The organism is Verrucomicrobiota bacterium (assembly GCA_019247695.1).
Classification (GTDB): Bacteria; Verrucomicrobiota; Verrucomicrobiia; order Chthoniobacterales; family JAFAMB01; genus JAFBAP01.
On the sequence record JAFBAP010000084.1, the window covers coordinates 57,672 to 145,094 of the forward strand.

Genomic DNA, 87,423 nt, shown 5'->3' on the forward strand with positions numbered 1-87,423 from the left:
TGTCAGACGCGAACCTCGTCGCAAAACACCTGGGAACAGAGCATCATGAGCTGCACGCCGAGCATTTCGACCTTCTGCAGACGTGGCGAACGCTCGTTTACTCATACGATGAGCCGTTCGCCGACCCTGCGGCTTTTCCGCTTTATCTGCTTAGCCGGTTTGCCCGCGAACACGTCAAGGTCGTCCTTTCCGGTGACGGCGGCGACGAATTGTTCGGCGGGTACCGGCGCTATGGGGTGGACCGTTTCGCCCCCTTCTATAATTGGCTTCCGGTCCCGCTGAAAGATGGCTTCATACCCGGACTGGCTGAAAAGCTACCGCGGCTGCGGCGTACCAAACGCGTTTTCCGGACATTGGGTCTCGTTGACCCGGCACGTCGCTACGCGTCGTGGCTCTCCGTGTTCACCCCGGAAATGCTGTCGGACCTGTTGGGAGCGGATCTCCGCACGACCATTGCCGGGCATGATCCTGCCAAACCTTACTGTAATTATTACCATGCCTTGAATGGCGGCACGGCGGCGGACCATCTCAACCGGCTGATGTATGTTGACCTTAAGACTTTGCTGGTGGACGGCTACCTCGAAAAGGTCGACAAAGCCACCATGGCCTGCGGTCTGGAGGCGCGGGTCCCGCTGCTTGATCATCGCCTCGTTGAGTTGGCCTTCCAGATCCCCGGCCGTTTCAAGATCAGCGGACGGTCGTTGAAACGAATTCTCAAGCGGGCCGTGAGTGACCTGCTGCCCGGCAGCGTCCTGCGCAAGCCCAAACATGGGTTTGCTGTTCCGCTCGACCCGTGGTTCCGCGGCGAATTAAAGGATTTTTCATTCGAGGTGCTCCTGGATGGCCGTACACGCCGGCGCGGATACTTCAACACCAAATTCATCGAATCCCTCTGGCGCGAACACGTCGGGGGACGGCACGTTTGGACCGACCATCTCTGGGTCCTGCTCAACTTCGAACTTTGGCACCGGCTCTATTTAGATCGTGAAGCCCTATGACCGGCACACTAAGAATCGCCCACATTACCACGGTTGACATTTCACTGCAGAACTTGCTGCGCAACCAACTGCTCAGCCTTACAGCGGACGGTTACGAGGTTACCGGCATCTCAGCGCCCGGCCCCTATGTGGCCGCGTTTGCAACGTGCGGCCTTCGACACATCTCGGTCCCGATGACGCGCAAGCTCACCCCTTGGGCCGATCTGGCTTCTTTGTGGCGTCTCTACCGGGTCATGCGCCGCGAGCAGTTCACGATCGTCCACACGCATACGCCGAAGGCAGGCCTGCTCGGGCAGCTCGCGGCGCGACTTGCGGGCGTGCCGATTATCGTCAACACGGTGCACGGATTTTACTTCCATGAGCACATGCACCCGAGCGTACGCCGGTTTTATATCACCCTGGAGAAGCTCGCCGCGTGCTGCTCCGATCTCATCCTCTCGCAAAATGCGGAAGACTGTGAAACTGCGTTGCGTGAAGCGATCTGCCGGAGAGAAAAAATAAAGCTCCTGGGAAACGGCATCGATCTAACGCAGTTCAATCCGGAGCGCATTTCGCCGAAAGACCAACTTGAATGCCGTCAGAAAATAGGAATCCCGGCCGGCGTGCCCGTGGTTGGATTTGTCGGACGGTTGGCGGCCCGAAGAAAAGGCTTTCTTGACTTCCTGGCTGCCGCCAAACAGATCGCCGGGCAGCGGCCGGAAGTGCGCTTTCTGATCGTCGGCGGTGCAGATCAAGGCAAAGCCGACGCCGTTGATCCTTCCATCGCGAGCGAGTTCGGAATTGCCGATCGGTGCCGGTTCTTAGGCTTTCGTCCCGGCGCAGAGTTGCCGGCCCTCTACAGAATAATGAGCGTGCTCGTCCTACCTTCGCTTTTCGAAGGCGTACCACGGGTAGTGATGGAGGCGTCGGCCATGGGCGTGCCCTGCATCGTCACCGATGTCAAAGGCAACCGCGAGGCGGTCGTGCACGAGCGTAACGGGTACTTGGTGCCGCTGGGAGACGCGCCCGCGCTGGCGACCAGCATCTTGCGCGTTTTGAGCGAGCCTGAAACGGCCGAACGCATGGGCCGGGAGGCTCGTCGGATGGCTACGGAGCGTTTCGACGAACGAACGGTGTTCGACAAGATCAAAACCGAATACACCCGCCTGCTGCGCGCAAAGGGTTGGTGGCTCCGCACGCCGCGCCCGGCTGAACAGCATCCGTTTGCGTTGCGCCTGCACGATGGCAGCCGGCCAAGGAGGCAGTCAACAGCGGATTCATCGAGCGCCGGTTTGTCCAACCTGAAAAAAGCTTTTGGTACCCTACTACTTAGCCGAAGGCCGCGTTTACAATTCGCGGCCACTCTGCGCAAACCCACGGTCGCAACTGATCCTGACGGCGACAGGGCGGATCACTTTAACAGGACGTAATCGCCGCTAAGGTCCGGGATCGACAAGGTTTTCACGCCGTTCCCATTCCGATCAACATACGTTCCGCCTTCCGGAAGGGTGATCGCCACCGTCTTGCCGGACCAGTTCAGGTACACGATGCCGTGCGTAGTCCGCCTCGAATAAAGCCGGTAGCCGGATCGACTGTCGCCGGCGACCAACTCGTCGGACGCCGCTCCGGCCGGCTCACCAAGGTCAACTTGCATCTGCTTGTACGCCGACACGGGAACACCGTTGGTTCTGGAGTCGTAACGCGGCCCGAAAAAGAAATTAGGCCCCCGGAAAATGAGATAGGCCGCGTAGGCGGTTCGCAACTTGTCCTGGAAGGTCGGGTCGTCAGGGATCAGGGCCCTCAAGAGCGCCACTTTCCCTGCGGGACCCTCCCATTGATAGCGCGTGTAAGCCAGGTATACCTCCCTCCGGGATTGAGCGTCCGGTTGAAAGCTCGCGGTGATGTCCTCTCTTATTGTACCATCAAAACCGGACCAGACCTGAGCAAACCGGGACTCGTCGCTCATGCTTCCCTCGTTCCCCATCAGATGGATGTCAGGCGCGATCTCCTTCAGCCGTTTTAAAAAGTAGATGATTGAATCAAGGAAGTCTTCGTCGTTCTGCGCGAAAGGCGGGTCGAACTGAGTGACCGGATGGTACACGTTCTGGTCGTCGAGCACCCCGTAACTGCCGATCCAGAACGAACAGTTGTCCGCCGCCAGCCAATAGTTTTGCAGGAGCGGTTGGAACATATGCTTCCGACAGTACGCATCTGCAAAAAGCCGAATGAACCCGTCATCACGCAGGTTTACCGCCCTGGACCAACACTTCGGGTCGGCCGTCGGGTGAGCGCTGGAATCGAGTTCCAAATGCCAACTGAAATAGACGGGACGACGCTTTCCTGCGTACGTGGCGGTCACAAAAATCGGGGGGCCGCCGCTGGCCATCTGCTGCGCTTCAAGGTTTTGGAGTTCCTCGTAAGGAAACTCGTCGTCCGGTCGTCCGGGCGCGAAATGCTGGAGATGACCGTGCACCGCTTTGATCGATTCTGCAGGCAGTTGCATGAAGTAGATGTGATGAGGATTCAGCACCAGCGCGCCCGTGTCGTTAAGGTCAGGTGGGAATCCGTAATACTGCCCATATTCGAGGGGAGTAACGGAACGCTGCGCAACTCCAAGCACGGCAGAAAAAAACAACAGCAAGGCGATTCTTAGGATTGACATGTAACCTCCAAAATAAAATAAGCTAGATAACCTAGCGAATTACTTCATGGTTAAGGGAGATGTCTACCTTTTTGTCAAGTTCATTTCCGAGCTGGTGTTGCTGCGACTTTTAACGCACGGATTTCCTCTGTCTAAGTGGGTCGCCAAAAGTTCGTGCGCATGCGGTCACGAAAAACCCGGTAAATATGCGGGTTCCAGCACAATTTATGCGAATGAATCTTTGTCTTCCTACTTAGACGGACGGCAGCCTTGGCGTCTGCATGGAGAGGCAACAGGCGAATGTCGATCATCCCCATCCATAGCGTAACAGTATTCTTATGAACGTATTGCTTACTTGTGCAGGGCGCCGCAGTTACTCCGTCGAGATCTTCAAACAGGCGGTGCGCCCGTTGGGTTACACGGTTGCGTGTGATTCGAGTGGGGAAGCTCCGGCGCTGCAGATCGCGGACCGGGCATTTACCGTTCCACCCGTTGATGACCCGACCTACATCGACGCACTTCTATCCATATGTGAGGCTCACGACATTGACCTGCTCGTGCCTGCGCTTGAACCGGAGCTCTTGCTGCTGGCGGCGGAGCGGGCGCGTTTTCTGGACGTTGGTACCATGCCGCTGGTCTCATCGCCTGAGGTCGTCACAACCTGTTACGACAAGCTCGCGACTGGGGAGTTTCTGGCGCCCTGCGGCGTAAGCGTGCCCCGTACGTTTGAGTCTCTGGAGGCCGCACGCGCTGCCCTGTCTGCGGACCCCGGCGGGCGGAGATTGGTCGTCAAGCCCCGCTGGGGCGTCAGCTCGATCGGACTTCACTTCGCCGAAGACGATGAGGAACTGGAACTCTCGTACCGGCTGGCCAGGAAGCAGGTCAGCCGAAGTTTGCTCGCGCAAATCAGCGCGACCGATGCGCAGCGCAGCATCCTGATCCAGGAGCGGTTGGTTGGGGACGAGTACGGGCTCGATGTAATTAACAACCTCAGTGGCACCTACGTCTGTACGCTGGTCAAACGCAAGCTGAGGATGCGCGCGGGTCAGACGGATCGGGCGGTGACGGTGAGGGACGAACGACTGGAGATGATCGGCCGAGTCATCGGCGAGAACCTCGGCCATGTCGGACCCTTGGACTGCGATGCTTTCGTCACGCCGCAGGGTTGCTACGTCATTGACATGAACCCTCGCATCGGCGGCGGGTATCCGTTCTCCCATGTAGCCGGCGCTAACCTGCCGGCGGCGTTGGTTGCATGGGCTGATGGCCGCCGGCCTGACCCGGCATGCTTTCAAATGGAGCCAAACGTGATGGCTTCCCGGGACGACACGCTGGTGGTGATCAACCAAAAGCAGATCGTCGTACCCTGCCGGAGTAATGGAAAAGTTCTTCAGGAAGTTTCTCAAGCAGCATGAAGATGACAAAATACAATAGTCTTACACACCAAGTGGTAATCGTCGGCGCCGGGCCCTATGGCCTGGCGGCAGCAGCCCATCTGCGTGCAGCACAGGTGGAAACGTGCGTTTTCGGTGAGCCGATGGAGTTTTGGGAAAGCCAGATGCCGGAAGGTATGCTGCTGCGATCATCCTGGGATGCTTCGCACATCGCGGATCCTCACCGGTCGGCAACCCTGGACGCTTATTCAGCGTCGCAACATTCCGCCGTGCCGAAGCCGGTGCCGCTCGACCGGTTCGTCGGCTATGGCCGGTGGTTTCAGAACAGGGTTGTGCCTGATCTGGACCGGCGTCGGGTGGGGGGAATTGAGGTAGCCGGCAAAGGTTTCCGCGTCGTGCTGCATGACGGGGACTCCGTGCAGGCGCAGCGGGTCGTCATCGCCGCCGGCATTGCCCCGTTCGCGCGGCGACCCCCGCAATTCACCGGAATTCCCGCGGCGTTGGCTTCTCACGCTTCCGAGCATCGCGAGATGAAACGGTTTGCCGGCCGGCGGGTGATTGTGGTGGGTAGCGGCCAGAGCGCGCTCGAATCGGCGGCATTGCTTCACGAACTCGGGGCAGAAGTGGAGGTCATCGCCCGCCAGCGTCAGGTCCACTGGCTCGACCAGAGGGCTCGATGGCTGAAGAGCAAACGTAACCCGATTCGTCCGCTCCTTTACCCAAGCACCGATGTCGGACCGCCCGGCCTGAACTGGATCGTGGCGACGCCCGATCTGTTTAGACGGTTGCCGCGCCCGTTGCAGGAGAAAATCGCATATCGCTCGATTCGACCTGCCGGCGCGGGCTGGCTCGTGCCGCGGGTCCGAGGTGTGCGCATCACGATAGGCGCCATGGTCAGTTCGGCCACCCGGGCCGGTGACTCCATCAGGCTTGCTCTCAGCGATGGGACCAGCCGTTGTGTGGACCATGTGATGCTGGCTACCGGTTATCAGGTCGACGTTTCACGTTACCCATTCCTCAAACCCGAGTTAGTCCGGGCGCTGCGTCTAAACGACGGCTACCCGGAGCTGAGAGAAGGCTTCGAGTCAACGGTGCCCGGATTGCACTTTCTCGGTGCGCCGGCCGCCCGGTCCTTCGGCCCGCTTTGTCGGTTCGTTGCAGGTACCCCTTTTGCCGCGCGCTCGCTCACGCGCCGGATTCTGGGGACGAACGGTTTTCATCAAAACGGGTTCTAAGATCCATGGCAAAAAGCGGGTGACCCTTATGCAACGACGGCCTCAACCTGGGAAGCGGCTCTTTGATGTTGCCCTGGCGCTGCCGGCCGCAGTGCTGCTCTCGCCGCTGATGGGGATCACGGCGGTGCTCGTCGCCACCGGCGTGGGATCGCCGATTTTCTTTCGCCAGCGGCGCCCGGGCCTGCTCGGGCAGCCGTTTACAATCCTCAAATTCCGCACCATGACCAACGCACGAGACGCCGACGGCAACCTCAAGCCCGACGCTGACCGAATGCCTCCGATCGGTCGCCTGGTGCGTGCGGCCAGCCTTGATGAGTTGCCCCAGTTGTGGAACGTGATCCGCGGCGAAATGTCGCTCGTCGGGCCGAGGCCGTTGCTGATGGAATACCTGCCTCACTATACCGCCGAGCAGAATCGCCGGCACAGCGTTCCGCCGGGGATCACCGGTTGGGCACAGGTTAACGGCAGAAACGTCACGGTCTTCAGCGCGCGCCTGAAGCTCGACCTCTGGTATGTCGATCATTGGACTCTGTGGCTCGATGTCAAAATACTGGCGAGCACCTTCGTCAAGGTGCTCCGCTCCAGCGGCTTCAAACTGGCGCAGCCCCTGGACGAAGTGGACGACATCGGGCTTCACCCGGACACGCGGAAAAAGGTGGGTGCAGCACCGGCAAACTCTCACCCTACATAGCCGCCGTCATCGAGGTAACCTGACACAAATAAATTCGGAATTGAAATGACTAAGACAACGACGGCTGAGGAACTCTACACAACGGGTACATATCTGGAGCAGAACCCGCTCTGGCATACCGAGGAATCACGGTGGAAGGCGGAACACATCATGCGGATGCTCGACCGTCAAAAAATCGTTCCCGACACGATCTGTGAAGTCGGTTGCGGGGCCGGTGAGGTGCTCAAGCAGCTTCAGCAAACGCTGGTCAACCGGTGTGACCTGCTGGGCTGCGACATCTCTCCGCAAGCCATTGCACTCTGTAAGGCGCGGGCAAATGAGAGGCTGCATTTTTTGCTGGGAGACATCACACAAATCCCGGATCAAAACTTTGACCTGATTCTGGTACTTGACGTGCTCGAACACATGGAAGATTACTTTTCCCTTCTGCGCAACCTCAAGGAGCGAGCCCGCTTTAAGATTTTCCAAATACCGCTCGACCTCTCGGTACAAACCGTCCTGCGCGCCACCCCCCTGATTAAAGATCGTCGACGGTACGGGCACATCCATTATTTCACTAAAGAGATCGCATTGCAGCTTCTGCAGGACCTCGGGTACCAAATTATCGACCATTTCTACACGGCCGTATCCCTTGATATTCCGTCACGCGAGCTGAAGAATCTCGTCATGAGGGTTCCCCGGCGCCTTCTTTATTCGATGAACAGGGATCTGGCCGTCCGCCTCCTTGGCGGCTATCGGATTATGATTCTGGCCAAATAGGCCTCTTGCTCGATAGGAGTAGCAACTTGCAACCGGCCCGCGTTCAGGCTTCGGATGCCGTTTCTGTTCTGTTCTGCTGTTTGTGAGCATCCGGCCTCACCATTCTAATTCCAAAGACGAGCGCTCCACGCTAATATGATAACCATGACTCAGTGTTGGGAAGGAATTGCCAATCTCGGCCTCCCTCAATTCCTGCACTTCGAACTGGAAGGCCTGCGGTCGCGCATTTCCCAGCGCCAACGGCCCATGCTCTACCGGACAAAATGCGCGAAGTACCCCCTGCGGGCGCGGCCGAAAACCAGTGATCGCTCGGTCTTTTGGCGGGTCTTCGCCTGTCGAGAGTACCTGCGCATGGGCGAACCCGCGGACCCGGGGCTCATCATCGACTGCGGCTCCAACGTCGGATACTCTTGCGCCTACTTTCTAACGCACTTTCCCAGTAGCTACGTAATCGCCGTCGAGCCAGACGCCGGGAATTTCGATCTGCTTAAAACCAACCTGGCGCCTTATGGTAATAGATGCCGGCTGGTGAATTCGGCCATCTGGTCAAAGCCTGCAGGACTCGTTTTTGAAGAATCGACGCTCAGCGAGAGCGAACAATGCAGACGAGTGCGCGAGGCCAGGCACGACGAGAAGCCGGCAATGATCGCCACAGACATCGGGCGGTTGTTGAAGGAATCCGGCTTTGATCGCATTTCTATACTGAAAATGGATATTGAAGGATCGGAGCTGGAGGTTTTCTCGTCCAACTACGTCGAATGGCTTGCCAGGGTGGATCACCTGCTCATCGAATTACATGGTGAGGAGTGCGCCGCCGCATTTGAAAAAGCGGTCGCATCGCAACCTTTCGTATTGTCCCAGCCCGACAAGAGCCGCTACGAGGAATTGGTTGTGTGCAGGCGGTTTTGCGCCTGCGCGGACCTGAGGACCGGCTAACGTGTGCTCTTGATCCCCGCGTTCGTCCGGCACTTGGGTTCGGATTTTACTCCATCTTGAGCAATCAGCCGCAGGGCGCCTGCCGTTTTGCCCATGAGAAGCTGCTACAGTTTTTAATGACCTTCCGACGCCAGACGCACTTTCTTCTAGGGATCATCCTGTTGTCAGGTGCCGGCCATAAAACCGGTCGGGCTCAAGCGTACAACCAGAGTTTTACGCCGGTTCAGATCGAAGGTATTCCTGGCCTGAGCTTGTCGCCGATGCGCCCGCTGCCGGGATTCCAGCCCGCCCTGGCTCCGACGGTCTCGGCTCCGTTCTCTCCAGCAATAACGACGCTTGCGCCTGCACCCGTTTTCGAGGAACCGCCTTCCGTGCTTGAGCCGGCTACCCCCGAATCAGGCGTGGTCAGCCTGGCCCCAGGGGTGGCCGAAGCGCCCGTGATCGCGCCCAATACACCTCGACCGGCGACTCAACTCCAGGTTCGCCTCGGCGGCGGCATCGAAGCAACGTACGACAGCAACATTTTTATCCAGCAGAACCACGCCAAATCGGACCTCTATTTTATCCTGGCACCGACGCTCGGCCTGGGCAGCGGGGATCTGGCCGAATCACTGGACCTGCAGCAGCAAGCGACCCTCGAGCCGCAAACTTTCGATAATGCCGACCTTATCCGCCTGCCGGCCCACCCGTTCTATTACCTGCTGTACACTCCCAGTTACACCGCGTTTGTCGACCACACCGATCTGAACAGCTTTGATAATGACGTTGCCGGCGGCGCGCAAATCACCTTGCGGCGGTTAACCCTGGGAGCTTTTGCGCGGTTTCAAACGTTCCGGGCACCGGACATCGAAGTTGGGACTCGAACGAGGGAACAGTGGACCAGCGCCCGGGCATACGCCCTGTACGCGTTGTCAGACAGAACTCAACTGAACGCCGACTTCTTCGTACAGAACCGAAACGTTCAAAATTTTATCAGTTCGCTGGAAGTTTGGAATGAAGACTGGATCGATTACAGGTACTCTACCAAAACCAGCGTCGGTGCGGGGATCGCCGCCGGCTTGGTGATTCCGAGTGCGGGACCGGATGAGTATTATGGACGCATTCAGGTCCGCACGACCTGGAACGCGACCGGGAGGATTTCCGTGGCGGCAAAGGCAGGCCTTGAACTCAGAGCAGCGAGCGGAGCGGGAGCGAAACTGCTTCCGGTCTTCGGGCTGGAAGGGCGTTACGCAATAACCAGTCGAACCTCCGCCGCCGTGTCCGTCTATCAACAGATACATGCGTCCGCGGGCGAGCAAGCGACTGTTTATGCGGGCCGGGGCTTCGACGTAAGTATCCAGGAGAAGGTCCTGGATCGATACCTGCTGGGAGCGGCGATTGGTTATACCAACATCGCTTACAATTCCTTCATGCAGGCTCCCGGCACTAGAGCGCGCAATGATAATTTCGTTTTTGTCAACGTGAGCGCCCAGACGCAATTCAACCGGTGGGTGAATGGTCAACTCGGCCTCGAGTTCCGAAAGAATCAGTCGAGCGCCACGGGATCTTCGTTCAACGAATTTCTTGGCACATGGGCGTTGCGCCTGAAATTCTAAGGCGGGGAGTGTATTGAGGCGATCTTATCGAACCAAGGATTCCCGAACCAAGCTGACCCTTTCCGAAATGAACAAAACGAATCGAGCCGTCCACATCCTTTGTTGCGTGCTATACGCAGTTTGCTTGTTACCCATCAGCCTTCGGGCGCAACAGAATACTCCTGCCGCACCGGCCCCTATATTGCCTGAGGCGCCGCCCCCAAGTGAGGTCCGGCCTCAGGCGTATCCGGTAACCCCCGCAGTCCGGTCGGCTCCCGGCAACTACCGGATCGAGCCGAACGACGTGCTCGACGTTCGGGTCTTCCGTGAACCGGATCTGACCACCACCGCGCGCGTGGCGAACGATGGGACCATCATGGTGCCATTGGCCGGCCAGGTACGGGTTGGCGGGATGTCCATAAGCCAGGCAGCCAGGGAAATTCAGGCCAGGCTGGCTGCCGGTTACCTTCCGAATCCGCAGGTCACGGTTAACATTACCCAATTCCACCATCGCCGGTTCACCATCCTGGGGCAGGTAAACCGAAGCGGCACCTACGAGTTCCCCGATGAGGGTTCCCTCGGTTTACTGCAGGCGATCGGATTGGCCGGCGGATACACCAGCATAGCCGATCCGTCGAAGGTCATCATCCGGCGTACCGTTCGCGGCAGGGCTACGTCCTTTCGCGTCAACGCTAAGAAGATTGCGGCCGGCAAGATAGATGAGGATGTCCAGGTTGTTCCTGGGGATGTTATCACCGTTTCTGAAGCCATCTTTTGATTGGCCGAGCACCCGTCATACCCTCGTCGTTTCGCTTCGGGCATCAGCAGGCGCCCCCACCAGTTATCCGCCGTGAATTTCATCACTTCCACGAGTCCAGGCGATCAACGTTCCCGGCCGGATAGGTCGCTTTCTTATTGACGCACTCCCAACTTTTCTCTTAAATGAAAAAGAGCCTAAAGGAAGGGCTGTCGGTGCCCGAAGAAATCGTTGTTAACGAAGTGACGATCGTGAACGGTCCGGAGCAGGGAGCGCTGGCGGGCAAGGTTGAAAATACGGCCTTATCTCCCGACGGTTTGGGGGTTGTGCGCATGCACGAGCGTTTGGATGCTCACTTCCGGCGGTGGTTAAACCGCGGCTGCAAGAACTCCGACCTGCTCCGGTCGGCGGCGACCCTGAGTGAAGCGGAAGCTTTACGCCGGAGTTCGTCGCAATCGCTCGATGGCGCGCTTGCCGACTACCTGGAAAAGAGCCTGCAGGCGCGAAACCGGCGCCGATGGGTTTGGCGATGTACTACCCTGGCGGCCGGCGCTGTGGCCGTAGCACTGCTGGCGACCTTTACTGGAAATGGAAGGTGGACGGCGGGCACGCAGCATCGGGGGGCGGCAGAGCTTGCCCTTGCCGGAACGCGGGGAATCGACACCGCGGCCGCCGAGCGTACCGCAGGTCAGAGCCATTCCGTCACGGGGGATGGCGCCGCTCAAGGGAGCGGAAAAGGAGCGGAGTCGCTCGCGAACGACCGCGATGTTTCCGGATTGCCGTCAGGGGCAACTACTCCGGCCAGGGTAAACGCAGCCGGGCAAAGTGCTGAACTGGCGGCCAGCCGTCGAGATGCCCTCCAAGCCAAGCTTAAAGAGGCAGAAGAGACCATGAAACGGACCGCTGAACTGGCGGCCCGGGAACGCGACGCATTCCGAACTCAGCTGCTAACTGCGGCAGCCAAGGCCCGACACGATGCCGAGGCCGCGGCTAACGAACAGAATGGTCTTCGAAGCCAGTTGAAGGAAGCCGAGATCCGGGCCCAGCGGGCTGAAAAGAGCGCCCAACTCGCGACGGAGCAGCGGGATGCGCTTCAAAGCCAGTTGCGGGAAGCGGAAAGCAGGGCGGATGCCGCCCGGAAACGCGCAGAGTTAGTCGCGAGCCAATCTGACGCCCTGCAAACCCGTTTGACGGACCTGGAAACGAAGGCGCATCTGGCCCAGGAAAACCTCGAGCGCGTAACCAGCCAGCGCGATTCCCTGCAGGCGCGGCTTGAGGAGGCACAGGCTGCGGCGGCCGTGCAGGAGAAGCCTAACGGCAGACCCCCATCACGCACCGCGCTCCTGCCTCAGAACGGCCTCTCGAATGGCTTGACGACGGTGCCGTCCGACCCCGAACGAATCCAACCGCCCAGTTCGGGCGTGATACCGTTTTCGGACCAAACTAACCCTGACACTCACCTTAAACGCCGCGAGTGACGGTTCTCAGGACCGGTCCGGTTGCAACTCTGCGCCGACTGGCTGGCATGCGGCTCCCGTTGCGGCGGCGCGCAAAGGCGCCGCCTATATCCCGGCGTCACTTAACTTCGGATGCACACGGCTGTTCCGAGCCAATGAAGCAAAAAGAACTGGGAAAGACGGGGATCCTGTTGCCCGAAATCGGACTGGGAACCTGGCAGTACCTTGGTGGTGTGAAGCCGATCAGGGAGGCGATCGCACGAGGCGCCTTTTTGATCGACACAGCCGAGTCTTACGGCTCCGAAGAGACCGTCGGTGAGGCAGTGAGGCACATCAGGGATAGCGTTTTCATTGCGACTAAAGTCTTGCCGAAACATTTCCGGTGCTCTGATCTGTTGAGAGCAGCGGATCAGAGTCTGAAGCGATTAAGGACCGACCATATTGATTTATACCAGCTCCACTGGCCGAATCGGGTCGTGCCCATCGAGGACACCATGGCAGCCATGCAGGGCTTGTTGGAGAAGGGCAAAGTCCGATTCATCGGCGTCAGCAATTTCGGCGTTGCTGAACTCCAAAAGGCGCAGGCGGCCCTGCCGAGGCATCGCATCGTCTCCAACCAGGTAACTTACAGCCTTGTGGAGAGGAGCGCGGAGGTGGACCTTTTGCCGTACTGCCGTGCGAATAATATCACCCTAATCGCCTACAGCCCCCTGGCCCGGGGTATAGACCAGATCAAGGCGAAAGATCCGCGCGGCATCCTGAGCAGGGTGGCGCTTCAGACGGGCAAAACGGAAGCCCAGGTAGCTTTGAACTGGTGCGTCTCCAGAGAGAACGTGATTGCTATACCCAAGGCATCATCGGTCGAGCACGTTATTCAGAACTGTGGCGCTTCAGGCTGGCGACTGTCGCTGGAGCAGAACAGACTTCTCGAAGACGGTATAAAATTTCGACGGCGCGGACGCGCCGAGGTCGCGTTGCGGCGTGTCGTGAGTGCTGTTCTGCAAAGGCTGGCTTACACTGCGTGACTGATGCTCAGTGGAGGAACCGCGGATCCGTAAGCTGCCGTGCGATTCGCCTCAACACTCGAGCCCTAAACCATTTCGACGGCGATGCAGGTAAATTTTTGTCTTCCTTCCCGGATACCGTGCGGGCGTTACACCTGGGAGACCGTATAAACGGTCTAGGCCCAACGCAACGGGGGACCTTAGCCCAGGGTTTCACCTCACTGCCATTTAGTTAAGGGCGAGGTGGGATGCCTTCGTCCCGCAGGGACGGCTGAGGTTAGGTAGGGACTTCAGTCCCTGTGCCTGGTGAAGGCGTCCCCAGGGGTTGCGTGCGTCCCATCGGGACGCCTGAAGGCGCGCCGGGCCACAGGCGGGCGTCAAAGGTGGGGCGCCGTTCGGGTTTTCGTCGCCGAGGGTCGCGCCGGGTTTGGCTGGCCGCTTGGGAGTCGGCACCCTGCGGGCCAGCGTTTCAGGCGTCCCTACAGGACGCGCTCCCTCTTAAATGCCCCGTCCAGGGACTGAAGTCCCTGGCTAACCTCAGCCGTCCCTCCGGGACGAAAGCGCCCCATCCGCCGGCCCTTAACTAGATGGCAGTGGGGTAAACCCTGGGCTAAGTTCCTTTGGCCCTTCAGGCCATCAAACCGTCTCCCGGCCCGTTGGGCCCGAGACTGTTTATACGGTTTAATCGGTGTAATTTCGGCAGGGCACCTTGGGGAGGAAGGCAATATTTTGCCTCGATGGTCATCGAAATGGTGTCATAGGCGAAATGCCGGCAACTTTGTGAAAATAACCGATCCCAAACATCGCGATTTTGGGTGTCGGCGCAGTGAAAAAGGGATGGTACTTGCTACATTTTCCGTGCAAACTGTCCATTTCTCAAGGGAGCACCGTTTTTTTGCCAGGAAGTCAGGTTGAAGTCAGGCTTGCTCATGAAGCGCCCTGATGCTGTCTCAGGAGGCTCTTCAGCTCAGAGAGGCCGTGGATGTAATGGGTCGCATTGTTGCCGGGGGGCACGCCCGGCCGTAAGACTTGCACCGTCCGGATTCCCAATCGATTGCCGGCCTCGATTTCCGAATGCGGGCTGTCCCCGACTACCAACGCCTCTTCAGGCCGGAGTTGGAAAGCACGCAAAATCTCCCCGAAAATTCCTCGTTTGCCTTTTCGATCGGCTTCGTCAATCGCATCGACGTAGATCGCCGTAAAGAGCCGCTCAAAGCCGAGCGCCTTAATCTTACTTTCCTGAAGCCGGCGAAAGCCCGTTGTCACCAGGAAGCGCAGCACGGGCAATTCTGCAAGCATGTGAAGGTCGCCGTAGCCATGCATCGGCACGTCCACTTCCAGGCGGGCGTAGACGGCCCAACCGGCGGCGAGCATTTCCCCTGTAAAGCCGTGCTTGTCAGCCACAACATCCAGCGGGTGGCGCCAGAAATCGTCAAAGGCCTTCGCCAACGCCTCGTCCGACAGCCGGCCCCGGTTCGCCCCCCGAATCGCGTCAAAGACAGGTTCCAAAATCCCTCTACCCGGCTCGTCGGCCGCGCTCAAACAATTATCAAGATCGAACATAATGGCCCGGATCATTTGATTAATTAAATGGCCGCCCCCGGCCTGATCACCGTGCGAATCGGCATAGGTTACGAGAGGTTGCGATCGAGGATGCGCTGGAGAAACTCACACGAGAACGCAACGTCTTCTTCCTCCAGCCCGTGCATGATCAGAGGACCGGTAAACTCAACCCGTTCCAGACCGCGAAGGTAATATTCGAAGTCAAGAGTGCCCTTGCCCGCAGCGCACGCCTGAAAGGCCTGGTCCCGATCTTTCGCGTGCGCAATGGCGATCACATCCCCTAACAAATTCAATGCCTCGTCCAGGACGTCCTGCTGACTGCGTTCGGGAACAACCAGGTTCGCGGGATCGATAACGATTCGTAAACGAGGGCTTTGCAGCTCGTCGAGCAGTTGCCGGGCGCGACAGGCCGAATTGACCACGTTCTCGCTTTCGGGCTCGAAGGCCAGGCACAGGTGATACTTCTCGGCCGCGCCAAGGGCGGATCCGATGGATTGAACCATATCCTCCCAAGCCGCTTTGGAGTCGTTCTCGGGGTGCCATTTCCACATGTTCACGGGGTCCCGCGTTCCCGTACAGAGGGTGACCACCGGGATGCAAAGCCGGGCGGCGGCCTCGCACAAGATTTCAAACTTCATTAACCCGTCGCGCCGGACGGCCGGATCCGGATGGGCCATGTTGAAGGTCCCGGAGATCGCCGCCAACTCGACCGCGGCGCGCTCTGCAGCGCCGGTGATTTGCTGAACCAGCTCGGGCGGCACGTCTGCGGGAAGCGGGTCGAGTCCGGCGCAGGACATGTTGAACTGCACCGAACGGATCCCGTGGCCGGCGATGGCCTGAAAAAGTTCCTCGATCGCCGGCCGGCGAAAAGTCTTGGCGAAGATCCCGATCCTCATCAAACGGCTCCCGCAGCTTCGGCTACCACGACCGGTTTGCCCCGCCGGGCGGATAGCTGGATGGCCCGCAGCGTTCGGATCACCGCGAGCCCGTCTTCAATCCCGGCTGCCGGGGGGAACGTCTCGTTGCCGCGAACGGCATCGGCGAAGGACTCAATCTGCAACCGGTAAAAATGGGCGTCTTCGCCGAGGACCCGCTTGAATTGACCGTCTCGAACGGAAAAACATTCCACCTCGGCAGAGCGCAGGTACCAGGGATTGAAGATTTTACCGATGACGCTGCCAAACTCGCCGTAGATCTGGAACCCTTCGTGCCATCCCATGCGCACGGCCAACGTCAGATCCAGGTGGCCAATGCTGCCGTCCGCAAAATCGGCCGTCACAAACCAGCAATACGCATCATACCTCCGCAAAAATCGCGCATCCACCCGGATGATCTCGCCGCCCAAAAATCGCGCCGTATCCACGAGGTGGCTGCCGTGACCCAGGAGGTAATAGGACTCGCGGTTGGCTTTGGGATCGCCCTCCGGCCGCTTCGACCGGGCGCTCCTCACGATCACCGGCTGTAAATTGCCGGTTTCGGTGTACCGGGAAGTCGAATCGCAATACCAGGCTTTGAGCGCCAGCCGGGTACCCATCTCCTCGTCGATGAAGCGGCGCGCGGCCGCCACCCCGGGATCGAACCGTTTCATCGAGCCCACCCGAAAGATCAAATCCGGAGCTGCCCTTTTGATCTCGAGGAGGCGGATGCATTCCTCAACGCTCACCCCGAGGGGTTTCTCGACCAGCACGTGCTTGCCGGCCTCGATCGCTTCCGCCGCAGCCGGGACATGGAACTGATCGGCGATTCCGATGATCACCGCTTCAACCTTCGGATCGGCCAGCATCGCTTTGAAATCGGCGTAGACGACCTCGGGTTCCCAGATCTGCGCCATCCGGTTGCGCAGATCGTCAGCGGCATCGCACAGGGCATACAGACGCGCGTTTCGGGCTTTCTGGCAGCTCTCGAAATGGGCGGCCTGGGCGATCATCCCGCAGCCAAGGACGCCGATTCGAACCGGGTCTGGGGTCTTGTTCATTGGCTTGCGATCCGGTCCTGCACGGGCGTAGATGCCGAATTGAAATAGGAGTGCGGCGGTGCCGGAGACAGCGTCGCCCCCGTTTTCATCCGGATCGCGCCGCTCCCCAATGCCGTGCAAGCTCGACCGCGCGTGCCCGCAGCAATTCCGAGGCACGCCGGATGGCCTCCTCAGTGGAAACCGTTCCGTCGGCGAGTGCCGTGATTTCATCGAAATGTGCGAGCAGTAGCGGTCGGGCGTCGGGCTCGACCCGCCCGGCAAACGCGATGCAAGGTTTACCGAAGCGCCGGGCGAGCCCGGCCACGCCCGCCGGCGCTTTGCCCTCGAGGGTCTGAGCGTCCAGGCTGCCTTCGCCGGTAATAATGAGATCGGATCCGGCGACCGCTTCCGCCAAACCGAGCAACTCGGCCACCTCGTCGAAGCCGCGGCGGACTTCAGCCCCGCAAAAGGCCATCAAGCCGAAGCCCAACCCCCCGGCCGCACCCGCGCCCGGACGATCCCGGAGGTCCTCCCGGCGCCAAGCGGCGACGGCGTCCGCCAAGCGGCCCAACCCCGCCTCAAGTGAGCGCAGCTCCGATTCGCCGGCCAGCCCCTTCTGGGGCCCGTACACCCGGGTGGCTCCGCGTTCGCCCAGAAGCGGGTTGAAGACGTCCACCGCCGCGACTACCCGGCCGGCTACCCAGGAAAGGTCCGGAGGCGGCGCGATCGTTTCAAGCCGAAGCAAATCGGCCGGGACCGGCTCCAGCTCAAGCCCGCTGCCGTCCAGGAAACGAAAACCGAGCGCGGCGGCGAGGCCCACCCCGCCGTCGTTGGTGGCGCTGCCGCCCAGGCCGATCACAGCCCTGTCAGCCCCGCTGGACCGGAGGGCGTGGGCCAGCATTTCACCGGTTCCATAGGTGGACTGGCGCTCGACGCGGCGTTCATCCGGCGCGACGCGCCAGAGCCCGCTGGCTTCGCTCATGTCGAGGACCGCGGTTGTGACGGCGCCTTGGCTGGTCAGAGCGTACTTCGCGGCGACCGGCCGGCCCAGGGGGTCACGAACCGTACATGACACCCATGTCCCCTCCAGTACCTCGCAAATGGCCTTCGCCGTTCCTTCGCCGCCGTCGGCCACCGGCCGGCAGGAGAATTCCAGGTCAAGGCTGGGCGGGGACCCGGCGCGCCAGCCTTCGGCAATCGCCGCGGCAACGTCGTGCGCGGAGAGCGACCCTTTGAATTTGTCCGGGGCGACGAGGACGCGCATACACCGTGACGTTACCGCCCGGGGTGATCTTGTCAGGTCAATTTCGTCCGGGAAGACGGCGCGGCCCGCGGCAGAGAACGGCTGCGCGGAACGGCGCCAGACCGGGCTTTGCCCGCAAATGACGCCGCGGAACCCAGTCCTCACCGGGCCAAAGCGTGCAGCCGGTGGTGCGCCGGACGAAGCTGCTCATAGAGCTCGCGGTAGACCTCCTCGTAGCGGGTCTGCAACCGCTTCGAGCGCTCGGCGTTCGGCGCCACGTCGATTTCTTCCCGGCGTGCCACCCGCAGGGCGGCGGTCGCATCGGCAAACAGGCCGCAGCCCATCCCGGCTAACAGCGCCGCCCCGAAACTGACCGTTTCGCGAACCGGGTTGATCTTTACCGGCAGGCCGTAAACGTCGGCTTTGATCTGGGTCAGGAGACGGTTTTCGAGCGAGCTTCCGATTGTGAGAACATCTTGGAAAGGGGGCAGGCCGGCGACGCTGACCATCGCATCGGCGATGGCCCTCGCCTCGAAGGCCAACCCTTCCAGCACCGCCCGGAACATGGCGGCTCGCGTCGTCGCCGCCTTGAGGCCGATAAATGCCCCGGCCGCCCGGGCATCCGAATGCGGCGTCACGCTGCGCACCAGGTGCGGCAAAAACACGGGGACCGCTTCGTCGGCCGAGGCTGCTTCCTCGACCAGTTCCGCCACACCCGCCTTACCTCCCAGTTCCCGCCGGAACCACTCCACGGCAGCGCCGGCGGTCTGAAGTCCACCCGTCAGGTAGCAGGTGGGCTCCTCGATCCAGATGGCGCCTTGGGCCAGCCCGTGTTCGGCGATGCGCGGGTCCGAAAGGGGGCCTTGGACTACCGAGATCAACGACTCGGACGTGCCGATGCTGTCAAAGAGCAGCCCGGGCCGGAGTCCACCCGCGGCAAACGCCCCGCTGACGTGGTCGTGGATGCCGACACTCACCACCGCGGTTTGCGGCAAGCCCGTCGCCGCGGCGCTGGCGGGCGTGAGGGCACCCAGGGGGGTGCCGCTCTTGCGAACCGGTGGAAACGTCGAGGGCGCAACGCCCGCACTCTCCAGGATCTTGGTCGCCCACGTTCCCCGGGTCACGTCGTAGGCGAGGGTGCGGCAGGCCATGCTGGGATCGGTGGCGGGGATGCCGCAAAGGCAATACGCCACGTAATCAGCGAACTGAAGCCAATGGCGCGCCTGTTCAAACGCGGCGGGCTGATGGTGCTTGACCCACAAAATCTTGCAAAGCCCGTACATCGGGTCCGGGTTGAGACCCGACACTTTGAACAAGGTTTCATAACCGACCCGGTCACGCAGCCATTCGTACTCGGGGATCGTCCTCAGGTCGAACCACGCGATCGCCGGCGCCAGCGCCCGGCCTTGCGCATCGATCGGTACGATGGACTCCCCAAGGCTGGAAACGGCGATGCCCTTGATGCCTTCGCGGTGCGCCACCTGAGCCGTCACGGCCCGGATAGCCCGGCAAGCCGCCTCCCAGACGCGCCCCGGTTCGAAATCCGTCCAGCCTGGCCGGGGGTGCGAGCGCGGAGTCGGCTCGGACCCATGGGCAACGATGGTTCCAGCCTCGTCGAGGGCGAGGCATTTCAGGTTAGTGGTCCCAACGTCCAGCCCGAGGACCAAGTCAGGGTGCGGCATCGGCGTTTGAACGGTCAAGTCGCGACGGACAAGACGAGTTTTCCCTCTGTGTTTCGGGTTTCCATCAGCGCATGAGCCTCAGCCGCTTCTGCCGGCGGCAGCACACGGCCGATGTTCAGTTTCAGCCGGCCCGCCGCAGCGTCCGCCAATTTCAGCACTTCCGGTCCGCCGTGGCTTTCGGCTCGAATGGCCTTCATTATATGTCTCTGCATGTCTCTATTCGCGGTCCGGCCGGGCATGATCAAGCTCAACGGCATTGCTGCCTTCCGATGTATGGTACAGCACGATTTGCGTTGTGATACACGATGCGAAACCCTAAGACGAGCTGCCAATCGTTGATGCAGACCATTTTCACCATCGCGCCGAGCAGGCGATTCGGCGACGATGGCAGGCCCGGTGTGGGCGGGTACCGTTCTAGGAATGGTTCCTCGCCGGGGTCGCGAGGGCTCCGAGGACCCTGACCAGCCGGCCTCGACTCACATGAGGGAACTCGAACATCTTCTTGGCCTGTTCATCGCGGCCGTTATCCTGGCGGCGGCAGCACGCCGCGCCGGAGCGCCTTACCCGGTGTTCCTGGCGTTGGGCGGGGCGCTGCTGGCGTTTCTGCCCGGCGCGTCCCCGTTCAGGGCTCCTCCCGAGCTTGTGCTGGCGCTCTTCGTGGCACCCGTGCTGCTCGACGCCGCTTACGATGCGTCGCTTCGAGATCTCAGGGACAATTGGGCGCCGGTCACCAGCCTGGTCGTGTTCGCCGTCGGCTGCACGACCGCGGCGGTCGCCCTCGTCACGCACGCACTGGTCCCTGCGATGCCCTGGGCGGCGGCGATTGCGCTCGGCGCGATCGTGGCTCCGCCCGACGCGGTGGCGGCCGGCGCCGTGCTGCGCCCGTTGCGACCGCCGCATCGCCTCCTGACCATCCTCGAAGGCGAAAGCCTGCTGAATGACGCCAGCGCGCTGCTGATCTACCGCCTCGCCGTCGGAGCCGTTGCCGCCGATGGCTTTTCCATGGCAGGCGTTGCACCCACCTTCTTGCTCGCCGTCGCCGGCAGCCTCGTTGCCGGTCCGATGCTCGGGTGGCTTGTCCCTCGGTTGATGGAACGCGTGCAGCACGTGCCGACCGCCATCATTCTGCAGTTCGTTAGCACGTTCGGCGTGTGGCTGATCGCCGAAGGCGTCGGCCTCTCCGGGGTATTGACGATGGTGTTCTACGCCATGACCGTGGCGCAGACGGCGCCGGAGCGAACGCCCGCACGGATCCGCATCCCGACCTATGCCGTCTGGGAAACCGCCGTGTTCGCGCTGAACATCCTGGCCTTCATCTTCATCGGCCTGCAGATCCGGCCCATTCTCGAGGGTTTGGCCGCCCCGGACCGGGGCCGATACCTCGCCGTCAGCGGCGTGGTCCTGCTCACGGTGATTGTCGTGCGTCTGGCTTGGCAACTGTCCTTTGATACCGTTGTCAGGTTGCGAAACCGCCGGTTCGGGTTCCATCCGCCCCGGCCGATGATGCTGGCGCCGACGACCGGGAGCAGCCTGGTCATCGCGTGGGCCGGCATGCGGGGCATCGTTTCGCTGGCTGCAGCCCTGGCGCTCCGCCCTACCTTTCCGTATCGCGACCTGATCGTGCTGACCGCGTTCGCGGTGGTCCTCGGCACGCTGGTAATCCAGGGACTGACGCTCAAGCCCCTCATGCGTGCGCTCGATTTGCGCGATGATGATCCGGTCGGCCGCGAGGTGAGGGCGGCCCGTGAACGCGCGTTACGCGCGGGCCTGACGAGCCTGGCGCATGACCGGTCTGCGATGGCGGAGGTTGTCCGGCAGGAGTTGACGGCACTCCTGGCCGGCGAACGAACGGCGGCGGACCCGGACGATGCCGCGCGCTCCGCTCACAACGAACGGCTTCGTTGCGCTCTCCGCGCAGCCCGGCAAGCCGTCCTCGCCATGCGCGCCCGCGACGAAATCGGCGATGACGCCTTTCACCGGATGGAAGAGGAGCTGGACTGGCTCGACATGGCAGGCAGTAGAAGTGGAGAGTGAGGCCGGGGCCTTGAGACCTTGGGCGGCATCGGTAAAGGATCCGGCTAAACCCGATGGTTTGGTTTCTCCGGGACCGGAGGAGGCGTTTGCGGGGACGCTACACCGGTTTTGAAGTTGGTTGGGCGGCTCGTTGCGCGAGTGAGACGGCCCGAGCGGGTGGCCGGTGGCTTTGCGTGCTCCGGCCGAGGGAGCCGGTTTTAGCCCCAAAGGGGCGCCAGAACCTAGCCCAGGGTTTTACCCTGGGAAACGGTTCTCTTGCTCGTCCGAGGCCTGAAGGGCCGGCAGAAGGTGTCGCTCGTCTTTTCTGCCGCCCCTTCAGCAAATCCAACCCGGCGGGGCGGGCGTTTGTTAGGGAGGGCGTACCGGCGTGACGCCTTAGGAGGGCTCAACGGTGAGGGGGGCGGCGTTCCCAGGGTAAAACCCTGGGCTAGGTTCTGCCGCCCCTTCGGGGCTAAAACCGGCTCAACCATCCTGCGAAGGGGTGTAACTCAATGGCCGTGCGGTTCACCCCAGGCTGACTACGATCTGGCATTCCTTCGGCGCTGCAGCGGTCCCGTCCCCGGCCGCCCACCCTATCAAGGGCTATCCTCCATCGCGCACACGCGCCTAACCTGAAAGTTCTATCTCCGGGCGCCTGGAATACGCAGATCTACGTATTCCGAACCCGCCCTCAATCATCTATGCTCCGTCCCGGCCTCAAAAACGGCCGCTGAATCTCGTGGGGTTCGGAATCGCCTGCAACAAACCGCTCAGGGGGGCGAATTGGAAGGAATTGCGCCAAGCAACCCTGCGCCCGTCCTATGCCTTCACGCTGGAACTAAATAACTAACTAACTCGCTAACTAACTAACCAGTTCTTCAGGTAAGGGCAGCGACCTTTTCTCTCCAGAGGGTTTGCCTTGCAGCGATTTGTAAAACCAGCCGCTCGATTCGACTCCGCTCCAACTGACACCTACTTATTATGCCAGTACCACACGCCCTCAGTCCTCTGCGTCCCGGCTACGTCCGTCTGGAAGGCAGCGAACGCCAACCCTCCGCGACCGCACAGTTGCTGGGACCATCTCCAGCCGAAGACGCCGTCCGGATCTCCGTCGTCGTCCGCCGTCGCCCGGACGGAATGCCGACGCCTGACTTCGATTACTTTCTGAAAACACCGCCCCGCCAGCGGCAGCGGCTGTCCGAAGGGGATTTTGCGGCCAGATACGGGGCCGCTCCGGACGATATTGCTCTCGTCGTCAAGTTCGCCCAGGAACATGGCTTGGCAGTTGAAGAAACCCACCTGGCGCGCCGCACCGTGACCATCTCCGGCACGGTCGCACAGATGAACAACGCATTCGCCGTCAACCTGGGCCGGTACGAACACGAAGTGCAGGACGGCTCCCGCGACCCAGTCCATACCGAAGTCTACCGGGGCCGGGAAGGCTTCGTTCACATCCCGGCGGAACTGCAAGACATCATCACCGGCGTCTTCGGCCTCGACAACCGCCGGGTCGTCAAACGCAACAAGGCCGATCCGACGAACACCAAACCGATCAGCGTTGACACGGCACGGCAGCTTTACCGGTTCCCGGGCAACTCCGCCGCCGGGCAAACGATCGCGATCCTTTCCGAGGACGGCTACAAATCCTCCGACATCAGCCAGTCTTTCGGCGGCCACCCGCCGGCCATCGTCGATATCAACGTCGACGCGAGCAACAGCGGCAACGCGGATCCGGAAACCACCCAGGATATCTTCATCGCAGGTTCAGCCGCGCCCGGCGCGAAGATCGCGGTGTACTTCACGAAATTCAGCCAGGCGGGCTGGATCGATCTATTACATCGCGTGGCGCATCCCAAACCGGGCGATCCGGTCTGTTCCGTCCTTTCCTCATCGTTTTACCTCTGCAATGGCGATGACTCGGCGACGTTGACCGCGGAAGGGTTGAGCCGGAGTTTCGTTAACGCCGTGAGCGCGGCGTTCCAGGATGCGGCGATTCAGGGGCTGACGGTCTGCATCGCCTCGGGCGACACGGGTACCGCCTCCAAGAGGACGGACGGTAAGGCGCACGTCCAATACCCCGCGAGCGACCCGTGGGTGTTGTCGGTCGGGGGCACGACCATCGGCAATGTCAACGGCTCCAGCTATGACGAATACGTCTGGAATGACACCTTCTTCGGCGGCGTCGAAGGTGCGACCGGGGGCGGGATCAGCGACTTCTTTGCGATGCCCAAGTACCAACTCGGTGCCGGGGTGCCCGTCTCGCTCAACGACCAGCACGTCGGGCGCGGCGTGCCGGATGTGGCTGCCAACGCCAGCCCGAACAGCGGTTATCCGTTGACGGTTGACGGGTCCTCAGGCATCGGTGACGGGACCAGCGCCTCCGCCCCACTGTGGGCAGGCTACATCGCCGTGCTCAACGCCGCCCTTGGTGTAAACGTTGGCTTTATCAACCCGGTGCTCTACAGGTTGGGTTCCTACGTGTTCCGCGACATCCTGGGCTCGCCCGGGCCGGCCAACAACGGGCTCGACGGCGTGTCCGGCTATCCCGCCACCCCGGGATGGGATGCATGCACCGGCTGGGGCAGCCCGAACGGTACCGCCCTGCTGGCCGCGTTGCAAAATCTTGACGCCATCGTCATCAGGCGATCAGGCGATTTCGACGGCGACGGCATCGCCGAGTTGCTGGTCACCAGCCCGTGGGGCCTCGGCATCCTGAAGGAGACGGGCGCTACGATGACGGCCATCATGATGGCGCCTAACGGCACCCGCTTCGGCGGCTGGCTGCTCAATACGGCGGACAACGTCTTCGGACCTATCGCCGACTACGACGGAGATGGCCGGGACGAAATCCTTGTCACCAGTCCCTGGGGCCTGGGCATCCTGAAGCTGTCGGGCAGCACGTTGACTGCGCCGATGATGCAGCCCAACGGCACCCGTTTCGGCGGCTGGCTGCTGGAGACGGCTGATAACGTCTTCAGCCTGGCGGCGGACTTCGACGGGGATCGCCGCGCCGAAGTGCTGGTGACGAGCCCCTGGGGCATCGGCATCCTGAAGCTCTCGGGCAGCACCATGGCCGCGCCGATGATGCAGCCTAACGGCACCCGCTTCGGCGGCTGGCTGCTTTCGACGAAGGATAATCGCTTCGGTCCGGCCGCGGATTTCGACGGCAGCGGTCACGCCGGGCTTTTCGTCACCAGCGCCTGGGGCGTGGGCATCCTGAAGCTCGCGGCAAACACCATGGCCGCACCGATGATGCAGCCCAACGGCACCCGTTTCGGCGGCTGGTTGCTCAATACCGGTGACAACCATTTCGGCCCTGCCGCCGCCGATTTTGACGGGGACGGCAAAAAGGAAATCCTGGTCACCAGCCCGTGGGGCCTGGGCATTCTGAAGCTGTCGGGCAGCACGATGTCCGCACCGATGATGCAGCCTAACGGCACCCGTTTCGGCGGCTGGCTGCTCGAAACCGCTGATAACAATTTCAGCTCACCCGCCGACTACGACGGCGATGGCCAGGATGAACTGCTGGTTACGAGCGCTTGGGGTATCGGTATTCTGAAGCTCTCGGGCAACACTATGTTCGCACCGATGATGCAGCCTAACGGCACGCGCTTCGGTGGCTGGCTCTTCGAGTCATCCCAGAACCGGTTGGGCAGTGCCGCCCGGTTCGCGGGTGGCAGGCAGGCGGAGATCTTCATCACCAGCGCCTGGGGTGTGGGCATCCTGAAACTCGCAGGCAGTACCATGGCGGCGCCGATGATGCAGCCTAACGGCACCCGCTTTGGCGGCTGGTTGCTCAACACCGCCGACAACGTGTTCTGAGGAAGGCAGGGGGCCGCGTCCCCATGCGGACAAAGCGGCAGAAAGCCAGCCAGACGCTTTCGCCCCGGCCCCCTTTTCCAACCAGGTTCATGCCATCATTCCAGCGGCAGCCCGTGCACGCCGAAGTTCAGCCCGTTTTCAGCGGCGCGAACGCAATGTTGGTAGAGCGTACCCGAGTCTTCGGAGCGATTCGGAAGGTCATAGTAGTACCATTTCGATAACCATCGAGGTAAAATCTTGTCTTCCCCCCCCAGGTGCCCTGCCGGAGTTACACCTGTTAAACCGTATAAACGGTCCGGGCCCAACGGGCCGGCAGAACATAGCCAAGGGTTTACCCCACGGCCATTTAGTTAAGGGCCGCTGGAGGGAGGCGCTTTGGTCCCGAAGGGACGCCTGAGGTTAGCCAGGGACTTCAGTCCCTGGACGGGGCATTTAAGAGCGATCGAGCCCTCCTAAGGCGTCACGCCTTAGGAGGGCTCGATCGTGTTTTACGGTTACCCAGGGTAAACCCTGGGCTAAGTTCTGCCGCCCCGTCGGGGCTTCGGGGCTGAAACCCGGTCGAACTTCCACCAAGGTAACTTTCTAAATTGGTGTAAGACCCATTCAACAAGCTGCGCAACATCCTCCGGCGCCCCCCCTGAGGCGATCTTCTATCGGAATAACGGCCTGAATGGTAGAAGAGGGATCGCGTCCCCTGTGAGGGACGCATTCCCCCTTAAATGCCCCGTCCAGGGACTGAAGTCCCTGGCTAACCTCAGCCGTCCCTGCGGGACCAAAGCGTCCCCATCCACCGGCCGTTAACTAAATGGCAGTGCCGCGTACCCCTCCGGCAGCAGCCGCAGCGGGACCGGTTCCGGCGGGAAACCCTCTTTCGAGCCAAATAGAAAGGCGCCCCGGCGGATTCAGACGATCAAGGGCACTTCCTTCGCCTTTTTGGGGGCGTAGAGGTCGAGCGTCTGCCTCCTGCGCCATGTCGGCCAGGGAACCCGAACGGGCCAACGAGTGGAACGGAGTTGACACCGTATGTCAAACGCGATGAGAATCCATGCGCGGCAGGCCCGGCGCGCATGAACCGGCGTACCAAGCCCTTTTCACGGAATCCCTGCCATGATCCCTTTATCACCGGCGCTCGCCGCACAGATCGATACGCTCGACCGGCTCGCTCAGACCCGCCACGACGCGTGGCAGGTGCCGCGGGCGGAGGGCGAACTTCTTGCCGCCCTGGCCATCGGACACCAGGCCAGGCTCGTCGTCGAGGTCGGCACGAGCTATGGTTTCAGCGGGCTGTGGTGGTCAGCCGCGTTGGCCCTAACCGGCGGCCACCTGCACACGGTTGACGCCAGCGAAAAGAAGTACACCGCCTCGAAGGCGGCGTTTGCCGCCGCCGGTGTGGCGAATCGAGTGACAAGTTACCTCGGCGACGCCCGCCAGGTCTTGACCGGCATGCCTGATGGGATCGACCTTGTCTTCATCGACGCCGACAAGCCGAGCACGGGGGTCTACTTCGACCTGCTCTGGCCAAAGGTCCGGGTCGGCGGCGGGGTTCTGACGGACAACGTTATCACGCACCCGAGTGAGTTGGCTGCATTTGTCGACACCGTCCGAGCGCGCGCCGACGCGCACAGCGTGCAACTGCCCGTCGGGGGCGGATTGGAGTGGACCCTTAAACTGCACTGAAACGGCCGGCCTCCGTTTCGATCACCCTTCGGGGCAAAGCCCGGCTCAACCGTCGTGGGAGATGGTAGGAATGGGGCTGCACCTATCGCTTTCTGCCTGCGGCCGAATCCAAACTATCCCGTTGACCCGGCACCGTATCCCGCCGTACCTCAAGGTCCATGAGCGCACAAGATGACCGAAGCATCGGGTTCATCGGGCTTGGCAACATGGGAAGCCCCATCGCCGCGAACCTGCTCAAGGCAGGCTACCGGCTACGTGTTTACAACCGGACCCGTGAAAAGGCCGATCCCCTGGTAGAGCAAGGGGCGATTCCGGTCAGCCGGTCTTGCGAGGCCGCCGCCGAAAACGGCATCGTCTTTACCATGGTCGCCGACGACGCCGGCCTTGAACAAATCGCGCTGGCCGACCCCGCGTTTACGGAACGCCTGAAGGGCGGCGTCCACGTGTCCCTGAGCACCATTTCGCCGGAAACCGCCCGCCGCCTGGACGAGCACCACCGGGAGCGCGGGGTCATCTACCTGAGTTCTCCCGTGATCGGCCGCCCCGACCGCGCAGCCGCTGCCGCCCTGTTTATCCTGCTGGCGGGCCCCAGCCCGGCCAAGACGACGGTTGAACCGCTGCTGCGTCGAATCGGCCAGCGCATCTTTGACCTCGGGGAGCAACCATGGTTGAGCAACGCCGCGAAGCTGGCCGTCAATTTCAACATCCTGGCCGCGGTTGAATGCATGGCCGAATCGTTTACGCTCGCGGAAAAACATGGCATCGCGCGCGAAAAGATGGCCGAATTGCTTTCCGAAACGTTGTTTGGCGGCGTGGTCTACAAGGGTTACGGGGAATACGTCGCCCGGCACCGTTACGAGCCCGCCGGCTTTCGCGTGAAGTTGGGGTGGAAGGACCTGCGGCTGGTGCTTGACCTTGCGGCGGAGGGCGAGGTGCCCATGCCGGTGGGTTCTCTGCTTCGGGATCGGCTCTTGGCCGCGCTGGCCAAGGGCCGGGCGGACATGGATTGGTCGGCCATCGCGTTAGGCTGTTCGGAAGATGCCGGTCTGGCGGGGTCCAGGACCTGATTTCGCCCGTGAGCCCGGGCCGGTGAGCGGGACCGCCTGCATCAAAACGAGCCGGATGCAAAATCCGGCTGCAAATGTGCTGCTGAACGAATTAACTGCAAACGAACCCCCCAGCTACGCCATTCCGGTTTTATGATCACGCTTATTAAACACGCCCTCTCAGCCGGTGCTGAGGGGGAAATCGAGGTTGCAGGTTGGATTCGATCCCGCCGGGATGCCAAAAACTTTTCATTCCTCGAGGTGAATGACGGGTCCTGCTTGCGCAATCTGCAGGTGATCGTGGATCACGAGGCGCCGGGTTATGATGAGGTGGTGCACGCCACGTCGGGCGCCTCGGTGCGCGTGCAGGGACGGCTCGTCGCCTCACCCGCGGCCGGTCAAAAATGGGAGATCCATGCCGCGCGTGTGCAAGTCATCGGACCAGCGGATGCGACGTACCCGCTGCAAAAAAAGGGGCATAGCGTTGAATTCCTCCGCACCATCGCGCATTTGCGCCCGAGATCGAACCTGTTCGGCGCGGTGTTCCGCCTTCGGAGCCGCCTGGCTTCTGCGGTGCACCAGTTCTTTCAGGAACGGGATTTTGTGTACGTCCAGACGCCGATCATTACCGCCAGCGACTGCGAAGGGGCCGGCGAATTGTTTCGCATCACCACGCTGCAAGACACCGGCGGTCAGGCCGGCGAACCCGACTTTTTCGGCAAGCCTGCCTACCTGACGGTCAGCGGCCAGCTCGAAGCCGAAACGTTCGCCTGCGCCCTGTCGAAGGTGTACACCTTCGGGCCTACCTTCCGCGCCGAGAACTCGAATACGTCCCGGCATGCCGCGGAGTTCTGGATGGTCGAACCGGAAATGGCCTTTTGCGACCTGCAGGGGGATATGGATCTCGCCGAGGAGTTCGTTAAGGCGATGGTTCGCTATACTTTGGACCATTGCGCGGAAGACCTGGGGCTCTTTTCCAGGTTTGTGGACAAAGGACTCCTCGAACGGCTCACTCTGGTCGCCGAGCGCTCGTTCCAGCGGCTTTCCTATACTGAGGCGATCGCCATCCTCAACGCCTCCGGACGCAAGTTTGAGTACCCTGTGGCCGAGGGCCTCGGCCTGCAGTCGGAACACGAAAGGTTCCTGGCCGAAGAGCATTTCCGGGCGCCGGTGATCATGTTTGATCATCCCCGCGAGGCTAAACCCTTCTACATGCGCGTGAACGATGACGGCCGCACCGTCGCTGCGATGGACGTGCTGGTGCCGGGCATCGGCGAGATCATCGGCGGTTCGCAGCGCGAGGAGCGCCTCGGCGTGCTGCAGGAGAACATGCGCGCGCATGGCTTGCGCGAGGAGGATTACTGGTGGTACCTGGATCTGCGCCGCTTCGGCACGGTCCCACATGCCGGTTTCGGCCTGGGCTTCGAACGCCTCCTGATGTTCTTAACGGGTGTATCCAACATTCGGGACGTGATTCCGTTTGCCCGCACGCCCGGGAATGCGGAATTCTGAAAAGCGGAATCACTTTGCCCGGTGGCTTCGGGCCGCTTGGTTCAACGCGTTGGTTAAGAAAATGTAACGTTGCCAGGCTTTTCTATATCGTTCGCCGTCGTACGGTGACCGGTGCGCACAAGGCACCGTGCCCAAGCGCCGGCTTATGGCTGAGAGTAACCGCAAACACCGTCTGCCGGGCTTTGATCAAGCCCTGGAAGCCTTGCGGGCCGACGCGCTGCTCATGGGCACCCTGGTCCGCCGGAGCTTTCACAACGCCAAGACCGGCTTCGAACAGCGCGACGACGAGGCGTGCACGGCCGCCATTGCCGACGATGAGGAAATCGACGTGCTCGAGAAACAGCTCGACAAAGCCGCCACCGAGTTCCTGTTGCGCTACGCGCCGGTAGCCTTCGACCTGCGGATCGTCCTGTCCACCATGAAGGCCGGCTCGATTTTCGAGCGGCTGGCCGATCTTGCCGTGACGATCGCGCGGCGGGCGCGTCAATTAAACCAGCAGGCGCCGTTGGAGGAAGCCTTAAAGGCCCACCCGGCCCTGGAGACCCTGGAACGCGCGCTGACGCTGGGATGGGCGGCCTGCTCCGAACTCGATGGCCAGAGCGCCGAACGGATTCGGGTGGAAATGGAGCCTTTGGCCCAGGCGGCGCGAGATCTGGAGGAGGGGTTCAGCACGTTGATCCCGGAACGGCCGCAGCACGCTCGAACGCTGGTTAACCTCATGGCTGTCGCTCAGAGTCTGGAGGCGAGCGCCTACTTGGTGGAAAACCTGGCCGAAGCGGTCATTTACGCCGCCGAAGCCAAGGATGTGCGGCATCCGCGCAACAAACTGGAGATGGTCTGACCCGCTTGGCCGTGTGAGGGCTCCGCAGGGGCCGCTGGACGAAGGGTGCGTGGCCCTGGCCCGCTCAGGCCGGTTGTTTGGAGGAATGCTTTTATGAACGAGACGCAAATCGCTCGACCCATCACGGTGGCGAGTAAAGCCGGTCCCGCGCCCGCCCCCGGCACAATCGCCACGCCTGCGGCGAACGTCGAGGAGATCGTCATCGAGATCGACCGGGTGGAGTTCCATTATGGGCCCTCAAAAGCGCTGGACGCCATCAGCCTCAACATCCCGAGGTGCCAGGTCACCGCATTTATCGGCCCGTCGGGCTGCGGCAAATCGACGTTGCTGCGCTGCCTGAACCGCATGAACGACCTCATCGAGCGCGCCTGGGTGAGCGCCGGCGCCATCCGGATGGGCGGCGTGGACATCAACGGGCCGGGGGTGGACGTCATCGAGCTGCGCAAACGGGTCGGCATGGTGTTTCAAAAGTCCAATCCCTTCCCGAAATCGATTTACGAAAACATCGCCTACGGCCTGCGGATTGGCGGTGTGCGCGACAAACGCCTCATTGACCAAACCGTCGAGGAAAGCCTGCGCGGCGCGGCGCTCTGGGACGAGGTGAAGGACCGGCTGCACGCGAACGCTTTGGGCCTATCGGGTGGCCAGCAGCAGCGGCTCTGCATCGCGCGCACGATCGCCGTGCGACCTGAGGTCATCCTCATGGATGAACCCTGCTCGGCGCTGGATCCGATCGCCACCGCGAAGGTCGAAGACCTCATCAGCCATTTGGCCGACCGGTTCACCATCGTCATCGTGACGCACAACATGCAGCAGGCGGCACGCTGTTCGGACCGGACCGCCTTCTTCTACCTCGGCCGATTGATCGAGTTCGATCGCACCGACAAACTGTTCAGCAACCCGTGCCAGAAGCAGACCGAAGACTACATTTCCGGCCGCTTCGGTTAAAGGGCCGGCTGGACTCCGTTGGCAGGTTCCCGGGGGGACGGCTTTACGGCCCGCGAGGGCCAAGGGAACATAGCCCACGGTTCACCCCAATGCCATTTAGTTAGAGGCGAGGGCGATGCTTTCGTCCCGGAGGGACGGCTGAACTTATGCTATTCAGGCAGCTATCTCGGTAGAATGCCGGCTGGAGGGGGATGTCGCCGCTGGATGATGCTCCGCACCTTGTTGAACTGGTCTTAGGCCCAGCGGGCCGGGAGAACTTAGTCCAGGGTGAATCCTTGAGCTTTACCCACATTTTTTGAGGGCAGCGCGGGGACAGCCGCGACCGTCTTACGGCCCGAAGGGCCAAGGGAACTTAGCCCAGGGCTTCACCCCCTGGGTAACCGTCAAATCACGATCGAGCCCTCCTAAGGCGTCACGCCTGTACACCCTCGCTAACAAACGCCCGCCCCGCCGGGTTGGATTTGCTGAAGGGGCGGCAGAAAGCGTTGCCGGCGGGTTCCGACTCGACAAACCAACGCCGCTGCCTCAGAACTAACTCTTCGAGCTAAGGTAGCTTGCCGTTTGAGCGGAGGAGTTCGTCGATTTCCCGGGCAGTCGCCAAATGCACGTCCTCGTCACCGGGAAGGTGAACCATAATGGCGATGCAGCGCGAGCCGGCCGTTGCAGGGCCATCGAACTCAAAGGCGATTCCTCGGCCGGTATCGTCATAGAGACTCTGGTCGCCGTTTCTGGGGCGTGCGCCCGGAAAATGACGCATCATTTGGTCGAACCGGCTACCGGTTGAGAGGCCATCCGGCGTACGGTACCGGGAAGAGGTGACTCGGATGAGCTTGATGCTCACGCCCCGGAGCGGTTGGATGTCCCTTGGTCCATTCGCAACCGAGTAGACGCAGAGCGTGTCGGTGCGGCCGCCCGGCTTTCCGGAGAGCCAAACCGATCGGTATCGGCCCATGCCTGAATCATCCGCATCCGGCCGGGGTAACCTGGCCAGGGAGGCTGCGCCGAACCTGCCGAGGCGGATTTGACCGATGCCCTCGCCAGCGATTATCCGGCCCGGTTCGGCCTGAGTTGATTGAGGCTCCCGGGCCGCCAGGCAGAAGAAGGCGGCTATGGTCAAACCAATCGATCTCCACTTGATGTAGTGTGAATCCATTTCCAGCCTTTACTGTCTCACACGAATGAGTATCGATGTAGGGATTTCAATGGCCATGCCCAAACCACGCCTCTTGCGGCGGCCGCCGGTCGTTTGCCGATGACCCATCCCCCCTTTAGCTCGACGAAAACATACACCCAACGAAATCTGCACACGAACAAGCATTGGGCATGGCGCCCGCCGGCGATCCTGCTGTTTTTATTCCTAAGCTGTTCCGCAGCTTTGGCCCAGAGCGCTTTTTACCACGCCCTGGCTGCCGAGCTTCCGGGACCGCCCGGAACCGTCATTCGGGCTGAGCCCAGGCCGGGCGCCCCGCTCCAGGCGGCGGCTTACCGGATCCTCTACCGATCAACGGGGCTTAAGGGCGAGCCGATCGCGGTCTCGGGCATCGTCATCATTCCCTACGGAGCCGTGCCCGGCAGGCCCATTGTCGCCTGGGCGCATCCGACCTCCGGCATCGTGCCGTACTGTGCGCCATCCCTCGCCCGGTTCTTCTTTCAGCAGGTCCAGGGTCTCCGAGAGATGCTCCGGCGCGGCTACATCGTCGTCGCGACCGATTACCCCGGGTTGGGGACGCCCGGCCCGCACCCGTTTCTGGTCGGGGTTAGCGAAGGCCGTGCCGTTCTGGATGCTCTGCGTGCGGCGCGCGTTCTGGCCGGCAACGGCGCTGGAGCCCGCGTGGCGCTCTGGGGGCATTCGCAAGGCGGGCAGGCCGTTCTTTACGCAGCGCGTCTCGCCCGGGATTATGCGCCGGAACTCGACGTGGCCGGCGTCGCGGCCGCGGCGCCCGCCTCGGAACTCGGCGTCCTGCTGCGCGATGACCTGACGAGTCCCGGCGGGAAAAACCTTCTTGCCATGACCTTATGGTCCTGGTCGCGCGTATTTGGAGTGCCGATCAACCAGGTCGTTGCGCCCGCCGCCATGCCCGCCGTGACCCGGCTCGCGCAGCTCTGCCTCGAATCGCCGATCGATATCCTGCCCCGACGAGCCGTGGGCCGGGCCCTGCAGCGGCACTTTCTGACGGTGGACCATCTTACCGACGTCGAACCATGGCGCTCGCTGCTCGCCGAGAACACCATCGGCACCCTCCCGCCGGCGATCCCCGTCTTTCTGGCCCAGGGAACCGCCGACGATACGATCCGGCCGCAGGTGACGCTCGACTATATGCGACGGCTGTGCGCGGCGGGCAGCAAGGTTCGTTTGCTGATGCTGCCGGGGGTAGGCCACGCGTGGATTGCCAGAGACGCCGCCGACCCCGTCATCGAATGGATTTCGCAACGATTCGCCCGGATAGCCCCTCCCAACGACTGTTCCCGGTAGCAAATCCGCCTTCAGGCGTGCAGGCAGACGCCGCAGGCGTTAGCTGCCTGGACCTTTAATCCTTCGGACGTTCCCTCCGCGACCCGCCGCGGAAGGAGCCGTCAAGGCGGCCCCCTCACGCGCTCCGCTGCCCGGGTGCGCTTCAGCCGTTTGTTTGCGTAGTTGTTTGCGCGTGCGTCACACCTCGCTCCAGATCGCTCAGAACGAGGTCCAGCGGAAGCTGAATGCTATGACGACAGAATACCGTTTCCGCCGTGGATAGACTGCCGTTTTCGTAATACTTGTTGGCCGGGCGCCGCCCCCGCAGTACCCATAGTATGCGCACGAATCCCGGCATTTACGGATCCCTGCCACGATGTCTTCGAACACCGCGCGGAACTTGCCCGACGTCACCACACTTACAAAATCATCTTCGAGAACGTTGCCGAAGGTGAACTGGCCATATTTCGGTAAGTGCATCCCGAGAAGTTCCGGTGAGTAGGTAGAAAAATTGCCTTCGCAATCGACATTCAGAATCCCAAAAGGCCGGACCTGTTCATTGAAGTACGGAAAGTCCAGATCGCGAAGGGACATCCCGCTCCGGAGCTTCTCGAGAGCTGCGTCGAATTCGCGCACGCGCATGCGCCCGCCGTCGGCCTTCTGCAGCTTGAAAATCGTCGCCATAAACGCGCGAACGCGTTGCGCCTCTGCGGACGAAACTCCTAGTGAGGAAACGGCGTTTTCTCCTTCGACTTCCTCGATGTTGAATCCTACCTGAGCAACGCCCAAATCTGCAAAGAACCGGTAGATTTCCTCGGCGTGCGGAAGCGAATCGCTCGTGATCACGCTGATCACGTGGAAAGGGATGTCGCGACTCTGCAGGAGCCTCAAGCCACGCAGGACAGCCTCATGCGTGCCCTTACCTTGGCGAGTCTTTCGGTGGGCATCATGGATGAAAGCCGGCCCGTCGATGCTGAGCCCGATCGAGATCCCCTCCGCCTTGATGAATTGACACCAACGTTCATTGAGCAGTATCCCGTTGGACTGCATACAATGCCGGACGGCGGCTCCGGCGGGTATGCGTCCGCGGACCACGGCAAAGGCCCGTTCATAGTAGGAAATCGGAACGGCTAACGGCTCTCCGGCATGCCAGACCAGCGTTAGAGGCCCGATCACGAGCTCAGCCACGTAAACCTTCTCGATCGTTTGGGCGATGACTTCCATCGTCATCCGCCTCGTCGACGTTCGATGCGGAAGGTAACAATAATCGCAATTGATGTTGCAGAACGGCGAAGGTTGCAGGACCAGAAGGCTTACCCAGGGTCTGGCCGGGTTTGTCAAAGACCCCGGTTGAGCGTGCGAGGGTAGAGCTTTCATGAGGTCGACCGAAAACTACCCGACGCGCTGATCCGGCAACTCACGGATTACGACCGCAACTGGACGACCCCGTCCTACCAATTTCCCCAGTTGTGCCAGTTGTGCCAATTATGCCAGTTGTGCCAGCCGCCATTTCCCCAACCCGGGCCCCAGTTGCCCCAGCCGGGATGCCAGTTGCCCCAACCCGGGTGCCAGTTATGCCAATTGCCCCACCACATCGTCTGGATCTGATCGGGGGCGTTGTCGTCCGGATTCAGCGTTGGTGGTGCTTGACCCTCGTTGAGCTGTTCTCGCACTTTCTGGACGCGAACTTCCAACGAGTTGGGAGAATCTTGCTTGCCGGGAACGGATTGGCCCTCGACCGCCTTTGCGTCCGTAGCCGGCGCCAGTAGCAGCCCGCTTCCGATTGCGAGAAGCGCGCTCAAGGCCTGGGCGAGGGAACGTTCCTGGGGATGCTCTTGATGGTTTGTACGGGGTTTCATCGTATCGGTCGCAAGCAATCTCCGCACGCGTCAGAGTTCGTCAGCTGCCTCGTGCACTGACTTGTCGAGCTGAGCCTCAACTTGATTGCCTAATTGGTTATCACGAATTAGCAAGCTGCCTTGTTCTGTTTTTGCATTTGCCGTGAAAATGGCCTCCGAGACTTTTCCCTGCCACGACTGGTCAAGTTGATCCTCGCCGCTTTCACCTTCCGTGCCCGGCCGCCGATCCGCCGGCCCGAAGGCGGTTTGTGCGATGCGCAACAAAAGCAACGTATTCTCCCGATCCGCCGTATGCAGCGAAACGGCGTAGAGTTTATCCTGGAAAAAGTAATAGACTATCGCCTCGAGTTTCGCCGGGCCAAGCGTCAGGTTATCGTCTTTGCGGGCGTAAAGCTTCACGTCCCCATGGTCTTCTTGGAGGGTGAGGCCTTGAAGGCCGGATTTTGGAACGCCGAACTGAAGCCCGCGAAATCCTTTTTCCGAATCAAGTTTGTTAGAAGGAGGCGCGGAGCTCGGCGGTTGATCATTTTCCGGGTCGGCGAGGCAAGGACCCATGCCTGCGAAGCAAAGGGCGATACCGCACCAGAGCGCGCGGATGTAGCTGAACGAGCGAAGATGCATAAGCGTTGGGGGGCTGCCTTCGACGCCTCGCAGTCTTCTCTCGACCGGAAGGTCAGTCAAGCAATATTTTGTGATGCAGCCGGCCTTCGGGGCCGTCTTCTGCCGACGGCCTCCGGCCCGTCCGGGGCTACCACGAAACCATATATTCGGACAGGCCTTTAAGGCGTAAATACCACCCGCACGCAGCCGTCCTGCTTATGTTTGAACATTTCGTAGCCGCGCGGCGCATCCTCGAGGGAGAGACGGTGAGTGACGAGGTAGGAAGGGTTGAGTTCCCCCTTGGACGCGTGCTCCAGGAGCCGCGGCACGTAGGCCTGCCCATGTTGTTGGGCCGTGCGCACCGTCAACCCTTTATTCATGATGATGCCGATCGGGAACTTATCTATCACACCATACACCCCGAGGATAGAGAGGGTGCCGCCTTTCCGGCAGGCCAGAATGGCCTGTCGCAGCGCCTCACCGCGATCCGTGTGCAGGCGCAGGACTTGTTTGGTCCGGTCGTAGGCATACTGAACCCCGGTGCCATGCGCCTCCATGCCTACCGCATCAATGCAGGAATCCGGGCCGCGGCCGCCCGTCATTTCCTTGAGCACCTCAAGCACGTTGTCAACCTGGGTGTAATCGATCGTTTCGGAACCGACGTGGTTACGCGCCATTTGCAGACGCTCCGGGAACCGGTCGATGCCGATCACCCGTGCGGCGCCAAGCAGAAAAGCGCTTTGCTGGGCCATGAGGCCGACGCCGCCGCACCCCCAGACCGCAACGGTGTCGCCCGGGTGAATGTTGCAGAAATCCGCACCCATGTAGCCGGTCGGGGCTGCATCGGACAGGAAGACCACCTGTTCGTCGGTTAACCCGTCGGGAATCCGGAAGCAGTCCACGTCGGCGTGCGGCACCCGCACGTACTGCGCGTGGGCGCCTGCATAGCCCCCAAACGCATGGGAGTAGCCGTAAATGCCTGCGGTAGGATACCCGAACAGGGGTTCCTGCAGCTCCGGTTTGGGGTGGGTGTTGTCGCACAGCGAGTACAGTTCGTGGCGGCAGTACCAGCAAACGCCGCAGCAGATGAACGACGGCACGACCACCCGGTCCCCTCGCTTCACCTTTTTCACTTCCAGGCCCACGTCGACGACCTCGCCGATGAATTCGTGGCCGATGACGTCCCCCGCCTTCATGGTCGGGATGTAGCCGTCTAGCAAGTGCAGGTCCGACCCGCAGGTCGTGGACATCGTAACCCGCAGGATAGCATCATGCGGGTTGACAAGTTCCGGATCCGATACGGTCTCGACCCGCAAATCGTTCACCCCGTTCCAACAGAGCGCTCTCATGATCTTGTTCCCTTGTTAATGCGTGTCGGCACGGCCGGCGGGCTGGCGTTCGGTGGTGGGGATCTCGCCGGTCTCGACCAGGTTTTTGAAGCGGCGCAGCGCCTTGCTCGCGATCAGGCGGGGCGCGCCGCCCAGTCCTTTGAGGGCGGTATCGCCGAGCACACCACCCGGCGGGTCAAATTGGAAACACAACGTGGCAACCGTGCCCCGGTCAGCGGCGGCAGGGCGGAAGCGTACCGAGCCTTCGACCGGAAGGTGGGAGCCGGGCAAAGCCTGCCAGCGGAGAACCTCGCCCGGGCGCTCCTCAACCGTGCGCATGTCCCACTCCAAAGCGCGACCAAACGGTCCGCGCACCTGCCAATGGGCGCGGCCATCGCCGGAGGCCTGAATCTCCGCGAAGTGGCCCATGACCTTCGAAAGGGTTTCCGGTTCGCTCCACCGCCGGTAAAGTTCCTCTGCCGGTTTCTCGATGGTCAGCGATGCCTCAATCCGGGTTGCCTCCGCGCCGCCTCCTCGCGGTCCAAGCGTGGTGCGCTGCGCCTGGCTGAGGCGCCGGCTGCAAATCACGTCCGCGGCCGTAGCACCGGTAAGTGCCGCCAGCGCCAGGAGCACGTTGTCTTTCTTCGGGTTATGGTCACCGAGGCCGGTCGCGACCGTGGCGATGTCCAGAGCGTCCCCGGCAATTCTAGCCCAAATCCAGGGCGTTGGGTCCTTCGCTGCAAGAATACCGGCTCCATTCACAATTTCACGGAGACCGTAGGTACGCAACAGGCCTGCACGGTCCTCCATCCCGAGGGCATCGGCCAGTACCTTGTTGGCAGCTACCTCGGTCAAACCTAACCCGATGCTGAACCACCCTAACGCACGCGCCAGTTTCTGTTCTTTCATTTGCCTTCCTTGGTGTTGCCATCCGCGTCGGTGCGGCCGGGGCCCGCACTGCTCCTCCTCTTTGCACTGTCCCACGGTTTCCCTTGCGGTTCGTCAGCCCGGAGCCGGCCTACTGCCCCGGCACAGTACTTTTTTGAACGCTGACGGGCTGTTTCGCTTTCTGTTGAAAAAGGGTTCGTCTCGCGCTCGTCGGGAGGTTCGCTCCGGAAGCTGCCACCCAGCCCCGAAAACGCCATTGGGCAAAACCCTGGTCCGTAACGCCATAGCGCCTGACCGTTCGCGCTCGTCTCGCCGCGGGACGCAGGCACCTTGGATGAAACCCGGCGCCGTACGTCCCCGGTCCGGGGCTGGTATCAACCTCTCTGCAGCGGTTCGGTGCCTTCGCTCAGAATTTTGAGGTACCCGTCGTGTTATTTTTGAAGCGTGCGGTCTGAACGCAGACAGCGCACCCGATAACCGGGTGCGCTGTCGTGATAACCCGCCCGTCTGGGCAAGCTATTTCTCGAACACCTTCTTAATGTCGCCGACTTTCTCCTGGACCTTGCCCTTGATCCTCTCGCCGGTGCCCTCCGCTTCCAGGTCCGGGTTATCCGTTGCTTGACCTAACTTCTCCTTCACTTTGCCGGAGGCTTGGTCAACGTTGCCTTTCACCTTGTCTTTGGTGCTGTCTTCCATAGGGATCAGTGGGGGTTGAGGTTTAGTTGTCTACGGATCGAACCCGGGCGCGTCAATGGTCGGGTGACGTGGCCCGCCGGCGTCGTGCCCATGCGGAATTCCGATACCTACTAGATTTTCAGTTATTTGCTATAATCCAGAGTAACCTTGAGTGCGGGCGTGTCTCTGAGGTCGAACTCTTGGGATCTCTCACCCCCAGGGTTGCAAACCCGCGGAAGGATTGTGACTCCAGGGAGGAGCGTCAGAGGACGGACATCATCCCGCCGTCAACGTACAGGATTTGACCGTTGATAAACGAGGAGGCTTCGCTGCAGAAGAAAACGGCCGCACCGGCCAGCTCAGCGGGATAACCCCACCGCCGTGACGGCGTTCGGTCCTTCACCCAGGCGTCGAACGCCGGGTGGTCGGCCAGCACCTGGGTCATTTCCGTGATGAAGTAGCCTGGGCCAACGGCGTTGATCTGGATGTTGAACTGCGCCCAGTCTGCACACATCGCCTTGGTCAACATTTTCAATCCTCCCTTGGCCGCAGTGTAAGGACCCGTCGTCGTCCGGCCGAAGTCGCTCATCAGTGAACAGACATTCACGATCTTGCCGGCGCGCCGGCTGATCATCCGTTTGGCCACTTCTCGCGACACGAGCATCGCGCTGGTAAGGTTCGTGTTGAGAACTTCCTGCCAAGTCGCAGCATCCACCTCGTCCAGTCGAACGCGACGCTGAATACCCGCGTTGTTCACCAGGCAATCGACGGGACCACTCGATTCCAATTCGGCCACGGCCGCGCGGACCCCGGATTCATCTGTTACGTCGAAAGCGGAGCCTCCTGCCGCCAGACCTTCGGAGCGCAGCTTGTCCACCGCCGTTTGCAGCTTGTCCGGATTGCGCCCGTTGAGGATGACCAAAGCACCGTGCCGGGCCAGACCACGGGCGAGTTCAAACCCCAGACCGCCGTTGGAACCCGTTATAAGGATGCGGCGCCCGGAAAGATCGAAAAGACCACCCACGGACAGAACAGAACATCCCCAGGGCGCGCCGACAACGTAGAAAAACGGAAACAGCCTGCCGGGTGCCGAGTCGAGTTCGGTCACACGGCGGGCACAGCAGGTTTGGCGGGCGCAACGCAAGAGTTCACACGGCGAACACGGCGGGCACAGCGGGGTGGGCGGGCACAACGTAAGAGTTCACACGGCGAACACGGCGAGCCACGGCGACCACGGCGCGAAGAGGAGGAAAGGGTTCGGAGTTCGGAGTTCGGAGCGGCAGCATGGGGGGTGGGTGCGAGTGTCGACGTTCGAGTTGCCGCCCGGTCCTCTTAATCTGCGTCAATCTGCGTAATCTGTGGATGTTTTCTCTTTTCTGCGTTCTCTGCGTGTTCTGCGGATGATTTAATCTTCTCGCCGTGATCGCCATGCCTCTCGCTGCGGCCGTGGACGTGTACGGTGACGGTAAGACAACGACCAACCCGGAAGAGGCTCGGGCACTTTCGGGACAACTCTACGGCAAACCGCTAATGGCGGAACGAGCGCAGCTCGGCCTCGATCAACTGCAGCAGTCCGGCCTGGCCGATGAATCCCGGCTCGCCGCGATCGGTTTCTGTTTTGGCGGCGCGGTCAGCCAGGCCCTGGTTTATACCGGTGCTCCCCTCAAAGCGATCGTTGCTTTCCACGCAGCGCTGATTCCGGCCCCGGCCGGTGCTGGCGAAAAGGTCCGAGCCCAATTTCTCGTGCTGCACGGCGGGGCTGATCCGATGGTCAAGAGTGATCAGGTGGATGCTTTCCTGAAATCTCTGAACCAGGAGAAACTGCAGTGCGAATTCATCATCTACTCGGGAGCCGTTCACGCCTTTACCAACCCTGATGCTGAAAAGGCTCGCGCCGCCGGCTTGCAAGGAGTCGGGTACAACGCGGAAGTGGCGCAACGAGCCTGGGATCGGATGCAAAGCTTCTTTCGGGATCTATTCAGCGGTTCAGAAAGCTGAGTTCCGCCTTCGCGTCGCCGCTGCGATGGGTTGGAGCTGTTGCAGGCTGCCCTGCCGTTCCTCCGGACCCATGCGTTCGGCCGAGCGGGCCGGAGATCGATTGTTGAGAGCGGGCCGGAAGGGAGTTGGCGCAGGCAATTCATCCGCTTGACTCAAGGCGTCCGGACCTGTACAACGCCGGGCGCCCTTGCATCCGTTCCTCGTTGCCAATCATGTTTTGCCGGATCCTGCCTCAGAAAAGGATTGCGCCTCCGCCCGCCCCGCGCCTTACCGGGGGACGCGGCTGGGAGGCTCAGGCGGGCGCGGTCCGGCGCGCACGAGCCCTGGTCCTTTAGTTCCATTTACCTCCGGGCCCATTCCGTTCACCCTACCTTATGGACACAGCCACCTACGCAGCCGTCGCGGTGCTCCCGCAAAACCTCCGGAACACTGCCCAACCCGTCATCCCCGAAACGGAGTTCGTTCCCCTGAGCTGGTCCTACATCAATGCGGCGTGGCTGTACCGGTTTGAGACGACGGGCTCCTGCAATGACGTCTAAGGCTCCGGCGGCACCGGCATCGTGCAGTCAGGCGCAAGCTGGCCGGCGACCGGCCGGGTGACGGGGAGAACGCTCCGGCCGTGACTGCAACGGATCCGGATTGAAATGAGCGGATCGGGCCCGGCAGCTTCCGCCGGCCCAGGTTAAGTCGTTGTCCTGCTTCAGCGGCACAGAAGCTGCTTTTTCTCTCGGCCTGCTTCCAAGCCTTTTTCTCGCGAAATTATGGACACCGTTAGCCAATCTCCCCGCTCCGCACGGACCGTTTGCCCGTACTGCGGGGTGGGTTGCGGCATGATCCTGCACGTCGAGGGCAACACGATCGTCAAGGTCGAGGGTGATAAGGATCACCCAGCCAATTACGGCAAGCTTTGCAGCAAAGGGGCAAATTGCGCTCCCAACGTACAAGCGGCGGACCGTCTGGCTTACGCCCACTTACGGCCCACGCGCCAGGCACCCCTGGCCAAGGTGCCTCTGGATGACGCCGTTCAGGAAACCGGCCGGCGTTTGCGCACGCTCGTGGAGACCCACGGCCCCGATTCCGTCGCGATTTATGCATCCGGACAACTGGCCACCGAAGCCCAGTACCTCGCCAATAAGCTGGCGAAAGGCTTTATCGGTACTAATAACATAGAGGCCAACTCGCGCTTGTGCATGGCAAGCGCCGCCAGCGGCTACAAGTTGTCCTTCGGCGCGGACGGCCCGCCCGGGTCCTACCAGGACTTTGAACAAACCGGGTGCTTCTTCGTCATCGGATCGAACATGGCCGAATGCCATCCGATCTTGTTCATTCGCCTGCTTGCCGCAAAAAAGAAAACCGGCGCGAAGCTCATCGTGGTCGACCCGCGCCGGACGCCGACGGCTGACCGGGCGGACCTTTACCTGCCGATTGAGCCCGGGACTGACCTGGCCTTCCTAAACGGTTTGCTCCACCTCATGGTCGAAAACGGCCACGTCGACCTGGATTTCATCGAGCGATACACCGAAGGCTGGGCAGGCATGCCCGAATTTCTTGAGTCGTACACGCCGGCCCGGGTTTCAGAGTTAACGGGCCTGCGGGAGGACGATATCCGCACCGCGGCGAGATGGATGGGGGAATCGAACGAGTTGGTCAGCCTATGGACCATGGGCCTTAACCAGAGCACGCAGGGCACATGGAGCAATAACGCCATTTGCAACCTGCACCTGGCGACGGGAAAAATCTGCCGCCCGGGCAGCGGTCCCTTCTCCCTTACCGGCCAGCCGAACGCCATGGGGGGGCGCGAGATGGGTTACCTGAACAATGGTTTACCCGGCCAGCGCTCGGTCCTGAGCCGGTCCGACCGGGCCTTCATGGAGACGTTCTGGGACCGGCCGGCCGGCTTCATCGGCCCTGAGCCCGGCCCGGACGCGGTCCAGATGTTCAAGCGGCTTAAGGAGGGCCGGATCAAAGCCGTTTGGATCATCTGCACGAATCCCGTGGCCTCCATGCCGCGCCGGGCAGGGGTGATCGAGGCGTTGCAAACGGCGGAACTCGTCATTGTTCAGGACGCTTATCATCCGACAGAGACGACCCCGTACGCCGATATCCTGTTGCCGGGCGCCCTCTGGGCGGAAGCTGAAGGCGTGATGATCAACTCCGAACGGAACGTTACCCTGATGGAGAAGGCCGTTAATCCACCGGGTGACGCGTGCGCTGACTGGGCCCTGATCGCCCGCGTGGCGCAGGCCATGGGTTACGGTCCTGCCTTCGATTTCGGCCGCGCCTCTGACGTGTTCGACGAGATGCGGCAACTGGATAACCCTCAGACCGGGTATGACCTGCGCGGAATGAGCTACGACCGGCTCCGGGACGACGGCTCGTTGCAGTGGCCGTGCGGTCCGGGCGGCAATAACCGAAACCCGATCCGCTATCTCGCGCCGGATACCGCCGGGACGGGAAGACCGGCCATCCGTTTTGGGACCGAGTCAGGCCGAGCCCGGTTTTTTGCGCGCCCGCACCTGGCGCCCGCTGAGCTGCCTGACGAGGAGTTTCCTTTGGTTCTGACGACCGGCCGTTGCCCCCACCAGTGGCACACCATGACAAAGACCGGCAAGGTGGCGGCGCTTAACCGGCTCAACCCGGGGCCTTTCCTCGAACTGCACCCCGAAGATGCTGCAGCGCTCGGGATCAAGGAGGGCGACGCCGTTGAGGTGCGGTCCCGGCGCGGCCGGGCCGTCTACCCGGCCCGGGTTACCGAGCGTATTCGCCCGGGCTGCTGCTTTGCGCCGTTTCATTGGAACGACTTGTTCGGTGACAACCTCGCCATCAACGAGGCCACCAACGAAGCGGTTGACCCGATCTCCAAACAACCCGAGTTCAAGTTCTGCGCCGTCAAAGTTGTAAAGGTCGCGGATGCACTGCGCCCTGAGTCCACGGAGAAGGTCGGGCCGGCGTTGGAGACGTTTGCGTTGGAAAATGCCTTGGCGGGGTTGCGGGAAGGTTGGCCGCTCGACCTCGAGCAGAAAGAGTACCTGCACGGGTTGGTGGCAGGCTTGGTCGCTTCAGGCCGCAGTTCGCCCGCGTTGGGCGCGGGTCTCCCGGCCGCGCCCGGATTCAACCCCTGCCAGCAGGCGTGGGTCAATGGCTTGCTCGCAGGCGCATTCTCACAAGCATCCGCCGAACACGCAGGTTGAGCAGGCCGCCGTCCGATTATAATCTGTGTCAATCTGTGTAATCTGTGGATGTTTTCTCTCTTTCTGCGTTCTTCTGCGTGTTCTGCGGATGATCCTGTCTTCCCGCAGTGTTCCGCCGAAAGATTGGATCCGGTTATAGGGCGTCTCCGAACTCCAAACTCCGAATGCCGAACCCCGAACTCTCTCCTCTACCCCACGCTCCAGCGCGCAATCGACGCCAACCCTTGTCCCTGGCTGAGATCGGGCCGGATCACCAGCTCCAGCGCACGCACTTCGTGCAAATCCACCCGGAAATCTTCAACCTCCGTGGTGGCATTATCCGGATTGAAGTTCCATTGCTGCCGCACGATCAGGTGATAAGGTCCGGCGCGATCCGGGGCCCAGCTTAAGGTGAACTCCTGGGCTCGCTGCAACCTCGGCTCGACGAATTCAAGATGGATGCGCCGGAGCGCGACCGGTTCATCGAAGTACAGCCTGATAGTTTGCTGTCCTTTGCTGGCCGCTCGCCATCCGGATTGCCCGCCGGGCCGGAACGCGAGTTCGATCGGATGGGCGGGATCTTCGGACGTCATTTCCACTTGAGCGATGGTTTCCAAGTCTAACCATCCTTCAGCAGCCTCCGGCGGATTGGGTCCGCCGCTCTCTCCTACAATCTTTCTCATAGATAATAAGAAAAGATGCGTTCCAAGCTTTGTTCCCTCAACCGGAAAGAAATGACGAAACCTCGGCCCGACTATGCCGGGCCGGAGCGGTTGCTCACCTGCAGCCCGCCGGACCGAGCGTCCTTAAATGGCAAGTGGTCGTTTTCGGTGTAGGTTCGGAGGCATGGAAGCCGCCACCTACACCCTCGAGGATGTGCGCCGGGATTTTTATGCCCTCAAGGCCGTCGTCGATCAGACCGATGTACGCCTGATTCCGGAAGCCATTTTGGCCAACGGGATTTGCCAGTCGCTGCACGCCGGGCTGGAAACCAAGGTGAGAACCCTTCCGGACGGCCAGGGAGAAGGCGCGTCGGATTGGCGGATGAGTTTTTTGCACGAAATGAACGCCTTCGTATCGGGTTACAGCACTGCGGTCCGCACCGGCACCCGTGGTGAATCGGCCAGCGCGCTCCTGAACAGCGCAAGGCATCACTTGGCCAGAGCAGGGCAGGTGCTACCCCCCAAGAGCGCGGGCACAGGTCGCTACCTGGGCGAGCCCGACTGAGCGGGCCACCCGCTACCGGGTTCGTGGCACTTGTAGGTCACCACCCCAGGACAAGGCTCCACGAGCCGGCGAACGGCGAAGCGTAACGCCTCGACTGTAAATGGCTTCGGTAACATCGCGCAACGCGGACCGAGTGGACTCGGCGGACGATGGGCCGTCACCAGGAGGACCGGGGTCTCCGGCGCGGTCACCCGTACACGCCGAGCCAACTCCAGACCGTCCCATCCGCCGGGCATCACCCCCTCAGTTATGACTGCTCGCACCCGGGGACCTTCGCGCAAAAAGAGTCCCCAGCCCTCTTCGGCGGTTGACGCCGTCAGAACGTCGTACCCTTCAGCGCGCAGCGCTGCCACGATGTACTCCGCCGTGAAAGATTCTGCCCCCACGACGAGCAGTGATCCTTTCCGATCCTCCATTGCGTTGGTGCCCGGCATTTTGCGGCTTATGATCGGCTGGCGGTCACCCGGGTTTAACCGGGAATAAAGGCTGTAGTCGCACCATCTCATAACGTAGGCCCGCGTCTGCGGCGCACAGTGTGCGGCACGTGGTGCCTACGCCTTGATTCCTGAATGAATCTACCTCCATCATGAGAAAACCTGTTTCCTCTTTCCGGACGTTGACGACCATGATCCTGGCCGTTATCTGCGGCTTCCTGTTCAACTCCCGGGCCCAAGAACCTGCCACGGCGGGAAAGAACGTCATCGTAAGGCTGATCGGGCCGGGGGGCGTACTTACCGGGCCCGTCGCCGTCCCGAAGGTCGAGAAGAGTGACGCCGAGTGGCGCAAGCAACTTACCCCGGAACAATACCAGATTGCACGCGGTTCGGGCACCGAACCGGCATTTTGCGGGACGCTGCTCGATAACCATCGTGACGGCATTTATCATTGCGTCTGCTGCGGACTCCCGCTGTTCGCTTCCGACGCGAAGTTCAATTCGGGGACCGGCTGGCCGAGTTTCTTCCGGCCGATTGCCAAGGAGAATATTGTCACCCACGAGGACGACAGTTACGGCATGCATCGCACGGAGATCCTTTGTGCGCGCTGCGGGGCCCACTTGGGCCATGTTTTTGATGACGGCCCCGAGCCCACCGGGTTGCGTTTCTGCCTCAACTCCGCCGTCCTGACCTTCGTGGACCAAGGAAGGGAAGTCGCGCAAGCGAGTAAGTGAGCGCGTTGTTTCCGTACCGTCCAACCACGGTGCGCCCCGACTCGCTGCAAACATTCGGAGGGGGTGTGGAGGGGTTCCTGTGGTGGTGCCGGACCTCCAAAATAGGCGGGTCCATTAAGATTTCCATACTTTCACGACCAACACGGATTTTGAGGACAGCCCGCGCCCATAACCCTTATTGCCCGCAGCATCGCTCTGACTTAAAGAACTAGCGGCGTGAAGTTGATCCGGAGTCGTATCTGCCTGTTCGTTGTGCCGAGCAGGCGGATCCCTGACTCTGCAGGGCACTTCGGCCGGGTAACTGAACACCCCGGTCAAACAATCGTGTGGTTAAAGTAGAAGTGGGGGTTAATAGGCTGGTGGAAGTAGAAGTTGGCGAGGAAACGAGGGGCGCGCTCAAGTGTCCCGACGCTACGGACGGAATTAAATCAGGGCACCCCGCCCAACTGCTGCACGCAGATCGACAACTGCCCGGGGTCGTGAACGGCGCCACTCGTGAGTTGGCGCTCACGGAGACGAAATTGCAGCATCTCGCCGTGTTATGCTCGTTGCGGGAGCGCAACCTCATCAGTGATCGGGCGTTCCTGATCCAAAGGCGGATGCTGTATCGGGCTTGCCTGCCGCCTGCACCCCTGCCACCGTCCTCCTTCGAGAAGTTGCCCTCGGTTGATCGGCGTTGGTGGTTGAAGTCCCTCGGTATCGTCTTGCTGCTCACGGCCGCCCTGGGAATTGTCAGATTCCGGACGTGGCAACCGGCGAATCACCGCGCCGCCCCAGCCAAGGCTCGTTCCGAACCCGCTGCGGCAATTGCTTCTCACCCGGAGGATAATTATACGCTCGGCACGGCATTTCGACTCGGGTTGTATACCTACACCGTTGCCGGGACCCAGACCGCGACCACCCTCGGGGGCCAGTTCAAACCGGTCAGCGCGGCCCCGGGTGCAGAGTTCCTCGTCGTGACCTTCACGGTCCGGAACGATTCGATCCGAGTCCGAGAACTGTCGACCGCAGATCTGAAAATCGAAGACGCGAACGGAGTATCCTACGGGCCGTCGCGGCCTGCCTCGGCGGTGCTGCGCCCTTCAACCGAAGGGAGCGATTCCTGGCTGACCGATATTGAGCCCGGCGTCACGAAAGTGATGGCCATCGCGTTCGAGGTCCCGGAGACTTCGCTTAAAACGCCGTTGAACCTGATCGTTCCGGAGCAAGGCCCGATCGCGAGCCGCGAAGCCTCGGTCACCTTGCAGCTTTGACTTCGGATTGCCCGCTGCCGGATGTGGAGTCGCCTTCAGCGTTTGGAACGCCGTCCGGCCATCGGGCCCTCGAGCACCGGGAACCCCGCCCCGGGGTGCTCAGGCCGCGGGCGCCCGCTTCCCGGCTGTCGCCTGGGGAAGTGACCTGAGGCGCCCATCAGTGAAGCCCGAGCCGAAGCTGTCCCGCTTTTTTTTGTTGGCCGTTTGCCTACGCCCGTGGAAAGGGTAAAAGGGATGCACAGTCACCGGATTTCATCGGGCGCCCTGAGTGAGAGTGACGTTGTCTCCGGTCGCGGTCGATCTCCACACCACCTCATGTTTCCACGCATCCCTTTTCACCGGGTTAATTGGCTCATCAGTTCGTTCCTGATCGGCACACTGCTGCTCTCGCTGACCGCTGTACCCGCCTATATCTGGCGGTTCGGCATCGACGGGTTCCAGATCGCACTTTTCTTCGCGATGTTCTTGGCGTGCGGCTTTTCCATCACGCTCGGATACCACCGGCTCTTTTCCCACCTGGCTTTCCAAGCCCACTGGGCCGTGCGGTTCTTCACCCTCATCTTTGGGGCAGCCGCCTTTGAGAACTCGGCGTTGCTGTGGGCCTGCGAGCACCGCAGCCACCACAAGCACGTCGATGACGACGAGCAGGACCCCTATTGCATTTCCAAAGGTCTTTTTCACGCCCACATCGGCTGGCTCCTGTTCAAGCTGGATCCACCCCCGCCATTCGACAATGTGGCTGATTTACAAAAGGATCCCCTGGTGCGCTGGCAGCATCGTCACATCCATTGGATCGCTGCGTCGGTCGGCTTCGTCTTCCCCGCCGTTCTTGGATTTGCATGGGGCGGCTGGGTTTCAGCGCTGGGCGGATTTCTGATCGGGGGCGTGGCGCGCGTGGTGGCGCTTCAGCACTGCACGTTCTGCATCAATTCGCTATGCCATTACCTCGGTACACGCCCATATTCCTCGCGCTGCAGCGCGCGTGACTCCTGGGTGATGGCCCTCGTAACGCTTGGCGAGGGCTACCACAACTACCACCACGAATTTCAACACGACTACCGCAACGGGGTGAAACCTTGGCAGTTTGATCCCACCAAATGGCTCATCTGGATGTTGTCGAGATTCGGATTGGCTCGCAAGTTGCGCCGGGTACCCGAGGAAAAGATCGCCTTGGCGGAGTTGGCTGAAGCTCAGAAGCGCCTCCAGGAACGACTCACCCATCCCGAGCTGAGTAAGGGTGCGGCCACGCAACTTTCCGGTGCTTACCACCGGCTCCAGGCTGCGGCTCAACGCTGGCGGGAGCAGTCCAAAGTTGAAGGGGCTGCCGCGGTTTCCTTGCGGATTGCAGACCTGCGGCGTGAGATCCGGATCGCGACGGCCGCTTTCCGGGGCACCTACTCCCGCGGGGGCGCCTGAAAAAGGCTGTTGAACTGCTCAGCCAGTTGGTTAAGAGCGGCAGGCCGGGATTGGCCTTTGTTCCGGAGGGACGGCTGATCGTAGGCAGGTAAAAGCTCGTGCCGGCGGTCCATTTGTCCCGCTGACAACGAAACGATTATCCGCCGCCCTGGTGCGGTAACTGCGATAACTTTGCGGCCATCCCAGGCAGGTTACGCCGCTCCTCCTGGGGCCGTTCGTCCATGCCCGTCACCTCTTGGTCAGCATCCGCAACGGACAGGGTGTCGATCAGGAAATTTTCGAATTGCTGGCGGTGCAAATCCGTCCACTCGCGGCGAGCCTCTTCCCAGGAGAGCTTGCGCCCTTTTTCTCCTTCGATCCATTTGTACTTCCGGATCTCCTCTTTGATCAGGTAGGTGATCCGGTAAAACGGATCGGAATACATCATCGGCGGAATTTGAACGTGTTCCTCAGTGTCTAAGATGTGGCGCATGGTAATTCGGTTGAACACGGGGGCGCGGCAACGAGCGAATTTTCCATTTTCGGCTCGAAAGTCCAGGCATTTCCAAACTTCCCCGGCGCCGGCGCACGTCAAAACGAACCCTTCAAGGCAAGCTCGATTTATCGAGGACCGGGCCCGTCCGCTCCTGGCCGGAACGCCGTGATCGACCTTTTTGGCGCCCGCGGCCTGCGGGGTATGTGCTGGTCCGCCTTGCCGCTGTCCCCGGAACTGGTTATCTTTGGTGTCTGCCGGTTTTCCTCCACCTCAACATTCCGACCCCCCGCCATGCGCAAAAAAATTCTCAGTGCACTCTTGGTGTTCTTGTCGGCGGTTCAGGCTTTTGCCTGGACCGACGGCGAATTGCTCGTCTGGATCAGCGATAACCGCGGGTATCACGCTTTAGGTGAGCTCGGTAAAAAGTTCGAAAACGACATCGGGGCCTCCGTCAAGGTGGAGACCCAGGAGGACATCACCAATAAGTTTCAGTCGGCTGCCCAGAGCGGTAAAGGTCCCGACATCTTTTTCTGGGCGCACGACCGGATCGGTGAATGGGCTGACGCGGGTCTGATCCGGCCTTTGGAGGTAAAGGACGATTTCAAGGCGAGCTTCGTCCCGATGTCCTGGGACGCGGTCACTCACAAAAGCCAAATCTGGGGTTACCCGGTTGCCCTTGAGGCAGTTTCCTTGATCTACAATAAAAAGTACGTCACGGGGAATCCGCCGGCCCAGCTCTCGGCGCTCGCCGATTTCAACAAAGAGCTTAAGGCCAAGTATCCGAAGGTGATCGCGATGATGTGGGACTACGATACCCCTTACTTCAGCTGGCCGTTCCTGGCCAGCGCCGGAGCTTATCCGTTCAAGAAAATTTCGGGCGGCTACGACGTCAAGGACACCGGGGTTGATACCCCTGCCGCTCTGCAAGGGCTGCAAGCCATCGTTGATCTGATCAAGGGCGGTATCATGCCGAAGGGATCGACGCAGTCCATCATGGAGCAGAAAATGGGAACCGGTGAGCTGGCCCTCATGATCAATGGGCCGTGGTGCTGGGCCGACCTCCGCAAGAGCGGCGTAGACTTCAACGTCGCGCCCGTGCCCGGGGTGGGCGGGAACCCGGGCCGGCCATTCGTCGGCGTTTTCTCGGCCATGGTCAACCGGTCGAGTCCGAACACTGACCTGGCGGTTCAGTTTCTGGAAAAATACGTCTGCACCGCGGAGGGCCTGAAAGCCATTGATGCCGACGCGCCGCTCGGGGTTCCGGCGGTGAAATCCCTGGCGGATGCCATGGCGGCCAAAGATCCTTTCATCAAGATCACGTACGAGAACTGCCAAAACGGCGTCGTGATGCCGAACATCCCGCAGATGGGTAAGTTCTGGAGTGCGATGCAGGCCGCCTTCGAGATCGCTACCAACGGCGGGGCCACTCCCGAGGTGGCGTTGAGGGACGCCAAGAAAAACCTGGCCGATTCTCTCGCCCGGTAGACCTTGAGCCAGCTGAGTCGATGAGCATCAGCCCAGGGCGCAGCCACTCCTTTATGAAGTCGCGAGCTTAAATGAAACCGATGGAAACGTTATCGTGAAGACGGGCTTGCCGATCCGCTACATCCTCACCGGGCTGCTGGCCCTGGCCGGGCTCTACCTGGCCTTCGTTCTCTACCGAACCGGGAACGTCCTGATTGCCGTCGTCGCGCTCGTGGTCGCCTGCCTGGGCGTATTCATTTACCTGAACCCCTCCGCTACCACGTTCAGGTACCTGTTCCCGGGCTTCATCGGCTTTGGCCTCTTCGTTCTTTTGCCCCTCGTTTACACGATTTACATCGGGTTTACCAAATACAGCTCGCAGAATCTGCTCCTTTTCGACCGCAGCGCTGCGTTGTTCCGCAACGAAACGTATACGCTGCCGAACGCCGTCTCGTACAAGTACCGTTTGTACACTCAGGACGACGGTACCTACGCGTTGTACCTGGAAGACGATAAAGATCCTGGACGCCGCTTTGCCTCGGAATCGTTCGACCTCGTGACCGGTCCCAAAGCCGAACCCGAGCCCGAACCTGTAAGGCTCAATCCTTTGCCGGCCGGCGCCCAGGCTCAGGGCAAACCGCTGACGATGGTGCAAATCAACCGTGCGAAGTTGCTGCCGCCCCTGCGAAAACGGACCTTTGTCCTGCCCGACGACACGCTCATCGGCATGGGCGGGCTGACCAATTTCACCGCGCGAGAACGGCTTTGGAAGCAAAACCCGGATAATTCGCTCACCAACCAAAAGGATGGAACCGTCATCCGCCCCGATTTCAAACAGGGTTTCTTCGTCAATGACAAGGGTGAAAGGGTCGGCGTCGGCTTCCGGACGTTCAGCGGGTTTGAAAATTACACCCGCATTTTCACCGATCCCCGAATCGCTGCCCCGTTTGTCAGGATCTTTCTTTGGACCCTGGCGTTTTCGGCGATGTCGGCCTTCCTGACGTTTGTCACCGGCATGCTGCTGGCGGTCATTCTCGAACAGAAAGACCTCCGGTTCCGGAAAGTTTACCGGACCCTTTTTATCCTGCCCTACGCGGTCCCGGGCGTTCTCTCGATCCTGATCCTGAAAGGGTTGTTCAACCAGGAATTTGGCGCGATCAATGAATTGCTCCGGGGAATTTTCGGCTTCGCACCGGCGTGGGAGACCAATCCATGGGGCGCCCGGGCTATGATTCTGCTGGTGAACCTTTGGCTCGGCTACCCGTACATGATGCTGATCTGCACCGGCATGCTGCAGTCCATCCCGTCAGGCATTTACGAAGCGAGCGCCATTGATGGTAGCAACCCGAGGATCGACTTTTTCAAGCTGACGCTGCCCCTGGTGTTGCCGCCGATGATCCCTATCCTGATCTCCACGTTCGCGTTCAATTTTAACAACTTCAACCTGATCTACCTGCTGACCGCCGGGGGGCCCCAAATGGTCGGCGGGTCGGCAGGAGAAACCGACCTGCTAGTAACTTACACCTACAATATTGCCTTCCGCGATTCCGGCACGAACTACGGCTTGGCCGCCGCAATCGCCACCCTCCTCTTCATCCTGGTCGGGGCTCTGGCCTGGGTGAACCTCAGGATGACCCGACGCCAGGTGAAAATATGAAAAGGATCACTCCCGAACCGCAAACGCCGGCTGCAAACCGGGAACCGGTTGCACCCCAACTGCAAGAACCGGCCGGAGCAGGGGAAGCATCAGCTGTTCCCGCACCAACCGCCGCGCGCGGAAAGCTCAAACCGGAACAGAAATCCATAATCCGGCACGTGGTTTCCCACGTGATCCTGATCAGCTTGCTGGTGCTGGTCCTCGTGCCCTACATCATGGTGGTTTCAGCTTCCTTCCGCCGCGGCAATTACGCCCCGAGCGGATTGTTCCCCGACAAGGTCAGCCTGGAACATTGGAAGTACGTCCTGGGCATCCCTTATCAGGAAATTGCCAATCCGGCTACCGGCGAAACCCACGTGGTCCAGGCCGAAACCCCGCCGCTACTCTGGTTCTGGAACTCCATCAAAGTGTCGTCGATCGCGTCTGCCGCCATCATTCTGCTGTCGGGAACGGCGGCTTACGCCTTCGCCCGGCTTAAATTCAAATTCAAGTCGGTCACCTTAAGTTCCTTGCTGATCCTGCAAATGTTTCCCATGGTGCTCGCGTTGGTCGCCATTTATTCCATCCTCGATTTCCTGGGTCAATACGTCCGGTGGCTGGGCCTCAACACCCAACCGGGTCTGATCCTGGTCTACCTCGGTGGCATTTCAGGTTATATCTGGATGATCAAAGGCTACTTCGAGACGATCCCGGAAAGCATGGAGGAATCGGCTCGTATCGATGGCGCCTCTCAGTTTCAGACGTTCATGCGGATCCTGCTGCCGATGAGTCTGCCCATTTTTGCGGTGGTCTTTATCCTGTCATTTATCGCGTTCATGTCGGAATACCCCGTGGCCTCGATCGTCCTGCAGGCGCGCAGTAACTGGACCTTGGCAGTCGGGGCCAATTCCTTCCTGGCGGAGCACGAAAAGCTCTGGGGCCGGTTTTCGGCTCTGGCTGTCCTGAGCGGCCTGCCTATCACCGTGATGTTCCTGCTGTGCCAGAAGTTTATCGTCGGCGGTTTAACGTCCGGCGGCGCCAAGGAATGAACGGGGCCTTTCCAAGCGGCATCAAGAAACATCCCGAAAGAACGCAACGTCTTCTACTACCATTTAGACCGTTGTCTTGGTCGAATTCCGGCGGGATTTCAGCCCCGAAAGGGCAGTTTCCTAGGGTAAACCCTGGGTTTCCGCTAAGTTCTCACGGCCCGTTGGGCCTGAAACCGTGGTAGGGGCGCGGAGCGTCCGGCAGCACCCCCTCCGCCGGAATTCCGCCCGAATAACCGTCTACATGGTATAGCTCCATTCCCCGGCCCGGGATCGCTTGGCATGATGATCATACAGGACCCCTTTCTCGCGGCCGGCTCGCAGGTTGGGCGCGATCATTCATCGTACGCGTTGAATTGCCGGCCTGCTCTCCGGTTGCACTCCTGGATCCATGGAGAAACGGCTACTAGGTAATTCCGGACTTGAAGTGCCGGTGGTCGGCATGGGTACCTGGCGAACCTTCAACGTGCGCGGCTCCGCACCGGAATCTAATGCCTGCGCGGTGGTCGACCACGCGTTGGCGGTCCGGGCAAACTTTTTTGATTCGTCTCCGATGTACGGGGAAGCGGAACGTGTGTTGGGGAGGGCACTTGAGGGGCGAAGAGACGCGGCCATCGTGGCCACAAAGGTCTGGGCGGGCTCACCCGCGGAAGGCCGCGCGCAGATCAAGCGGGCTATGCTGTTTTTTGGCGGACGCATCGATCTCTACCAAATCCATAATCTGGTGAGTTGGCGCGATCACCTGCCGGTCTTGGAAAAACTGAAAGAGTCAGGGCAAGTCGCTGCCATCGGGGCAACGCATTACAGCGCGGGCGCATTCGGTGACCTCGCCGGCGTGATGCGGACCGGGCGCATCACTGCCGTCCAGATTCCCTACAATCCGGTGCAGCGCGAGGTGGAGTCAACAATCCTCCCCTTGGCGGCCGAGCTCGGGCTGGGTGTGGTGGTCATGCGGCCCTTCGGTGAGGGTGCCCTGATGCGACGGGTTCCGCCCGAGACCGACCTCAAACCCTTAGCCGCTTTCGGCGTGAGGTCCTGGCCGCAGGCATTGCTCAAATGGATTCTGAGTGACCCCAGGTGTCACGTGGCGATCCCTGCAACCTTGAACCCCGGTCGCATGGACGAAAATGCAGGCGCGGGGAGCCCCCCCTGGTTCGGGCCGGATGAAAGGGCCTACGTTTCCCGACTGAGCGGACGGATCTGACGTGGAGCGCTCGCCGCAGCCGCCCAGGCCTGCTCGTCTGCCTTGAGGATGCTATATTGTCCCTATTCAGACCGGTTCGAGACTGGATTCTGGCGTGGGCATGACGATTCCGGGCCTCCGGTAGGTCAAGGGGATGCAGGAAGCGCAAAAGGTTGCTTAAGCGATTTTTCGACGTAATATGGTCGCTTGATGCCGCGCTCGAAGCACTCCTGGTAGTCGAGGGTGGCTCCCCCCAGGATTCCAAGTTGGCTTTCATGAGCAAGACCGGCAGCGTGGCGACTCCCGCCACGAGCGCCCCGGGGGGGGAGCCGGTGCCACGCGTCTGCTTCGACCGGTTACGTTACAAACAGTTAGCCAACCATCCACCCGGTGAGATTAGACATGATTAAGAAAAGTACCCGCGGCAAGGCGTTGCTGGCGGTTATGACGGGCATCGCCTTGATCGGTGCCGCGCACGCAGACACCAAGAAGATGCGCATCGCGTTCTCCAACAACTATGCCGGCAATTCCTGGCGGCAAGCCATGTTGAAGAGCTATGACATCGTGACCAAAAAAGCGGTTGCTGACGGGATCGTAGCCGCTGCCGACGTGTTTACTACGGCCGACAAGGAAGTGCCGACCCAGGCGGCGCAGATCCAGAACCTGATCCTTCAAGGCTATAACGCAATCGTTATTAACGCGTCCTCACCGGACGCCTTGAACGGCGCCATCAAGCAGGCGTGCGACGCCGGCATCGTGGTTGTCTCTTTCGATGGAATCGTCACCGAGCCGTGCGCCTGGCGCGTGGTCGTCGACTTCAAAGACTACGGCACCCAGGAAGTTGAACACCTTGCGAAATGGCTCCCGAAAGGCGGCAACCTCCTGGAGATACGTGGCCTTGCCGGCACGTCGATCGACGACGCGATCCACAGCGGGATCGCGGAAGGCGTCCGCAAGCACCCGGAATTCAAGATCGTCAGCAGCGTCGAGGGCGACTGGGACCAGACCACTGCGCAGAAGGCCGTAGCGACCGTCCTGCCCTCCCTCGCTGAAATCGTCGGCGTGGTCGACCAGGGCGGTGACGGGTACGGGGCCGCGCAGGCCTTCACCGCAGCCAAGCGCAGGCTGCCGATCATCATCATGGGCAATCGTCAGGATGAACTCGAATGGTGGAAGGATCAGAAGCAGAAGAACGGCTACACGACGTGGTCGGCCTCCATTGCACCCGGCGTCTCGACGCTCGCATTCTGGATCGCGCAGCAGATCCTTGACGGACGCAAGGACATTCCGCATGACCTGGTCGTGCCTTACCTCGCCTTTGATCAGGATAACTTCGAGGCCGCCCTGGCCAACATTCCGGCCGGGGGCGTTGCCAGCCACGAATACACAGTAGAGGAGGCCAAAAAGGCGATCGAATCCAACACGAACAAGACGGCCGACAAGACGGCGGACGCGAGCGCGAGTAAGTGACGGCGCCTGCCCCGTCGCCCAGCGGCGTCCTTGGAGCCCGGTTGAATTAGTTCCCGTGTCTCATGCCTCCGGTAACCACGAACATCGTCAGGTTGGACGGCGTCGAAAAGCACTTCGGCGCCGTGCGAGCGCTTGCGCAGGTTGATTTCTCCGTCGACAACGGCGAGTGCGTCGGGCTCGTGGGCCATAACGGGGCCGGCAAATCGACGCTCATGCACGTCCTGGCCGGTACGCTCACGCCCGACCGTGGGCAGATCATCGTCCGGGGTGAGGCGCGCCAAGGGTATACGGTGGTCATGGCGCAAAAGCTGGGTATCCGGTGCGTATTTCAGGAATTATCGCTTTGCCCCAACTTGAGCGTGGCTGAGAACGCGCGGGTCTTTCACCCCGGCATCACCGGTTGGGGCTGGCGCAGACGAGCCGGCAACCTCATTCGCGGCAAACTTGACGAGATGTTTCCAGGCCACGGCATCGCTCCCGATGCGCTCGTCGGCGAGATGCCGATCGGCAAACGCCAGATGGTCGAAGTGGCGCGCGCGTTCACGGTCACCAAGGCTCCGCTGCACCTCGTCATCCTGGACGAACCGACCTCGTCGCTCGACAGCCATACCGCCGGGCAACTGCTTGCCTACGTGCGGCGGGTGGTGGCGAGCGGCGTGAGCTGCATCCTGATCTCGCATCTCCTGCGCGAAATCCTCGATTATTCCGACCGGATCGTGGTGATGCGTGACGGCGCGGTCGTCACTTCCGGACGCGCATCCGGTTTCAACCGCGACAGTTTAGTGATCGCCATGGGCGGGGCTGCGGCCGGCCCGGCGCGGCCGGAGGAGGCCGCCGCCAGCCTGCGGCGCACGACCCCGGTGCGAGTCCGCGCACGGCCGGCGACCCAGCGCGACGGCAGGGAACTCGTCGCCCACGAGGGCGAGATTATCGGGCTCGCCGGTCTTGCCGGGCATGGCCAGACCGAGTTGTTGATACGCATATTCAGCGGCGCGTCTCGTCGTTTACCCGGCGCCGAGGTGACCGCGCCCGTGGCGCTCATCGCCGGTGACCGGCAGACCGACGGGGTCTTTCCGCTCTGGTCGATTGCTGAAAATATCGGCATTCGTTCGATCGCGGCGCTGCGCAAGGGCCTGCTGATCTCTTCCCGGCTTGAGGAAGGCTTTGCCGAGCGCTGGCAGAAGCGCATCAAAATTCGTACCCCCGACCTGCGTAACAACATCTTGTCGCTCTCCGGCGGGAACCAACAGAAGGCGTTGTTTGCCCGGGCGCTCGGTTCCGAAGCGAAGATCGTGCTCATGGACGACCCCATGCGCGGCGTCGATATCGGCACCAAGCTCGAGGTTTACGACCTTATCCGCGCCGAGGCGGAGGCCGGCCGCACATTCCTCTGGTACACCAGTGAAGCGGATGAACTGAAGAATTGTGACCACGTCTATGTGTTCCGCAGTGGCCGGATCATTGCGGACCTGCATCGTAACGAACTTAGCGAGGAGCGCGTCATCCAATCCTCCTTCCAGGAGGTCACCTGATCATGGCTTCCGTTGCCGCCCCACGTGCCCCACGGGTCACTTCCAGCCGTTTCCGGGTGCCGCGCCGGTTTCTGCGGGCGGCCCTGCCGGGCCTTTCACTCGCGCTCGTCATCCTCGCCATCGGCAAACTTAACCCGCGTGCAGTCAGCTATTTCGGGCTTAACCTGATGCTCAACCTGGGCATTCCGGTGGCGCTCGCCACCATCGCCCAGATGTTCGTCATCACCGTGAACGACCTTGATCTTTCGATCGGGACGTTCGTCAGCTTCGTGGGCTGCGTCACCGCGACGTGGCTCCGCGACGCGCCGCTCCTTGGCGTTGCCGTCCTTCTCGGGGGCGTCGCCGTGTATGCGTTCCTCGGCGCAGTGATCCACCTGCGAAACGTTCCGTCGATCGTGGTAACGCTCGGCATGTTTTTCGTCTGGCAAGGCCTGGCCATCCTGGTCCTGCCCAAGCCCGGCGGCAAGGCGCCCGTCTGGCTGCATGACTTGATGAATTTCCGTACCCCGTATGTGCCGTTTCCCATCGTGGCAGCCATCGTGATCGGGGTCGTTGTTCACGCCGGGCTGATGCGAGGTTCGTACGGGGCGATCCTGCGCGGCTCCGGCGGCAACCCGAACGCGATCGGCCGGGCCGGATGGTCGTTGCTGAAGATCAAGGTCATCATGTTCGCGCTGGCCGGCGTATTCGGGGTCCTCTCCGGACTGGCGTTGATCGGCCTGACCACGTCGGCCGACGCCAACATCGGCAAAGGTTACACCCTGCTTTCGATCGCGGGCGTTATCCTGGGCGGCGGCGAGTTCGTCGGCGGGCACACGTCGCCGATCGGTGCGGTCATCGGCGCCCTGACGCTGACGCTCGCCGGTTCACTCCTCAACTTCATGCGGATCTCGCCCGATTGGCAGGTCGGCGCACAGGGCGCGATCCTGATCATCGTCCTCGCCGCACGCGCCCTCATCAACCAGACCGGCGGGAGGGCGCCGTGAAGTTAAGGGGAAACGGCAACTTTCTGGCGCGGCCATGGATCTGGTCCTACCTGGGTGCCTTGCTGGTTTGGCTTGCGGCCATCGCCTTCACGCGCGGTTATGGGGCCGGCGGCATGATCACGGCAGCGCTCGCACTTGCCGTCTTCTGCGTAATCACCGGCGTCGCTCAAATGTTCGTCATCACCCTCGGACCGGGTAACGTCGATTTGTCGTTGCCGGCTAATATCGGGCTGGCGAGCGCGGTTGCCATGAAGGTGATGCATGGCTCCGATTCGATGATTGCCGCCGGTCTGCTCGCGGCGCTTGGCTCCGGCTTTAGCATCGGCATCGCCAACTACCTTCTGATCCGGCTGTTGCGAATCCCCCCCATCATCGCGACCCTTTCGGCGAGCTTTATCGTCCAGTCTGCCGGTATTGCGTACGGTCGCGGCTTGCAGATCAAGCCGCCACCCGGTTTTGCCGCGATTACTACTGCTCAACTCGCAGGAATGCCCTTGATGGCAATCGGCACGGTCATCTTCACCGTCGGGGCCGGAATCCTGTTGCACCGGACGATCTACGGCCGGTCGGTCCTCGCCATCGGGCAGAACCCGCGTGCCGCCTGGCTCGCCGGAATCGCGGTTGAACGGGTCCGGTGCGCAACTTATGTCCTGAGCGGAGCGCTCGGCGGGATCTGCGGAGCACTGCTGGCCGGCTATTTCAGGGGATCGTCGCTGGAGATCGGCGACGAATACCTGCTCGCCTCGATCGCGTGCGTCGTGATCGGCGGAACTTCGGTTAGCGGGGGCAAGGCCAATGTGCCCGGGTTATGGGGGGCGGCCCTCTTCCTGGTGCTCCTGCTCACCATGCTTAATACTTTCGGTGTAAGCGCCGGCATACGTCTGCTGGTCACCGGATTCGTCATCATCGCCGTGATCGTCATCGCCGGCGGCCAGAAGCCGCTGAGGTGAAAACTCAGTCCTCCGGAACGGCGCGACCCTTGCGAATCAACATGCCCATAAAGATCACCCACCTGACCGCCCACGACATTCGTTTTCCAACCTCGCGCACCCTCCAGGGATCTGACGCGATGAACCCTGCCCCCGATTATTCCGCAGCCTACGTCATCCTCTATACCGATGCGCCGCAGGGCTATTCCGGCCACGGATTGACCTTCACAATCGGCCGCGGAAACGAAATCTGCGTAGGGGCCGCGAGACTGCTCGCCCCCCTCGTTGTCGGCGCGACGCTGGAGGAGATCGTGGCTGATATGGGCGCGTTCTGGCGTCACCTCACCGCGGGCGACAGCCAACTGCGTTGGATCGGTCCGGAAAAGGGCGCCATTCACCTCGCAACTGCCGCCATCATCAATGGTTTATGGGATTTGTGGGCGAAGGCGGCGGGCAAACCGGTGTGGAAACTCTTGGTTGACCTGAGCCCGCAGGAATTGGTGCGCTGCCTGGATTTTACTTATGTCACCGATGCGCTGACGCCTGGTGAAGCCCTCGCGATGCTCGAGCGCAACGCGGCGGCCAAATCCGAACGCGAACGTGAAATGGAGACCCGGGGTTACCCTGCCTACACCACCGCCGCGGGCTGGCTTGGTTATTCTGACGACAAGATGCGCCACTTGGCGCGGGAAGGGGTGGCGGCGGGTTGGACGCATTTCAAACAGAAGGTCGGCGGTGACATCGAAGCCGATATCAGGCGCGCCCGCATCCTGCGTGAAGAGATCGGCTGGGAACGGAAGCTCATGATGGACGCCAACCAGGTCTGGAATATCGATCAAGCCGTCAGCAGCATGGGCCGGCTTGCGGAATTTAAACCGTGGTGGATCGAAGAGCCCACCAGCCCGGATGACATCCTGGGCCACGCCGCCATTCGTAAACAGATCGCGCCGATTGGTGTGGCGACCGGCGAGCAATGCCATAACCGGGTGATGTTCAAGCAACTGCTCCAGGCGGAAGCCATTGACTTTTGTCAGATCGACAATGCACGCCTCGGCGGCCTGAACGAGGTCATCGTCGTGTTGTTGATGGCGGCGAAGTTCGGCGTGCCGGTTTGCCCGCACGCCGGCGGCGTCGGCCTCTGCGAATACGCCCAGCACGTCTCCATCTTCGACTACATTTGCGTGTCGGCGTCGCTCCAGAATCGCGTGCTCGAATACGTCGATCACCTGCACGAGCATTTCTTTGATCCGGTCGTCATCAGCAAGGGGCGTTACATGCCACCACAGAACGCCGGCTACAGCGTCACCATGCGGCCCGAAACGCTTGAGCAATTCGAGTTTCCTGCCGGACCCGCCTGGAGGTAGTCGGCGCATTGGTACTCGGTTGTATTTTGCTCTGGAGATCGATCCCCGCTTTGTCGGCACCCGCGGGAATTTGTAGTCAATGGACCTAACTAACTCGCGCTGCAACTTCGCCTGGAGTCTCGGTGTGGATCAAACTGCTTTTCCCAACTCATGCGGAAAGAGGGAATGAATCTTTCAATTTCTGAGCGGTGGGTAGGTGAATGGTCAAAAGTTCGTGCGCATGCGATCGAGAACAACGTTCTGAATATGCGGGTCCCGGCACCAGTTATGCGAACGAATCTTCGCCCGGCTACTTACACCTGTTCTCAGGACGGTTGAGCTGTCGTTGCCCCGGAGGGATCGCCGGGACAAAAATAGCTCAACAAACTTGAAAACCGGTGTAGCAGGAATTTTGGGCAACAGGCTTCAGGCGCGCACAACAACGGGCGACAGAGAATGGACGCGTCATCTCTGAGAAACGATACTCACAAAGAAGAGCGGATGAAGACGCCGATTCCTACCGGCGCAATACAGGCTCCCTTCCGAGATTCAAACCGTACAACTACCTGGTTGGCAGTGGACTCTAGGAAGACGTTGTGCTAAGAAGATGGTGTGCGCTGATCTGCAGCGTCATTTAGACTGCCGGCACCAAACGTCGCCTCCGGACCAAAGGTTTCCGGGGCACTGGGAAGTTCTGGAGTCCAATGAATCAAAGAATCGATCGAAGCCGTAACTTCTTCACGGACCTCCTTCCGCACGCCATTGCACAGTGTCACAGCCGGTTCTGGTCTGGCTTAAGGGCTAAAGCCAGGTCGTTCCTTGGGTTAGTGGACCCATCCCCAGCAAACCAGGGTCGGCCGATGCGCATTTGCATGGTTACGTACTCCTACTACGAAAGCGACAACCGCGTGATTCGCTACGCAGAATCATTGGTGCAACGGGGGGATACGGTGGAGGTGCTTGCGCTGCGCCGCAGTCCGGAGACGGCGAAGGAAGAGGTCGTTTGCGGGGTCAAAGTGTTCAGGATCCAAGATCGGCTTGGGAAACGAGAGCAGTCGGGTTCATCGTTCCTGTGGCCGCTATTTCGCTTTTTGGCGGTATCTTCGTGGTGGGTCATGCGCCGCCACCAGCGCCAACGGTATGACTTGCTGCACTTGCACAACCTTCCCGACTTCATCGTCTTTGCAGGGTGGTATCCAAAGCTCACGGGCGCCAAACTCATTCTGGATATTCACGATATCGTGCCCGAGTTCTTTGCAAGCAAGTTCGCGTTGTCCAGCGATTCTACGCTGGTACAGTGGCTGAAACTGGTGGAAAAGGCTTCAGCGGCGTTTGCTGATTACGTCATTCTCTCCAATCATTTGTGGCTGGAGAAATTCATTGCGAGGTCCGCAGAAAAGGAAAAATGCTCGGTCGTTATCAATCACGTGGACGCTGCCATCTTCCGAACTCGACCAACCTACGGACGCGGTAACCTCAAGAATCCCGTGGTGTTGTTTCCCGGCGGCCTTCAGTGGCATCAGGGACTGGATATCGCCATTCGCGCATTTGCGAACTTTCGTTCGCGAATTCCAGAGGCGGAATTTCACATCTACGGAGACGGTATTATGAAGGCTCAACTCGTGGAGTTAGTAAACCGCCTCGATTTGCAAAACTCCGTTCGCTTTTTTGAGCCGGTGAGCCTCCGCGAGATCGCTGCGGTGATGGCCAAGGCCGACCTGGGTATTGTACCCAAGCGCGCGGATTCCTTCGGTAATGAAGCGTATAGCACGAAGATCATGGAATTCATGTCCGTAGGCGTGCCTTTGGTGGTGGCGGGCACAAAGGTTGACCGCTACTATTTCAATGACTCGGTCGTACGATTCTTTGAGCCAGGAAACGTCAACGCTTTGAGCGAAGCGATGTATGCCGTTTTGAGCGATTTCGATTCGCGGTGCGGAATGATCCACCGGGCATCCGAGTATGCGGTGCGCAATAGCTGGGCTAGCCGCAAGGCTGAATATCTTACGCTCGTCGATGCGCTTTGCGAACGCAACACCCTGCGCGATCGATTGGTCCTTCGATCCCCGGCCGGGGCGAGTCTAACCCCGCCTCGCGCAGTCGCAGCCGCGAGTTCCCGGCAAAGTTCAATTTCAACCGCGATGACTAACGAGAGATAGCGATACTCACAGCGCACATCTCCGACTACCCCGAGATCGTCGCCGTCGATGCATCCTTCTAACCATCTAAACTTGGGCAATGCGTACCGTGCGCCTTGATCGATGGCTGACGCTACGCTTGGCTCATCCCTTGCAGCGAGCGGATTTGGCGCGCACCATGGGCCGCCCTTTACCGATCTTGATGTATCACAGTATCTCCGATGATCTCGAGGACGGGATCCTTGCGTATTACCGCCTGGCGACCAGTCCGCGCTGCTTTGCGCAACAAATGGATTGGTTGGCTGAACTGGGGTACGTGGGCGTGGCGCTGGAAGGTTTGCTGGCACACCCACAGGAAAATACGCAGGGCAGGCGCCCCGTCGCGATAACGTTTGACGATGGGCTAAGCGACTTTTATACGACCGCCTGGCCTACGCTCCAGAAGCGGGGTTATGGTGCGACCATGTACCTGCCGACGGCATTTGTTAGCAGTCACAGAAAAAGATGGAGAGGCAAGGCATGCCTAACCTGGAATGAGGTGCGCGAAATGCGCGCGCACGGGATTCAGTTCGGATCGCATACCTTGACTCATCCGGTCCTTTATGGTTTGCCGTTGCGTGAGATCGGGCGCGAGTTGACCGCATCAAAACAATCCCTTGAGCAGGAACTGGGAGAGGAAATCACAAGCTTCGCGTACCCGTATGCCTTCCCGCAAGAAGACCGGCGTTTTGCCGCGGCGATCAGGGCTCTGTTGAGCGAACGGCGTTACCGAACTTGCGTCACTACGATGGTAGGTCGATCGAAGATAAATGATGATCTTTTTTCCCTAAGACGCCTGCCGATTAACTCGTGCGACGATAAACAGCTGTTGAGAGCGAAGTTGGAAGGCGCCTACGACTGGGTGGGTTCTGCGCAGCATGCCTTCCGGTGGCTCAAGGGGTGGATGAATCAGGGACGTCGCCGGCGAAACGTCGACTGGTAAATACCCAAAAACGGGGCGCTCCGCAGCCGATTCATAAATCAGACGGCTCCCGCCGTCGACGTGTGCGGCGATCGCTGTCGCGTTACGCAGCTTGCGCTTGTCTCGATGGGCGGGTGGGGAATTCCCCGTCGCCTATCGCAATCGGTCCCGCGTTCCTTCGTTGACGTTTTATCCGGAGATGGCCGACGGGTCGGTTAGCAAAATAACGCCCGCCGGGTCAACAGGATTTCTCAACTCTGAGAAGTTTAGAAGCCTCATAGTTTTCGGATTCTGCCGGACATTAGCATCAGCTGAACGGCAAACGACGGTTGCCGATCATCGAGCACTTCCGTAAAAGACCTATTACGGTAAGTTTAACCTGGGGCGGCCTCTCCGCCTGAGCGCGCTATAAGCATTGTAATGTTGTTCCCGATTTTTCCATCCCAGTGCACCGCCGGCCGAATCCGAGGGCCAGGAAGGTACGTCCAAGCACAGGCACGGTAAGAACGCCATGGAAGCTGGGGACGGCACAACGGGGCGATCGAAACGATTCATCCGGATTGGCGAGGTAAGCCGGTTCAGTGAACTGGTCAGTGCCGGCCAACCCCTGCCCGTCGATGCGAATGGGACCGGCGAGGACAAACTGTCCGCCAAACAGGATCCTAAAGAGAAGCGGTTGGCTCAGATAGGCGTGTTTCGGGAGCGTGGCATCATCAGTGAGGAGTCTTTCCGCGCTCAGCGGCGGATGCAAGGGGATGGTTCCAGCCCGTCGATTGAAGCTTCCAACCCAGCCCCGGTGGTCCCCGGTCGCAAGAACCGCTGGCGGCGGATCGCGCTGGGCGTCGTCCTGCTGAACATCGCCGGACTGGGAGTGGCCGGATTCGGCGTCTTACAAGCGTTTCACCGCGGTGACGGCGCAGCTGCCACCACGGTTGGCACGCCGGCCGCTATGAAGGTTACCCCACTTCAAGACCCTGTTTATGCGCTCGGCAAGGCCTTTCGCCTCGGGCCATACACTTACACCGTCACCGGTCACCAGACTACCGCGACGCTCGACGAGGGCCGGTTCAGTCCCGTGAGCGCCAACCCGGGCGATGAGTACTTCGTTGTAACCTTCTCGGTCCGCAACGACTCCGTCAAGCCCCGCGTCTTCTCGATCGATGGTTTCAAACTTCAAGACGCCAACGGCGCACTCTATGCAGCCTGCAGCCAAGGCGCCGCAGTCCCGCGGACGGAGCTCACCAAGGGCGACCTGCTGCTGACAGAAATTCAGCCGGCTGCCACGAAAATGTTGGCTGCTGCCTTCGAGGTCCCGGCTGCCTCCCTGGCGCCCCCGTTAAAGCTGCTCTTGTTCGAGCGGGACCTTTTGGGCACTCACGAAGCCACCGTCTACCTGCCCTAGGAGTTGCTCACTGCCGGGCCGAAGCCCGCCGCGGCCGAGCACATCGTCCAGCAAAACCGGCCCCCACGGCGGACGGCGCCTCGGGTGAATCCTCCCGTACCGATGGACCGCCGACCGGCCGGTCAGGGCGTTTCTCGGGTTGGCGGTGCGTTACGGCCGCGCTTGACAAGCGAACGTCGCGGTGCTCAATATAACCGGACGGTTAATTAACCATTTGGTTTAATACCCCATGCCCCACGATCGCCTCAGCCACACCTTCGCCGCCCTGGCCGATCCCACCCGGCGTGCCATCCTTGCGCGGCTCGCCGCAGGTAAAACCTCGGTAAAGGAACTCGCTGCCCCTTTCGAAATGAGTCTTCCGGCCATTTCCAAGCACCTCAAAGTGCTGGAGCGCAGCGGCCTCATCGCACGCGGACGAGAGGCCCAGTCGCGCCCCTGCCGGCTCGAGGCTGAACCGCTCAAGGAAGCCGTGGACTGGCTCGAACGTTACCGGCGCTTCTGGGAAGAGGGCCTCGACCGCCTGGATAACTACCTGCGGGAATTGCAAGCAAAGGAAAAAAGCTCACCACCAAAACCACCAGCACGCAAACCGACACACCAGTATGACCGCAAAGGAAGAAAATAACCCCACTCAGCAACGTGACGACCGGGTTCTCGTGCTCACGCGCGTCTTTGACGCGCCGCGAAGCCTCGTTTTTGAAGCATGGACGACCAAAGAACATCTTGATCAATGGTGCGCACCGCGCGGGTTCACCATCCCCTGGTCAGAGGGCGACTTGCGACCGGGCGGTCCCTGGCGATCCTGTCTGCGCGCCCCCGACGGAACCGAGTACCGCCTCCGCGGAACTTACCGGGAAATCGTCCGGGATGAACTGCTGGTCTTTACCCATGCCTGGGAAGAAGACGACGGTACGCTGAGCCCTGAGACCATCGTGACCGTGCGGTTCGCGGAAGAAAACGGAAAGACCCGGCTGACGTTCGAACAGGGACCATTCAGGTCGGTCGAAGCGCGCGATGGCCATCAGGGCGGCTGGACCGAATGCCTGGAACGCCTCGCGGAGCACGTCGCAAATCTCCAGACCAGGTCCGCATCCTAGCTGGAGGGAGCAAAGCGGCGGTTCTCGAAGACGGGAAAGCACCTGGCTTGTTTGGGTATGATGAACCTTGAACGGCTTGAACCCGGATGTCGGGCTATGCACCCTTCGATGGAAACCACTTCTTAACTGCGAGCGTCCGGTAATTGAAAATCTCATTGAGCTGCCTTCGGACCACCAGGGCGTGCGCGGGTTCGCTTAGCCGTCCGCAAGGCAGCTTGTACGTGACGCGGTCCTCCAGTTCGACGCTGCCGGGACCGGCGTCGCGGAACCAATGCTCGTGGTGCCAGAGCGCATACGGTCCGATCCGCTGCTCGTCCGAGAAGTAGTGGCCCTCAGTGACGTGCGTGATTTCCGTCAGCCAGACCATCGGAATGCCCAACAACGGGCGCACCCGGTATTGGATCATCAGCCCCGCGTAGATGCGCTCCGGCAAGTCCGGCGTCACGATTTGGAAACCGAGCTTCGGCGGCGTGATCCGGGCGAGGTTGCGCGGATCGGAGAAAAATTGCCATGCCTCGTCGCGGGTAATGGCGAGCGCCTGTTTACGGTGCAGCACGTGGATGGGCATATGCGAGGGTTACGGACGAGGGCGGGGGATTGGGCGCACGGGGCGCACCGGAACCACCTTGCGCCCGTCCCGCCACGGGAGTCGCCCCGTCGTTGCTTGTGGCGAGCGGTGGATCATTGTTGACTCCGCACAGATTTTGAGTGTCGTTTCTCCGAAACGGTTCATTTGTCCGGAGCAAGTACTTATGTTCGAACTTCCAATTGTCCTGATGACCGTGCTGGCCGTCTCCTGCATCACCGCATTCCTCGTCTGGGTCCTTTCACGATCGCAAAGGTGAAAGTTCCTCTTGGGCCAAACGGCGCCTTCAAGATGTCGATGTCGCACTCGCTCCGAGAGGTGCCAGTCCCTGCCTCACATGCCGTTTGAGACCGGGCAAGCGGTGCCGGAGGCCGGATCAGGTCTGGAAGGCACGCCGGCGCTCCCGGTCAATCGTAACCTGTAAAGGGCGCTTCTCGATGGGCTCCGGAACCAGGTCGACCGGAGCGCCGAGGAGTTCGCATAATTGCCGCTCAAGAGCGGCGACCCGGAAAAGGTCCATTCGGGCCGCCGGTTCGAACTCCGCTGCCAATCGATGTCACTGTGTTCCGGCACGACACCGCCCGGGAGTGCGCGGCGGATGATGGCCCCGTGTGACCGAACTCCGAACTCTTTTCCCATTTCCCCGCCGTGGCCGCTGTGGCTCGCCGTGTTCGCCGTGTGAACTCTTACGTTGTGCCCGCCACACCGGCTGCGGCCGCCGTGTGACCGTGTGAACTCTTCGGTCGCGATAGTGTTTAGAAGTGGAACCAGGGATTCTCGCGCATTGACTGAACGCACTCGGTGAATGGCTGCGGTCGCGGCTCGATGCAAATCCACTGGTCGTTATGCCGGCGTGCCCAGAGGCTCCAGCGGTCCTGGTCGAAATATCCGAGCCGGGCAAACGCGTGCTCGAAAAATGGCGAAAGGGCGTTCGGACCGGGGCAGGCGAACTTTGCGTAAAATCGCAGGTACGATCCGCTAAAGGCCGCTCGGAAATCGACAACGTAGTTGAACGGGTAACCCTTTGGCGGCGGTTGGACGAACGTAGGCCGGTAAAACTCGGCGATAAACTTCCCGGCTTCTGCTACCCACCGATCCTTCTGCCACTTCTGCAGTTTGCATTTCGGGGGAATGCCTGTGAATGTCCAAATGTACCTCGACGGCATGGAGTTTCTCCGCTGGTTACGCTTAGCTCATTGGCCTGCCGCTGCCATAACTCTTTGCACGTTGCAGCCCAATGCAGGCTGCATTCTGTTGGCGTCCGCTCACTCGCACAGGCACGTACTCTTAACATGGGACACATCTCGAAAAGCATCGAAGTCAATGCCCCGCTTCAAACCGTGTACAACCAATGGACGCAGTTTGAAGAGTTTCCCAAATTTATGGAAGGGGTGGAAGAAGTGCGCCAGATTACGGATAAAAAGCTGTTTTGGCGCGCCAAAATTGGTGGCCATGTAAAAGAATGGCAGGCTGACATCATCAGCCAGGAACCCGACCAGCGGATCTCATGGCGCAGCGTGGAAGGTACCGAGAATTCCGGGACGGTTTCCTTCGAGCGTGTGGACGCGAATAAAACGCGCGTCACTCTGGAGCTGAATTATGAGCCGGAGGGTGCCGTCGAAAAGGTCGGTGACGCTCTCGGGGCGGCAGGCCGTCGCGTGGAAGGCGACCTCAAACGCTTCAAAGAATTCATCGAGCAACGCGGACAGGAAACCGGTGCTTACCGGCGTACTATCTGAGCGTTTCCGGAGCAGCGCCTCCGCCGGCGGGCCGGCGTCCCACCCTTGCGTGGGCGCCGTAGCCGCCAGTCCGATTTTTATGGACGACGAGCGCTTGCAGGCACCCGGCGTTTGCTTCGGCGGCGAATCCTTTCAGGAATGGATTTCTCACCTTGCTTACGCATTTTGGCGTCCGGATGCCTATCTCTGCTGGGGATAAATGCATGCGACGCAATGCTTCTGCCGCGGGTCACCGCCACGGCCGGCAACCCTCATCACTTCCGTGCGAACCTTTTTGGCCTCCCGGGGGACCTCAAACAACGTCAGGCGGCATTTTTGCGGCGTCTGCGTGCGGCAGATCCGCAACACCAGACGATCGAGCGCGCGGTGTTCAACCAACAAAACGAGCTAGGGTTGATCCTCAATCGCAGCGTCGAACTGGATAAGATCCCGGCCCTGATGCGTTCCGTCCTTACCCAGATGGCGCGCGCCTTTCCCGGCCAGGATTTAACCGTGCTCGCCTATACCCCTTCCAACCCGCCGCGCACGATCGGCACCGCCCGACTTAATGCGCGTACCCGCGACATGACTTACACGCCCGCCCGTTAAACGCTAAACGGGCGGTTTCGGTTCAATTTTGATCGATAATCCCCCTCTTACCACTTCTTACCATTATGCCAGGAACTGTTGATGATTTCATGAGCCGCTTCGGCGGCGAAGGCACGATCGATGATCAGCAAGCGCAGCAATATCACGATCGATTTGTCTCTAACAATCCCGACGACCAATCTTTCGATAGCCAAACCTACCACCAGAGCGCGACGGAATACCTCGGCAAGTTGCCGGATGACCAGTTTCAGCAGGCCGCACAGAATGCGTATAACCAGGCTGCGCCGCAGCAACGCCAGGGATTGCTTGGAGGCCTGCTCGGCGCGCTGGGTGGCCGTCAAGGAAACGTCGCCAGCCAACTCGGTCTCGGCACAACCGATCCCAGCCAGATGAGCGCGCAGGACGCCGCGCGGCTGATGGACTATGTGCGCCGGGAGCACCCGGACGTCATGCGCCAGACGGTTCAGGATCAACCTTGGTTCCTGAAGGCCATGGGGCACCCGGTACTTATGGGTGTCCTGGCGATGGCCGCTTCGAAACTCTTCAGCGGCCGGCGAGGGTAAGCTGGAAACGCCGCGGGTAAGTCTGCGTTTTGGACCGGTATAGCGCCATCGCGCTGGCGATGGCCGTGTGTTGCCGTCAGGCGTCGTTTCCGCAGTGTCCGCTAATCGGGGGCGGACACTGCTCGCCCGCGGCACGCGCCACCGTCTCTATCCGGCCGCCTTCCAGTTGTAGCTCCGGTACTCGGCCCGCGCGGTCCCGTCCGGGTAGAGGTCGAGGACCGTAAAGCCTTCGGGACAACCGTTCTGGCTTCCTTTCCACCAGTTACCGCAAATGGCGCCGCCCGTCAGGTACCGGACGCCGTCAACTTGGATTTCCTCCAGGTGATGCAAGTGACCCGCCAGAACGAGCTTCACGTCCGCCTTTGTCTCGACCAGGACGCGGTGCAGCTCCCGGGCGTTGGCCAGAACCAGGGAGGCCGGTGTTTCTAACCGTGTACCCACCACCTCGACGGCGCCGGTGATGCTCAGGCTGGGTAGAACCGATACGGGAGGAATGTGGGTGCAGATAACCGTCGGCGCCTGCGGATGCGCCTCCAGTTCACTGCGCAGAAACGAGAGCTCCTGGGCTCCAAACGCACCTATGTAGGAACCATCCGGCTCAGGGGTGACGTCGTCCACGATGATGAATCGCCATCCTCCCTTTTCGAAGGCATAGGAGAGGCGTTCCAGGCCGAGGCGCGACCGAAACAGCCCTTTGCCGAACCTCGGATCCTCACGATCGAGGGCCCGGTTTTTCGTGCCCGCCAAGTCGTGGTTGCCGAAAGCGAAAAACGTCGGCAGATCGGTGTGCGCGCGCCAGAGCGTCAGAAAACGATCCAGCAGACGTTCCGCCGACGGAAAATCCAGTTCTGGGGTTTCGTGGGTGAGGTCCCCGCCGAAAAGGATAAAATCCGGTTCCGGCCTGAGTTCCCTGACCGCTTCAAGGCAGGCTGCCAACCCTTGCTCGGAGCGCAGGGCGTCGTCCACCATCAGGTGCGCATCGGTGGCGAACAGGACGCGCAGCGCCGGCGCGCCGCCTGGCGTCGCGGTTTGCGCACCCGAACCTCTGAGGCCGGATGCCATTCCGCCGGCGATCAGGGCCGTACGGACGAGAAAACCGCGACGTGAAACTCGAAAGATTTTAGTGGGACTGCTCATGGGTGTAGTATGACTTCGCGGGCGATAATCGGAACCGGCCGCTCAGGCGGGTACGTATCCTCTGGCCGCAATTAGCGCATCGCAAAGGGCGTGCACCTCGGCGTCGACCTGCCCCGGGTCCAGCACCGTCCGGGCTACCTCTTGGCGTACCAGTTGGCCGTGCCTTCGCCGCATCCGGTAAATCAATGTCTTTACCGCCGGGAGCCCGACTCCAACGGCCTGGGCAGCCGCCTCGTAGGTTATCCCCGTCCGCTGCCCTTCATCGCCCAGAAAGCCCTGTAAAACCACGAAGGTCTCGGCTTTGCCGGCGGCTTCATACTCGAATCGAAGCTGCCTCGTTGCCCGACCCAATAACAGCAGCGCCCACTGCGCGTCATAGATCGTTTCGGGCGTGAGCCGATCGGCAGGTTCGCAGATGATCCGCCCTTCAGCATCTGCCCAGTCCAGCCGAATCCGCTCCGCTTGGCCGCCCCGCTTTTCCCGGCGTGCCCGGCGGGCTTCGGCCGCCATGAAATTTTGGAAAGCCGCCAGCAAAAACGACCGAAACCGGCCCTTGGACGGGTCCACCGTGGTGAGGCCGCGGCGGCCGATCAGGTGCTCAAAAAAGCCTTGGACGAAGTCCTGGGCGTCCTCGGGCGGGTGACCCCGGCGGCGGGCAAAGGCGTAGAGCGGCCGCCAGTAATGCGTGCACAACTCAGCCAATGCTTGCGGGCCGCCGGGTGCCTGACTTTGGGCGGCTTGCAACACCACGCTCCATTGGGTGGGCTCAAAGCGCCCGGGCGCCGGCGTAGCCGAACTCTGGTCAGGGTGCATGGCTGTAAGGTGGGGACTCTACCCGGCTCCACTCTAAAACCGGCTGCCTCTTCAGGAAAGTTAAACCCGCTCTGCGCACCCCTGTAACTTTGTCTCCCTGAAACCTTTAATTAGAGGAAATGATCACCGCCGCAGCCGTCGTTCGTACCCCAACTCTGTTGTCTTGCGCCGCAGTGCCGGTGCGTTCACCGCGCACCTCAATGATCCTGGCTGAACTGGCCCGGCAACGCCGCTGCAAATGCAGGCAGCGGCGGCTCAATCGCCACCAGCGCCGTCGTGCCTGGGCACGGCTGCGCGCATTCCTTGCCGCCTTGGGACAGCAGCCATTCGAACCAGTCCATGCCGGCGCGCCACCGGCGCCGCGGCTGCTGTTCGCCGGAAACACCCCACTGGTCTATTCCATCCACCGGTCTTGGTAGCGGAGATGTATCCACCGTCCGTCCATCACCCGCACCACGACTCCGGCACTCGGCAGTCGGCACTCGGCAGCCCTCCTCCGTTGCATTTCCTCAGGCTTCAGGGGCTTAACGTCGGCGACCGCTCAACAGATAGAGAGCCGCCCGCAACTACAACAGCGGATCCTGCGAAGGTTCGATGCTGTCCACGCGCGGAATCGGGTCGAAAATGATCCTCTTTTGTGCACGGGCGCTCTCCGGCTCCACCGCGGTAAGCACGAACCTGCCGATCGGGACCCGGCGCCGGTCCTCCGGCCAGTGAACCGTGGCGCCATCCACTACGTCGCCATCGTTGGCCACTTGCACAGCGATTTGGAAGCTGACCGGGCCTGTCCCTGTAGCCGGGTCTGTCCCTGTGGCCGGGCCTGTCCCTGTGGCCGGGCCTGTTCCTGTAGCCGGGCCTGTCCCTGTGGCCGGGTCTGTCCCTGTGGCCGGGCCTGTCCCTGTAGCCGGGTCTGTCCCTGTAGCCGGGTCTGTCCCTGTGACCGGGCCTGTCCCTATGCGCCGGACCAGTTCGTCGAAGAGAAAATTTCCATCCTGGTTCTTGGGCGTGACGTTGTCCACATACTCGACACCCGCCTCCGGGATGATCCGGTATCGTCCATAACGGCTGGTACCATCCCCATTGACAAAACGGAAGGCCGTCACTGCGAAATAGGCTTCCTTGGCAAAACTGGCCGGCGTGGGTTTAGGCGTTCGCACAAAGGTAAGGGCAGCCGGGTGGGCGGCCAGAAACTTCTCCACGGGTGAGGGCGACGGTTGGGCCGGATCACTCGCGGCCACCGCCCGCAGGAATTCGAGAAACTCCTGCCCGTTTCTGGTTGGAAACCCGCCCGTCGAGTGGCTCACGATGTCGGTGTGAACGTGCTCGGCCAGGTTGAAATGGATGGCTAAGCCACGCGGATTGGCGCCCGAATCGTTATCGGGCAGCAGCGGCAACCCGGTGGAGTTGGAAAATCGCACGGTGACAGGAGGTGCGGCGCCCGGCTGAGGGAGGGGGCTTCCACCGATGGGGTAAATGTCCCTGTGAGCATGATCCCTTTCGCGTGGACAGGGCGAAAACCGGGGTGAAGCCCGAAAATGGCGTCGAAGTGCGCGAGTACGTCCTGGCTTAGCGCGATCAGTTTCTCGTCGGTGGGCAGTGGCATGGTCTATAGGGTTTGAACGAGCCGTTCAGGTTTCCCGGCGCACAGAACGCAATGGCCTGCGAGAAAGGCTCGGCCGCTTACCGTACGCTCTTTTCGCGGCAGATCGAACCCCTGCGGCAAGTATAGTGGGCAGCCACCGTCCGCTTCGCAGCGAACTGAGAAAGAAGGCAACGGCGGCACCATTTCGAGCCGTCCGGTACCGCAACTGCAAGCAACGTTGATCGCTCGATGGCGAAGATTGCCGGCCGGTGCCCTGATCCCAGGTTCCTATAATAAAGAAGTCAGGAATTGATGTATGGAGCAAAATGACCAGGAACAAAAAGGCGGCGCCATGCCGTCGCGTCGCCAGTTCGTTGGTGGGATGACCGCCGGCTTGATAGGGGCACTCACCGTTCCGGCCCGGGCGGCCCAGCACGACGCAGGCTCGCCGGCTGGCCCGGCGCCGGCGCCCGAACCGCCCGCCCTCCAAAACCCGGTAACCGAGTATCCGAAGCCACCCTTCCAGCAGCAGCACCAGGATCCGCCCGGCTTAGCCGGCAAGATGATCCCGCGCCCGGATCACGGGGAGGAGAGTTACAAGGGAGCCGGGCGTCTACTGGGGCGCAAAGCACTCGTTACCGGAGGCGATTCGGGCATCGGCCGCGCCGCGGCGATCGCCTACGCGCGTGAGGGTGCGGATGTGGCCATCAACTACCTGCCGGTCGAAGAGCCTGACGCGCGCGAGGTGATTGAGTTGATTCGTGCCGAAGGCCGCAAAGCTGCGGCGCTGCCGGGCGACATTCGGGAAGAAGCCTTTTGCCAGCAGTTGGTCGACGCCGCCGTCCGCGAGCTCGGTGGCCTTGATATTCTGGTCAACAATGCCGCCAAACAGCACGCCGTTGACTCAATCCTCGAGCTGACGACCGAGCAGCTCGACGCGACTTTCAAAACCAACCTCTACGCCATGTTTTGGATCACCAAGGCCGCCGTGCCGCACCTGCAGCCGGGGGCGACGATCATCAATACCGCCTCCGTCCAGGCCTATGATCCTTCGGCCAACCTGCTGGATTATGCGCAAACCAAGGCGGCGATCGTGGCTTTTACCAAGGCGCTTGCGAAACAGTTGGCCGACAAGGGCATCCGGGTCAACGCGGTTGCACCTGGCCCGGTTTGGACTCCACTTCAGGTCAGCGGCGGCCAGCCGCAGAATAAGCTCGAAACATTCGGCGGCCAGACGCCGATGCTTCGCCCCGGCCAGCCGGCCGAGCTCGGGCCCGTCTATGTATTTCTGGCCTCGGCGGCCGCGAGCTACGCCACCGGGCAAGTGTACGGCGCAGCGGGCGGCAGTGGAAACCCGTAAAACGCCCTGAAATCTCCCGCTCTTTGAGGCCGGCGTGAGGAAAAGCCGGCCTTCGTCCGGGCAGGACGGTTAAGTTTGGCCAGCAACTCCCGTGTTTGGGAGCGCATTCCCAACGGATTGCGTCCCATCGGTGCGCCTCAAACGCCTGCCCGCCGCGCCCCCGCACGAGCGCCCGGCGTGCGGGGCGCCCCGCAATCGATTGGCCATCTCGGACGACCCGCAACCTTTGCGGCCGCTCCGCTGAGCGCACCGCTTCGACCGTTCCTCCGGCCCGAAGCCGGGCTGCCCTTCTCAACACGCCGGTAAAGCGCGGCACGCAAATGCCCGCCTACTCTCCGGCTGCCCCTGCGGGGCAAGGGCGATGCTGATGGCCCGCGCGCAGGGCCGGATTCCAGGAAACCCTTAAGGCGACAATTCGAAAACCGATAAACCAGTATATTCCGTAATTTTGATATTCGAAGCATTAACTAGAATAGAAAAGGAATGCAAATCCCGACCTCGGCTGGTTTTCGTCTCAAGAAGGATACTCTGAAAGTTCTCACCGAGCACGTGAATCGGTACCTCCGGGCTCACGGCCTGGTGAAAGGGCGTGCACGCCTTGCGTTGTTTAGCCTCACGCTCGTGTTCGGTCATGCCGCCTACGCGCAGTCCGAGGGCGATCTTAACAGCGCACTCGGGAGTTCTGGCTCGAGCTGGCTGACGCTCAGCTCACCTTCACTCACGTTATCGTCGCCGCTTTCCGTTCAAAACGGCGGGAGCGTGACGGTAAGCGGAACCGCCAATCAGCCGACCCTAAACGGGAACGGCACGTCGGGCTTCTTCGTGCAAAGCGGCCAGCTCACGCTTAGCAACCTGACGTTAACCAACTTCAGTACCGTTGGCGGAACCGGCAGCGGCGGCGGCGCCGGTCTGGGTGGCGCCCTTTTTGTGAACACTGGCGCCAGCGCCACCCTTAACGGCGTGAACTTCTACGCCAACACGGTAACGGGCGGCACCGGCGGGGTCGGGACGAAGGGTGGAAGTTTGAACAACCTTTTCAACAACGGCCCGAATAACGGCAGCGACGGTGCCAATGGGGCCGATGCCCCCACGAATTCGTCTTACAGCAACGGCGGCAACGGTTCAAACGGATGGCCCGGTGCGTCTGGAGGCAACGGGAATCCCGGAACGGGAGGAAACGGGGGAAACGGCGGCAAGGGCAGCGTGGGCACCGTGGCCTCCGCTGATACGGTGTTCGCCGCGGCCGAGATCGCTTTCCACACCGCACAGGCTGCGGTCGCCGATGCACAGGCGGCAGCAGCGACCGCAGAGGCCGCGGCTTCCGCGGCGGAAGCGGCCGGCCACGCCGATGAGGCTGCCGCAGACACCCTCGAGGCAGCCGATGACACGGCGGAAGCTACCGGGCTCACCGCGGAAGCGGCTGGAGAAGTGGGTGCCGAAGCGGAATTCACCGACGCGGCTGCGGCAACCGCCGCAGCCGTCGGGTCGGCGGCCGGGGCGGTGGAAGAGGGATTGAAGGCTGGAGAAGACGGGGATAAAGCCGTCGCGGAAGGAACGGATGCAGCTGCGGATGGCACGGAAGCAACGGAAGAGTCTGCGCAAGCGGCTAAATTTTCGCAGCAGGCGGCCAAGGAGACGGCCGAAGCGGAGGCGGGTGCCGCCTACCTGCTCGCCCTCACAGAGACTTCGGAATACAACGGCACGTCGGGCATCGGCGGATTGGGTGGAGACGGTGGACAAGGCGGTAACGGCAGCTTCGGCAATGGTGGCGGTAGGGGTGGATCCGGCGGCGACGGCGGCAACGCCGGCTCCCAGGTGGGGACAACCTATGCCGTTGGCGGGAATGGCGGTAACGGCGCTAACGCCGGCGCTGGCGGGTTCGGGGCTGGCGGTGGCGCTGGTGGAAATGGCGGCAAGGGCGGCCAGAACCCCGATGATAACGGTGACCATGGATCTGAGAACGGCACGGATGGCGTCGGCGGCAACGGCGGCTCAGCCGGTTTCGGCGGCGGCCAGGGGATGACCGGCCAAGGGTATCAATTTGCGTCCGGAGGCGGCGATGGAGGGTCCGGCTACGGTGGCGCGATCTTTGTTGCCGCTAACGGCACGCTCACGATCACAGGCACGGCCACCTTCGATGGGAACAATGCAGTCGGGGGAATAAGCGACAATGGCCAGAACGGAGGGAACGCTGGTCAGGCAGCCGGCACAGACCTGTTCATGATGACCGGCGCAAACGTTACGCTGGCGCCTGGGGCCGGTAATACGATCACGTTCAACGGCACCATTGCTGATGACAGCGCAAGTTCGATCGGGGGCACCTCAATCCCGGTCGGTTCCGGCGCGGGCATCACGATCGCCGACGGGGGTACCGTCATTTTCAACGGGCAGGACACTTACAGCGGCCAAACTAAAATCGAGGGCGGTGCCTTGCAGGCTCAGGACGGCACCGGACTGCCGTCGAACAGCAATCTCAACTTGGCGGGAGGCGTCTTTCAGAGCAGCGGCACGTTCACCCGGTTTCTGGGCACGAACAGTAATCGTGTCCAGTGGACCAATTCAGGAGGCTTCGCCGCAGTCGACGGCGGTTTGACCGTGAGGCTGAACGCCGGTCAGACTCTTACGTGGGGAAGTGGGTCGTTCGTGCCGAAAGGCGACGCTCTGCTTTTCGGTTCGGAAAGCGCGACCGATAACGTTTTATTCAAGAACAATCTCGATCTGGGCGGGCAGAACGAGTCGATTCTGGTTACGGCGAACAGCGACAATAGTGATACCGCCACGATTTACGGAGTGATCTCCGATGGCAGCCTCACCGTTAACGATTCGAATCATACCGGCACCCTGATCCTCACGGGCGCCAATACTTACACCGGCGGCACGACCATCAATAACGGCACGCTGGTACTCGGAAAAGGCGGCAGCCTCGCCGCAACGGGGGCGGTCGTCGACAACGGTACCTTCGACATTTCCCAAAGCGCTAACCAGACCATTGGTGACCTGAGCGGTTCAGGTACGGTCGATCTCGGGGCTCACAAACTGACGGCCGGGACGGCTAACTCGACGACCTTTTCGGGCACCCTCGTCGATGGGGGACTCGGGGGTGGTACCGGCGGCAGCCTGGTCAAGCAAGGGACAGGCACGCTGACCCTCACGGGCGCCAATACCTTCACGGGTGGCACGACGGTCAGCGCCGGCACGCTCGCGCTGTCGGGTAGCGGCAGTTTGGCCGCCACCGGCGCGGTGGTCGACAACGCCACCTTCGACATTTCTCAGGGCGGCAACCAGACCATCGGCGACCTGAGCGGTTCGGGCACGGTTAACCTTGGCGGCCAGCAACTGACCGAAGGCACCGCCAGCAACACCAATTTTAGCGGCACGATCCAGGACGGCGGCTTGGGGGGCGGCACCGGCGGCAGCCTGGTCAAGCAAGGGACAGGCACGCTGACCCTCACGGGCGCTAATACCTACACGGGCGGCACAACGGTCAATGCTGGGACCGTCGCCCTGTCGGGTAGCGGTAGTTTGGCCGCCACCGGCGCGGTGATCGACCACGCCACCTTTGATATTTCGCAAGGCGGCAACCAGACCATCGGCGACCTGAGCGGTTCAGGCACCGTCAAGCTGGGCGGCCGGCAGTTGACCGAGGGCACCCCCAACTCGACGGCGTTCACCGGCACGATCCAGGACGGCGGGCTGGGGGGCGGCACCGGCGGCAGCCTGGTTAAGCAGGGCAGCGGCGCACTGGTGCTGGCCGGCGCAAACTCCTACACGGGTGGGACCACCATCAGCGCCGGCGCGCTCATCCTGGCGGGTGGCGGCAGTCTGGCTGCCACGGGCGCAGTCGTTGACAACGCCACCTTTGATATTTCAGGGGGCGGCAACCAGACCATCGGCGACCTGAGCGGTTCGGGCACCGTTCAACTCGGCGGGCAGCAACTGACCGAGGGCACCGCCAATTCGACGGCGTTCACCGGCACGATCCAGGACGGCGGGATTGCGGGCGGCACCGGCGGCAGCCTGGTCAAGCAAGGGGCGGGCACGCTGACCCTCACGGCCGCCAATTCCTACACGGGCGGCACCACGATCAGCGCCGGTGCGCTCGTCGTGACCGGCGGCAGTTTGGCTGCCGCGGGCGCAGTCGTTGACAATGCCGTCCTTGATATTTCCGGGAGCGCAAACCAGACCATCGGCGACCTGAGTGGCTCGGGCACCGTCAAACTGGGCGGCCGGCAGTTGACGACCGGCACAGTCAACTCGACGACCTTTTCGGGCAGCCTGGTTGATGGGGGATCGCGGGCGGCAGCGGCGGCAGCCTGGTCAAGCAAGGCGCGGGCACGCTGACCCTCACTGGGGCCAACACTTACACCGGCGGCACGACGATCAACGCCGGCACCCTCGCCCTGGCGGGTGGCGGCAAGCTGACCGCGACCGGCGCGGTGGTCGCCAACGGGACCTTCGACATCTCGCAGGGCGGCAATCAGACCATCGGTGACCTGAGCGGTTCGGGCACGGTGAAATTAGGCAGCCGGCAGTTAAGCGTCGGCACGGCTAACTCGACGACCTTTTCGGGCAGCCTTGCCGACGGGGGGATCGCGGGCGGCGTCGGCGGCAGCCTGGTGAAGCAAGGCACCGGCACGTTAACCCTGCTCGGTACGAACACCTACACCGGCGGCACGACCATCCTGGCCGGAAAAATCGTGCTCGGCCCAGGCGCCAGCCTCGCTCCGGCCGGGCCAGTCATCGATGACGGCACGCTCGACATCTCCCAAAGCGGTAACCAGATCATCGGTCCGTTGAGCGGTTCGGGCACGCTGGACCTCGGCGGTAGCGTTTTAACGGTCAACACCTCGGTGAGCACGACCTTCACCGGGACGATCGAGAGTAACGGCACTACCGGGGGCCTGATAACCGCGGGTACCGGCACGCTTACCCTCACAGGTTACAGCTCCTACGTGGGCCCGTCTGTTCTCGGCGACGGTACTTTGGTGATCGGTCACTCCAATGCCCTGGGCACTGGGCCCATCGTTGTCGCCGGTGCGGGCACCCTGACCACTCAGGGTGGCAACTACACATTGCCGAACGCAATTGACCTTGTGCCGACGCTCACTTTGGACGTGAATTCAGGCGCGTTGACCCTGAGCGGCCACATCTTCGGCGGTCCTCATGAAGGACTCCTGAAAACCGGGGCTGGTGATTTGACGATTACCGGGAACAACGCCTACGTCGGCAATACCATGCTGGGCGATGGGTCCAAACCCGGCGGGACGTTGACGGTGGGCAGTAACACCGCACTCGGCGATTCGAGCAATCCGGATAACGCCATCCTGCAGGTTGCGACGAACTCACACGCGACGTTGACGACGACCGGTTCGCAGCCGCTCGCGCTTGCGGACGCCGTCCAGCTCAACAACTCGGATCCGGGCTCCAACCTGACCATCCTGACGGGCGGATCTAACGTGCCGGATCTGGCGCTTACGGGGACCGTCAGTGGCGTCGGCGGTATTACCAAAGCAGGAGAGGGGACGCTTACGCTTTCCGGAAACAACACCTATGAAGGCGGAACGAACGTCAGCGGCGGGACGCTCGCCGTGGACAACCCTCACGCCCTCGGCACCGGTGCGGTCGTAAACTCCGGCACGCTCCAGACCGGCGGCTCCAATCACCTCATCGCAATTGCGTCCGGCTTCACCCAGACCTCGAGCGGGTTGCTGAATCTCAACGTGGTTAACTCCGGGAAGTTGTCTCCGGCCCCTTACGTTGCCGGTGCTCCGGTCCTGAACTACGACGCGGTCCTCGTTGCCGGGACGGCAAATGTGGCCGGCAGCAAGGTATTCTTAAGCTTCCGGAACCTCGGTTTGGCGCTCCCCAGCCAGGGTCAGCGTTACACGGTTCTCACCTCGCTCAGCGGACCAGTCGTCGGCCGGTTCGACGGCAGCAACGGGTATACCGACGCGGCAACGTTCAACCCGGCGTTCAAAGCGGCTGCCGCGTACGACGATAATGGCAATGACGCGGTCACCCTGACCATGCTGCTGCCGTTTACCTCCCTCGACCGCCTGACGGCGAACGAACAGGCAGTCGCCCGGTACATCGACGCGTACGACACAACCTATACCACCGGTGATTTTGCGGATAACATCGTCGCCGGTCTTAACCTCGAGACCTACAATAAGCCCGGTGCATTGGCTTCCGCGCTGAACGAGCTGTCACCGCAACGGCTTCAGGTCCTTTCCACGATCGCCTTTGACAACTTCACATTCTCCGCGCAGCAGCTCGCGGATCATCTGGCGAACTTGCGCGACGGCATCTCCGGCTTGGATACCTCGGGCCTGGTCATGATGGATGCCTCACTGGCGCCAAGCCTCGCACGAATCAAGAATCACCTGTTGGCCGCTCCGCTGGAATCCGATGAGCTGCAGGAGACCGGTATCGGCGGCATCCAGGATTCAACGGTGCCGGCTGCGATCGTGACGCCTAACCGCTGGGGCGCATTTATCGACGGTGACGTGATCCTGGCCGACTTCAGCCACAACCAGAACGTACCGCAGGCAGATTACACCGCGGGTGGCGTCATGGCCGGTGTCGATTACCGGTTGACTGATCACCTGACCATCGGTGCGCTCTTTAACTACATCCATTCGGAGGCATCGCTCGACGGCGAGGGCAGCCGCGCCTCGATCGACAGCTATCAGGGCGGCCTGTACGGAGCGTACGCGCAACACGGTTGGTACGCCAATGCGCTCGCTACCTACGGATTCAATGACGATTCCACCAGCCGCAGGATCAGATTCGCCGGTGTGGACCGGACGGCCGCCGCGGACCCGAGCGGCAACCAGTACGCGGGCGATATCGCCGGCGGCTATGAGTTCCACCTCGGCCGGCTCGCGATCGGGCCGAATCTCGGTCTCGATTACGTGCACTGGGATTTGGATCGCTTCACCGAAAGCGGCGCCGGCGTGGCCAGCCTTGACATCAGAAAGCAGAGCGCTGACTCGCTACGCTCGAAGGTTGGTCTCACGGCGCGGTACCAGTGCCGGCTCGGATGGATCGCGGTTACCCCGCACTTCAGCGCCTACTGGCAACACGAGTACCTCGACGACAGCCGGGATATCTCGAGTTCCTTCAGCCAGCCGGGCATCGGCACCTTCACAGTGCAAACGACCGTACCGGGCCGGGATAGTGCCTTGCTGGACGGAGGAATCGACGCTGACCTCACCAAGAACGTGCTCCTCTACGCGGATACCCAAGGGCAAATCGGCTCCGGCAACGCAATCGCCGGGTCGATTCAACTCGGGCTCAGAATCGCCTTCTAAGCCGGCGCGGATCTGAACGAATCTCACCGCATTGTCCCGCCGGGCAGACATCTGTCCGGCGGGACCTTTGTTTTCTACCGGAAGGGCCATCCGGCAAGGGTATCCTGACCGGAGGCAAACGGCGGCCGCAGGTACGGGACGACAAAATACCCTTAACCCCGGCCGGCACGATTCTTTTGACGCTTACGCGCACTTCGTCGATCGTAACCCTGCCTCCGCGTCGTAACGCTCTCGAGCAAACCACCGGACGCCTTAAAGTCCTGGCTTGGTTGAGCCACGATAACATGCTTATGCCCGTGGACGTCCTTTCAGTAAACAACCTCCGTAAGCAATACGGCCACAGCACTGCCGTCGACGGAATCTCCTTTAGCGTCGGCACTCGGGAAATCGTTGGGCTTTTGGGGCCAAACGGGGCGGGTAAAACCACGACCATCAATATGGTCCTGGGCGTGCTCTCGCCCAGTTCGGGTACCATCCGCATCGACGGTGTCGACCTCACTACACGTCGTTCCCGGGCGCTGCAGCGTACGAATTTTGCGGCCACTTATGCGCCGCTGCCCGGCAATCTGACCGTGGTGCAGAACCTTCGCTTTTTCGGACTTCTTTACGGGATGCGAGATCTATCCGAACGCATCGCGACCGTGTTGGAGCAATTCAAACTTGAGCCGTTCCGGGATGTAAAGTGCGGGGTGCTGTCCTCCGGAGAGCAAGCGCGCGCGGGCCTGGCTAAAGCCCTGCTCAGCCGGCCGAACCTTTTGTTGCTGGATGAGCCGACCGCCTCCCTCGATCCGGCGACTGCCCGGGAACTGCGCGCTGAGATTCGGGCATTTACCATGCAGGGCAGCAGCGGGATTCTGTGGACCTCGCACAACATGTACGAAGTCGAAGAGGTGTGCGACCGGGTGCTCTTCCTTTCCCGCGGCCGGATCTTGCTGGAAGGTGACCCCAAGGCGCTGCCCGGTGAGTTCGGCAAAGCGAGCCTGGAAGAATTGTTCATCGCCGTGGCCCGCGAGCCGCTGGCGCTTGAGCTCGAATAAGCCGATGGTGCAATTTAATCGTGTCGCCGCGATCGTGCTGCGGCAGGTTTACCTGCTGCGTGGCAGCCCCGCACGCATTTTGCCGCTTTTCGTTTGGGTGGCAATCGACGTCGTGCTTTGGGGCTTCATTACCCGCTACCTTAATGCCGTCGCCTCTGCCGGGTTCAACTTCGTGCCGGCACTGCTGGGGGCGGTGCTAATGTGGGACTTTTTTGGCCGGGTCATGTACGGGGTGACCACGGCCTTTTTCGAGGACGTCTGGTCCCGCAATTTCCTCAACCTGTTTGCCACGCCGCTGTCGATCCTCGAGTACCTCAGCGGCTTGGTGCTCACCAGCATTGCCACCAGTTCGATCGGGCTCGTGGCAATGCTGCTCCTGGCAGGCAGCGCCTTCGGCTTGTCCTTCTTCGTTTACGGCCTGCTGTTCATCCCGTTCCTCCTGGTCCTGTTTCTGTTCGGCATCGCCTTGGGAATTTTCGGCAGCGCCGTGGTGCTGCGGCTCGGGCCGTCCGCCGAATGGTTTATCTGGCCCATTCCCGCCTTGCTCTCTCCTTTCGCCGGGGTCTTTTACCCGATTTCGACCCTCCCTGCGTGGATGCGAGGGGTGTCCGCGGCATTGCCGCCTTCATACGTATTTGAGGCCATGCGGGCCATCCTTTCAGGCGGGGCGGTGTCCGGGGCCAAGCTGGCGTTCGGTGCCGGGCTGGCCGTCATCTACATCGTCGGCGCGTGCTGGTTCTTTACGCGCATTTATCGGCGGGCGGTCCGCACCGGCCTGTTGGTCCGCTACAGCGCCGAGACGTTGAGCTGAAAGGCTTCGAAATGGAAGAAACGGAAAACTGCTCTCGAGCGCACTTGCCTGATTACATAAGAAAGTCGGTCAACGCTGCGGTTACGGTATTGCCCCCTTCGTGCTGTAACCAGTGGCCAATGGTATCAAACGAACGCATGCTTCCGGAGTCGCACAGGCCCAGACTTGCTTCAGCCAGGCCGCTCTCAAGCGCCGGATCCTGAGTGCCCCAAAGTACCAGCGCCGGCACGCGCACCCGCTCCGGGATTCTCCACTTTCGCGGCAGCGCGCGGTACCAGTTCAGCATGGCCGTCAGCGCTCCCGGTTGCGACCACGCCTGACGGTAAATCGCGAAATCTCCTGCGCGGAACGCGGCGAGGCGGCTGGTGCGTCTCAGCATGGTTCTCAAGGCGCGGAAATTCCGTGCGCTCAACGCCACTTCGGGAAGCCAAGGCAGCTGAAAAAATGCGATGTACGAGCTGCGCAGGGCTTGCATGGGTGACCGGAACAGGTATGGCCCAAGCACACCCGGATGCGGTGCGTTAAGGATCGCCACCCGCTCTACCCGCTCCGCGAAGCGTGCCGCTGCCCACCAGGCGACGACTCCGCCCCAATCGTGACCGGCTAATCGAAAGCGGCGCACCCCGAGCGCCTCGGCCAGGGCGATCACGTCGGCGGCGAGCAGATCGAGTTGATACGCATGTACGCCGCGGGGTTTGTCGCTGGTGCCGTAACCCCGCTGATCCACAGCCACCACCCGCAAGCCCGCCCGCGCCAGGGGCGCGATCTGCCGGCGCCAGCCCCACCAGCATTCCGGAAAGCCGTGCAGCAACAGGGTTACCGGTCCGTGCTGCGGCCCAGCCTCCACGCAGTGCAGCCGCAGACGCCCGGCCTGTCGCATGGTATGTTCGAGATCCACTCCCTCCAGGACCGTCGGCCCGTAACTTCCCGCGTGACTCGTTTCCATTAGTGTGCCTTCGCTGTTTCCGAGGAGCTCGGCTGCGCACGAAAATCAGGCGCGAGCCTCCCGTGTATCCCGAGCCTACGCTTCGTTCGCACGGGCCGGCTGCTCTTGTACGGTTCCCGCTTTGTTAGATTGATCCTGAAGTCGTCGGGGAAAACGGTCCACGGCAAACTAACTTTTTTCTGGTTATCGCCTGCAGGCCGGCCAGCACCTTCCCGACCCCGCTCCGGCATAGGGTGCAGGCGACAGGCAAAAGGCACCCGGCGAGAAGAACCTCTCGGAAACGCCTTCGCGCCGGTTGGCGCTGGAATCGCTCGAACCAGGTGCCGGACACCACGAGTGCGACCTGTCCCTGTCAATCGGGTCTGTCCCCGTTAGACCGTCAAACGGGTCTGTCCCCATTAGGTCCCATCGCGCCTGTCCCCGTTGGCGCGTCATTGCGACCTGTCCCCATAGCGCACCTCGAAACGCTGATGAGGGGTGACGACTCCTCGCCGCAGACGCCGGGGCACGCTTACCTTAGCGCCAGTGGGACCCGTCCCCGTGGCCGCTAAGGTAAAGATCGAGGGGCGACTGACCCCTCCCGCGTCTGAGCCGGCCGATAAAAGGGGCAAGCGGGTATGCAAAATTAACGTCGCATGACAGATGCGAATGAGCGTTCCTAAAGCGGTTGTGCCCGCGATGGGAGCGGCATCAATATTGCCCGTTCACTTGACGACGGAGCCCGAATAGGTCACGCGTTTTCCGAATGGCGGGACAGTAAACCCGGCAAAACTGGCCCCCGCCCTTGTGAGGAAAAGGCAGCGATGACCGCTTCCCCGGCAGCACCCCGGCATGGAAAGAAACAAGCACCCGCCTACGCCGTCTCCGCTTGCCCGAGGCGGCGGACAAAGGCGCAGCGGCCATTTCGGTAGTGGCCGTGTCGGTGACCGCTGCACCCTCCGCATCCAGGGCGTAATGGGCCAGGTTAACATCCGCCGCTTTACGGAGAGACAGGCGCGAAGAGCGGGCCCACCCCTCATATGGGTTCAGAGAGCTTCGACGCTGCCTACAGCCGCACGAACTGTCGGCAAGGTGCGCCAAGCCCCTTTTTGCTGCAGCCCGGAGGGCGTACGGCTTGAGGTTGGTTGCTCAGTCACCATTTCACCGCCGCACCCGTCCAAAACCGCTCGGACCCCCAGCTTCGAGCGTTAACTGTCCAAGCTACTTGTCCGCCTCAGCCCGGGGCGGCGCGCGCCGGCACGGCCCGGCCCCGCCAGCACACAAACCACTCCGCCCCGCCCCCTTCGGCCGCCCCCGCCGACTCAGCGCCCGGCCCGGGCGGCTGGCCCGGGCCCCGCCAGAAGCTCAACTGTTCTTCGACAAAGCGGCGGCTGCCCAGTACCAGCCCGTTGGTCAGAAAGCGCAGCCGGCAGCCCAGGCTCACCCCGGCCGGCAACGCCCCTTTTTCCTGCTCGACCACCCGGCGGGCCACCTCGGGCTCTATCACCGCCTGCTCCGGCTTAGCAGCCACCACCCCGGCCCGAAAC

At 61.4% G+C, this 87,423-nt stretch carries 74 protein-coding genes and 2 pseudogenes (1 of these 76 cut by a window edge); 49 read left to right on the plus strand and 27 right to left on the minus strand.

Annotated elements, in window-relative coordinates; genetic code table 11:
- Positions 1-998, plus strand: partial view of an asparagine synthase (glutamine-hydrolyzing) gene (gene asnB / locus JO015_09000; protein ID MBV9999237.1) — the 3' portion only. 859 nt of this gene lie to the left of the window's left edge; 998 of the gene's 1,857 nt are visible here — the last part of the coding sequence; the start codon falls outside the window, past its left edge; its stop codon occupies positions 996-998.
- The gene (locus JO015_09005; protein ID MBV9999238.1) at positions 995-2,407 is read left to right on the plus strand and encodes a glycosyltransferase family 4 protein; all 1,413 of its coding nucleotides are present in this window, start codon (positions 995-997) and stop codon (positions 2,405-2,407) included. The genes asnB and JO015_09005 overlap by 4 nt, the downstream gene beginning before the upstream one ends.
- Here the strand turns inward: JO015_09005 and JO015_09010 are convergent.
- Positions 2,389-3,639 (minus strand): hypothetical protein, encoded by a 1,251-nt coding sequence (locus JO015_09010; GenBank protein MBV9999239.1) that lies wholly within the window; start codon positions 3,637-3,639, stop codon positions 2,389-2,391. The genes JO015_09005 and JO015_09010 overlap by 19 nt on opposite strands.
- Before the next feature lie 317 nt (positions 3,640-3,956).
- On the opposite strand from JO015_09010, the gene JO015_09015 reads away from it, so the two are divergent.
- The 9 genes from JO015_09015 (at position 3,957) to JO015_09055 (ending at position 13,446) form a co-directional block, all read left to right on the plus strand.
- Entirely contained in the window at positions 3,957-5,033 is a 1,077-nt protein-coding gene (locus JO015_09015) for an ATP-grasp domain-containing protein (GenBank protein MBV9999240.1), read from the plus strand.
- Between the two features lie 2 nt (positions 5,034-5,035).
- Positions 5,036-6,247 carry an NAD(P)-binding domain-containing protein gene (locus JO015_09020; protein MBV9999241.1) on the plus strand — a complete coding sequence of 404 codons (1,212 nt, stop codon included), beginning with the start codon at positions 5,036-5,038 and terminating at the stop codon, positions 6,245-6,247.
- A 28-nt stretch (positions 6,248-6,275) separates the two neighbouring features.
- Positions 6,276-6,938: a sugar transferase gene (locus tag JO015_09025; protein ID MBV9999242.1), complete on the plus strand. Its 663-nt coding sequence runs from the start codon at positions 6,276-6,278 to the stop codon at positions 6,936-6,938.
- Between the two features lie 45 nt (positions 6,939-6,983).
- The gene (locus JO015_09030; protein MBV9999243.1) at positions 6,984-7,697 is read left to right on the plus strand and encodes a class I SAM-dependent methyltransferase; all 714 of its coding nucleotides are present in this window, start codon (positions 6,984-6,986) and stop codon (positions 7,695-7,697) included.
- Between the two features lie 144 nt (positions 7,698-7,841).
- Positions 7,842-8,633, plus strand: a complete 792-nt coding sequence (locus JO015_09035) for an FkbM family methyltransferase (protein ID MBV9999244.1) — start codon at positions 7,842-7,844, stop codon at positions 8,631-8,633.
- Positions 8,634-8,749: 116 nt separating this feature from the next.
- The gene (locus JO015_09040; protein ID MBV9999245.1) at positions 8,750-10,228 is read left to right on the plus strand and encodes a hypothetical protein; all 1,479 of its coding nucleotides are present in this window, start codon (positions 8,750-8,752) and stop codon (positions 10,226-10,228) included.
- Between the two features lie 67 nt (positions 10,229-10,295).
- Positions 10,296-10,985 (plus strand): polysaccharide biosynthesis/export family protein, encoded by a 690-nt coding sequence (locus JO015_09045; protein ID MBV9999246.1) that lies wholly within the window; start codon positions 10,296-10,298, stop codon positions 10,983-10,985.
- A gap of 164 nt (positions 10,986-11,149) precedes the next feature.
- On the plus strand, positions 11,150-12,442 hold the full coding sequence (locus JO015_09050) for a hypothetical protein (protein MBV9999247.1): 1,293 nt from the start codon (positions 11,150-11,152) through the stop codon (positions 12,440-12,442).
- Positions 12,443-12,576: 134 nt separating this feature from the next.
- Positions 12,577-13,446, plus strand: a complete 870-nt coding sequence (locus tag JO015_09055; GenBank protein MBV9999248.1) for an aldo/keto reductase — start codon at positions 12,577-12,579, stop codon at positions 13,444-13,446.
- Between the two features lie 906 nt (positions 13,447-14,352).
- Here the strand turns inward: JO015_09055 and JO015_09060 are convergent.
- The 6 genes from JO015_09060 to JO015_09085 form a co-directional block, all read right to left on the minus strand.
- Positions 14,353-15,003: an HAD family hydrolase gene (locus JO015_09060; GenBank protein ID MBV9999249.1), complete on the minus strand. Its 651-nt coding sequence runs from the start codon at positions 15,001-15,003 to the stop codon at positions 14,353-14,355.
- Between the two features lie 53 nt (positions 15,004-15,056).
- Positions 15,057-15,884 carry a sugar phosphate isomerase/epimerase gene (locus JO015_09065; protein MBV9999250.1) on the minus strand — a complete coding sequence of 276 codons (828 nt, stop codon included), beginning with the start codon at positions 15,882-15,884 and terminating at the stop codon, positions 15,057-15,059.
- Positions 15,884-16,963, minus strand: a complete 1,080-nt coding sequence (locus JO015_09070; protein ID MBV9999251.1) for a Gfo/Idh/MocA family oxidoreductase — start codon at positions 16,961-16,963, stop codon at positions 15,884-15,886. Before JO015_09070 ends, JO015_09065 begins: the two co-directional genes overlap by 1 nt.
- An 85-nt stretch (positions 16,964-17,048) precedes the next feature.
- Positions 17,049-18,206: a glycerate kinase gene (locus JO015_09075; protein MBV9999252.1), complete on the minus strand. Its 1,158-nt coding sequence runs from the start codon at positions 18,204-18,206 to the stop codon at positions 17,049-17,051.
- A 140-nt stretch (positions 18,207-18,346) separates the two neighbouring features.
- On the minus strand, positions 18,347-19,867 hold the full coding sequence (locus JO015_09080; protein ID MBV9999253.1) for a hypothetical protein: 1,521 nt from the start codon (positions 19,865-19,867) through the stop codon (positions 18,347-18,349).
- A 14-nt stretch (positions 19,868-19,881) separates the two neighbouring features.
- A complete protein-coding gene (locus JO015_09085) occupies positions 19,882-20,124 on the minus strand; it encodes a zinc-binding dehydrogenase (protein MBV9999254.1) in 243 nt (80 codons plus the stop codon).
- Positions 20,125-20,347: 223 nt separating this feature from the next.
- On the opposite strand from JO015_09085, the gene JO015_09090 reads away from it, so the two are divergent.
- From JO015_09090 to pstB, 7 genes are all read left to right on the plus strand, one after another.
- A complete protein-coding gene (locus tag JO015_09090) occupies positions 20,348-21,901 on the plus strand; it encodes a sodium:proton antiporter (GenBank protein MBV9999255.1) in 1,554 nt (517 codons plus the stop codon).
- Between the two features lie 960 nt (positions 21,902-22,861).
- Positions 22,862-25,702: a VCBS repeat-containing protein gene (locus tag JO015_09095; protein MBV9999256.1), complete on the plus strand. Its 2,841-nt coding sequence runs from the start codon at positions 22,862-22,864 to the stop codon at positions 25,700-25,702.
- Positions 25,703-26,809: 1,107 nt separating this feature from the next.
- On the plus strand, positions 26,810-27,379 hold the full coding sequence (locus JO015_09100; protein MBV9999257.1) for a DUF1442 domain-containing protein: 570 nt from the start codon (positions 26,810-26,812) through the stop codon (positions 27,377-27,379).
- 158 nt (positions 27,380-27,537) lie between these two features.
- On the plus strand, positions 27,538-28,446 hold the full coding sequence (locus JO015_09105; GenBank protein MBV9999258.1) for an NAD(P)-dependent oxidoreductase: 909 nt from the start codon (positions 27,538-27,540) through the stop codon (positions 28,444-28,446).
- A gap of 132 nt (positions 28,447-28,578) precedes the next feature.
- Positions 28,579-29,937: an asparagine--tRNA ligase gene (asnS, locus tag JO015_09110; GenBank protein MBV9999259.1), complete on the plus strand. Its 1,359-nt coding sequence runs from the start codon at positions 28,579-28,581 to the stop codon at positions 29,935-29,937.
- Between the two features lie 145 nt (positions 29,938-30,082).
- Positions 30,083-30,778 (plus strand): hypothetical protein, encoded by a 696-nt coding sequence (locus JO015_09115; GenBank protein MBV9999260.1) that lies wholly within the window; start codon positions 30,083-30,085, stop codon positions 30,776-30,778.
- 93 nt (positions 30,779-30,871) lie between these two features.
- Entirely contained in the window at positions 30,872-31,726 is an 855-nt protein-coding gene (gene pstB / locus JO015_09120; GenBank protein ID MBV9999261.1) for a phosphate ABC transporter ATP-binding protein, read from the plus strand.
- A gap of 544 nt (positions 31,727-32,270) precedes the next feature.
- On the opposite strand, the gene JO015_09125 is transcribed toward pstB, so the two are convergent.
- The gene (locus JO015_09125) at positions 32,271-32,879 is read right to left on the minus strand and encodes a hypothetical protein (protein MBV9999262.1); all 609 of its coding nucleotides are present in this window, start codon (positions 32,877-32,879) and stop codon (positions 32,271-32,273) included.
- 99 nt (positions 32,880-32,978) lie between these two features.
- On the opposite strand from JO015_09125, the gene JO015_09130 reads away from it, so the two are divergent.
- Positions 32,979-34,199, plus strand: coding sequence for an alpha/beta fold hydrolase (locus JO015_09130; GenBank protein ID MBV9999263.1), 1,221 nt, complete (start codon positions 32,979-32,981; stop codon positions 34,197-34,199).
- Between the two features lie 198 nt (positions 34,200-34,397).
- Here JO015_09130 and grrM read toward each other — a convergent pair whose 3' ends face one another.
- The 7 genes from grrM to JO015_09165 form a co-directional block, all read right to left on the minus strand.
- On the minus strand, positions 34,398-35,555 hold the full coding sequence (grrM, locus tag JO015_09135; GenBank protein MBV9999264.1) for a GRRM system radical SAM/SPASM domain protein: 1,158 nt from the start codon (positions 35,553-35,555) through the stop codon (positions 34,398-34,400).
- A 74-nt stretch (positions 35,556-35,629) separates the two neighbouring features.
- Positions 35,630-36,037: an rSAM-associated Gly-rich repeat protein gene (grrA, locus tag JO015_09140; protein ID MBV9999265.1), complete on the minus strand. Its 408-nt coding sequence runs from the start codon at positions 36,035-36,037 to the stop codon at positions 35,630-35,632.
- Positions 36,038-36,067: 30 nt separating this feature from the next.
- Positions 36,068-36,436, minus strand: coding sequence for a hypothetical protein (locus JO015_09145; GenBank protein MBV9999266.1), 369 nt, complete (start codon positions 36,434-36,436; stop codon positions 36,068-36,070).
- Positions 36,437-36,816: 380 nt separating this feature from the next.
- On the minus strand, positions 36,817-37,986 hold the full coding sequence (locus JO015_09150; GenBank protein MBV9999267.1) for a glutathione-dependent formaldehyde dehydrogenase: 1,170 nt from the start codon (positions 37,984-37,986) through the stop codon (positions 36,817-36,819).
- A 15-nt stretch (positions 37,987-38,001) separates the two neighbouring features.
- Positions 38,002-38,775 carry an SRPBCC family protein gene (locus JO015_09155; GenBank protein MBV9999268.1) on the minus strand — a complete coding sequence of 258 codons (774 nt, stop codon included), beginning with the start codon at positions 38,773-38,775 and terminating at the stop codon, positions 38,002-38,004.
- 594 nt (positions 38,776-39,369) lie between these two features.
- Positions 39,370-39,549, minus strand: coding sequence for a CsbD family protein (locus JO015_09160; GenBank protein ID MBV9999269.1), 180 nt, complete (start codon positions 39,547-39,549; stop codon positions 39,370-39,372).
- Between the two features lie 241 nt (positions 39,550-39,790).
- Complete coding sequence (locus JO015_09165) at positions 39,791-40,552, minus strand: SDR family oxidoreductase (GenBank protein MBV9999270.1); 762 nt, start codon at positions 40,550-40,552, stop codon at positions 39,791-39,793.
- Between the two features lie 404 nt (positions 40,553-40,956).
- Here JO015_09165 and JO015_09170 point away from each other — a divergent pair, with 404 nt between their 5' ends.
- The 3 genes from JO015_09170 to JO015_09180 all read left to right on the plus strand — a co-directional run bounded on the left by JO015_09170 (position 40,957) and on the right by JO015_09180 (position 44,717).
- Complete coding sequence (locus tag JO015_09170) at positions 40,957-41,526, plus strand: dienelactone hydrolase family protein (GenBank protein MBV9999271.1); 570 nt, start codon at positions 40,957-40,959, stop codon at positions 41,524-41,526.
- Between the two features lie 374 nt (positions 41,527-41,900).
- Positions 41,901-42,065, plus strand: coding sequence for a hypothetical protein (locus tag JO015_09175; protein MBV9999272.1), 165 nt, complete (start codon positions 41,901-41,903; stop codon positions 42,063-42,065).
- A 222-nt stretch (positions 42,066-42,287) separates the two neighbouring features.
- On the plus strand, positions 42,288-44,717 hold the full coding sequence (locus JO015_09180; GenBank protein ID MBV9999273.1) for a nitrate reductase: 2,430 nt from the start codon (positions 42,288-42,290) through the stop codon (positions 44,715-44,717).
- A gap of 188 nt (positions 44,718-44,905) precedes the next feature.
- On the opposite strand, the gene JO015_09185 is transcribed toward JO015_09180, so the two are convergent.
- A complete protein-coding gene (locus tag JO015_09185; GenBank protein ID MBV9999274.1) occupies positions 44,906-45,379 on the minus strand; it encodes a carbohydrate-binding protein in 474 nt (157 codons plus the stop codon).
- Between the two features lie 163 nt (positions 45,380-45,542).
- On the opposite strand from JO015_09185, the gene JO015_09190 reads away from it, so the two are divergent.
- Positions 45,543-45,923 carry a hypothetical protein gene (locus JO015_09190; GenBank protein MBV9999275.1) on the plus strand — a complete coding sequence of 127 codons (381 nt, stop codon included), beginning with the start codon at positions 45,543-45,545 and terminating at the stop codon, positions 45,921-45,923.
- On the opposite strand, the gene JO015_09195 is transcribed toward JO015_09190, so the two are convergent.
- Positions 45,902-46,429 (minus strand): response regulator, encoded by a 528-nt coding sequence (locus JO015_09195; GenBank protein ID MBV9999276.1) that lies wholly within the window; start codon positions 46,427-46,429, stop codon positions 45,902-45,904. The two genes, JO015_09190 and JO015_09195, sit on opposite strands and share 22 nt — an antisense overlap.
- A 119-nt stretch (positions 46,430-46,548) precedes the next feature.
- Here JO015_09195 and msrB point away from each other — a divergent pair, with 119 nt between their 5' ends.
- From msrB to JO015_09210, 3 genes are all read left to right on the plus strand, one after another.
- Positions 46,549-47,091, plus strand: coding sequence for a peptide-methionine (R)-S-oxide reductase MsrB (gene msrB / locus JO015_09200; GenBank protein MBV9999277.1), 543 nt, complete (start codon positions 46,549-46,551; stop codon positions 47,089-47,091).
- 359 nt (positions 47,092-47,450) lie between these two features.
- Positions 47,451-48,344 (plus strand): DUF4352 domain-containing protein, encoded by an 894-nt coding sequence (locus tag JO015_09205; protein ID MBV9999278.1) that lies wholly within the window; start codon positions 47,451-47,453, stop codon positions 48,342-48,344.
- 315 nt (positions 48,345-48,659) lie between these two features.
- Positions 48,660-49,760: a fatty acid desaturase gene (locus JO015_09210; GenBank protein ID MBV9999279.1), complete on the plus strand. Its 1,101-nt coding sequence runs from the start codon at positions 48,660-48,662 to the stop codon at positions 49,758-49,760.
- Between the two features lie 136 nt (positions 49,761-49,896).
- Here JO015_09210 and JO015_09215 read toward each other — a convergent pair whose 3' ends face one another.
- A complete protein-coding gene (locus JO015_09215; GenBank protein ID MBV9999280.1) occupies positions 49,897-50,232 on the minus strand; it encodes a hypothetical protein in 336 nt (111 codons plus the stop codon).
- A 294-nt stretch (positions 50,233-50,526) separates the two neighbouring features.
- On the opposite strand from JO015_09215, the gene malE reads away from it, so the two are divergent.
- The 14 genes from malE (at position 50,527) to JO015_09285 (ending at position 67,422) form a co-directional block, all read left to right on the plus strand.
- Positions 50,527-51,720, plus strand: a complete 1,194-nt coding sequence (gene malE / locus JO015_09220; protein ID MBV9999281.1) for a maltose/maltodextrin ABC transporter substrate-binding protein MalE — start codon at positions 50,527-50,529, stop codon at positions 51,718-51,720.
- A gap of 94 nt (positions 51,721-51,814) precedes the next feature.
- Entirely contained in the window at positions 51,815-53,356 is a 1,542-nt protein-coding gene (gene malF / locus JO015_09225; GenBank protein MBV9999282.1) for a maltose ABC transporter permease MalF, read from the plus strand.
- Positions 53,353-54,384, plus strand: a complete 1,032-nt coding sequence (malG, locus tag JO015_09230; GenBank protein ID MBV9999283.1) for a maltose ABC transporter permease MalG — start codon at positions 53,353-53,355, stop codon at positions 54,382-54,384. The genes malF and malG overlap by 4 nt, the downstream gene beginning before the upstream one ends.
- A gap of 388 nt (positions 54,385-54,772) precedes the next feature.
- Complete coding sequence (locus JO015_09235; GenBank protein MBV9999284.1) at positions 54,773-55,585, plus strand: aldo/keto reductase; 813 nt, start codon at positions 54,773-54,775, stop codon at positions 55,583-55,585.
- A 423-nt stretch (positions 55,586-56,008) separates the two neighbouring features.
- Positions 56,009-57,034: an ABC transporter substrate-binding protein gene (locus JO015_09240; GenBank protein ID MBV9999285.1), complete on the plus strand. Its 1,026-nt coding sequence runs from the start codon at positions 56,009-56,011 to the stop codon at positions 57,032-57,034.
- Between the two features lie 62 nt (positions 57,035-57,096).
- Entirely contained in the window at positions 57,097-58,566 is a 1,470-nt protein-coding gene (locus JO015_09245; protein MBV9999286.1) for a sugar ABC transporter ATP-binding protein, read from the plus strand.
- Positions 58,567-58,568: 2 nt separating this feature from the next.
- Positions 58,569-59,552, plus strand: a complete 984-nt coding sequence (locus JO015_09250) for an ABC transporter permease (GenBank protein ID MBV9999287.1) — start codon at positions 58,569-58,571, stop codon at positions 59,550-59,552.
- Positions 59,553-59,665: 113 nt separating this feature from the next.
- Complete coding sequence (locus tag JO015_09255; protein ID MBV9999288.1) at positions 59,666-60,502, plus strand: ABC transporter permease; 837 nt, start codon at positions 59,666-59,668, stop codon at positions 60,500-60,502.
- Between the two features lie 41 nt (positions 60,503-60,543).
- Positions 60,544-61,845: an L-fuconate dehydratase gene (locus JO015_09260; GenBank protein ID MBV9999289.1), complete on the plus strand. Its 1,302-nt coding sequence runs from the start codon at positions 60,544-60,546 to the stop codon at positions 61,843-61,845.
- Between the two features lie 839 nt (positions 61,846-62,684).
- Positions 62,685-63,983, plus strand: a complete 1,299-nt coding sequence (locus JO015_09265) for a glycosyltransferase family 4 protein (GenBank protein MBV9999290.1) — start codon at positions 62,685-62,687, stop codon at positions 63,981-63,983.
- A gap of 79 nt (positions 63,984-64,062) precedes the next feature.
- The gene (locus JO015_09270) at positions 64,063-64,944 is read left to right on the plus strand and encodes a polysaccharide deacetylase family protein (GenBank protein ID MBV9999291.1); all 882 of its coding nucleotides are present in this window, start codon (positions 64,063-64,065) and stop codon (positions 64,942-64,944) included.
- A 490-nt stretch (positions 64,945-65,434) separates the two neighbouring features.
- Positions 65,435-66,325, plus strand: a complete 891-nt coding sequence (locus JO015_09275; GenBank protein ID MBV9999292.1) for a DUF4352 domain-containing protein — start codon at positions 65,435-65,437, stop codon at positions 66,323-66,325.
- Between the two features lie 229 nt (positions 66,326-66,554).
- Positions 66,555-66,950, plus strand: coding sequence for a helix-turn-helix transcriptional regulator (locus JO015_09280; GenBank protein MBV9999293.1), 396 nt, complete (start codon positions 66,555-66,557; stop codon positions 66,948-66,950).
- Positions 66,928-67,422, plus strand: coding sequence for an SRPBCC domain-containing protein (locus tag JO015_09285; protein MBV9999294.1), 495 nt, complete (start codon positions 66,928-66,930; stop codon positions 67,420-67,422). Before JO015_09280 ends, JO015_09285 begins: the two co-directional genes overlap by 23 nt.
- 94 nt (positions 67,423-67,516) lie before the next feature.
- Here JO015_09285 and JO015_09290 read toward each other — a convergent pair whose 3' ends face one another.
- The 3 genes from JO015_09290 to JO015_09300 all read right to left on the minus strand — a co-directional run bounded on the left by JO015_09290 (position 67,517) and on the right by JO015_09300 (position 69,174).
- Positions 67,517-67,990, minus strand: coding sequence for an SRPBCC family protein (locus JO015_09290; GenBank protein MBV9999295.1), 474 nt, complete (start codon positions 67,988-67,990; stop codon positions 67,517-67,519).
- A gap of 394 nt (positions 67,991-68,384) precedes the next feature.
- Positions 68,385-68,528 (minus strand): hypothetical protein, encoded by a 144-nt coding sequence (locus tag JO015_09295; GenBank protein MBV9999296.1) that lies wholly within the window; start codon positions 68,526-68,528, stop codon positions 68,385-68,387.
- Positions 68,529-68,763: 235 nt separating this feature from the next.
- Positions 68,764-69,174, minus strand: coding sequence for a hypothetical protein (locus tag JO015_09300; GenBank protein ID MBV9999297.1), 411 nt, complete (start codon positions 69,172-69,174; stop codon positions 68,764-68,766).
- A 126-nt stretch (positions 69,175-69,300) separates the two neighbouring features.
- Here JO015_09300 and JO015_09305 point away from each other — a divergent pair, with 126 nt between their 5' ends.
- From JO015_09305 to JO015_09315, 3 genes are all read left to right on the plus strand, one after another.
- The gene (locus tag JO015_09305; protein ID MBV9999298.1) at positions 69,301-69,747 is read left to right on the plus strand and encodes an SRPBCC family protein; all 447 of its coding nucleotides are present in this window, start codon (positions 69,301-69,303) and stop codon (positions 69,745-69,747) included.
- A gap of 213 nt (positions 69,748-69,960) precedes the next feature.
- A complete protein-coding gene (locus tag JO015_09310; protein MBV9999299.1) occupies positions 69,961-70,335 on the plus strand; it encodes a hypothetical protein in 375 nt (124 codons plus the stop codon).
- Between the two features lie 65 nt (positions 70,336-70,400).
- On the plus strand, positions 70,401-70,898 hold the full coding sequence (locus tag JO015_09315; protein MBV9999300.1) for a hypothetical protein: 498 nt from the start codon (positions 70,401-70,403) through the stop codon (positions 70,896-70,898).
- A gap of 147 nt (positions 70,899-71,045) precedes the next feature.
- On the opposite strand, the gene JO015_09320 is transcribed toward JO015_09315, so the two are convergent.
- The 4 genes and pseudogenes from JO015_09320 to JO015_09335 form a co-directional block, all read right to left on the minus strand.
- Positions 71,046-72,035 carry a metallophosphoesterase gene (locus JO015_09320; protein ID MBV9999301.1) on the minus strand — a complete coding sequence of 330 codons (990 nt, stop codon included), beginning with the start codon at positions 72,033-72,035 and terminating at the stop codon, positions 71,046-71,048.
- Positions 72,036-72,077: 42 nt separating this feature from the next.
- A complete protein-coding gene (locus JO015_09325; GenBank protein ID MBV9999302.1) occupies positions 72,078-72,848 on the minus strand; it encodes a hypothetical protein in 771 nt (256 codons plus the stop codon).
- 197 nt (positions 72,849-73,045) lie between these two features.
- Positions 73,046-73,255, minus strand: coding sequence for a hypothetical protein (locus tag JO015_09330; protein MBV9999303.1), 210 nt, complete (start codon positions 73,253-73,255; stop codon positions 73,046-73,048).
- Between the two features lie 159 nt (positions 73,256-73,414).
- Positions 73,415-74,451: pseudogene (locus tag JO015_09335) on the minus strand (catalase family peroxidase).
- 295 nt (positions 74,452-74,746) lie between these two features.
- Between JO015_09335 and JO015_09340 the strand changes: the two are divergent.
- The 6 genes and pseudogenes from JO015_09340 (at position 74,747) to JO015_09365 (ending at position 84,951) form a co-directional block, all read left to right on the plus strand.
- Positions 74,747-75,790: an SDR family oxidoreductase gene (locus JO015_09340; GenBank protein ID MBV9999304.1), complete on the plus strand. Its 1,044-nt coding sequence runs from the start codon at positions 74,747-74,749 to the stop codon at positions 75,788-75,790.
- A 483-nt stretch (positions 75,791-76,273) separates the two neighbouring features.
- Complete coding sequence (locus tag JO015_09345; GenBank protein ID MBV9999305.1) at positions 76,274-80,131, plus strand: autotransporter-associated beta strand repeat-containing protein; 3,858 nt, start codon at positions 76,274-76,276, stop codon at positions 80,129-80,131.
- Positions 80,080-80,193: pseudogene (locus tag JO015_09350) on the plus strand (autotransporter-associated beta strand repeat-containing protein). Before JO015_09345 ends, JO015_09350 begins: the two are co-directional and overlap by 52 nt.
- A gap of 33 nt (positions 80,194-80,226) precedes the next feature.
- Positions 80,227-83,103 carry an autotransporter domain-containing protein gene (locus tag JO015_09355; protein MBV9999306.1) on the plus strand — a complete coding sequence of 959 codons (2,877 nt, stop codon included), beginning with the start codon at positions 80,227-80,229 and terminating at the stop codon, positions 83,101-83,103.
- Between the two features lie 284 nt (positions 83,104-83,387).
- On the plus strand, positions 83,388-84,140 hold the full coding sequence (locus JO015_09360) for an ABC transporter ATP-binding protein (protein ID MBV9999307.1): 753 nt from the start codon (positions 83,388-83,390) through the stop codon (positions 84,138-84,140).
- A gap of 7 nt (positions 84,141-84,147) precedes the next feature.
- Positions 84,148-84,951 carry an ABC transporter permease gene (locus JO015_09365; GenBank protein ID MBV9999308.1) on the plus strand — a complete coding sequence of 268 codons (804 nt, stop codon included), beginning with the start codon at positions 84,148-84,150 and terminating at the stop codon, positions 84,949-84,951.
- A 52-nt stretch (positions 84,952-85,003) separates the two neighbouring features.
- Here the strand turns inward: JO015_09365 and JO015_09370 are convergent, their stop codons facing one another.
- Positions 85,004-85,831, minus strand: a complete 828-nt coding sequence (locus tag JO015_09370; protein ID MBV9999309.1) for an alpha/beta hydrolase — start codon at positions 85,829-85,831, stop codon at positions 85,004-85,006.
- A 1,279-nt stretch (positions 85,832-87,110) separates the two neighbouring features.
- Complete coding sequence (locus JO015_09375; protein ID MBV9999310.1) at positions 87,111-87,383, minus strand: hypothetical protein; 273 nt, start codon at positions 87,381-87,383, stop codon at positions 87,111-87,113.
- Positions 87,384-87,423: the final 40 nt, after the last annotated feature.

What these genes read in the sequence shown, in the direction of transcription:
- JO015_09005 (MBV9999238.1), top strand. Translation starts at nt 995, where the DNA reads ATGACCGGCACACTAAGAATCGCCCACATTACCACGGTTGACATTTCA.
- JO015_09010 (MBV9999239.1), bottom strand. Translation starts at nt 3,639, where the DNA reads ATGTCAATCCTAAGAATCGCCTTGCTGTTGTTTTTTTCTGCCGTGCTT.
- JO015_09015 (MBV9999240.1), top strand. Translation starts at nt 3,957, where the DNA reads ATGAACGTATTGCTTACTTGTGCAGGGCGCCGCAGTTACTCCGTCGAG.
- JO015_09020 (MBV9999241.1), top strand. Translation starts at nt 5,036, where the DNA reads ATGACAAAATACAATAGTCTTACACACCAAGTGGTAATCGTCGGCGCC.
- JO015_09025 (MBV9999242.1), top strand. Translation starts at nt 6,276, where the DNA reads ATGCAACGACGGCCTCAACCTGGGAAGCGGCTCTTTGATGTTGCCCTG.
- JO015_09030 (MBV9999243.1), top strand. Translation starts at nt 6,984, where the DNA reads ATGACTAAGACAACGACGGCTGAGGAACTCTACACAACGGGTACATAT.
- JO015_09035 (MBV9999244.1), top strand. Translation starts at nt 7,842, where the DNA reads ATGACTCAGTGTTGGGAAGGAATTGCCAATCTCGGCCTCCCTCAATTC.
- JO015_09040 (MBV9999245.1), top strand. Translation starts at nt 8,750, where the DNA reads ATGACCTTCCGACGCCAGACGCACTTTCTTCTAGGGATCATCCTGTTG.
- JO015_09045 (MBV9999246.1), top strand. Translation starts at nt 10,296, where the DNA reads ATGAACAAAACGAATCGAGCCGTCCACATCCTTTGTTGCGTGCTATAC.
- JO015_09050 (MBV9999247.1), top strand. Translation starts at nt 11,150, where the DNA reads ATGAAAAAGAGCCTAAAGGAAGGGCTGTCGGTGCCCGAAGAAATCGTT.
- JO015_09055 (MBV9999248.1), top strand. Translation starts at nt 12,577, where the DNA reads ATGAAGCAAAAAGAACTGGGAAAGACGGGGATCCTGTTGCCCGAAATC.
- JO015_09060 (MBV9999249.1), bottom strand. Translation starts at nt 15,003, where the DNA reads ATGATCCGGGCCATTATGTTCGATCTTGATAATTGTTTGAGCGCGGCC.
- JO015_09065 (MBV9999250.1), bottom strand. Translation starts at nt 15,884, where the DNA reads ATGAGGATCGGGATCTTCGCCAAGACTTTTCGCCGGCCGGCGATCGAG.
- JO015_09070 (MBV9999251.1), bottom strand. Translation starts at nt 16,963, where the DNA reads ATGAACAAGACCCCAGACCCGGTTCGAATCGGCGTCCTTGGCTGCGGG.
- JO015_09075 (MBV9999252.1), bottom strand. Translation starts at nt 18,206, where the DNA reads ATGCGCGTCCTCGTCGCCCCGGACAAATTCAAAGGGTCGCTCTCCGCG.
- JO015_09080 (MBV9999253.1), bottom strand. Translation starts at nt 19,867, where the DNA reads ATGCCGCACCCTGACTTGGTCCTCGGGCTGGACGTTGGGACCACTAAC.
- JO015_09085 (MBV9999254.1), bottom strand. Translation starts at nt 20,124, where the DNA reads ATGCCGTTGAGCTTGATCATGCCCGGCCGGACCGCGAATAGAGACATG.
- JO015_09090 (MBV9999255.1), top strand. Translation starts at nt 20,348, where the DNA reads ATGAGGGAACTCGAACATCTTCTTGGCCTGTTCATCGCGGCCGTTATC.
- JO015_09095 (MBV9999256.1), top strand. Translation starts at nt 22,862, where the DNA reads ATGCCAGTACCACACGCCCTCAGTCCTCTGCGTCCCGGCTACGTCCGT.
- JO015_09100 (MBV9999257.1), top strand. Translation starts at nt 26,810, where the DNA reads ATGATCCCTTTATCACCGGCGCTCGCCGCACAGATCGATACGCTCGAC.
- JO015_09105 (MBV9999258.1), top strand. Translation starts at nt 27,538, where the DNA reads ATGAGCGCACAAGATGACCGAAGCATCGGGTTCATCGGGCTTGGCAAC.
- asnS (MBV9999259.1), top strand. Translation starts at nt 28,579, where the DNA reads ATGATCACGCTTATTAAACACGCCCTCTCAGCCGGTGCTGAGGGGGAA.
- JO015_09115 (MBV9999260.1), top strand. Translation starts at nt 30,083, where the DNA reads ATGGCTGAGAGTAACCGCAAACACCGTCTGCCGGGCTTTGATCAAGCC.
- pstB (MBV9999261.1), top strand. Translation starts at nt 30,872, where the DNA reads ATGAACGAGACGCAAATCGCTCGACCCATCACGGTGGCGAGTAAAGCC.
- JO015_09125 (MBV9999262.1), bottom strand. Translation starts at nt 32,879, where the DNA reads ATGGATTCACACTACATCAAGTGGAGATCGATTGGTTTGACCATAGCC.
- JO015_09130 (MBV9999263.1), top strand. Translation starts at nt 32,979, where the DNA reads ATGACCCATCCCCCCTTTAGCTCGACGAAAACATACACCCAACGAAAT.
- grrM (MBV9999264.1), bottom strand. Translation starts at nt 35,555, where the DNA reads ATGAAAGCTCTACCCTCGCACGCTCAACCGGGGTCTTTGACAAACCCG.
- grrA (MBV9999265.1), bottom strand. Translation starts at nt 36,037, where the DNA reads ATGAAACCCCGTACAAACCATCAAGAGCATCCCCAGGAACGTTCCCTC.
- JO015_09150 (MBV9999267.1), bottom strand. Translation starts at nt 37,986, where the DNA reads ATGAGAGCGCTCTGTTGGAACGGGGTGAACGATTTGCGGGTCGAGACC.
- JO015_09155 (MBV9999268.1), bottom strand. Translation starts at nt 38,775, where the DNA reads ATGGAGGACCGTGCAGGCCTGTTGCGTACCTACGGTCTCCGTGAAATT.
- JO015_09160 (MBV9999269.1), bottom strand. Translation starts at nt 39,549, where the DNA reads ATGGAAGACAGCACCAAAGACAAGGTGAAAGGCAACGTTGACCAAGCC.
- JO015_09170 (MBV9999271.1), top strand. Translation starts at nt 40,957, where the DNA reads ATGCCTCTCGCTGCGGCCGTGGACGTGTACGGTGACGGTAAGACAACG.
- JO015_09175 (MBV9999272.1), top strand. Translation starts at nt 41,901, where the DNA reads ATGGACACAGCCACCTACGCAGCCGTCGCGGTGCTCCCGCAAAACCTC.
- JO015_09180 (MBV9999273.1), top strand. Translation starts at nt 42,288, where the DNA reads ATGGACACCGTTAGCCAATCTCCCCGCTCCGCACGGACCGTTTGCCCG.
- JO015_09185 (MBV9999274.1), bottom strand. Translation starts at nt 45,379, where the DNA reads ATGAGAAAGATTGTAGGAGAGAGCGGCGGACCCAATCCGCCGGAGGCT.
- JO015_09190 (MBV9999275.1), top strand. Translation starts at nt 45,543, where the DNA reads ATGGAAGCCGCCACCTACACCCTCGAGGATGTGCGCCGGGATTTTTAT.
- JO015_09195 (MBV9999276.1), bottom strand. Translation starts at nt 46,429, where the DNA reads ATGAGATGGTGCGACTACAGCCTTTATTCCCGGTTAAACCCGGGTGAC.
- msrB (MBV9999277.1), top strand. Translation starts at nt 46,549, where the DNA reads ATGATCCTGGCCGTTATCTGCGGCTTCCTGTTCAACTCCCGGGCCCAA.
- JO015_09210 (MBV9999279.1), top strand. Translation starts at nt 48,660, where the DNA reads ATGTTTCCACGCATCCCTTTTCACCGGGTTAATTGGCTCATCAGTTCG.
- JO015_09215 (MBV9999280.1), bottom strand. Translation starts at nt 50,232, where the DNA reads ATGCGCCACATCTTAGACACTGAGGAACACGTTCAAATTCCGCCGATG.
- malE (MBV9999281.1), top strand. Translation starts at nt 50,527, where the DNA reads ATGCGCAAAAAAATTCTCAGTGCACTCTTGGTGTTCTTGTCGGCGGTT.
- malG (MBV9999283.1), top strand. Translation starts at nt 53,353, where the DNA reads ATGAAAAGGATCACTCCCGAACCGCAAACGCCGGCTGCAAACCGGGAA.
- JO015_09235 (MBV9999284.1), top strand. Translation starts at nt 54,773, where the DNA reads ATGGAGAAACGGCTACTAGGTAATTCCGGACTTGAAGTGCCGGTGGTC.
- JO015_09240 (MBV9999285.1), top strand. Translation starts at nt 56,009, where the DNA reads ATGACGGGCATCGCCTTGATCGGTGCCGCGCACGCAGACACCAAGAAG.
- JO015_09245 (MBV9999286.1), top strand. Translation starts at nt 57,097, where the DNA reads ATGCCTCCGGTAACCACGAACATCGTCAGGTTGGACGGCGTCGAAAAG.
- JO015_09250 (MBV9999287.1), top strand. Translation starts at nt 58,569, where the DNA reads ATGGCTTCCGTTGCCGCCCCACGTGCCCCACGGGTCACTTCCAGCCGT.
- JO015_09255 (MBV9999288.1), top strand. Translation starts at nt 59,666, where the DNA reads ATGATCACGGCAGCGCTCGCACTTGCCGTCTTCTGCGTAATCACCGGC.
- JO015_09260 (MBV9999289.1), top strand. Translation starts at nt 60,544, where the DNA reads ATGCCCATAAAGATCACCCACCTGACCGCCCACGACATTCGTTTTCCA.
- JO015_09265 (MBV9999290.1), top strand. Translation starts at nt 62,685, where the DNA reads ATGCGCATTTGCATGGTTACGTACTCCTACTACGAAAGCGACAACCGC.
- JO015_09270 (MBV9999291.1), top strand. Translation starts at nt 64,063, where the DNA reads ATGCGTACCGTGCGCCTTGATCGATGGCTGACGCTACGCTTGGCTCAT.
- JO015_09275 (MBV9999292.1), top strand. Translation starts at nt 65,435, where the DNA reads ATGGAAGCTGGGGACGGCACAACGGGGCGATCGAAACGATTCATCCGG.
- JO015_09280 (MBV9999293.1), top strand. Translation starts at nt 66,555, where the DNA reads ATGCCCCACGATCGCCTCAGCCACACCTTCGCCGCCCTGGCCGATCCC.
- JO015_09285 (MBV9999294.1), top strand. Translation starts at nt 66,928, where the DNA reads ATGACCGCAAAGGAAGAAAATAACCCCACTCAGCAACGTGACGACCGG.
- JO015_09290 (MBV9999295.1), bottom strand. Translation starts at nt 67,990, where the DNA reads ATGCCCATCCACGTGCTGCACCGTAAACAGGCGCTCGCCATTACCCGC.
- JO015_09295 (MBV9999296.1), bottom strand. Translation starts at nt 68,528, where the DNA reads ATGGACCTTTTCCGGGTCGCCGCTCTTGAGCGGCAATTATGCGAACTC.
- JO015_09300 (MBV9999297.1), bottom strand. Translation starts at nt 69,174, where the DNA reads ATGCCGTCGAGGTACATTTGGACATTCACAGGCATTCCCCCGAAATGC.
- JO015_09305 (MBV9999298.1), top strand. Translation starts at nt 69,301, where the DNA reads ATGGGACACATCTCGAAAAGCATCGAAGTCAATGCCCCGCTTCAAACC.
- JO015_09310 (MBV9999299.1), top strand. Translation starts at nt 69,961, where the DNA reads ATGCTTCTGCCGCGGGTCACCGCCACGGCCGGCAACCCTCATCACTTC.
- JO015_09315 (MBV9999300.1), top strand. Translation starts at nt 70,401, where the DNA reads ATGCCAGGAACTGTTGATGATTTCATGAGCCGCTTCGGCGGCGAAGGC.
- JO015_09320 (MBV9999301.1), bottom strand. Translation starts at nt 72,035, where the DNA reads ATGAGCAGTCCCACTAAAATCTTTCGAGTTTCACGTCGCGGTTTTCTC.
- JO015_09325 (MBV9999302.1), bottom strand. Translation starts at nt 72,848, where the DNA reads ATGCACCCTGACCAGAGTTCGGCTACGCCGGCGCCCGGGCGCTTTGAG.
- JO015_09340 (MBV9999304.1), top strand. Translation starts at nt 74,747, where the DNA reads ATGGAGCAAAATGACCAGGAACAAAAAGGCGGCGCCATGCCGTCGCGT.
- JO015_09345 (MBV9999305.1), top strand. Translation starts at nt 76,274, where the DNA reads ATGCAAATCCCGACCTCGGCTGGTTTTCGTCTCAAGAAGGATACTCTG.
- JO015_09360 (MBV9999307.1), top strand. Translation starts at nt 83,388, where the DNA reads ATGCTTATGCCCGTGGACGTCCTTTCAGTAAACAACCTCCGTAAGCAA.
- JO015_09370 (MBV9999309.1), bottom strand. Translation starts at nt 85,831, where the DNA reads ATGCGACAGGCCGGGCGTCTGCGGCTGCACTGCGTGGAGGCTGGGCCG.